General features: G+C 55.5%; 112 protein-coding genes and 2 riboswitches. Of the genes, 44 read left to right on the forward strand and 68 right to left on the reverse strand.

Translation table 11 applies throughout. The features are described 5' to 3' along the window. Nucleotides 1-62 precede the first annotated feature (62 nt). The 3 genes from GOV45_RS20100 to GOV45_RS20110 are packed head-to-tail and all read right to left on the reverse strand — an operon-like array spanning nt 63 to nt 5,805. On the reverse strand, nt 63-404 hold the full coding sequence (locus GOV45_RS20100; RefSeq protein ID WP_170481330.1) for a copper-binding protein: 342 nt from the start codon (nt 402-404) through the stop codon (nt 63-65). Nucleotides 405-433: 29 nt separating this feature from the next. Next, entirely contained in the window at nt 434-3,613 is a 3,180-nt protein-coding gene (locus tag GOV45_RS20105; protein WP_170481333.1) for an efflux RND transporter permease subunit, read from the reverse strand. Beyond that, the gene (locus GOV45_RS20110) at nt 3,610-5,805 is read right to left on the reverse strand and encodes an efflux RND transporter periplasmic adaptor subunit (RefSeq protein WP_170481335.1); all 2,196 of its coding nucleotides are present in this window, start codon (nt 5,803-5,805) and stop codon (nt 3,610-3,612) included. The genes GOV45_RS20105 and GOV45_RS20110 overlap by 4 nt, the downstream gene beginning before the upstream one ends. Nucleotides 5,806-5,994: 189 nt before the next feature. Between GOV45_RS20110 and GOV45_RS23515 the strand changes: the two genes are divergently transcribed. After that, nucleotides 5,995-6,120, forward strand: a complete 126-nt coding sequence (locus GOV45_RS23515) for a hypothetical protein (RefSeq protein WP_302478487.1) — start codon at nt 5,995-5,997, stop codon at nt 6,118-6,120. 302 nt (nt 6,121-6,422) lie between these two features. Here GOV45_RS23515 and cueR read toward each other — a convergent pair whose 3' ends face one another. Together cueR and GOV45_RS20120 are read right to left on the reverse strand one after the other, a co-directional pair. Then, nucleotides 6,423-6,809 (reverse strand): Cu(I)-responsive transcriptional regulator, encoded by a 387-nt coding sequence (gene cueR, locus GOV45_RS20115; RefSeq protein WP_152460772.1) that lies wholly within the window; start codon nt 6,807-6,809, stop codon nt 6,423-6,425. A 15-nt stretch (nt 6,810-6,824) separates the two neighbouring features. Next, nucleotides 6,825-9,335, reverse strand: coding sequence for a heavy metal translocating P-type ATPase (locus GOV45_RS20120; protein ID WP_170481338.1), 2,511 nt, complete (start codon nt 9,333-9,335; stop codon nt 6,825-6,827). A 173-nt stretch (nt 9,336-9,508) separates the two neighbouring features. On the opposite strand from GOV45_RS20120, the gene GOV45_RS20125 reads away from it, so the two are divergent. Next, the gene (locus GOV45_RS20125; RefSeq protein WP_170481341.1) at nt 9,509-9,706 is read left to right on the forward strand and encodes a heavy-metal-associated domain-containing protein; all 198 of its coding nucleotides are present in this window, start codon (nt 9,509-9,511) and stop codon (nt 9,704-9,706) included. Nucleotides 9,707-9,743: 37 nt separating this feature from the next. Here GOV45_RS20125 and GOV45_RS20130 read toward each other — a convergent pair whose 3' ends face one another. The 8 genes from GOV45_RS20130 to GOV45_RS20165 all read right to left on the reverse strand — a co-directional run bounded on the left by GOV45_RS20130 (nt 9,744) and on the right by GOV45_RS20165 (nt 15,339). After that, a complete protein-coding gene (locus GOV45_RS20130; protein WP_437436532.1) occupies nt 9,744-10,472 on the reverse strand; it encodes a DsbA family protein in 729 nt (242 codons plus the stop codon). A 1-nt stretch (nt 10,473) separates the two neighbouring features. Further along, a complete protein-coding gene (locus tag GOV45_RS20135; RefSeq protein WP_170481344.1) occupies nt 10,474-10,947 on the reverse strand; it encodes a c-type cytochrome in 474 nt (157 codons plus the stop codon). Further along, nucleotides 10,947-12,317, reverse strand: a complete 1,371-nt coding sequence (locus GOV45_RS20140) for a multicopper oxidase family protein (protein WP_170481346.1) — start codon at nt 12,315-12,317, stop codon at nt 10,947-10,949. Before GOV45_RS20140 ends, GOV45_RS20135 begins: the two co-directional genes overlap by 1 nt. A 39-nt stretch (nt 12,318-12,356) precedes the next feature. Then, a complete protein-coding gene (locus GOV45_RS20145; RefSeq protein ID WP_170481349.1) occupies nt 12,357-13,256 on the reverse strand; it encodes a c-type cytochrome in 900 nt (299 codons plus the stop codon). 9 nt (nt 13,257-13,265) lie between these two features. Then, nucleotides 13,266-13,835, reverse strand: coding sequence for a c-type cytochrome (locus GOV45_RS20150; protein WP_170481352.1), 570 nt, complete (start codon nt 13,833-13,835; stop codon nt 13,266-13,268). Nucleotides 13,836-13,890: 55 nt separating this feature from the next. After that, nucleotides 13,891-14,217 (reverse strand): hypothetical protein, encoded by a 327-nt coding sequence (locus GOV45_RS20155; RefSeq protein ID WP_170481355.1) that lies wholly within the window; start codon nt 14,215-14,217, stop codon nt 13,891-13,893. Nucleotides 14,218-14,231: 14 nt separating this feature from the next. Continuing rightward, nucleotides 14,232-14,681: a c-type cytochrome gene (locus GOV45_RS20160; protein ID WP_170481357.1), complete on the reverse strand. Its 450-nt coding sequence runs from the start codon at nt 14,679-14,681 to the stop codon at nt 14,232-14,234. A 67-nt stretch (nt 14,682-14,748) separates the two neighbouring features. Beyond that, on the reverse strand, nt 14,749-15,339 hold the full coding sequence (locus GOV45_RS20165) for a L,D-transpeptidase (protein ID WP_170481359.1): 591 nt from the start codon (nt 15,337-15,339) through the stop codon (nt 14,749-14,751). A gap of 351 nt (nt 15,340-15,690) precedes the next feature. Between GOV45_RS20165 and GOV45_RS20170 the strand changes: the two genes are divergently transcribed. After that, nucleotides 15,691-15,963 (forward strand): hypothetical protein, encoded by a 273-nt coding sequence (locus tag GOV45_RS20170; RefSeq protein WP_170481362.1) that lies wholly within the window; start codon nt 15,691-15,693, stop codon nt 15,961-15,963. A gap of 10 nt (nt 15,964-15,973) precedes the next feature. Here the strand turns inward: GOV45_RS20170 and GOV45_RS20175 are convergent, their stop codons facing one another. Next, entirely contained in the window at nt 15,974-16,627 is a 654-nt protein-coding gene (locus GOV45_RS20175) for a L,D-transpeptidase (protein ID WP_170481364.1), read from the reverse strand. A gap of 376 nt (nt 16,628-17,003) precedes the next feature. Between GOV45_RS20175 and GOV45_RS20180 the strand changes: the two genes are divergently transcribed. From GOV45_RS20180 to GOV45_RS20190, 3 genes are read left to right on the forward strand one after another with little or no spacing between them, the layout of a single operon-like run. After that, a complete protein-coding gene (locus GOV45_RS20180) occupies nt 17,004-17,315 on the forward strand; it encodes a DUF2933 domain-containing protein (RefSeq protein WP_170481367.1) in 312 nt (103 codons plus the stop codon). A gap of 9 nt (nt 17,316-17,324) precedes the next feature. Next, a complete protein-coding gene (locus GOV45_RS20185; RefSeq protein ID WP_170481370.1) occupies nt 17,325-17,528 on the forward strand; it encodes a hypothetical protein in 204 nt (67 codons plus the stop codon). Nucleotides 17,529-17,588: 60 nt separating this feature from the next. Then, on the forward strand, nt 17,589-19,742 hold the full coding sequence (locus GOV45_RS20190) for a protein-disulfide reductase DsbD family protein (protein WP_367648704.1): 2,154 nt from the start codon (nt 17,589-17,591) through the stop codon (nt 19,740-19,742). A 9-nt stretch (nt 19,743-19,751) separates the two neighbouring features. On the opposite strand, the gene GOV45_RS20195 is transcribed toward GOV45_RS20190, so the two are convergent. The 5 genes from GOV45_RS20195 to GOV45_RS20215 form a co-directional block, all read right to left on the reverse strand. After that, entirely contained in the window at nt 19,752-20,210 is a 459-nt protein-coding gene (locus GOV45_RS20195) for an ATPase (RefSeq protein WP_170481372.1), read from the reverse strand. A gap of 114 nt (nt 20,211-20,324) precedes the next feature. Beyond that, complete coding sequence (gene ccmI / locus GOV45_RS20200; protein WP_170481374.1) at nt 20,325-21,473, reverse strand: c-type cytochrome biogenesis protein CcmI; 1,149 nt, start codon at nt 21,471-21,473, stop codon at nt 20,325-20,327. Beyond that, the gene (locus tag GOV45_RS20205) at nt 21,470-21,958 is read right to left on the reverse strand and encodes a cytochrome c-type biogenesis protein (protein ID WP_170481376.1); all 489 of its coding nucleotides are present in this window, start codon (nt 21,956-21,958) and stop codon (nt 21,470-21,472) included. Before GOV45_RS20205 ends, ccmI begins: the two co-directional genes overlap by 4 nt. Then, nucleotides 21,955-22,524, reverse strand: a complete 570-nt coding sequence (locus GOV45_RS20210; RefSeq protein WP_170481378.1) for a DsbE family thiol:disulfide interchange protein — start codon at nt 22,522-22,524, stop codon at nt 21,955-21,957. The genes GOV45_RS20205 and GOV45_RS20210 overlap by 4 nt, the downstream gene beginning before the upstream one ends. A gap of 4 nt (nt 22,525-22,528) precedes the next feature. Next, nucleotides 22,529-24,523, reverse strand: coding sequence for a heme lyase CcmF/NrfE family subunit (locus GOV45_RS20215; RefSeq protein WP_170481380.1), 1,995 nt, complete (start codon nt 24,521-24,523; stop codon nt 22,529-22,531). A gap of 236 nt (nt 24,524-24,759) precedes the next feature. Here GOV45_RS20215 and GOV45_RS20220 point away from each other — a divergent pair, with 236 nt between their 5' ends. After that, entirely contained in the window at nt 24,760-25,869 is a 1,110-nt protein-coding gene (locus GOV45_RS20220) for a transporter (protein WP_170481381.1), read from the forward strand. A gap of 4 nt (nt 25,870-25,873) precedes the next feature. Here the strand turns inward: GOV45_RS20220 and GOV45_RS20225 are convergent, their stop codons facing one another. After that, a complete protein-coding gene (locus GOV45_RS20225; protein WP_170481383.1) occupies nt 25,874-26,539 on the reverse strand; it encodes a hypothetical protein in 666 nt (221 codons plus the stop codon). Nucleotides 26,540-26,767: 228 nt separating this feature from the next. Here GOV45_RS20225 and GOV45_RS20230 point away from each other — a divergent pair, with 228 nt between their 5' ends. Together GOV45_RS20230 and GOV45_RS23520 are read left to right on the forward strand one after the other, a co-directional pair. Then, nucleotides 26,768-27,823: a tyrosine-type recombinase/integrase gene (locus tag GOV45_RS20230; protein ID WP_170481385.1), complete on the forward strand. Its 1,056-nt coding sequence runs from the start codon at nt 26,768-26,770 to the stop codon at nt 27,821-27,823. Nucleotides 27,824-28,056: 233 nt separating this feature from the next. Further along, on the forward strand, nt 28,057-28,179 hold the full coding sequence (locus GOV45_RS23520; protein ID WP_302478488.1) for a hypothetical protein: 123 nt from the start codon (nt 28,057-28,059) through the stop codon (nt 28,177-28,179). Between the two features lie 133 nt (nt 28,180-28,312). Here the strand turns inward: GOV45_RS23520 and GOV45_RS20235 are convergent, their stop codons facing one another. Together GOV45_RS20235 and GOV45_RS20240 are read right to left on the reverse strand one after the other, a co-directional pair. Beyond that, complete coding sequence (locus tag GOV45_RS20235) at nt 28,313-29,287, reverse strand: ParB/RepB/Spo0J family partition protein (protein ID WP_170481386.1); 975 nt, start codon at nt 29,285-29,287, stop codon at nt 28,313-28,315. Next, the gene (locus GOV45_RS20240) at nt 29,284-30,486 is read right to left on the reverse strand and encodes an AAA family ATPase (RefSeq protein ID WP_170481389.1); all 1,203 of its coding nucleotides are present in this window, start codon (nt 30,484-30,486) and stop codon (nt 29,284-29,286) included. Before GOV45_RS20240 ends, GOV45_RS20235 begins: the two co-directional genes overlap by 4 nt. Before the next feature lie 610 nt (nt 30,487-31,096). Here GOV45_RS20240 and GOV45_RS20245 point away from each other — a divergent pair. The 8 genes from GOV45_RS20245 (at nt 31,097) to GOV45_RS20280 (ending at nt 40,127) form a co-directional block, all read left to right on the forward strand. Then, nucleotides 31,097-32,125 (forward strand): replication initiation protein, encoded by a 1,029-nt coding sequence (locus tag GOV45_RS20245; RefSeq protein WP_170481392.1) that lies wholly within the window; start codon nt 31,097-31,099, stop codon nt 32,123-32,125. A 331-nt stretch (nt 32,126-32,456) separates the two neighbouring features. Beyond that, nucleotides 32,457-33,476 carry an AAA family ATPase gene (locus tag GOV45_RS20250; protein WP_217362464.1) on the forward strand — a complete coding sequence of 340 codons (1,020 nt, stop codon included), beginning with the start codon at nt 32,457-32,459 and terminating at the stop codon, nt 33,474-33,476. Between the two features lie 49 nt (nt 33,477-33,525). After that, a complete protein-coding gene (locus GOV45_RS20255; protein ID WP_254448061.1) occupies nt 33,526-35,823 on the forward strand; it encodes a S8 family peptidase in 2,298 nt (765 codons plus the stop codon). A gap of 74 nt (nt 35,824-35,897) precedes the next feature. Continuing rightward, nucleotides 35,898-37,409 (forward strand): hypothetical protein, encoded by a 1,512-nt coding sequence (locus GOV45_RS20260; protein WP_170481395.1) that lies wholly within the window; start codon nt 35,898-35,900, stop codon nt 37,407-37,409. Continuing rightward, entirely contained in the window at nt 37,409-37,726 is a 318-nt protein-coding gene (locus GOV45_RS20265) for a VpaChn25_0724 family phage protein (protein ID WP_170481397.1), read from the forward strand. The genes GOV45_RS20260 and GOV45_RS20265 overlap by 1 nt, the downstream gene beginning before the upstream one ends. Nucleotides 37,727-38,018: 292 nt before the next feature. Then, a complete protein-coding gene (locus tag GOV45_RS20270; RefSeq protein WP_170481399.1) occupies nt 38,019-38,369 on the forward strand; it encodes a hypothetical protein in 351 nt (116 codons plus the stop codon). Nucleotides 38,370-38,650: 281 nt separating this feature from the next. Continuing rightward, on the forward strand, nt 38,651-39,772 hold the full coding sequence (locus GOV45_RS20275; RefSeq protein ID WP_170481402.1) for a hypothetical protein: 1,122 nt from the start codon (nt 38,651-38,653) through the stop codon (nt 39,770-39,772). A gap of 103 nt (nt 39,773-39,875) precedes the next feature. Next, nucleotides 39,876-40,127 (forward strand): WGR domain-containing protein, encoded by a 252-nt coding sequence (locus GOV45_RS20280; protein WP_170481405.1) that lies wholly within the window; start codon nt 39,876-39,878, stop codon nt 40,125-40,127. Between the two features lie 108 nt (nt 40,128-40,235). Here GOV45_RS20280 and GOV45_RS20285 read toward each other — a convergent pair whose 3' ends face one another. Then, entirely contained in the window at nt 40,236-40,469 is a 234-nt protein-coding gene (locus GOV45_RS20285) for a DUF3892 domain-containing protein (RefSeq protein WP_170481407.1), read from the reverse strand. A gap of 645 nt (nt 40,470-41,114) precedes the next feature. Between GOV45_RS20285 and GOV45_RS20290 the strand changes: the two genes are divergently transcribed. From GOV45_RS20290 to GOV45_RS20305, 4 genes are all read left to right on the forward strand, one after another. Further along, nucleotides 41,115-41,519: a DUF3768 domain-containing protein gene (locus tag GOV45_RS20290; protein ID WP_170481410.1), complete on the forward strand. Its 405-nt coding sequence runs from the start codon at nt 41,115-41,117 to the stop codon at nt 41,517-41,519. 221 nt (nt 41,520-41,740) lie between these two features. Then, on the forward strand, nt 41,741-43,606 hold the full coding sequence (locus GOV45_RS20295) for a ParB/RepB/Spo0J family partition protein (RefSeq protein WP_170481413.1): 1,866 nt from the start codon (nt 41,741-41,743) through the stop codon (nt 43,604-43,606). Between the two features lie 177 nt (nt 43,607-43,783). Next, entirely contained in the window at nt 43,784-44,320 is a 537-nt protein-coding gene (locus tag GOV45_RS20300; RefSeq protein WP_170481415.1) for a hypothetical protein, read from the forward strand. A gap of 246 nt (nt 44,321-44,566) precedes the next feature. Continuing rightward, complete coding sequence (locus GOV45_RS20305) at nt 44,567-45,169, forward strand: class I SAM-dependent DNA methyltransferase (protein WP_170481418.1); 603 nt, start codon at nt 44,567-44,569, stop codon at nt 45,167-45,169. A 135-nt stretch (nt 45,170-45,304) separates the two neighbouring features. On the opposite strand, the gene GOV45_RS20310 is transcribed toward GOV45_RS20305, so the two are convergent. Further along, nucleotides 45,305-45,559 carry a hypothetical protein gene (locus tag GOV45_RS20310; RefSeq protein WP_170481420.1) on the reverse strand — a complete coding sequence of 85 codons (255 nt, stop codon included), beginning with the start codon at nt 45,557-45,559 and terminating at the stop codon, nt 45,305-45,307. A gap of 96 nt (nt 45,560-45,655) precedes the next feature. Here GOV45_RS20310 and GOV45_RS20315 point away from each other — a divergent pair, with 96 nt between their 5' ends. After that, a complete protein-coding gene (locus tag GOV45_RS20315) occupies nt 45,656-46,000 on the forward strand; it encodes a hypothetical protein (RefSeq protein WP_170481422.1) in 345 nt (114 codons plus the stop codon). Nucleotides 46,001-46,129: 129 nt separating this feature from the next. On the opposite strand, the gene GOV45_RS20320 is transcribed toward GOV45_RS20315, so the two are convergent. After that, nucleotides 46,130-46,396, reverse strand: a complete 267-nt coding sequence (locus tag GOV45_RS20320; RefSeq protein ID WP_170481424.1) for a hypothetical protein — start codon at nt 46,394-46,396, stop codon at nt 46,130-46,132. Between the two features lie 76 nt (nt 46,397-46,472). Between GOV45_RS20320 and GOV45_RS20325 the strand changes: the two genes are divergently transcribed. The 3 genes from GOV45_RS20325 (at nt 46,473) to GOV45_RS20335 (ending at nt 49,849) form a co-directional block, all read left to right on the forward strand. After that, a complete protein-coding gene (locus GOV45_RS20325; RefSeq protein WP_170481428.1) occupies nt 46,473-46,892 on the forward strand; it encodes a hypothetical protein in 420 nt (139 codons plus the stop codon). Continuing rightward, a complete protein-coding gene (locus tag GOV45_RS20330) occupies nt 46,889-48,724 on the forward strand; it encodes a relaxase/mobilization nuclease domain-containing protein (protein WP_170481431.1) in 1,836 nt (611 codons plus the stop codon). The genes GOV45_RS20325 and GOV45_RS20330 overlap by 4 nt, the downstream gene beginning before the upstream one ends. An 87-nt stretch (nt 48,725-48,811) precedes the next feature. Next, nucleotides 48,812-49,849, forward strand: a complete 1,038-nt coding sequence (locus GOV45_RS20335; RefSeq protein ID WP_170481433.1) for a hypothetical protein — start codon at nt 48,812-48,814, stop codon at nt 49,847-49,849. Nucleotides 49,850-49,938: 89 nt separating this feature from the next. Here the strand turns inward: GOV45_RS20335 and GOV45_RS20340 are convergent, their stop codons facing one another. From GOV45_RS20340 to GOV45_RS20425, 18 genes are all read right to left on the reverse strand, one after another. Then, nucleotides 49,939-50,193 (reverse strand): hypothetical protein, encoded by a 255-nt coding sequence (locus GOV45_RS20340; RefSeq protein ID WP_170481436.1) that lies wholly within the window; start codon nt 50,191-50,193, stop codon nt 49,939-49,941. A 98-nt stretch (nt 50,194-50,291) separates the two neighbouring features. Further along, complete coding sequence (locus GOV45_RS20345; protein WP_170481439.1) at nt 50,292-52,184, reverse strand: type IV secretory system conjugative DNA transfer family protein; 1,893 nt, start codon at nt 52,182-52,184, stop codon at nt 50,292-50,294. Continuing rightward, entirely contained in the window at nt 52,177-52,335 is a 159-nt protein-coding gene (locus GOV45_RS20350; RefSeq protein WP_170481442.1) for a hypothetical protein, read from the reverse strand. Before GOV45_RS20350 ends, GOV45_RS20345 begins: the two co-directional genes overlap by 8 nt. Before the next feature lie 12 nt (nt 52,336-52,347). Then, nucleotides 52,348-53,361 carry an ATPase, T2SS/T4P/T4SS family gene (locus GOV45_RS20355; protein ID WP_170481445.1) on the reverse strand — a complete coding sequence of 338 codons (1,014 nt, stop codon included), beginning with the start codon at nt 53,359-53,361 and terminating at the stop codon, nt 52,348-52,350. Then, nucleotides 53,361-54,194, reverse strand: a complete 834-nt coding sequence (locus GOV45_RS20360) for a TrbI/VirB10 family protein (RefSeq protein ID WP_170481449.1) — start codon at nt 54,192-54,194, stop codon at nt 53,361-53,363. Before GOV45_RS20360 ends, GOV45_RS20355 begins: the two co-directional genes overlap by 1 nt. Before the next feature lie 11 nt (nt 54,195-54,205). Next, the gene (locus GOV45_RS20365) at nt 54,206-54,880 is read right to left on the reverse strand and encodes a hypothetical protein (RefSeq protein ID WP_170481452.1); all 675 of its coding nucleotides are present in this window, start codon (nt 54,878-54,880) and stop codon (nt 54,206-54,208) included. Next, a complete protein-coding gene (locus GOV45_RS20370) occupies nt 54,880-55,695 on the reverse strand; it encodes a TrbG/VirB9 family P-type conjugative transfer protein (RefSeq protein ID WP_170417985.1) in 816 nt (271 codons plus the stop codon). The genes GOV45_RS20365 and GOV45_RS20370 overlap by 1 nt, the downstream gene beginning before the upstream one ends. Next, nucleotides 55,695-56,330 (reverse strand): virB8 family protein, encoded by a 636-nt coding sequence (locus tag GOV45_RS20375; protein ID WP_170481455.1) that lies wholly within the window; start codon nt 56,328-56,330, stop codon nt 55,695-55,697. The genes GOV45_RS20370 and GOV45_RS20375 overlap by 1 nt, the downstream gene beginning before the upstream one ends. Before the next feature lie 26 nt (nt 56,331-56,356). Further along, a complete protein-coding gene (locus tag GOV45_RS20380) occupies nt 56,357-57,409 on the reverse strand; it encodes a type IV secretion system protein (protein ID WP_170481458.1) in 1,053 nt (350 codons plus the stop codon). Continuing rightward, nucleotides 57,406-57,906 carry a hypothetical protein gene (locus GOV45_RS20385; protein WP_170481461.1) on the reverse strand — a complete coding sequence of 167 codons (501 nt, stop codon included), beginning with the start codon at nt 57,904-57,906 and terminating at the stop codon, nt 57,406-57,408. Before GOV45_RS20385 ends, GOV45_RS20380 begins: the two co-directional genes overlap by 4 nt. After that, the gene (locus GOV45_RS20390) at nt 57,903-58,649 is read right to left on the reverse strand and encodes a type IV secretion system protein (RefSeq protein ID WP_170481464.1); all 747 of its coding nucleotides are present in this window, start codon (nt 58,647-58,649) and stop codon (nt 57,903-57,905) included. Before GOV45_RS20390 ends, GOV45_RS20385 begins: the two co-directional genes overlap by 4 nt. Continuing rightward, nucleotides 58,649-58,786, reverse strand: coding sequence for a hypothetical protein (locus GOV45_RS20395; protein ID WP_170481467.1), 138 nt, complete (start codon nt 58,784-58,786; stop codon nt 58,649-58,651). Before GOV45_RS20395 ends, GOV45_RS20390 begins: the two co-directional genes overlap by 1 nt. Continuing rightward, entirely contained in the window at nt 58,783-61,167 is a 2,385-nt protein-coding gene (locus tag GOV45_RS20400) for a hypothetical protein (RefSeq protein ID WP_170481470.1), read from the reverse strand. Before GOV45_RS20400 ends, GOV45_RS20395 begins: the two co-directional genes overlap by 4 nt. Continuing rightward, nucleotides 61,142-61,420 carry a VirB3 family type IV secretion system protein gene (locus GOV45_RS20405; RefSeq protein WP_170481473.1) on the reverse strand — a complete coding sequence of 93 codons (279 nt, stop codon included), beginning with the start codon at nt 61,418-61,420 and terminating at the stop codon, nt 61,142-61,144. The genes GOV45_RS20400 and GOV45_RS20405 overlap by 26 nt, the downstream gene beginning before the upstream one ends. 3 nt (nt 61,421-61,423) lie before the next feature. Next, a complete protein-coding gene (locus GOV45_RS20410; RefSeq protein WP_170481476.1) occupies nt 61,424-61,705 on the reverse strand; it encodes a hypothetical protein in 282 nt (93 codons plus the stop codon). Then, nucleotides 61,702-62,589, reverse strand: a complete 888-nt coding sequence (locus tag GOV45_RS23730; protein WP_437436533.1) for a lytic transglycosylase domain-containing protein — start codon at nt 62,587-62,589, stop codon at nt 61,702-61,704. Before GOV45_RS23730 ends, GOV45_RS20410 begins: the two co-directional genes overlap by 4 nt. 473 nt (nt 62,590-63,062) lie before the next feature. Continuing rightward, nucleotides 63,063-63,476, reverse strand: a complete 414-nt coding sequence (locus GOV45_RS20420; RefSeq protein WP_170474371.1) for a thermonuclease family protein — start codon at nt 63,474-63,476, stop codon at nt 63,063-63,065. Between the two features lie 48 nt (nt 63,477-63,524). Further along, on the reverse strand, nt 63,525-63,881 hold the full coding sequence (locus GOV45_RS20425; protein WP_170474374.1) for a hypothetical protein: 357 nt from the start codon (nt 63,879-63,881) through the stop codon (nt 63,525-63,527). 155 nt (nt 63,882-64,036) lie between these two features. On the opposite strand from GOV45_RS20425, the gene GOV45_RS20430 reads away from it, so the two are divergent. The 3 genes from GOV45_RS20430 (at nt 64,037) to GOV45_RS20440 (ending at nt 67,533) form a co-directional block, all read left to right on the forward strand. Further along, the gene (locus tag GOV45_RS20430; protein WP_170481479.1) at nt 64,037-64,759 is read left to right on the forward strand and encodes a hypothetical protein; all 723 of its coding nucleotides are present in this window, start codon (nt 64,037-64,039) and stop codon (nt 64,757-64,759) included. Nucleotides 64,760-65,126: 367 nt separating this feature from the next. Continuing rightward, nucleotides 65,127-66,392 (forward strand): helix-turn-helix domain-containing protein, encoded by a 1,266-nt coding sequence (locus tag GOV45_RS20435; RefSeq protein ID WP_170481482.1) that lies wholly within the window; start codon nt 65,127-65,129, stop codon nt 66,390-66,392. 187 nt (nt 66,393-66,579) lie between these two features. After that, entirely contained in the window at nt 66,580-67,533 is a 954-nt protein-coding gene (locus GOV45_RS20440; protein WP_170481485.1) for a LuxR family transcriptional regulator, read from the forward strand. 417 nt (nt 67,534-67,950) lie between these two features. Here the strand turns inward: GOV45_RS20440 and GOV45_RS20445 are convergent, their stop codons facing one another. Together GOV45_RS20445 and mntR are read right to left on the reverse strand one after the other, a co-directional pair. Next, nucleotides 67,951-68,448, reverse strand: coding sequence for a L,D-transpeptidase family protein (locus GOV45_RS20445; RefSeq protein WP_170481488.1), 498 nt, complete (start codon nt 68,446-68,448; stop codon nt 67,951-67,953). Nucleotides 68,449-68,916: 468 nt separating this feature from the next. Beyond that, on the reverse strand, nt 68,917-69,369 hold the full coding sequence (gene mntR / locus GOV45_RS20450) for a manganese-binding transcriptional regulator MntR (protein WP_170481491.1): 453 nt from the start codon (nt 69,367-69,369) through the stop codon (nt 68,917-68,919). Between the two features lie 116 nt (nt 69,370-69,485). Here mntR and GOV45_RS20455 point away from each other — a divergent pair, with 116 nt between their 5' ends. The 4 genes from GOV45_RS20455 to phnE are packed head-to-tail and all read left to right on the forward strand — an operon-like array spanning nt 69,486 to nt 73,709. Further along, nucleotides 69,486-71,339, forward strand: a complete 1,854-nt coding sequence (locus GOV45_RS20455) for a cytochrome c peroxidase (RefSeq protein ID WP_170481494.1) — start codon at nt 69,486-69,488, stop codon at nt 71,337-71,339. Beyond that, nucleotides 71,339-72,199 (forward strand): phosphate/phosphite/phosphonate ABC transporter substrate-binding protein, encoded by an 861-nt coding sequence (locus tag GOV45_RS20460; RefSeq protein ID WP_170481497.1) that lies wholly within the window; start codon nt 71,339-71,341, stop codon nt 72,197-72,199. Before GOV45_RS20455 ends, GOV45_RS20460 begins: the two co-directional genes overlap by 1 nt. Then, on the forward strand, nt 72,196-72,966 hold the full coding sequence (locus GOV45_RS20465; protein WP_170481500.1) for a phosphonate ABC transporter ATP-binding protein: 771 nt from the start codon (nt 72,196-72,198) through the stop codon (nt 72,964-72,966). The genes GOV45_RS20460 and GOV45_RS20465 overlap by 4 nt, the downstream gene beginning before the upstream one ends. Beyond that, nucleotides 72,966-73,709 carry a phosphonate ABC transporter, permease protein PhnE gene (gene phnE / locus GOV45_RS20470; RefSeq protein ID WP_170481503.1) on the forward strand — a complete coding sequence of 248 codons (744 nt, stop codon included), beginning with the start codon at nt 72,966-72,968 and terminating at the stop codon, nt 73,707-73,709. The genes GOV45_RS20465 and phnE overlap by 1 nt, the downstream gene beginning before the upstream one ends. A gap of 198 nt (nt 73,710-73,907) precedes the next feature. Here phnE and GOV45_RS20475 read toward each other — a convergent pair whose 3' ends face one another. Together GOV45_RS20475 and GOV45_RS20480 are read right to left on the reverse strand one after the other, a co-directional pair. Continuing rightward, on the reverse strand, nt 73,908-74,669 hold the full coding sequence (locus GOV45_RS20475; protein ID WP_170481505.1) for a transglutaminase-like domain-containing protein: 762 nt from the start codon (nt 74,667-74,669) through the stop codon (nt 73,908-73,910). 97 nt (nt 74,670-74,766) lie between these two features. Next, the gene (locus GOV45_RS20480) at nt 74,767-75,195 is read right to left on the reverse strand and encodes a MerR family transcriptional regulator (protein ID WP_170481508.1); all 429 of its coding nucleotides are present in this window, start codon (nt 75,193-75,195) and stop codon (nt 74,767-74,769) included. 177 nt (nt 75,196-75,372) lie between these two features. Between GOV45_RS20480 and GOV45_RS20485 the strand changes: the two genes are divergently transcribed. The 7 genes from GOV45_RS20485 (at nt 75,373) to GOV45_RS20515 (ending at nt 79,808) form a co-directional block, all read left to right on the forward strand. Next, a complete protein-coding gene (locus tag GOV45_RS20485; RefSeq protein WP_254448063.1) occupies nt 75,373-75,972 on the forward strand; it encodes an SCO family protein in 600 nt (199 codons plus the stop codon). A 5-nt stretch (nt 75,973-75,977) separates the two neighbouring features. After that, nucleotides 75,978-76,400, forward strand: coding sequence for a disulfide bond formation protein B (locus tag GOV45_RS20490; protein ID WP_170481511.1), 423 nt, complete (start codon nt 75,978-75,980; stop codon nt 76,398-76,400). Continuing rightward, nucleotides 76,397-77,056 carry a DsbA family protein gene (locus GOV45_RS20495; protein WP_170481514.1) on the forward strand — a complete coding sequence of 220 codons (660 nt, stop codon included), beginning with the start codon at nt 76,397-76,399 and terminating at the stop codon, nt 77,054-77,056. Before GOV45_RS20490 ends, GOV45_RS20495 begins: the two co-directional genes overlap by 4 nt. An 18-nt stretch (nt 77,057-77,074) precedes the next feature. After that, nucleotides 77,075-77,554, forward strand: coding sequence for a copper chaperone PCu(A)C (locus tag GOV45_RS20500; RefSeq protein ID WP_170481517.1), 480 nt, complete (start codon nt 77,075-77,077; stop codon nt 77,552-77,554). Beyond that, nucleotides 77,554-78,180 carry an SCO family protein gene (locus GOV45_RS20505; RefSeq protein ID WP_170481519.1) on the forward strand — a complete coding sequence of 209 codons (627 nt, stop codon included), beginning with the start codon at nt 77,554-77,556 and terminating at the stop codon, nt 78,178-78,180. The genes GOV45_RS20500 and GOV45_RS20505 overlap by 1 nt, the downstream gene beginning before the upstream one ends. Then, complete coding sequence (locus tag GOV45_RS20510) at nt 78,177-79,544, forward strand: M23 family metallopeptidase (RefSeq protein ID WP_170481522.1); 1,368 nt, start codon at nt 78,177-78,179, stop codon at nt 79,542-79,544. The genes GOV45_RS20505 and GOV45_RS20510 overlap by 4 nt, the downstream gene beginning before the upstream one ends. A gap of 99 nt (nt 79,545-79,643) precedes the next feature. Then, nucleotides 79,644-79,808 carry a hypothetical protein gene (locus GOV45_RS20515; RefSeq protein ID WP_170481525.1) on the forward strand — a complete coding sequence of 55 codons (165 nt, stop codon included), beginning with the start codon at nt 79,644-79,646 and terminating at the stop codon, nt 79,806-79,808. A 52-nt stretch (nt 79,809-79,860) separates the two neighbouring features. Here GOV45_RS20515 and GOV45_RS20520 read toward each other — a convergent pair whose 3' ends face one another. Further along, the gene (locus GOV45_RS20520; RefSeq protein WP_170481527.1) at nt 79,861-82,194 is read right to left on the reverse strand and encodes a heavy metal translocating P-type ATPase; all 2,334 of its coding nucleotides are present in this window, start codon (nt 82,192-82,194) and stop codon (nt 79,861-79,863) included. Nucleotides 82,195-82,382: 188 nt separating this feature from the next. On the opposite strand from GOV45_RS20520, the gene GOV45_RS20525 reads away from it, so the two are divergent. After that, entirely contained in the window at nt 82,383-82,655 is a 273-nt protein-coding gene (locus GOV45_RS20525; protein ID WP_170481529.1) for a hypothetical protein, read from the forward strand. A gap of 42 nt (nt 82,656-82,697) precedes the next feature. Here GOV45_RS20525 and GOV45_RS20530 read toward each other — a convergent pair whose 3' ends face one another. The 8 genes from GOV45_RS20530 to GOV45_RS20565 all read right to left on the reverse strand — a co-directional run bounded on the left by GOV45_RS20530 (nt 82,698) and on the right by GOV45_RS20565 (nt 89,475). Then, nucleotides 82,698-83,360, reverse strand: coding sequence for a L,D-transpeptidase (locus tag GOV45_RS20530; protein ID WP_170481531.1), 663 nt, complete (start codon nt 83,358-83,360; stop codon nt 82,698-82,700). A 215-nt stretch (nt 83,361-83,575) separates the two neighbouring features. After that, nucleotides 83,576-83,731: riboswitch (cobalamin riboswitch) on the forward strand. A 197-nt stretch (nt 83,732-83,928) separates the two neighbouring features. After that, nucleotides 83,929-84,414, reverse strand: coding sequence for a transglutaminase-like cysteine peptidase (locus tag GOV45_RS20535; protein ID WP_254448064.1), 486 nt, complete (start codon nt 84,412-84,414; stop codon nt 83,929-83,931). Between the two features lie 325 nt (nt 84,415-84,739). Further along, nucleotides 84,740-85,243 carry a hypothetical protein gene (locus GOV45_RS20540; RefSeq protein WP_170481535.1) on the reverse strand — a complete coding sequence of 168 codons (504 nt, stop codon included), beginning with the start codon at nt 85,241-85,243 and terminating at the stop codon, nt 84,740-84,742. A 66-nt stretch (nt 85,244-85,309) separates the two neighbouring features. After that, nucleotides 85,310-86,008: a CbtA family protein gene (locus tag GOV45_RS20545; protein ID WP_170481537.1), complete on the reverse strand. Its 699-nt coding sequence runs from the start codon at nt 86,006-86,008 to the stop codon at nt 85,310-85,312. Nucleotides 86,009-86,012: 4 nt separating this feature from the next. Further along, a complete protein-coding gene (locus GOV45_RS20550; protein ID WP_170481539.1) occupies nt 86,013-86,183 on the reverse strand; it encodes a CbtB domain-containing protein in 171 nt (56 codons plus the stop codon). Nucleotides 86,184-86,217: 34 nt separating this feature from the next. Beyond that, nucleotides 86,218-86,433: riboswitch (cobalamin riboswitch) on the reverse strand. Between the two features lie 181 nt (nt 86,434-86,614). Next, on the reverse strand, nt 86,615-86,950 hold the full coding sequence (locus GOV45_RS20555) for a DUF1636 family protein (protein ID WP_170481541.1): 336 nt from the start codon (nt 86,948-86,950) through the stop codon (nt 86,615-86,617). A 1,133-nt stretch (nt 86,951-88,083) separates the two neighbouring features. Next, nucleotides 88,084-88,692, reverse strand: a complete 609-nt coding sequence (locus GOV45_RS20560; RefSeq protein WP_170481543.1) for a transglutaminase-like cysteine peptidase — start codon at nt 88,690-88,692, stop codon at nt 88,084-88,086. 363 nt (nt 88,693-89,055) lie between these two features. Further along, nucleotides 89,056-89,475, reverse strand: a complete 420-nt coding sequence (locus tag GOV45_RS20565) for a MerR family transcriptional regulator (protein WP_170481544.1) — start codon at nt 89,473-89,475, stop codon at nt 89,056-89,058. 145 nt (nt 89,476-89,620) lie between these two features. Between GOV45_RS20565 and GOV45_RS20570 the strand changes: the two genes are divergently transcribed. Then, nucleotides 89,621-89,944 (forward strand): hypothetical protein, encoded by a 324-nt coding sequence (locus tag GOV45_RS20570; RefSeq protein WP_170481547.1) that lies wholly within the window; start codon nt 89,621-89,623, stop codon nt 89,942-89,944. A gap of 4 nt (nt 89,945-89,948) precedes the next feature. Continuing rightward, complete coding sequence (locus tag GOV45_RS23375; protein WP_254448065.1) at nt 89,949-90,167, forward strand: GDCCVxC domain-containing (seleno)protein; 219 nt, start codon at nt 89,949-89,951, stop codon at nt 90,165-90,167. Nucleotides 90,168-90,378: 211 nt separating this feature from the next. On the opposite strand, the gene GOV45_RS20580 is transcribed toward GOV45_RS23375, so the two are convergent. The 11 genes from GOV45_RS20580 to GOV45_RS23380 form a co-directional block, all read right to left on the reverse strand. After that, nucleotides 90,379-90,855, reverse strand: coding sequence for a DUF411 domain-containing protein (locus GOV45_RS20580; protein ID WP_170481553.1), 477 nt, complete (start codon nt 90,853-90,855; stop codon nt 90,379-90,381). A 347-nt stretch (nt 90,856-91,202) separates the two neighbouring features. Continuing rightward, nucleotides 91,203-91,751, reverse strand: a complete 549-nt coding sequence (petA, locus tag GOV45_RS20585; RefSeq protein ID WP_170481556.1) for a ubiquinol-cytochrome c reductase iron-sulfur subunit — start codon at nt 91,749-91,751, stop codon at nt 91,203-91,205. A 59-nt stretch (nt 91,752-91,810) separates the two neighbouring features. Further along, a complete protein-coding gene (locus tag GOV45_RS20590) occupies nt 91,811-92,341 on the reverse strand; it encodes a c-type cytochrome (protein WP_170481559.1) in 531 nt (176 codons plus the stop codon). A 113-nt stretch (nt 92,342-92,454) separates the two neighbouring features. After that, nucleotides 92,455-92,733 carry a DUF2933 domain-containing protein gene (locus GOV45_RS20595; protein WP_170481562.1) on the reverse strand — a complete coding sequence of 93 codons (279 nt, stop codon included), beginning with the start codon at nt 92,731-92,733 and terminating at the stop codon, nt 92,455-92,457. Next, entirely contained in the window at nt 92,730-94,064 is a 1,335-nt protein-coding gene (locus GOV45_RS20600; RefSeq protein WP_170481565.1) for an APC family permease, read from the reverse strand. Before GOV45_RS20600 ends, GOV45_RS20595 begins: the two co-directional genes overlap by 4 nt. After that, nucleotides 94,061-96,346: a copper-transporting P-type ATPase gene (locus tag GOV45_RS20605; RefSeq protein ID WP_170481595.1), complete on the reverse strand. Its 2,286-nt coding sequence runs from the start codon at nt 96,344-96,346 to the stop codon at nt 94,061-94,063. Before GOV45_RS20605 ends, GOV45_RS20600 begins: the two co-directional genes overlap by 4 nt. 132 nt (nt 96,347-96,478) lie before the next feature. After that, on the reverse strand, nt 96,479-97,528 hold the full coding sequence (locus GOV45_RS20610; RefSeq protein ID WP_170481568.1) for a YncE family protein: 1,050 nt from the start codon (nt 97,526-97,528) through the stop codon (nt 96,479-96,481). Nucleotides 97,529-97,660: 132 nt separating this feature from the next. Beyond that, entirely contained in the window at nt 97,661-98,020 is a 360-nt protein-coding gene (locus GOV45_RS20615) for a hypothetical protein (RefSeq protein ID WP_170481571.1), read from the reverse strand. A gap of 84 nt (nt 98,021-98,104) precedes the next feature. Beyond that, on the reverse strand, nt 98,105-98,473 hold the full coding sequence (locus GOV45_RS20620) for a hypothetical protein (protein ID WP_170481574.1): 369 nt from the start codon (nt 98,471-98,473) through the stop codon (nt 98,105-98,107). Next, nucleotides 98,470-99,192 (reverse strand): TVP38/TMEM64 family protein, encoded by a 723-nt coding sequence (locus tag GOV45_RS20625; protein ID WP_367648708.1) that lies wholly within the window; start codon nt 99,190-99,192, stop codon nt 98,470-98,472. The genes GOV45_RS20620 and GOV45_RS20625 overlap by 4 nt, the downstream gene beginning before the upstream one ends. A 251-nt stretch (nt 99,193-99,443) precedes the next feature. Then, a complete protein-coding gene (locus GOV45_RS23380) occupies nt 99,444-99,986 on the reverse strand; it encodes a calcium-binding protein (RefSeq protein ID WP_170481577.1) in 543 nt (180 codons plus the stop codon). A gap of 172 nt (nt 99,987-100,158) precedes the next feature. On the opposite strand from GOV45_RS23380, the gene GOV45_RS20635 reads away from it, so the two are divergent. Continuing rightward, nucleotides 100,159-100,884, forward strand: coding sequence for a response regulator (locus tag GOV45_RS20635; protein ID WP_170417925.1), 726 nt, complete (start codon nt 100,159-100,161; stop codon nt 100,882-100,884). Beyond that, nucleotides 100,848-102,278, forward strand: coding sequence for an ATP-binding protein (locus GOV45_RS20640; RefSeq protein ID WP_254448066.1), 1,431 nt, complete (start codon nt 100,848-100,850; stop codon nt 102,276-102,278). The genes GOV45_RS20635 and GOV45_RS20640 overlap by 37 nt, the downstream gene beginning before the upstream one ends. Before the next feature lie 73 nt (nt 102,279-102,351). Here the strand turns inward: GOV45_RS20640 and GOV45_RS20645 are convergent, their stop codons facing one another. Beyond that, a complete protein-coding gene (locus GOV45_RS20645) occupies nt 102,352-102,972 on the reverse strand; it encodes a class I SAM-dependent methyltransferase (RefSeq protein ID WP_170481579.1) in 621 nt (206 codons plus the stop codon). Nucleotides 102,973-103,532: the final 560 nt, after the last annotated feature.

Raw genomic sequence — 103,532 nt, forward strand, 5'->3', positions numbered from 1 at the left:
CCTACAGTCCTTGAAACGGCGAACAATCACATCATTGGTGAATAGCTGCCGCATCAACAGACTCAGTTTTTCATGATCGCGCCGATCGCATACATACCACCATCGCTTTTGACCAACATCAGTGTGACTTCGTCACCGGCGCTAATCTCACCCATCATCTGGGCATTTTCAAGAAGCTGCAAATCCATCGTCATCGCGGGCCACCCGATCTCGGGGATCGGATCATGGCTGACGTTGGCGGTTTCGCCGCCAATTGAGTTCACCAAAGCTTTTGCGTGAACTGCACCTTCCATCTGTTCGGACGACATGGACATGTTGGAATGGTCCATGTCGTGGTTCGTTTGCGCGAAGGTGGTTGTCGTAGACACGGCCAAAAGGGCCACAATAGCAGTCAAAGTTCTCATCAGTCTCTCCTGTTTCAAGGTTGTGGGTATTATTCTGCCGGAAGCGCAGGGGGCACTTCCTGTATCGTGTGGGAGATCTCTCGGTTCACGCGATTGAGCGCGAGCCGTTTCCAAATCACGAATATTGCGGGAATGACGAAAAGCGTAAGAAGGGTCGCTGTCACCATGCCCCCAATCATTGGCGCGGCGATCCGCTGCATGATTTCAGAGCCTGTACCGGTGCCGTACATGATCGGTATCAGTGCTGCGAAGATCGTGGCTACAGTCATCACCTTTGGCCGAACCCGAAGAACGGCGCCTTCAAACACTGCGTGTTCGATATCGTCACGTGTAAGCTTTCGCTGTTCCGACTGCGCCAACCCTCGACGTTTCTCCCAAGCAAGATTGAGGTACAACAACATGACAATCGCTGTTTCCACGGCAACTCCCGCCAGAGCGATGAAGCCCACGAGCACAGCAATTGAGATATCGAAATTAAGATACCACAGGAACCAAACCCCACCTGCCAATGCGACCGGGAGCGCCGCAAGAATTATCCCGACCTCAATCACCCGATTGAACGCCAAGAAAAGCATTAGCGTGATGATTAGCAGGGTTGCAGGAGCAACGATCGTCAGCCTGTCCTGCATTCTCTCAATGTACTCATACTGCCCCGACCAGGTCAGCGAATAACCCGGAGGCAGGTTGACCTTTTCTGCAACCACCTCTTGTGCTTCGGCCACATAGCCGCCCAGGTCGCGCCCCGCGATGTCGATAAACACGAACCCAGTTCGTCGAGCGTTCTCTGATCGTATCATTCCCGGCCCGTCAACTATTCGAATATCGGCGAGAGCGGACAGTGGCACATGAGCACCCGACGGTGTGACGACAGGAAGATTTTCGAGCCGTTCCGGGCTGTCTCGCCATGCTTGAGGGTACCGTAGGTTTATAGGAAACCTCTCCAGCCCCTCCACAGATTCCGACACTTGCATACCGCCAATTGCGGTCTGAACTACGTCCTGAACTTCTCGAACACTCATCATGTATCGGGAGGCGGCATCTCGCTTGACGTCGATTTCGATGAAACGCCCGCCAACAGGTCGCTCTGCGTAGGCGGAAGCCGTTCCATCAATATCAGCGACCGCACGTTCTACTTCGATCCCAATATCTGTAATGACCTCCAAGTCGGTGCCGGATATTTTGACACCGACAGGTGTACGGATACCCGTTGCAAGCATGTCGATGCGGTTCTTGATAGGTTGGATCCAAACATTAGTGACGCCCGGAACCTGAACGATACGATCAAGCTCATTTCGGATTTTCTCCATTGTCATGCCCGGTCGCCATTCTTTTTCCGGCTTGAGTTGGATAGTGGTCTCCACCATTGTCAGTGGTGCCGGATCGGTTGCAGTCTCCGCACGCCCAACTTTACCGTGAACTGTTTCGACTTCAGGTACGGTCGCGATCAGGCGGTTGGTCTGCTGCAGCACCTCACGGGCTTTTCCCGTCGAGATCCCGGGGTAGAAGCTCGGCATGTAGAGAAAATCGCCTTCGTTCAACTCGGGCATGAATTCAGAGCCAATTCTCTGGTACGGGTACCACATGGACGTCACCAGAACACCAGCCAACAGTGTTGTTGCCCATGGCCAGGCAATTGCCGCGTCCAGAAATGGGCGGTACACGAACACGACCAAGCGATTTAGCGGATTTTTTCGCTCCGGTAGAATACGCCCCCTTACAAAGTAACCCATCAAGACCGGAACCAGCGTTATCGAAAGGATGGCGGCTGCAGCCATGGCGTAGGTCTTGGTGTAAGCGAGTGGCGAGAAGAGCCTACCTTCCTGATTTTCCAGAACGAAGACAGGCAGAAAACTAACTGTGATGATCGCCAGAGAATAAAAAAGGGCTGGTCCCACCTCAGAAGCGCATTCTTGCACAATCCGCCATCTGTTCTCTGCTGTGAGCTTTTCTTTTTCCAACCGCCTGTGCATCGCCTCGATCATCACGATCGATGCGTCGACCATCGCACCAATAGCGATGGCTATGCCGCCGAGCGACATGATGTTTGCGTTTACTCCTTGCGCCTTCATCAGAATAAATGCGGCAAAAATGCCCAGCGGGAGCGACAGAAGAATCACGAGGGATGACCGCAGATGAAGTAGAAAAGCCGCGCACACAAGAACAACGACGATGAACTCCTGCGTCAGTTTCTTCTCGAGGTTATCGATAGCACGCTCAATCACACCAGATCGGTCGTAGGTCGTTATGATTTCGACCCCTTCCGGCAGGTTTGAGCGCAACTCTTCGATGCGCGCCTCCACTGCTTTGATCGTTGCCAACGCATTCCCACCCCATCGCAGAATGACTACGCCGCCAACCGCGTCTCCTTGCCCGTCGAGTTCTCCGACACCGCGCCGCATTTCCGGCCCCAGACGGATTTCAGCGACGTCTCCAAGCGTCAGAGCGGCGCCACGGTCGTTGACCATCAATGGTGCGCTTGCGAGGTCTGACAATTCGTCAATGTAGCCCGAGGACCTGACCATGAATTCGGCTTCCCCCATCTCAATGACGCTGCCGCCCGTCTCGCGGTTGGCCGCCTGAATAGCCGTCCTCAATTGTGCAAGTGTTATGTCATAGGCACGTAGTTTGTTTGGGTCGACGACGACCTGGTACTGTTTGACCATTCCACCGATGGTGGCGACTTCTGAGACGCCTTCCACGGCTTGTAATTCATATTTAAGAAACCAATCCTGCAGAGTCCTGAGCTGAGCCAGATCATGATTTCCGGTTCTGTCAACCAGCGCATACTGATAAATCCACCCGACCCCTGTCGCATCGGGGCCAAGTTGTGGTGACACGCCTTCAGGCAAGCTGCCGGTAATCTGGCCCAAATATTCGAGCACACGCGACCGCGCCCAGTAGAGGTCCGTCCCGTCCTCAAAGACGACATATACAAAGCTGTCTCCAAAGAACGAGAACCCGCGAACGTCTTTTGCACCGGGTACGGCCAATAGGGCTGTCGCAAGTGGATATGTGATTTGGTTTTCGACAACTTGAGGTGCTTGCCCGGGATATGGCGTGCGAACAATTACCTGGACATCTGAAAGATCCGGGATTGCATCAACCGGCGTCTCACGAATGGCCCAAATACCCGCAACTCCTATCATGAATGCGAGGGCCAAGATGACGAACCTGTTGGCGAGAGAAGAACGAATGATAGCCGTGATCACTGCGTAACACTCCCATCAAGCGCGACCTCTAACAGCGTCATCGAAAAGTCGGGATTGCGGCGAAGGATCAAAGAAACATCAATCCCTACAGGCAAGTTAGATACCTCAATCCCCTCCGCAACCGGGAAATCCATGGTCATGCCCGGCATTCCGATCTCGGTCATCGGACCGTGTGTTACGTTCGCGGTACGCGCGTTCGGGTCGATACTGTTAATCCGGCCAGAAACCTGAAGCGGCGGTGCAATAGGCGTTGCCGCAGCCAACACCATTGTCATGCCATCTGCACGCGCGAAAGTCAGAGTCATTTCAGAACCGACTTCGAGCATGTTTGGGTCCAATGTTGGCTCTAATGGGAAATCCATGGTCATGCCCGGCATCCCAATCTCAGTCATCGGCCCGTGAGTGATGGTTGCAGTTCCCGCCTCAGCATTAACGAGGTTGATCGTGCCGGTGACGACAATCGGTGGAGCAGAAGGCGTGGTGGTTTCTTCGGTTTCAACAGAATCCGTCGGCGGCGAGCCCTCTTCGCGAACTGCCACAATCGAGAACATCCCCCCTTCTCCCTCTGCCAGATCAAACTCAATTGGCATGTCGATAGGCACGGTAGTGAGATCTACTCCCACAACAGGCAAATCCATTGTCATGGCCGGCCAGCCGAGCTCGGGGATCGGTCCGTGCTCAAGCGTCAATTTGCCGTCTGATGTGACGGCGCGCGCGATTCCGGCACCAGTTCCGGCAATACCATCGTCTGGTGCAAGCTCCATCAGGCTCAGAAGCCCATCCGCACCCCGCGCGATCACGAAAGCAACCGCGTCGCCAGCATTCAAACGGTCGAGCGAAACACCAGACCTCACCGGAAACTCCGAAGTCATTGCGGGCCAATCAAGGCTTTCGAGAACGTCGTGACGAACAGTTGCCATACGATTTTGGGCATCGAGTGAAACCAGGGTACCTGCCCCGCGTGCTGGTTCGGTGTCCGTTGGTGCCATACGCGTGAAGCCGGCGCTCAAAGCACTTTCACTGTCGATTAGAAACTGTGCGGATGCGACAACTTCCTCGCCGGGTTCAAGCCCTTGTAGAACTTCTGTTCGTCCCCCCTCGCCGAAACTGTCTCGAAGACCTGTAGTCACCAGTCTCGGGCGAAAAGTACCATCGCCTGTTTTCAAGATGACGCGTTCCGCCGAACCAGTACGAATTAGCGCCTCTGAGGGAACAGTGAGAACATTCCGGCTTTCATCCGGTATAAGGCTAACACTGCCAAACATGCCCGGCCGCAGCACGCCGTCGGTGTTATCGAAACTCAGTCTGACGGGAAGAGTTCGGGTTTGCGGATCAAGCTCAGGGTAAACATAGTCGATTTCGCCTTCGAAGATGCGACCGGGTAGGTGCTCGAACCTTGCTATTGCGCGCATGTCTTCCGACAAACGTGCAATATCTCGTTCGAAAACATCGACGATCAGCCATACTTCGGAAAGATCGGTGACCGAAAACGCAAGCGTGCCTGGCTGCAGGTACATTCCATCGGCGGCGTTCAGCGCTATGACAACACCGTTTTGAGGCGCCTCAATTTCCACATTTCGAACCAACTCACCGCCCGCCTCGATCTCTGCAACCTGACGTGCGGACATACCGTGGCTGATCAACTTGTTGCGCGCCGCGTCCAAAATACGCGGGTCACCAGCTTCGACTGCGCGTACAAGATCGCCGGTTGCAGCTGCGATCAGCGGTGAAAAGAGTTCGAATAGAACTTGCCCCTTCTCAACGCGATCACCGACCGCGCGAACTTTCAGTTGCTCAATCCAACCTTCAACGCGTGTATGAACGTGATTAGTCAGGTGTTCGTCAAAGCCGACGAAACCCACCGTCTCGATGCGAGGCTCGATATCCGCCATGCGTGCAACCGCAGTTCGCACACCAATTGCGTTGATTTCCGCAGCGCTTAGGGTGACTTCTTCAGGGTCGCCGGTAGGTTCCTGCCCAGAATAAACCGGGATCAAATCCATACCCATCGGCGATTTTCCAGGTCCAGGCTGCCGAAAATTCGGATCCATCGGTGCTACCCAATAAAGGACCTCTGGTTCGTTCGACTGGCCCTGATCAATTGGATTCAGGTACAGTCTTTCAAGAATGACACCTCCACCCAGGCCAAACGCCAAGGCAAGTACTGATAGTGCCGCATATCTTCCACGCATAATAATCTCCCGACGGTCGCAATGAATGCTGGAACCGAAACAACATGAATGCCCGCGCTTGCGGGCCTGAGGATGTCAGGAGATTTGAGGAGGACGATCGGGAGTCAGAGGTCCCTGAGACAGGCGGGTGTCCGAATCCATGTTTCGGGTTTGCTGCACGAAAGCTGTAGCCAACACAGCAACACTCACTTGGGTAGGATACTCACCAACGCAGCAGATGCCGGAATGACATTCTCCGCTGTGATTTACGTGGCTATCCGTGTGGATTTGGCCAGTCGTCGGATGCAAACCGCTATGGTCGTGTTTGAAGTCTGATGACTTTGCAGCCATTGAAACGCCGTGAGGCTCAGAGGTGCTACTGTTTTTGACGTCACTGCTCGCGACCACAACAGTGCCGACGAAGGTCATCGCCAAGCAGACGCATGTCAGAAACGTCATTCGCAACACTGAGAAAAACTTCCACTCCATCCCGTGCAGTTAGGACGAACGTAACGAGTGTTCAAGCCAGTCGGAGGAAAAAACAGGTGAGTTGGTGCGCTGTATCGAAATGAAGCGGATTCCCGCGAATACACGTAACAAACTGCCAAAATAGGAGGCAGTTTATACGATGAGCGCATCTAAGTTTGGCCGAGGTTCTTCAGGATCGGGCAGTCAGGGCGGTGGTCGCCAGCACATTCGTCGATCAGATGAGACAGTGTAGCATGCATGGCCTTCAGGTCCGCGATCTTGGCATCTATCTCTTTTAGGTTCTGTTTGGCGATATCCTTCACGTCCGCGCTTGCGCGTTCTTTGTCCTCGTACAACGCCAGTAGTGAACGGCAATCCTCAATGGTAAAGCCCAATGAGCGGGCCCGCCCGATGAAGGCCAGTTTGTGCAGTTCCTTTTCGTCGAAATGTCGATACCCGTTCAGACTGCGCCTGGGTTTGATGAATCCGATATCCTCGTAATAACGGATGGTTTTGGCAGGCAGACCCGAACGTTCTGCTACATCTCCGATATTCACAGCGGTTCTCCTATTCTATTCAGCAGGCGCTGATCGCAGCGCCTGCTCTTCATTCTGCGAGATCTGTTCTCGCCCAACTTTGATCGGCTTAACCCAGCGCAACCGCAGCGCGTTGGTCAGGACAAATACACTGGACAGCGCCATGGCACCTGCGGCCAAAACCGGCGACAGCAGCGGGCCGCCAAACGGATAAAGCACCCCTGCCGCAACCGGTATGAGCAGTGTGTTGTAGCTGAACGCCCAGAACAGGTTTTGGCGGATGTTACGCATGGTGCGCTGACTAATATCGAAGGCATTGACCACGCCCGTCAGGTCGCCTGACATCAGAACGACGTCAGCCGCTTCGATGGCGATGTCAGTGCCTGTCCCGATCGCAATTCCTACGTCAGCCGCCGCCAGAGCGGGGGCATCATTGATGCCATCACCCACAAAGGCCAGTTTTCCGCCATTTGAGCGCAGATCTTGCAACGCGGATACTTTACCCTCTGGCAGAACCTCGGCCACGACATGATCGATGCCAAGCTGCGCCGCGATGGATTTGGCTGTAGCGGTATTGTCGCCGGTAATCATCGCTACTTTCAGCCCCAGTCCGTGCAAAGCTTCAATTGCGTCTGGCGTGGTGGTCTTGATTGGGTCCGCCACGGCGATGACGGCTGCGATAACTCCGTCTACGGAGGCATATAGTGGAGTCTTTCCTTTGATTGCGAGTTCAGCGCCCCGATCAGACAACGCGCCCATTTCAACCCCTTCGCGACTCATCAGTCGGTCGGCCCCGATCAAGATTGTATGGCCTTCGACTGAAGCGCTTACCCCGTAACCGGTGATCGACGTGAAGTCTTCTGGCTTCGAAAGCTCCAGACCACGGGTTTCAGCCGCGCGCACGATGGCCGTGGCGATCGGATGTTCGGATGTGACCTCAACGGCAGCAACAAGGCGCAGAACCTCATCCTCGGCCAATCCTTCGGCCACAATCAGGTCGGTCAGCTCCGGACGCCCTTCGGTCAAGGTCCCCGTCTTGTCCACCGCAACAACGGTGGTTTCCTGCAGCATTTGCAAGGCGTCGCCCTTTCGGAAAAGGACACCCATCTCGGCCGCGCGGCCGGTGCCGACCATGATTGAGGTGGGTGTGGCCAACCCCATGGCGCAGGGGCAAGCAATGATCAGTACCGCAACCCCGGCTACCAACGCCAAGCTGAGCGCAGGATCGGGTCCGAACAACATCCAAACCAGCACAGTCATTACGGCCACAGCGATCACTACCGGCACGAACCACAGCGTGATGCGGTCAACCAAGCCTTGAATCGGAAGCTTGGCACCCTGTGCTTGTTCGACCATTTGAATGATCTGGGCCAACATAGTGTCTGCGCCGATCTTTTCAGCCCGGTACGTCAATGCGCCCGCGCCATTGACTGTTCCGCCGACCACAGTTGCGCCCTCGGTCTTTTCGGCAGGAACCGGCTCGCCGGTGATCATGCTTTCATCGACATATGACGCGCCGGTCACTACGGCACCATCCACCGCGATTTTTTCGCCCGGTCGAACGTGCACAATATCCCCTACAACGATCTGCTCGATCGGTAGCTCGACAACCGATCCGTCGCGCTCAACTCGCGCTGTTTTTGCCTGCAGACCGACCAGTTTTCGGATCGCTTCACCAGTTCGCCCCTTGGCGCGCGCCTCGAGGAACCGCCCCAACAATATGAGAACCACGATCACCGCTGCGGCCTCGTAGTAGACGTTTGCGGTTCCGGCGGGAAGAACACCCGGCGCAAAGGTGGAAACAAGCGAGAACCCATAAGCCGCCGAAGTGCCCAGAGCCACCAGAGAATTCATGTCCGGCGCGCCTTTGAACAAGGAAGGGAATCCCTTGGTGTAGAACTGCAAGCCTGGCCCAAAAAGAACGATCGTGGTCAGAAGGAATTGCAGGTAATAGCTGTTCTGGATGCCGATGGTGCTCGCTATCAGGTGGTGCATGCCCGGAATAACATGCGAGCCCATTTCGAGAATGAATACCGGCAAAGCGAGCAAAGCGGCGAAGCTTGTTCGCCGCGCCAGATGGCTGATCTCTGCCGCTTTGCGGTCTTGTGGTTCGGTCTGCGTTGCGGATCGCAGGCTCGCCGGATAGCCAGCAGATGCCGCAAGCGCCGCGATTGCTTCGGGTGTTGTGGCTCCCTCAGCAAAGCGCACAGTTGCACTTTCAGTGGCCAGATTGACCGACGCGGACAAGACGCCGCCATCGGCTTCCAGGGCTCGTTCAACGCGCCCTACACAGGATGCGCAGGACATGTTCTGAATATCCAGCGTGACCTCTGCGGTCCGCGCCGGATATCCGGCGCGGTTTAACGCATCAGCAATGGCCGCTTTATCGGCTGGATCGCGGAAATCGACCTGAACGCTTTCGCTGGCGAGATTAACCGAAGCGGCATCTACCCCTGGCACATCTTTCAATGCGCGCTCGACGCGCCCAACGCAGGAAGCACAGCTCATACCCTGAACCTGGAACCGCGCATGTGAATTTTCAGTCATATTGTCACCACGTATGTTCTGCTGGCGGGCAACATAAGGGTTCCAGCAAGTGGAAGGTCAAGGGATGAGGCTGACTTTCTTTGCCACTAATTTTGACGATCCAATAATCACGACTTGACCTTCCTGTGCTGGAATACTTTAGCCGGGACAACGGAACACAGGAGCAAACATCCATGACGACCCTAAATATACCGGATATGAGCTGCGGGCACTGCAAGTCAGCTATCGAAAAAGCCGTTGCCACGGTGGATTCCTCCGCACAGTTGGACTTTGACATGAAAAACCGCAGGGTACGTGTCTTAAGCGCCAATCCACTTGATCATATCCTTGCAGCTCTGAAGTCCGAGGGATACGAGGCCACAGTCACATGAGAAGCTTAGGGGCGCACATGCTGTCGCCCCCTTGGTTCTATCTTGCGTCTCTGACTGCCTCGATTAGCCGGGTCATTTCATCTTCGGCGATCAGACCCGGGGCAAGCGCATCTCCAATCACAAACGAAGGGGTGCCACTGAAGCCAAGCTGCCGGGCCAATTCCATGGACACCTGAATATGCGCGTCGACTTCCGGCGCCTCCATGTCTGCGCGCAATTGATCCTCGTCCAGGCCAAGTTCCCGAACAACTTTCAGGACACTGGCCTCAGTGGCACGACCGTTCAGAGCCATTAGCGCCCAATGAAATTCTTCATATTTTCCCTGATTACGTGAGGCAAGCGCGGCGCGTGCCGCAAAGTCGGAACCTTCTCCGAGTATGGGCCATTCTCGATAAACGACTCGGACTTCGGAATCGCCTGCGATTACGTTTTTCACGACCGGGGCCGCGCGTTTGCAATATGGGCAGTTATAATCAAAAAACTCGACTACGGTTACATCACCTTCCGGGTTTCCGATGACAGGCGCATTCGGATCCTGTTCCAGCAATTCACGCTGATTTTCCAAGACGTTTCCAATGGCTTCGGCTTTTGCCTGATCCTCGCGCTGTTGAAGCAATTGAATCGCCTGCATGATGATTTCGGGGTTTTCCATAATGGCTTCCAGAGCCAGCCGTTTTACATCGGAGTCAGACAATTCGTCAGCACTCGCCATAGCAGCACCAATCGACATAGTGATGGCAATTAAGCCTGCAAAAAATCGTTTCACATCAGTTTCCTTCCGTTTGTTCTGCCTCGGTGCGCTGCTCTTGCAGCTTGCGTTCCCGATCCGGCCAACTCTCCTTGATGAAGGCGAGGATGTCCCAGATTTCCTGATCCGACAGAGTGTCCTCGAAACCTGGCATACCGCTTTTGACATCAGCGACGCCCATCTGTTTTAGTGTTTGGTACCCGCCAAGCTTTGTGTAATCGAACAACAGCTTGTCGCCGTGATGCCAGGTGTGCCCTGTTCGATCATGCGGGGGAGCTCGCAAGACGCCATCTGGATCAGGTGTCTGCCAATCTGGTTGACCCTCCAAATCTGCCCCGTGGCATGACGCGCAGTTTTCGGCATACAAAACTGCACCACGTGCCGAATCCGCCGATGAACTGTTCTGCGCACGCCCACCCAGGCCCCAGCCAGCGACCGCGACAATGATCACCACAGCAGCCAGTGACAGCCATTTCGCCGCGCTCTTGTTCATCACGCCACGCTCAGCCAGGTCTTCATTCCAGCGGCCTGATGCGACAGCATGTGGCAATGAAACAGCCAGTCCCCCGGGTTATCCGCAACGAACGCAATCTCCCGCGTTTCCATCCGGTCAACCAAGATTGTGTCCCGCAGCGGCCCCAGGCTGCCGTTCGGCAGAACTTCCTGAAAGTGCGTCCCGTGCAAGTGCATGGCGTGCGCAAAGACAGTGTCGTTCTGCATCTGAATACGGACTATGTCGCCACGCGAAACGGAAGCGAGCGGGTCTTCGGGTAACCCTGCGACTCCGTTGAATGTCCAGATCTGTCCTTCCTGAACCAACTCATTAGCGCTCATGACTTGGCCGTTGTAAGTACCTTGACGCAGTCCGCCCATCGCCCCGCCTTCCATCACCAATGGAACTGTCAAAGCGTCAGAAACATCTTCAAGAAAAGAAACAGGGTTGGGTGGCAGAGCTTCAATCTCACCGCGGCTGGCAGATGTACCGCTTCCCGAAACCGGGATCTCAGCGATAACAAATGATTCATCGCGTTCGTGAAGAGTTATTTGAACGGCTTCGTTCGATTCCGCTGTGACGTCGACGATCAAGTCTGCTCGCTGTGCAGGTCCAAAAACAAGTGTTTCGAAATCTTCTGGCTGCCTTACAGGCATGCCATCATAAGCGACCAGTTTCCCGTTTGCGCCACCTACTGACACATACATGATCCGATCAGTTGCCACGTTGACCATTCGAATTCGCAATCGCTGGTTCGTCAAAACTTCGGTCATTGGCGATATGCGCGCGTGAACGTAGTTTCCCATCCGACCTGCATGGGTCCAATCATGCATTGCACCAAAATCATCAACTATTTGAGCGTCCTTAGACAACCGCCAGTCATCCAGAAGGATCGTGATGTCATGGTCCGTGTCCGGCGGGTCCGTTTCGTCGACGATGAACGCGCCGTAAAGGCCCCTGGCCACTTGTTCCGTTGACTGGTTGTGAGAGTGATACCAGAAGGTCCCCGCGTCCTTCAGAGGCAAGTCATACTGAAATTCGCCGCCGGTTGGTACAGCCTCCTGCGTAAGGCCCGGCACCCCGTCCATATTGTTTGGAACCCGCAATCCGTGCCAATGGATTGCTGTAGGCTGAGGTAGCGAGTTCAGGAGTGTCCGGCGAACCGTTTCGCCTTGCCGGGCACGAATTTCAGGGCCTGGAACACCGCCATCATATCCCCATATCTCGGTCTCCGGATAGTTGTCGGGGGCAACACGTGCCAATCCTGAACGCGCCTCTATTATTCGGGGGGCGGTAGCCGCCCTCCCGATAGTCGGCACTGCGATTAGTGCCGACGTGCCTGCAACGAATTGCCTGCGATTGAGCTTCATTAGGACTTCCTTCCAAAGAATACTTGATCTCTCACTGGATTATCCCCCCTCGTGTACATCCAGCAGATAGGTCGCCATTGCCTTCCGGTCATCGTCTGTCAGAAAACTGGTGCCATAGTTTACAACCTCTCCCATGGCCCCGCCGAAGACATCGCCATCAGGCATGACGCCGGTGCGCAAGGCGTAAGCCAGATCATCAACCGTCCAACCACGCATTTGCAGGGTCTCAAAGTCGATAGCCGGTGCCTTGTCACCGCCCGGCAGAGAGTCACTTCCTTTGAAGTGTTCCGTGTCCGAATTTCTTGCGCCAGCCAGGTTCCTCCCGGTGTGGCAGGCCGCACAATGCGTGGCACCTTCGACCAGTAGCCGACCCCGGTTCCACACTTCGTCATTGCCCGGCACGGGATCAGTGCGGGGTGGTTCCAGAAAAGCCGCGCGCCACAGCTTCAGGCCCCATCTCTGATTGAAGGGGAACGCCATTTCCTGCTCTTTTGACGGTTCCGCTACCGGTGCAACCGTTTGCCAGGCGGCCCAGAGATCGGCGATGTCCTGATCAGTGAAGTTGGCATAGAACGGATAAGGAAAGGCCGGGTAATAGGGTTCTCCGTCAGGCGACACACCCTGACGCACCGCGCGGGCAAATTCCTCGACCGTCCAATCACCGATCCCGTGGTCAGGATCTGTGGTCAGGTTCGGCGAATAGAGCGTGCCGAACGGGGTATCCAACTCCACCCCACCGGCCAAGGGCGCGCGCCCTTTGGCAAAATCTGTGTGGCAAGCGATACAGCCACTTGCCCTTGCCAGATACGCCCCGCGGTTAACGTCACCCTGAATGTCGAGAGCTTGTAAGGGCTGGCCAATCGGCCAAGCCATCACGGCAACAAGTCCCGCTGACGCCGTTAGGGCGGCAGCAAGGCCCAATCGGAATATCGGTCTCATGACGCATTCCTATTCCGACCGAAATTGCGTGTGACATGCCGAGCATGTCTGGCTCAGCATCATGAACACACCATCTGCCGGCATTTCAGACAGTTGTGCTTGATCTGGACTGCCGCCCATCATCCCGCCACCCATCATAGAACCGCCGCCCATCATGGATGCGCCGGCCATCATGCCCGAACCTTGCCCCGACCCGGACATCATCAACCCGTTGTCCGCCGCAAGCTCAAGGCCTTCAGAGTAAGTTTCCAACTGGCTGGCCAATTCTGAAAAGGAGCCCCAATCCTGCCAAATCTCCGATTTGGCCTCTGAGGGTTTGCCATCAGATCCCTCTGGAAACAGCTTTGTCATGCTCTCGCCAGCGTGACGCCCGATATTCTTGGCCTCGCTTCGTACCGTTTGCGCATTGTAGGGCGTTTTCCCTTGCATCATCGGCGTAAGGATCTTCATGCTGTCCTTCATCGCGGACATACCATCCATGCGTTCTTTGACGATGCCGGTTGCGCCACCATGCGCCAGGGCGGCGGCTGCGAACAGAGAAACCAGGGCAACGCCTGTGGTCATTTTTAGAATGTTCATTGTTTTGTCCTTGTCGTCTGCTTCGACGCGCCCAAGTTGAGCGCAATTCGACTGGTCAGATCAGGACACGCGGCGGCGGTGGGTCAAACGCCGCGATACCGAGAACCCGGTATTGGGCTCGAGGGATCGAGTATCTTTGTTCAGTATCTTGGGGGCCAGGCGGTGGTGGACCCATCGAAAATAGACCAACAGCGTTGCAAATCGTTCCGCCATGACAATGTCCGGGATGACCCTGCTTGACATGCTCAACGTCCGCTGAGTCCGTTTGGTCAATCACGTGCTGTGAACCACTGCCATGTGCATGAGCAGAATCGGCCGTCACAAGCAGCCCGCCAATGGTCAGCACCATTGACAGTATGATGTAACGAATTGCACTGCTCATTCGGCTCGTCACCTTCAGAAAATCCCGTTTTCCTGCTGCAGCTCTCTGATATACGCCACGATGCCTTTCACATCCGCACGGGTCAAGCCATCGACCGGCGGCATATTGCCGAACTTCCAATGGTGTGCCCGAACTCCATTCTGGACTGCCACATAAAATGACTCGTCGGAATGGTGGCTTGGTTCATAGATTTTATGCACCAAAGGTGGTGCAAGGCCTTCCAGACCCGTTGCATTCGCGCCATGGCACGCCGAGCATTTGGCGTCGAATGCCACTTTGCCGACGGCCGCAAATTCGCTTAGCTGGTCCGGCAGAGTGACGTTTTCGATTGGGTCTCCTTGCTCCAGTGCTGCCGTATCGGGCGGCGTCATCGAGTGACCTGTTGGTTGCTGATTTAAGTTGTAGACGAACGCGGCGGCGCCTGCGATCACTACTCCGCCGATCAAGAGTGTAAGTTTATCCATCTCTGTTCTTCACATGATTGTCAGTTCTTAGGTTCAACCCGCGCAAAAAAAATCGGCCTGACCAAGGTCAGATCAGTTTTACCTGAGTGCCCACAGTGGCCAGTTCGAACAATTCCGCAATCTGCTCGTTGTACAAGCCAATGCAGCCGTTGGAGGATCTTCTCCCGATCTTGCGCGTGTCGTTGGTGCCGTGGATCCGGTAGTATTGCCAGCTTAAATAAAGTGCATGTGTCCCCAGAGGATTCTCCGGACCCGGGCCCACATAATCGGGCCAAGCGGGGTTGCGCTTTTTCATTGCTGGTGTCGGTCGCCAAGACGGCCCTTCGACCTTGCGAGTAACTGTGGTGTAGCCCAGCCTTGTAAGGTCTTCCGTCAGCGGTACGCTGGTTGGATACATTCGGTAGACGCTTTCGTCTTCCGACCAATATTGCAGGACCTTGGACTGTGTATCGGACAGGATCACACCATTCTTAAGCGTATCAAAGTGGTCCTGCCATTTAGCAACGCGGAATGAGGAAACATTGCGGCGCGTCCCCTCAGTTGCCGTTGATTGGGCCCAAACGGCCGGTGCTGGAAAAAGCGTCGTCGCAGCAAACGCGGCAATCACTCCACGTCGCGTAGCAACCTTTCCTTCTTTGCTCCGTTTCATGCCTGCCATCCCAAAGTTTATTCTTTTTTTCCGCCTCAAATAACTCGTATGCCCGGTTCCTGCGCTGGAAGGTCAACACGCAAATGACATTTCATATGGGATGTCTCGTCTGAATTGTCGTTGCCGTTGGCGCAGGGATATTTCCTTAGAAGGCGGACCCAAATCATCAAGTCATTGTGGAAAAGCAATTTTTCTTGGACGTAACTCCAGGCTGCTTTAAGCAAAACCTGACTTTCTTGAATCAACCGAACACAAAAAAGCAACGCTAACAATTGCTTAGTTCTTGGTGAATTGATGTGATCACCCGTCGATGCGAGGGTAGCAGGCACTACAAATGACAATCACAGTGGACTAAACACCATGTCCTTCAGGAAAGCTTTCCAAGCACTGGCCGCACTTTTGTTCATCGGCGCTTGTACCGAAACAACGTCAATATCTGCAGATAGCGAGCCCGGAACGCTTTCCCAAGTTCCTGACGCCGTAGCCCAGATTGCTGCTCCGGGCCAGGACCTGAACGCAGTGAAAATCATGCCTGAGGACGGTTGCTATTGGTATCGCTATGTTGGGCCAGTTGAAACAACCTACCTACCACTTAGGACTATTGAAGGGCGCCCAATCTGTACGCGCGCCTGACAAGCGCCTGTCAGCTGGTCGCGGTCAGAAGCCGCTCGGGAGGGTAGAGATGAGCCGTGGACCCTGGCCTGACACGATCATAAAGCCCGATGATATGTGGCATCGCCATCCTTACGCAGCCAGAACTTGCGCGACCTCCGATAGATCTTGGATAAGGCGTTCCGTGAATTCGCAGGTATGTGTCGCGACCACCTTCGAACAGATAAAACGCCCTTGATCCCAATGGGTTTGTCGGCCCACCGGGCACACCATCTGCGAATTGCGCATATTCATCAGGGTCACGCTCAATCATTTCGGCTGTAGGAGTCCAACGCGGCCATTTGGCCTTTCGCTTGATCGTGTAGACTCCGGGCTCGTAAAGATTGCCTCGGGCAATGGCTACGCCGTAACGCATTGCAGTGCCACCGTCTTCGATGAAATACAGATATCGTGCCACCGCGTCGACATGAATGTCACCCGGAGTAAGTGGTCGATTGGTTTGCACACGCTGAGGCAGGAAACGTGGGTGTAAACCCCAGGGATTGGATGTTGCGGGATCAAAATTGGCTGGCGTTACTTGCGCATCCCACTCCGACCATTGCGAGGCCGCCGCCGATTTCACTCCAAAAACCGGCTGAGAGAAAATGGCGAGCGAACTTGCAACAAAATGTCGTCTGGTCAGCATTTATTGCGCTCCTGTTGCCTGGTTGGTGCCCGGAGTTAGTACTCAGGGGATTAGACAATCCGCGACGGGGGAAGATTTGTCCATTCAATTATTCGTTCGATACCGCTTCGATCCACCTGCGAATTTTCAAGGCATAAAGTGACCTAGGCAGCTTCGTGTTTAACCTGAACCTTCACCAGGCCTCGGGACGACAATGCCTGCTGTGTCATATCCCCTGAAATCTTCCAGGTTCGGACCGCGTCTATGTACCGAGTAGCGCCCTGAGAATTGCAGAACTTGTTGGACAGCTTCAAACTCGCTGCGCGCCAAAACAGCTTGACCTTCCATCGTGGGAAGGCGTTAGCAGAGGTCTCCAATCCGAATTTTGGAGTTGAATGTGAAAGAAAATCAGATTGCAGACGCGCCGCAGGCGTCAGCACCGGTTAGCGGCGGCAAGATCCTGAAATGGGGCATGATGGTATGTTGCATTGCCATGATAACGCCGATGGTTCTCTACTTCATCGCCGGCGGGACGGTTGGCGGGCTTTCTGACTCCTTGGGTCTTTTCGCACCGTTGATCCTGTGCCTCGGAGCCCATTTCTTTATGCACAAGGCGATGGGAAAATCCTGTCATTCGAACAAATCTGAATCGGAAAGACCAAAGGCAACAGACGCCGTGTTCGAACCGAACCCAGTACACCGGCAATAATCTTCAATCATGAAGCTTTGGTACTCAAGGTTGGTCGCCATGTCGCTGGCCGCTCTTTCGCTGGCGGCTTGCGCACCACGCCCTAAACTATGCCCGCTGCAACCGCCGCAGCCTGAATACGCCCTGCCCCAAGGTTGCCGGGTTCAATGGGAGGGCGCGGATGGCGGGGCCTATTTCATCTGCGAAGACGGGCGCGAAGGTTTCGTGAGCTGATCGTGGGGATGTGACATTCCGGCTCGTTGACCCTCCAGCGCTGGAATCTGGCAGAGACGGGTGCAAAACAACCGATGGCAACGCGCAATGGCAAGAACACTCCTAAATTTATGTATTATGATCTTGGGGTTAATCTTTGGCCAGACTTCCGCCGGGACAAGCCTTGCAGCTACATCCCAAGCGTATGAATCAGAGCCCCTGGTCGCACACATAATTACCGCGCAGGACGGGATCGCGCCTGACGTCAAGACGATCACTGCAGGACTGCATCTGAAACTGGGCGAAGATTGGAAAACCTACTGGAAATCGCCTGGTGAGGTGGGAATTCCGCCCAAGATCACTTGGAACGGCTCGCAAAACGTCAGCGACGTACAGTTTCACTGGCCCGCGCCGATCCGTTTTCGCGCCTTCGGGATCGAGAATTTCGGGTACAAGGACGAAGTGGTCTTTCCGCTGACCGTCACACTCGAGAACCCCGGAGCGCCAGTTGACTTGAAAGCCGCTGTGACAACGCTGATCTGTTCCGATATCTGTGTGCCGGTCGAGTTTTCACTGGACTTGTCGCTGGCTCAAGGAACGGGTCGAGATCAGGACTCGGCCCGGCTAATAAATGCCTTCCTGTCGCGAGTGCCAACCCCGGGAAACACAAGCGGAATGAAGTCCGACGTCGCGACCCTGGATACCGAGTCCGAGATGCTGACGCTGAATTTCACCAACGACCTGCCCTTTGATGCGCCTGATGTCTTTCCCGACATGGGACGTGACACCGCGTTTGGTGCACCCGACATCCGGCTCGCTGGCGACAGGCGTCAGCTATGGGTGCAGTTCCCGGTCCTCGCTCTGGCACAGGACCCCCCCGCCTTGTCCGTCACGGTTACCGACACCAACCGCGTGGCCGAGTTTTCGCCCCGTACCGACGCTCCCCCTACCCCGCCACCATATGAGATCGCGGCCGCCGAAACTTCAGCCAGCGCGCTGGTCTGGATCATTTTGCTGGCGGTGGGCGGCGGGTTGATTCTGAATGTCATGCCCTGCGTACTGCCAGTGCTTTCGATCAAGCTTTCCTCGGCGGTAAAGGCTCGCGACCGCTCTGCGGCTCAGATTCGCGCCGGGTTCCTGGCTTCGGCAGCCGGAATCCTGACATTCATGTGGCTGTTGGCGGCTATCACCATTGCGGCGCGGTCGCTGGGCTATTCCGTCGGCTGGGGCATCCAGTTCCAGAATCCGCTTTTCCTTGCGGTGATGATCGTGGTGCTGGCGGTTTTTGCAACCAGCCTCGCGGGCTTGTTCGAGATCACGCTGCCGCAGTCGCTGAACACCCGGCTGGCCCATGTCGAAAAGGGCCGCGTGTCGCTGGTCGGGGATTTCCTGACCGGAGCCTTCTCAGCAGTTCTGGCGACGCCCTGCTCGGCCCCCTTCCTCGGCACGGCGGTGGCCTTTGCCCTGACCGGCCGACCGGTGGATATCGTGGCGATCTTCACCGCAATGGGGGTCGGGCTGGCCATTCCTTACCTGCTGGTTGCAGTGCACCCGAAACTTACCGCCGCTCTGCCTAAACCGGGGCGTTGGATGGTGGGATTAAAATGGGCCCTGTCGGCGGCACTGCTGACCACGATCGGCTGGTTGGTCTGGGTGATGGTCGGGGTGGCCGGAGACACTGCTGCAACTGCTACCGTGCTGGCTGCAACTGTTCTGGTCCTGTTGATCTGGAAAAGTACGATGATGCCACCCGTTTTGCACTGGACAGCCCTGTTGCTGACGCTGACCGCAGCGTTTGCCGCACCGGTTGCGATTGCCGGCAAAGACCGGTCCAGGCTGCTTGAGCCAGCCGGAGAGATCCCTTGGATTACCTTCAGCCGCCCCGAAATCGCCCGCCTTGTGTCGCGCGGCGAGGTGGTTTTCGTCGATGTCACAGCCGACTGGTGTCTGACCTGCAAGGCCAACAAAGCGCTGGTGCTGGAACGCGGCGAGGTTCTGGCAACACTGCAATCGGACAAAGCAATTCCGATGCAGGCCGACTGGACCCGCCCCGACGATGTGATCGCCCGTTTCCTTGAGGACAATGGACGGTTCGGGATCCCCTTCAACATCGTCTACGGCCCGTCGGCCCCCGAAGGCATCGCCCTGCCAGAGATATTGACCACGAACGCCATTCTCGACGCGATGGAACAGGCCGCGCCGATTGCGGGCGGAGCCGTGGAAAGCGGATCCTGACCCCGGAGTTCACATACCCCGGACGCGGTTGCTCTGCTGCGCTAAACGCATGGTCTCGTGCTCTTCCATATCCAGTAGCGCCTGAAGGAGTTCGCGTGCCTCGGGTATCTCGGCACGCCCGTGCAAATACCGATATAAGTCGATCACCTGATTGTGAAGATCGAAGACCGCTTCGCAGATCTCATCGACGCTCATCTGTGCGAACGGCCTGTCGCAGGCGCGATGTGGGTCGATCGGCTCATTGCCCAAATAGTCATATACCCAGGTGTTGAGCGCTTTGGGATCGGCTCGTTTCACGAAACCATCGACGATTTTCTCCAGAGCAGCCTCATGATCGGCGAGGTAGGTAAGCAACATCCTGGCCAGCTCCTGCTCTGACTGTGTCGAACAGTGGGCCAAACATTCGGCGAGCCAATGATGCATTTCCCGCGTCCAGACAATTAGATCAGAAAACGTTTCAACTTTCATGGTCTCAACCTCCTAAAGATCGGCATGCGATAGCCTAAACCGGAATTTTCCAGATGGCTCACTGGGCATCAGCGCGAAGTCGGCGCTGGCCCGATCCACGCCGGGCTGCGGGAATCAACCCCCCAGTTCCAGCAATGCCCGGTCGATTGCCACCTTGCGCGGATCCCCCTGCGGCAGGTCATCCGCCAGATCCCTTGCCCTGCCATAGGCGTTCCGGGCGCCGTCGGTCTCGCCCAGCACCGAATAGGCGTTGCCCAGCCGCATCCAGCCGTCCAGATCGCCTGGGTTTTCCTGCATCCGGCTCGCAAGCCGTTCGACCATCGAGCGGATGAAGGCCTGCCGGTCTTCGTCTGACATCTCCTCGGCCGCCGCCACCTGATCGGCAGTTGGGCCGGGCATGGAAGGGGCAAAAGCCGCCAGATTCACCGGAGCCCGTCCGATCGACGGGGCGATGCGGTTAAGCTGGGCCACAAAACTCTCCATCCATGGCCGGAACTCCTCTTCGGCGTCCATCCGCGTCTTCAGTAGGTCATAGGCCTTATCAGGCGATCCAGCCTGCTCCAGACCAACGGCTTTGTAGAATGTCGCTGCTGGGTTCGATGGGTCCAGTTCCAAGGCTCGTTCAAACGCCCGATCGGCCTTGGGCGTAACGACACCGTCATCGGCATAGACCAACGCCTCGCCATATTGCGACACCAGCGCTGAATTCGCATTGGGTCGGTCCAGCAACCCCTCGAACGCGTCTGCGGCATCTCCAAAGCGTCCCATCCGCATATAGGTCTGAGCCAACAACACCCATCCCTCGGTTGGCCCGCCGGTTTCATCCGCCTCAAGCCGCGACTTCAGGCGCACGGCAAGGTCGGCGATTTCACGGGCTTCGGCCTGCTCCCCCTCGCGTTGGGCAAATGGCTGGCTGGGGATGTCGGGACTACCCAGTTGCCAATAAAGACCGGCTCCGAGCGCTGGAACTGCCAGCGCGGCAAGTAGAATCAGTGCACGCCCGGAATGGCCCATCATCGCTTTGTCGTCCGATTGCCGGTCAATCGCCTTCAGGCGACGTTCAATCTCGGCTCTGGCGGCCTTGGCCTCTTCGGCCGAGATAAGTCCTCGTTCCAGGTCCTTCTCCACTTCGCCGACTTGGTCGGAAAAGATGGCAGAGGCGCTTTCGCGTCTCGATAAGTCCGAGGTCTTGCGCCCCATACCGGAGAGGGCGAGCGTCAGAAAAACCGCCGCGGCCATGAATGAAAAGATAATCCAGATCATTCGTGCGGCTCCGCGAGTGAATGGTTTTCGGGATTCTGTTCTTCGCTCGCGCCGCGTTCCGTCTCTTGTTTTCGCGAATTCCGATATCGGCGCGCATTTTGGGTCAATACCGCTGCAGTCGAGATACCACCCAGCCCCAGGATGACGATAGGCGCAACCCACAGAATGTAAGTTGATGGCTTCCATGGCGGGTTGAACAGAACATAATCGCCATAACGCGCAACCAGAAAATCCATAACCTGCTGGTCCGAGTCACCTGCCACCAGCCGTTCGCGCACAAGCAGACGAAGGTCGCGCGCCACCCCGGCGTTGGAACTGTCGATGTCTTGGTTCTGGCACACCACGCAGCGCACCTGTTTAGAAATCGCCCGGGCCCGCTCTTCCAAAACCGGATCTGCAAGTATCTCGTCGGGCTCAACCGCGAATGCCGGCTGCGACACCAGCGTCGCCAGAGTGACTGCGGTAATTACAATGCGACGTATCATGACGCCTCTCCTCCGGCCGCCCGCGCCTGATCCAGCGCGGTGCGCATCTTTGAAATTGCCTCGTCGCCCAGCACCGGGCCGACAAAACGGAATACGACCTTGCCCGCGCCATCAATCACAAAGGTCTCCGGCACGCCGGAAATCCCCCATTCGATCCCGGCTCGGCCGTCCAGGTCGGAACCGATGCGCTCATAAGGGTTGCCCAGATCGTCGAGCCATTTCCGTGCGTCCTGCGGCTTGTCTTTGTAGTTAATGCCCATCAGGCGAATGCCCTCATCGCGCACCATACGCGTCAGCACCGCATGTTCGGCCCGGCAGGGCACGCACCAGGACGCAAACACGTTGACCACGATCGGAACTGACCCGTCATTTTCCACCAGATCGGTACTGGACAGCCCGTGGGTATCCAGCCCATCGACCGGCGGCAAGTCGAACTCAGGCACCGGCTGCGAGATCAAAACAGACGGGATTTCGTTTGGATCGCGATCGGGATTCAGTCCCCATAGCAGGAAGGCACCCAGGATGCCGGCAATCGTAATTGGGAACAGTGCAAATAGACGTTTCATTGCCCTACTCCGCCGCCACCGGAACGGAGCCCTGCCCAGTCCGTTTTCGTGGTGCACCGACGCGTAGACGCCGATCGGTGAGTGACAAGACCCCACCCAATGCCAACAATCCTGAACCTATCCAAATCCAGACCACTAATGGCTCATACAAGATACGCAGGGTCCATTTGCTCTGTTCTGATTCCGCCGTCGGTTCCGATATTGAGGCGTAAAGGTCCCCTGCCAACGTCGTTCGAATTGCCGACTCGGTCGTACTGGTACCCGCCACGAGATAGGCCCTGCGCTCGGGTTGAAGCGTGGTGACATAAGTGCCATCGCGAAATACGGTCAGTGTGGCCGTGCGAGACAGATAGTTCGGACCGCGAAGCTGTTCCACACCGTCAAAACGCACGTCGAACCCTGCTATCTCAATCTGTGTTCCGGGCTCGGCAAAAGTCACGACCTCGGATTTCCAAGCACTGGACCCGATAAAGCCGATCATACAGACCGCCAACCCCGCATGGGCCACGACCATGCCGTAATGCGAACGCGGTAGGTTGCGGGCCCGACGCAGGGACTCGGCCAGCGGTGCCTCACCCAGCTTAATTCGGCTGGCCCACTCTGTCAGCACAGCGCCCAGCAACCAAACCGCAAGGCCGATCGACACTACCGCCAAGGCTGGGCCGCCGGTATCCAGATACCACACAAGCAACGCTACGAGCAGGCTAACCCCGGCCACCCATTTGAGCCGGGACAGAACACCGCGCAAATCCGCCCGCTTCCATGACAACAGCGGCCCAATCCCCATTACAACGACCAGAACCAGCATGATCGGCACGAAACTGGCGTTGTAATAAGGTGGTCCAACCGAAATCTTTTCACCTGTCACAGCCTCAAGCAAAAGCGGATAAAGCGTACCGAATAGAACCGTCGCCGTTGCGGTGGCCAGCAGCAGGTTGTTAAAAAGCAAACCGGCCTCGCGGCTGATCGGGGCAAAAAGACCGCCGCCCTCCATCTCCGGTGCTCGTATGGCAAACAGCGTCAATGAACCACCGATCGCGACAGCCAACAGCGCCAAGATGTAAATGCCGCGTTCGGGATCGACCGAAAACGCGTGGACCGATGTAAGCAAGCCTGAGCGGACAATGAATGTCCCCAACAAGGACAACGAGAAGGTCAAAACGGCCAGTAGGATCGTCCAACTTTTGAAGCTGCCGCGCTTTTCGGTTACAATGGCCGAATGGAACAGCGCTGTGCCAGCAAGCCAGGGCATAAACGAGACATTCTCGACCGGATCCCAGAACCACCAGCCGCCCCAACCCAGTTCGTAATAGGCCCACCAGCTGCCCAGAACGATACCAAGTGTCAGAAACACCCAGGCCGCCAATGTCCAGGGTCGGACCCACCGCGCCCATGCCGGATCGACCCGCCCCTCAATCAGGGCAGCCACGGCGAAAGAAAATACGATAGAGAAGCCGACGTAACCCAGGTATAGGAACGGCGGGTGCATAGCCAGGCCGACATCCTGCAACAGCGGATTTAAATCCTGACCATCCAGCGGTGCCGGAAACACCCGGTCAAACGGGTTCGAGGTGAACAGCATGAATGACAGGAACCCCGCGCTGATCCAGGCCTGCACTGCCAGAGTGCGCGCCTTGAGTTTCAGTGGGATGTTCCGAGCCAACAGAGACACACCCAGCCCGAAAATCACCAATATCAGAATCCACAACAGCAGCGACCCTTCGTGGCTACCCCAGGTCGCAGCCACCTTGAAAAGCATCGGTTTCAGCGAATGAGAATTGCTGGCCACATTTAGCACAGTGAAATCGCTGACCACGAAGGACCACATCAGAGCGGCGAAGGCGATAGCAACCAGCGCTGTCAGCAGGACCGAGGTCGCAGATGCCGATCGCATCCACATGACATTGTTCCGTGCTGCTCCAATCAAGGGAAATACGCTTTGCACCAAGGACACGGCCAGGGCAAGCGCCAGGGCGAACTGCCCGATTTCCGGTATCATTCCAATCCCTCCGGATTTCCGGTTTTGCGGCCTTGTCCGACAATCCAGCGCTGGAGGGTCAAGCGCATTATTGCCGCACCCCCTTCGGCTGATGCATGCTTGACGAGCGCAAATCTGGCCGGCGGCCTTGACCTTCCAGCGCTGGAGACCCCCACCATTTCGACTTCACCGATGGACGTACCGAACACTTTGTTTTCAGGGCAGGGACTCAGGAAACAAACGAACACGAGGGCATCATGACACGGAGCAACAGCAAGATTACGTGCGTCTGGCAACGCCTCCAGGCTGTAATACTGGCTGGGGGGCTGAGCCTTGGGTCAACTGCCATGGCCCAACCGGAAACCCGTCCGGCTGACAACGTGGCGATGAACCCGCAAGCCTCCAGCAACATGTCAGGTATGGGAAGCATGTCCAGGATGATGCGCCCCGACGCGGTGCCGCCAACGGGTGTCGTTGGCGGTATGCATCCACCCGAGGGTGTTTTGATGCCTGTGTTCTCTTACATGAACATGGAGATGGACGGAAATCGTACCGGAACGCAGTCGCTGTCTACCTCGAACGTTCTGTCGCAGTATCCGATCGCGCCGCTCAGCATGAGCATGAACATGGCGATGGTCGGCCTGATGTACGGTGTGACCGACGAGATCTCGGTGATGGCGATGCTGCCCTATACCCGCAAGACGATGAAGCACCAGACCCGCATGGGCCAGACCTTTAAGACCAGGGCACAGGGGTTTGGCGATCTGAAGATCATCGGCGGATATGATATCTACAAATCCGACGGGCAGGTGCTGGAACTATCTCTTGGCCTCAGTCTGCCGACTGGCTCGATAGACGAGACCGACACCACGCCAGCTGGGCCGGACCAGCTGCTGCCCTACCCCATGCAACTGGGTTCAGGCACCTACGACCTGCTGCCGGGCGTCACCTATACGGGCCAGAACGCGGATTGGTCTTGGGGCGCCCAGCTGGCCGCCATGATCCGGATGGGTGAGAATGATGCCGGTTACACCTTGGGTGACGTCTATTCAGCAACAGTTTGGGGTGCACGGCGCTGGAATGACCAGTTCAGCTCCTCGTTGCGGGTGGTCGGCGACATCGTGGAAAACATTGACGGGTCGGATGCGCGCCTGAACCCAGGCATGGTGCCCACCGCTGATCCGACCCTGCGCGGCGGCCAGTTTCTGAGTATCGGAATCGGAGTGAATTACCTTGTGCCGGGGTCGGGCGTTTTGGCGGGCACGCGCCTGGGTATCGAGGGCGTGATCCCTGTGTATCAAGATCTGGATGGGCCCCAGCTTGAACGCGATTACGCAGTCTCCTTCGCGATACGCAGGGCGTTCTGACCCTTCAGCCCCAAACCGACTGTAAACGGACAATCAGCGCCGCCGCGGTGGTCAGAACGACCACTGACACCGCCATCAGTAGCAGGGCCAATATCACAGGTCCGCCGCGCCCAGGTACGCGACGTGCCAGTTGGGCTGCAAATCCAGTACCGTGGGCGATCTGGCTCTGAACGACGGATAGGTATAGCGGCAGCGCTCCGACCAGCGTGGCGTACAGGTAAACGCCTGAGATGTTCTCGAAGTAGGCGGAGCGTACCAGCGTCGGACCGACTACCCGCAACGCCACTACGGGATCACCGCCGAAAGACCCGAACCAGTCTGCCGAAAGCGCGTAGATCAGCGCGTGCAGCGCGATGAACAGGACGGCCCGTAGCAGCAGGTCAATTAGCAGATACCGGGCCGGGATGGCCCCCCTGCCCCGCGCCCTTACCCCAACGGCGAAAAGAAAAAAGCTGAGATAATTTAAAAGGAAAACGACCGGCAACCCATTCGTCACCACCTGACGCAAAAACCGAACAAACGCGGGACCACTGTTCAGGAGGTGCGTCGCAAAGCCCGGCGTGCGCAAAACGAAGATGGCCAACAGCGGAAACAACGCAAGGCAACTGACGATCAGCGTGTTTCTGGCAAACTTCCAGAAAGGCAATTCAGTGGCAAAATATCTGTTCATTTCATTAAGTTTGCCAACGGTTCCAGTGCAATGTCGATGTCAATTGGTTTACAGACCTGCGACAGAACCTCCGATTTTATTATTCCGCAAGCCCTCTACCTACTTTACGCGCAAAATCTGTTACTTTTGCTCGGTACTTTTGTTGCGCTATCAGTTTTAAGTTACACTCGATAAGTATCCCTTATCATGTTATTTGAAATCTGACCCAAATTGACGCAGAATGGGTACATGAAGCCCCCTGCCCCATACCTCCCCGCCGCTGCCCCTGCCCTCTCGGACACAGATCAAGAGGCGCTCACTGATCTTTATGTGCGCGGCACACCGGAAAACACGCTGCGGGCCTATGAGCGCGACCTGCTCTATGTGACGGCGTGGAAAGCGGCGCGATTTGGCGCGGCGCTGGACTGGCCGGAAACCGAAGCGACGGCGCTGGCCTTCATTCTCGATCACGCCCGCGATCTGAATGACGCACCAGAAACGGATGTGGCGCGTGAAACCGCAGAAGCGCTGATTGCCCAGGGGCTACGCAAGTCCCTCGCCTGCCCGGCCCCGTCAACGCTGGACCGGCGCATTGCCTCGTGGTTGGCCTTTCACCGGATGAAGAACCTCCCCTCCCCGTTTGACGCCCCCCAGGTGAAACAGGCCCGGGCCAAGGCGCGTCGTGCCGCAGCCCGCCCCCCTGCCCCAAAATCGCAGCACCCGATCACCAGGGATGTGCTGGAACAGCTGATGGCCACCTGTCGCGGCTCTCGCCGGGATTGCCGCGACCGGGCGATCCTGATGCTGGGCTGGGCCAGCGGCGGCCGGCGTCGGTCAGAGATCACCGGGCTCATGCGGGAGGACGTGTCACTGAAAGAGTTCGAAAAGGAAGGTCTGGTCTGGATCTCACTGATGGAGACCAAGACCACGGCCAAGGGTGAGACCCCGCGGCTGGTGCTGAAGGGCCGCGCGGCCCAGGCGCTGGTGCATTGGATCGAGGTGGGCCGGATCAGCGACGGCCCCCTGTTCCGCCCCGTCTCCAAAGCCGACCGGGTGCTGAAACGTCGTTTGAGCCCGGATGCTATCTATCAGATCGTCAAACATCGCCTCCAGTTGGCAGGGTTGCCGGAGGACTTCGCCTCGCCGCACGGTCTGCGTTCTGGGTTCCTAACCCAAGCCGCACTGGACGGCGCACCAATCCAGGCTGCCATGCGCCTCTCGCTGCACCGCTCCATGGCCCAGGCGCAGAAGTACTATGACGACGTCGATATCGCAGAAAACCCGGCGACGGACCTGTTGGGGTAACCGTTTGCCGAAAAACCAACTGGCACTATAGACCGCGCATAACCCATTCAATTTATCCAGCACCGTTTGAGTTTTAGCTGCTCTACATTGCAGGTAGAACCCATCATTCTGCCCGTGCACTCAACTAATCATGTGCACAAAATGAGGTCGCCCTACTACCTACCAACAGTTCCGAATTTGAATGGTAACTTGCAAGAATTCGATTGCGCAAAAGTTGGATTCACTTCAGCAGCATGATCGCTCATCTGGTTTTAATCAAGTTACGCGGATCCAATGCCAATCTTCAGCTATTGGGCTTATCACGGATGAAAGCCACTCCAACGGGTGAAGAAATTGGTTCGGTTAACCCGGCGTAGATGCAGCCAGTCCGAGTGCTTGAAACTATGTCTGAGTGAAGAGATTACCAAAATTGCCAATTGGCAATTTTTCGGAAAGATTGGCGTTGTGGGGAAATTGCCAATTGGCAATTTCCAATGTCACCGTAGTAGATCAGTCTCGATTTGCCGCAAAATGCCTGTCCAAGAAGATGGCAAAGGCCTCCTGCAGATCATCTTTATGTACGTCAGCCGGAAACTCTAACACTACCTTTTTGCCTTTCCGTTTGTATGTAATCGCCGGCTTTTCGGATGAAGATTGAAGACTCACCGGATCTGCTTTTGTCGAAGCGGGAGGTTTCAAGGCTGCCTTGAAAACATTCATAACTTGCACGCCATCACGGCTGATCCCATCCGTTGCCATCTGCCTCGCTGTTTCCAACAGTTTCTCGCGATCCTCGGGCCGACCTAGAAACGGCTTTAACGTACGGGCGTGCAGTTCTTTGATCTCTCGGATCGAAGGGAATGCCTCAACGATCTCGTTCGGCAACTTGGCCAATTGCAGATAACGTGAAAGCCAAGCTTCGCTGACTTCTAGCCGTGCGGCCATCGCCTTTTGCTTACCGCCGTAGTAACGAGTCACAGCGTCTGCATAGTCACGAGCACGCTCATAGTCAGAGATATCTTCTCTATCGCGGTTCTCGATATCGCCCAATCGAAAAGCTTCCTCATCGGTCAGCTCCCGAACATCTACCAAGTAGCGAAACTGTGGATAGTTATTTGCGCGTAGCCAGTTGATTGCAAAATGCCGCCGTGCACCGCAAATCACTTCATACGGCTGATTTGGATCGCTTGTCTTGCGCACGATAGCTGGAAACTCTTGCCGACCCTGACTGCGGATTCCGTCAATCAAATCTCGACAGTTGTCCTCCGATAGTAGGTCATACGCCCGGTTATGTCGTTCCCACATACGGCATTCTCCGGGATCAACCCACCTCAGGGACTTCTCCTCGATATCCCCCGACATCCGTTCCGCAACCCTGTTAGAGCGGTTTAGAAAGCGAGCGCCAGCGCGTTCGGCTTTGGGGGCAGGGCCGCTATCGAGACCGCTTAGTACGTCATCGAAAATTGCGTCATGTTTCTTGCTCATAACACTCCCTCCTTGCGCAATGCAGCATGGTGACTGGGCCAGGTTTTGCGCATCAAAACTTCAACCTCGCGTCCCACCGCGTCCAGATATGCCCGACAGCGTTTGTGGGTTTCTGTACGAGCTGCTGGTCCCGTAATCTCGTACACCGTGCCCAAGTTCGCTGTGGCGTTATCAATCTCGGCACTGTCTTTTAGAACACTGGCCAACATGTCTTGGGGAAAAACCGCGTCCATCATTCGTTTGATGGCTGCATGCGCAGATTTGTTGTCGTTCATCTTGGTGGCCAGAATCTTGACGAATGAATAATCACGAGCTCCACCATGTTGAGCTAGTTCATTCAACGTTGCGCCCATCATCTTCAAAAAATGGGCAGTAGATCCAAAGTCGATATTGTTCGGCGGGGCAGGGATCACCATCGCGTTTGCTGCTCGAAGCACTGAAAGAGAAATCATTCCCAGCGCAGGCGGTGGGTCTAGAAGGATTACGTCGAATTGATCGGCTATGGTGTTGATCCCATCTCGCAAACGGTCCAACACAAAAACTTGATCCCTGGCCATCCGAGCTGCGAATTCATACTCAGCGTCATAGAGACCGAGGTTTGCAGGGATGAGCGCAATGCCAGGCCAATACGTTGCGCGTAAAGCATAATGAAGTGTCTGCGGCCCACCATGCTGAAAGAATGGGTAAAGCGTATCTTCAGTCTCATCCACGTCAATGTCAGGATTAAGGCCAAATATCGAAGTCGTTGAAGCTTGGCTGTCGCAATCGATAACGCAAACTCTATAGCCTTTAAGCGCGAGGAACTGGGCAAGATGGGTCGTTACCGTCGACTTTCCAACGCCACCTTTGAATGACTGAACTGACAAAACCAATGTTGGATCATCTATTGCACGATGAGGCAATGTACCGAACACTTCCCGCATCCGGTTTATGTCAGACAGTGAGTACCCGGTCCTTCTTCCAGTGACTGGGTCTTTTTCCGGCTCAGGCAAGCGGCCGTCCGCTTCAGCATCACGGATTAACTTCTCTGATCGACCTACCATCTCGGCTGCGGAGCGGACATTAAAATTTAGGTTTAGCGTTTTCTCAGTGTCAGGGGAGAATACTCGATCGCGCAATCGCTCCATCACGGTACTGGCACGATCAGATAGTTGCTCAATCTCTTCCAGCCCAACAGGGGGCAAGGGGGAGGTGGTCATAGGTTTTGTCCTGTAGAAATCTGCCTTTCGTGAATCATGCCCGGAATGGTGAATCGGCTCAAGTGTGGTTTTTGAGGCAGATCACGTAAAAAATGGGAAATTCGAAGGCAAAGGCCACAGGAGCGGAAATTGGGGGTAACCGGAGGTCATTAGTAACAACATTCTAGCTCAGAACATCTAATACGGGTGAAGTTGATGTCTGACGATGTTGCTTGGTACCAATCCCCCAAAAAACCAAATATAAAAAACAATCTTGTTCAAGATTCTTGGATTCAATTGTTCATACGAGTGTTATTGCTATAAAATCAATGCTTTGCGGTATGTTTCCCTTACAAATCGGGCGCAAATCCTTACAGATTGGGGTGCTTTGCCTTACGTTTCGGATGGTTAAAGCTTACATTTCGGGACGGACCTAAATCCTACTTTTGGGGACGGGTGAGGTGATTCGAAAAACCCTTGTTTTATTGGGGTTTGTGAGACTTCCTTCGAATCACGCGAGACTCGATGCTGATTCGAAAAATTACAGATTGGGTGCTGGACCGAGACAACAGTGATGTCTATGCTTACATCATACGCCATACAAAAGTAATAATTAGGTGTTCGGCAGTACATGTCAAAAAAACCATACCGCACTTTGGACGCACGGCCAAATTCTGAAAGCCTGGTCAAGCCTGGTGAGCTTGTAGACGTGATTGAGGTAACACCGCTGACGCTTAACGATCGGCGGATCTACAATCAGCTTTTGGAAAACGCTTGGGATGCGATCGACAAGCCTGTCAGCCATGTTATCCAGAAATCCATGCTGCGTGGGTCGCATAATTCGAACGACAGGGTAGGGGAGTCTATTGAGCGATTGATGTCCGCCATTGTGAAAGTGGAAGTTGTATGGGATGGCGAACCTGCGGTCGAGCGGGTCCAGTTGTTGGGTGGCAACGTGGAAACAGTGCGAAGCGACGGGCTAATTGAATACGAGATCCCAGCGCGGTTGCGCAAAATTATTTCCAATTCGACAGTTTTTGCCCGATTACAGCGCGAGATAATGTTCGCACTGAGTTCGAAATATGCGCTGACGTTGTATGAGATCGTACAGAAGCGCGGCAATCTGCGCTGGCGCTCATCCGAGAAGTTTTCCGTCGATGATCTGCGCGGCATTCTAGGTGTACCAAAGGGGAAGCTAACCAACTGGAGCAACTTGAAACTACGCGCGATCGAACCTGCAATTGCTGAAGTCAATGCGCTGTCGGATTACATGGTGGCGATCGATCCGATAAAGACCGGGCGGCGTGTGACTCACGTCGAATTGCGCTGGTGGAAAAAGGATGGAGAAGGGCAGGGGGCTGCGGAGCGCGCTCTTAAGTTTTCGTCCGTTGGACGTAAGGCAAAAGCGCAAGAACAGGAAGAAAACGTTCAAATGCCTGTTGCTCCAAGCATCAAACCGCGCCCGGCCTGGTTAGAAAAAAGAGGTGACGCCTTAAAGACCGAAACCTACGAAACTGCTCGACTGCGCCATCCGGGGTATGACATCTACTACATTGAAGGCCAATGGCGTGACTGGTCAGCAGGAATGGAACCACCCAAAGACCCTGACCGTGCATTTCTCGCATACATTCGGAAATTCGCTGAAGCCAATCCGATTTAGGATTACATTCAGCTGATAGCAAACAGCAGAGATCGGCAATCAACTCACGCCAAGAAATTGGACGTAACTATTCACACATTAATTCCTGAGCTGTAAACAACTCGCGACTAGCCCAGATCGCCAAAACCTGGGCGCTCAACACATTGTTTTTCCGAAGGTTCGGGTGGAGACCTGCCGTTCGTTACAGTGGAGGTCAAGTACTAGGAGAATTTCGAAAGCGGAAATTGGGTCGTCCTGTTTGTGGGACAATGTCTCAGCGCTTTACAAACCGTCCAGTCACCGACAGAAGCGAGTGGATTGAAACAAATATCTATGGATTTTTGGGCTATGCATGCCTAAGATTCCTTCAAAAAAGCAGGGAGCAAATTCAGTGGCACGCGGCGAACTCATGAAAAAACTTCTGGCCAGCTATGGCCAAGAAGATCAGTTTCGTGCGGTCGCCGAAGAGATCATCGGCGAGGAAGAGCGAAAGAAAAATAAGGTACTTGCCCGCAGCTTGCGCAAGACTCTGGAAAACCTTGGTCAGGTCCCGAAAGCAAAGGGTCTAGCACCACTCCTTCCATTTCCTGATGAAGCCAGAGAATTCATCCAGCGGATTGAACCCAACCGCACGGCGCAAGATATCCAGATGTCGACGGAAAATGTGCGACTTTTCACAGGTTTACTGCGGGAATTCCGGAAATCCGATCAAATCAAACAACACGGGCTGCCGGTGCGCTCCAAGCTCCTGTTCTGTGGCCCGCCCGGCTGTGGCAAAACGCTCTGCGCGGAAGTGTTCGCGCATGAGCTTGGCTTGCCTCTTTTTGTTGTTCAGCTTGATCGGCTGATGTCGTCTTATCTGGGTGAAACGGCGACGAACATACGCAAGATATTCGAGTTTGCGCGTCGCCAGCCCTGCGTGCTGTTCCTTGATGAGTTTGACGCCATTGCACGATCGCGGGACGATGGGGGTGAACACAGTGAACTGCGCCGCGTCGTCAACAGTCTGCTGCTATTCATTGATCAGATAGAGCCAAGTGGCTTCTTGCTTGCAGCGACTAATCTGGATCAAGCGCTCGATCCGGCAGTTTGGCGACGGTTTGACGAAATTGTCTGGTTCGATGCACCTGATGAACGTATGATCCGCAAGTTTCTGAAGAACGCTTTCAAGAACGTCAAAACCAACTTCGAGCCGGAGCAAAGGGCTGCGGCGTTGGTGGGCTACTCTTATGCTGAACTCGACAAGATTTGTACTCAAGCCATAAAGCTGTCTATTCTGGGACGGTCAAAGTCCATTTCTCTCCGTCATTTCAATGCCGCCGTAGAAGATGCCAAACGGCGTACGAAACGTGCGGAACGTCTTTCCAACTAAACCCACGTAGGCGCCATTGCCCCAGTATGACCACTTACCGCTTGTGCGGTTGCCCGAGAACTTAGACCGTCGAAAAACCGGAAGACCACCACCCAAACCTAGTCGCGGGGGCGGCCACGGTGCGGGGATACGCACTGAAATTGACCAGGCCGTGGAAACACAACGCCACCGCAGACCTCCAGGATTTGTCGATCCTTCGCTAATCTTGAAAGTTGAGATGAATGGCATGTCCATGGAGGACGATTGGGAAGGTGTTGGTCTGCGCCTTCTTTCAAGCGACGAAGATAACACGCTCGTCTTGTTTTCTTCAACCGAAGAGCTGACAGACTTCCGGCGCAAACTCGCCGCTTATGAACGCCCGATACCAGCCGGACAAAAGGACCGGAGCTTTTCTGGTTTCATTGACCGGATCGAACGTGTCTCAACACTGGAGCCAGCGGATCGATTGGGCATTCGGCTGTTGGAGCGCGGGTTTACCGAGGTAAGTGATTTTCAGGACAGCGAAAACTATCTGGTCGACATCGAGCTTTGGGATTTTGCAAGCCCGGCGACCCGCCGTCGCAAGGCTGACGAAATAGGCGAGTTCATTGAGGCTCGGGAAGGTGAAGTCTATGACATCTACGTCGGACCCTCTCTGACCATTCTGCGCGTTCATGCGCCGGGTGGCGCACTGCGTCCAATCCTATCTGTGCCCGAAGTTGCAACGGTTGATCATCCACCTGAACCGGATTTGGAAGCACCCTCAGTCGTTCAAATGGCGCTTGATGAACTTCCTGCCGTTGAGCCCGTCCCACAGGATGCACCGGTTGTTGCTGTCGTGGACAGCGGTATCAATGCGCACCCTTTGTTGGAAGATGTTTTGGTCGCCTCGGAATCCTTCATTCCTGGCGTGGGGCCGGCGGATGTGTGGGGACATGGCACGAAGGTGGGTGGTACAGCTGTATTCGGAGACCTGCGCGATCAGATTGCCAGTGGGACATTGCAAAAGTCCGTGAGACTGGTGTCCGCAAAAATCATTACGGATGCTGGGCAGTTTTACGAGCGCCGAACGCTTCCAAACCAGATGCGCACCGTTTTTCAGAGTCTCAACGAACGGTTTGGGTGCAGGATTTTTGTGTTGTCGCTTGGTGACGACAAAGCTTGGTTCGAACGGGGGCGGGTAGGTCCTTGGGCCATGACCCTGGATGAACTGGCACGTGAAATGAACGTTCTTGTTTTTGTGTCAGCGGGTAATCGCAATCCTCGGGCTGGCACCATTGTCGAGCAAGGTGTCACTCAATATCCTCAATACCTGCTTGAAGATGGTAACCGCATCTTTGAGCCGTCCGGTGCGGCCAATGTGGTCACTGTCGGATCGGTTGCGCATGGCAGCGGGCTCGGCGCACGTCATCAAGGCGACGCTCATGTTCGCGCGATTACAGAAAGACCCAATGAACCGTCGCCGTTCACACGCACGGGTCCTGGGGCAGGTGGTGTGACCAAGCCGGATTTTGTGGATCTGGGCGGTACAATGGTCTTCAGCGCGGTGACGCGGTCTTTGCAGACAGCGCCGCATCTGCCCGAGGCTGGTATTGCGACATTGAACCACGACTTTGTCAGACAGCTCTTTACGTCAAGCACAGGGACATCAATCTCGACGCCAATGCTGGCGCGCAAGGCCGGCGCTCTATTACAGCGATTTCCAGGCGCGTCAGCCAATCTGATCAGGGCCCTGCTTGCGGGAGCTTCTGCGCTACCGGAGGAAGCATCGGACCGCTTGCGCGGGATGGATGTGAAGGAAACGTCTTCCATCGTCGGCAACGGCGTGGTGGACGCGTCGAAAGCGGCCTATTCGGATGATCATCGGGTCATCTATTTCGCCGATGACGTGCTCAATATCGACAGGTTTGCAATCTACCGCATTCCAATCCCGGCAGAATTCCAAACAGGTGGAAAACGCACAATCCGAGTGTCACTGGCCTATGACCCCCCTGTCCGGCGCACCAGAGCCGAATACCTTGGGACCAAAATGGACTTCCGGTTGGTCCGCGGGTGCCCTGTCGATCACATTTCAGACCATTATCGAAGCCATTCTGGACAGGACACCACTCATCCAGATCTTCCGAAGAAGTTTGATTGTGATCTGAAGCCGAGCAAGACGCAGCGGGCGGGCAACACACTGCAAACTGGGTCTATATCCTTCACTAAGGACACACTCGACTACGGCAACGAGTATCACCTCGTTGTCAGATGCATCGGTGGATGGGCGACCGATGAGGTTCAGCAAAGATTTGCCGTTGTCGTAGAGCTAGAGCACCAAGCAGGTGTACAACTGTACGCACGCCTACGAGCTAGGGCCCGCGTTTAGTGCTCGTTTATGCGACAAATATTCTGCCGCTGCGGCCTATCTTGGAAGTACCGATCTGCACTTGACGATTTCCGATGCGCAACAAACAACTCCAGGTATCGATCTCTATCCCGGACATAGCGTCGCTTGGTGACGACGATATGCCCGCCATCGCTCCTTTTCGCGACGGCCGGTGGAGCAATCAAACCAAGGACCTGCTTGCCAAGTTTGGAGCGCATAAGCTCAATCTCAATCGGGGCTGGGCTTCCACTTGGACAGAGTGGAGCTGCCCTTGCTGCAAGAGACACAAACGCCAAATCGTCAGGTTGGCGCCCGGACGTGTTTTGCTCTGCCATCTAGAGCTTCACCATGACCACCTCGATGATTTAGTGAAGAAGTTGTTCAAAGAGATCCTCTCTCGTTGCGATGAACCGGAGTTCCGTGTTCAGATTAGTCGTGCAGAGAGGACGCTCAGACCACTTGTGGAGCGCTTTGAATGCACCTTGATCTGCGCGGAATGTAACCTGGCGGACGGGCGTGTGAAGCGTGAGCTTCGGGATGAAATCGAGCCGCACTTCACATTCACACCATCGGAAATCTCCGACTTCATCAGAGTCAGTGACAACCGCGTACATGAAGTAGATTTCGAACGCGCCCGGGCCATTTGGACCAAAGAGAAGCAAGGCTTAGCTGACCGGGTCGACTTCGCAAGAAGGATGGCTACGAGAATTGCAAAGGGGCGCCATAATCGCGAAGTCGCGCCGGGCAAAAAACTGCAAGGCCAGCCTCGGGCCAGAGACATCTTGTTTCGGCTTTGCGAAGCAGAATTACCAGACATTCATAGTCTGAACCTTGGCGCTGCTATAGAGGCTCGATCAGTGGCCCGCGATGTTGTGGGCAGAACACACAAGCCAATAAAACGGGAAAATGTTAAGCCTCCAACTGACGCTGAATTTGCGATGCTTGATACGGAGCAGAGCGCAAAAAGCAAACATTGGCGTGACGCAGGAGATGCTTGGAAGTGCCCGTGCTGCAGGCGCAAAAAGAGAGAGATAAGCCGACGCTCTAATCGCGGAAAATGGACTGCAAGGATTCACCGCTTTGAAGGATTCGACATTGAGGATGACGCGCAGCAGCTTTGGCGGCGGCGACTTGACGGCGCGGGAGACATCGTCATTTCCAAACCGAAATTCGAGTTGATTTGCCAAGATTGCCGAGAAATCGTCGCCAAGCAAAGACAGCGACGAGCTGACCTAGATGCCAGAGCACTGACACTGGAAAATCTGCGAGAGTTGGCAAATCCGGCCACGATAAACGTTGCTCACGACGTGAACTTCGAGTGTGTCGAAGAAATGATCATCAAAAACTCATCGCTTCTAGATGCAATTGCCGAATTTGAAGACCATCAACGCCGGGCCGCAGATACTCGCATCAAACAGATTAGGCTGAAGAAAGCTGGTTGCACTGCTTCAGAGGCGCGCGACCTCATCGGCTACGAGATAGCGAAAGCGCGGGACTGGGAGCTAGAAGAGGGTGACGACCACGTGGATTGGCTGCTAGCAGAAGCAGTCCGCCTGGGGCCAAACTCAGGATGCGAGGTGGTCTAATGTGCAAGCATAGGGACCATGCGGCACAAATTCTCCAACGGCATCGTTCGCTGGCCATCCTACGCTTCCTGAGCCGATCTCCAGAGTACCGGTGTAATGGAGATGTGCTATTGGACTGGCTCAGCCACCTGGCATTGACATGCTCGCGTGCAGAATTGCGGACGCTCGCATCGTTTCTCGAAGAAGGCGGGCTGCTTCGTTTGAAAGACTCTGCCGGATTTCAAGTTCTGACCCTGATGGAAAAGGGACTGGAAATTGCCGAGGGGCGGGACCTCTTTGAAAATTTCGTGCGACAGGGGCCTGAATGTCCGTATTAGGACTGCTTGGCGGACCTGACTTTGCAAGGGTCTTTCTGCGCAACGCGGATGCGCGGGGGCGTCGCTTGGGATGAAATGCTGCCCGCGGTTTCCAATGGGCGCTTTGGTGACTGCTGCAATGCTGCGACGGGTTGTGGCGAATGTCAGCAAAGGGCCGAATGAGTGTGGTGAGGGCCTATAGCTGGTTGAACTGCCCACCAAGTTTGCCTTATCGGAACTGTGAAGCTCAGTCGGCAGAAATCGTCTTCGATAGACTGACCAACCAAAACTCATTTTCAGAAGAGATTCCTTTATGAAAACACGCAAAGTCGATCCCTCTAGCACGCAGACCAAATACGAGATTGAACAGTATTTGAGATCCGTCAACGAAGGCGACCAGGTTGTAATCCGCAGCACTCAAGGTGGACTATTGGATTTGAAGGTCATTCAAGTCACTGGTACCAAGCCAAGTGCAGGGCGCCTTTATACCGAGCATAGTGGCGGTTGGGGAGGAACTGCTTGGTATGCGAAGTCTGGAAAGAACTGCTATGCCGCCAAGGGCCAATCAACTCTCGTTATCCCAACGCGCGAAGTCCTTGAATACGCAAGTACAGTCAAATTTCCTGAGTTCTATGTAGTCGCGCCTGGATCCCACATGCTCTAGCTATCGAACTGGAACTACGCAGAGGGTTTTGTTGACTAAATCGACGCCGAGCGGATCGACAACCGTGTCAATCTTGTGGCCAATTTCGAATTTGTTGGACGACCATTTAAGGTGCTTGACGATACGCTATAGAAGTCATACCCAGTGATTGGCCTTCACGCAGGCCGGTGTGCCCGCCATGCAAAGCTAAGCAGCGTTTCAGCTTTAAATTAGCGCCTCCGCGTCGACTGCGCGGTATGATTAGTAGCGGGCACCTAGTCAGATCCAAAAGGAGATGACACATGTCAGATTATCACATGAGGAAGTTAAAAGTGTTGGGGAAGCGGTACGCGCGAGCGACCACTATGGCCCACAACGAAGCTCTGAACGCTATCGCAGTAGAGCTCGGTTTTGCTCACTGGAAAGCACTGACTGATGCTGCGAAGGCTAAATGGCAGCCAACCGAAGACGATCTCAAGCAGGCTGAAGCGTTTGTATGCGATGCTGGTGCAAAGACAAACGGTGATGCTACCAACAATGATGCCCTATTCTCCTTCGAACCGGCATTCGAAGAGGGGCAGCTTTGCGGTCACTGGTACCAGATTGGAGACAGTCTTGGTGATGTTGTAGTTTCCGGCAAAGGTTGGGACTTACGGATTCCGGAGGCTCCTCTGGAAGCGCCTATTGTTGAAATTGATGAGCGCTATTCAGAAACAAGCCCAGTAAATGATCCGAACTTTCTTGCCCAACTTCTTGAGATCGCTCAGGCGCGCAGCAAAAGAGTGCGCACTCAGATGGCGGTTGATTGGCCACGAAGATCAACAAAAGCTGATCTTGATGGCGTGGCGCGGCATCCTTTGGGGGGTGGCGATGCCGCAACATGGTATTGCCACAGTTGCGATGCGCAGATCACCGGCGCACAAGCGGCCGAAAACTACTGGCATTGTCCCAACTGTGGCACTCACCCATTGAATATCCATCCGGTACCATTCGATGATCAGTTTCCTGGGGAGCTAGTTCAGACTCCAGATGTGGCGCAAAGGCAGAAACCGGAAATAAGGATTGTGGAACCGAGGCTTACACTGCGTTTGGATGAGGAAACCGTTGCAACTCTGGTTCGCTGCGCATTGCTTGAGGACGCGATTACAGTCAACGAACGGCTTGGCGCTATTCGCGCACAAATAAGTCTGATCGACGGACAGGTTGTTTGGATCACCTTTGACGAATTGCTTTGGCCCGAGGACAAGAAGCCGACTTCTGCGCGGGCGGTTGCCACGAAGCTCGGGCTCGAGGTCGAACAGGAGATTTCCTTATTCTCGGAACCATTCGCCTGGCCTGATTTAGGCGGAATGACGGCAAATACCGCCGAGTATGTGGAAATGCTGTTGAACGCTTATGAGGAACATGGAGTGATAAAGCGCTGAATCCGACGACCTGACGTCAGTTGGGTGACTGGGTGTGAAATCCCGGTCACCTGATTTTGCAAAGTCATTGGACAGAGGAGCTTTATTGATCGACAATCGCGCCATGGAGCTGACAGAAACCAAACCTATCCACCTGATCCATGTGGACCCCGACGTCAACATGGCCCGGTTCTATGGGATTGAACTGCAACCGACGCTGTTTGGGGAAGTATGCGTCCTTCGGACCTGGGGACGTATTGGCACAAACGGGCAAGTCATGATGGAGACCTATGACGACGAAACCCAAGCCAAGGAAGCGCTCCAGAAACTCGATAGGTCGAAACGTCTTCGAGGATACGTTTCAGTGAGGGACTAGTTCAGAGAAACTCACGCGATCAGGCGTTGTCCAGATGAACCCCCTTGGTATCCAATCCTCCGCACTATCAAACACAATATTACGCTGATCCTGCTCAACGCAGAGGGATCAGGTGTCGCCTGCCATGTCATCCAGGTTATTAGATCGCTTACCGTCAGGATTGGTCCGCAGATGTGGCTTCGCATTTCTGCGGTGTACAGAATGGGCGTTAGAGATATCGCCGCGATCTGCCATTTCCATGGCCTTTTTAACGGATGTAAAGTTCTTGTTACCTTCAAGCTTTACATGCGTGATGTCGCCCTCTGCGTCGGCGCGCGCATCAACTACTTTGCGTGGTGGCATAAACCTGCTCCTTATTTGTTCTTCATATGTTCCTGCCAAGTTTTGCGCGAAAATGCAATCGTTTGTCGTTCAGTTGGGTGATGGAATGTGACCTACTCTTTCTTATGGGACTGTCTTTCACCGGCATGATGACTTTGTCTTCCGTAGCAAATCCCGAGCCTGTCGTCTCGTGACCGGGCTCTAGGTTTCAGCCGGCATGCCGGCTTCCACCCAGAACACCCCAGCATGATCTCCCTGAGCCAATAGCCCCTGAACCGTCTCTTGCGAGCCGGGGCAGGGGCTTTGGATCATGGTCGGTCCATACCGTGGTGATCTGCCCGTCCGGGTGTCGATCCCTTTTGCGCTCTCGCAGGATCGAAAATCCTTTGGCTTTTTTGTTGGTCAGGCGGGATTTGGACAAGCCAAACGCCGCCCGACGTCAGGGGGAAGGCGCGGCCTCCCCCCTCGGACAAGACAAATAGACAAGACCGTGTCCTCGCGCGTTGCGCTGCGGGCCGCACCACTCTTGCCGATTTGTCCTGTCTCGCCCCTCTCCGCGTTCGCCACGGGGCAGGTTTTAGAGACGACGCCCTTTCAGGGCTCGGCTCAAAACCAGCACCAAAGGGGATCAGCCCCGGAGGTCGCACCACAAAAGGAGAGACGGTTTTGGACAGTGAAGCAACAAATGACATCGAAAATGACACCAGCCTTCAGGCGGTAGAGATCGCGGCTCAGAATGACCTGTTTCGGAAAGCCCTGATCGACCCAAATGCAACGATTGAAATGCAGTCGAAGGACATTCAGGGGCAGGTGTTTGTCACGCCCGGTGTGTCCAGCGAAGGGATGGAGTTCCAGACTGCGGCTTTGGCTGCGGTGGCATCGGACGACCAGTTTGACGAAGGCAATGACCCCTATGGCGATCACACATTCGGAACGGTGACAGTCAGCGACCAAAAGCTGTTCTGGAAGATTGACCTTTACGACACGGATTACACATACGGATCGGACCGCCCGTTTGATCCCGCAGTGACGCGCCGTGTCCTGACCATCATGTGCCCCAGCGAATACTGATTTCCACCGCAGCTCGGAAAGGGGGTGATCACAATAAGTCAGGAAACCTTGCAGCAACGACGGCGCGAGGCCGTTGAGCTGGTCAAGAAGGGAGGTCTCTCCGCCAAGATCGGCCTCGCCTTCTTGAGACAACACGCAGCCGCCTAAGCGGCCCCGCTCTACCCCGGAAGGGGCAGGGCACCCTTAACACAAAGCGAAACACTCAAACAAGGATTTGCCCTATGAGCAAAGTCGAAACATTCACTGTACCGGAAACCATTGAAACCATCGCCCTGTCCGATCTTTACCTGTCCGATCTGAACCCACGACAGGAGGCTGCCGAGGAAGGGATTGCCCTCTTGGCCGACAGTCTGGTCATGTGCGGACTGATCCAAAACCTCAGCGGTCTGCGCGATGCGGACGGCAAAGTCGCCATTGTTGCCGGTGGCCGTCGCCTGCGGGCTTTGAACATCGCCGTGACCGAACGCGTTGATCTGGCACAGGTTCCCGTGAAAGTCACCGACAATCCGTTTGTGGCCGAACAATGGGCCAATGCGGAAAACACCGCCCGCGAAGAACTGGACCCGGTGGACGAAGTCCGCGCCTATGGCAAGATGGCCGAGAAATCTCTTTCCGTTGCCAAAATCAGCAATGCTTTTGGTGTGACCGAAGCCCATGTGCGCCGTCGCCTCGCGCTGGCGGGGTTGCCTGCGGCCGTTTTGGATGCGCTCAAAGCTGGTGAGATCAGCACGGGGTTGGCCAAGGCCATGACCGTCAGCACCGAGAAAGAGAAAATTCTGGAGGTGCTGGAACAGGCCAAGGAGTGCCGGTGGTTCAGCGAACATGATGTGAAACAGGCCCTAACGTCGGAGGCTGTCAGCAGCACCAACCGAAAGGCCAAGTTTGTGGGGCAGGAGGCTTATGTTGAAGCGGGTGGCACGGTCACCGCTGATCTCTTTGCCGATGAAACCCTGTTCAATGAGGGCGAACTACTGGATCACCTGTTTGCTGAGAAACTGGCGGCAGAAGCAGCAAAGCTGTGCGAAGCAGAAGGCTGGGACTGGGTGGACACCCATGAAGACAGTTACATTCCCTATGGGTTTTCGGGCATCGAAGGCATGCACCGCTTGGAGATGGTGAGCCGGGACTTCACCGAAAAACAGGCCGAACGGTATGACGAGCTTGCCGAACTCTATGAGGCTGAGGCTCTGGACGAGGCTGGCGAAAAGGAGCTGGCCGCGCTTGAGGACTATGCCGCGCCGTACTATTCCGATGCGCAGCGCAAGCTGTCCGGTGTGTTTGTCTATGTCGGCAACACTGGCGAGATCAAAACGTCATCGGCCTATGTTGCGGCAGAACATGTGCAAGCCGCCATTGAGGCCGGTGTTCTGGCCCCGGTCAAAGAACCAGAGGCCGTAGAGACACCAAAACCGGCCTATTCGCAGAAGTTTATCGACGACATGGTGGCGATCCGGCTGGCAGCGGTTCAAACGGCTTTGCTGGACAAGCCTGACTATGTGTTGAACTTGTTTGCCTTCTTCGCAACTCCGGCCTCCGGTCTGACCAGCACCCTGTTTGGGTTTGGCTATGGTGGCGCTGAGCGAAACACGCCGGAGATTGACGACCAGTTCATTCTCGACCCGCGCCTTGGTGGGGAGCGGGATGAGGCGGCAGAGGCAGCGTATGACCAATTCCAGGAGATGGCTGCAAAAAGCAGCGTGGAGGCGTTCAAAGCGTTTCGCGAGCTTGGCAAGAAGACCCGCAATGGAGAGATCACGAGTTTTCTGGCCCGGCGGTTCCTGACCCAACGCCCGGAGTTCATGGCGGAGATCGAGGCTGAGATTGGTGCTGACATGCGCACGATCTGGACCCCGTCCGCTGAGAACTGCTTCAAACGCTTGAAAGGCTGGCAGCTGGATGATCTCTACAAAGACCTGCTGGACCTGCATGTCGACACCGACATGTTCAAGGCTTTCGCGAAATCCAAGAAAGGCGCGAAGAATGAGGCGATGCACAAGCTGTTCAACGATGTGGAACATCAGGATGCACTGGGCGTGACCGAGGCACAGAAAGCCCGGATCGATGTGTGGGTGCCGGATTGCATTTGAACCTAACGGGGCAGGGCGCGTTGCGCCCTGCCATTCAATCTCTGGATGTGTCAGCCTCAATGATGAAAACTCAAAGTGGCATTGCGCAATCACCCCGTCGCGCATAGCTATCAGAGGTCGGCCACCCGGCTCATTTTTAAAATCAATCACCTGATCAGAACGGATTTGGAAAGCCCTATGGACACCTCATCGAACAAGCTCGAAAAAGCCGCTCGCCGCGTTTGGAAATCCGCGCAGATGTTTGTCGGGTTTCATACGGATCAGAAAGGCAAGCCGCGCGAACAGCCAAAGCTCTGGCCGCCAAAGAACGGAAGCGCGTCGATCCATAGCGACCCCAGTGCGCAAGAGGCAATTGTTGTCGTCAAAGCTGCTGATCCGGAGGCGGCACAGGACGTGCAGATTAAACTGCACCCAAACCGTATCGTTGTGCGCCGCGACGCGGATATGTGGTGGCAGGGTGTGGCCGTGGATGAGCATTCCGTGACAGTTCGAATGGCCGACAACACGATTATTGAAATCCGCCATGACGGCTCGGTGAAACGTCGCTCGGCGGAAGATGAAACCCATGTGGAAGCCGATGGCAGCATCTTCAAATTCACGGAATTTGCCGAGGCGCATATGACAGGGGACGGCGTGGAAATGACCTGCCGCACCGAGGACCGGATTGCCACGATCACAGCCGACGGTGTTGTCGATCGCGCGCGCAAGCGTTAACCTGCACTCAATACCTCCAGATTTTCCTTCGGTTAAACTTGTGGCCCGCTACAGCGGGCCTCTTTCTTGTGTGCGAGACTGTCGGCAGAGGCTTGCTGAGGTCGCCACGTTTTCTTCTAAAAGCCATTCCAAACCCATGTTGACTGTTGTCTTCAATCTGGACAATGTCGCACGTTCGCATTGGCGCATCTATCTCGGCGCACATGTGTCGAAGCCGACTTACTTCCTCAAGGAAACACAAGCAACATGACCGATGACTGGAACGACTATGCCGATGGTTGGGACGACAATAGCGACGTCAGACGCTACGCAAATCGCGCTTTTGCCTCGCTCGACGACCACTTGAATCTCCGTGGGAAGGATTGGCGATCAAAACGCGTGCTCGACTTTGGATGTGGCACCGGATTGCTGACGGAGAAAATTGCGCCGTATGTGGAGGAAGTTGTCGCAGTCGATACCTCGGAGAATATGATTGCGGTCCTGCAGGAAAAGCAGCTGCACAATGTTAGAGCAGTTCATGGAGATATTCTGGCTGGAGATGTCCCGGAAGTCGGGAACAGGTTTTCAGGTTTCGATTTGATCTGCGCTTCTTCCGTTTGTGCTTTTCTCCCAGACTACAGTGGCGCCGTGGCAGTGCTAGCGGGTTTGCTCAACAAGGGGGGGCATTTCGTTCAGTGGGATTGGCAAGCGTCAGATGATGACGGTTTCGGATTGACGCTGAATCAAATGAAGGCCGCGCTGGAGGCGGCAAGGCTTGGTTCACTTCGCGTCGAACGGATATTTGAGTTCAAATCTGATGAGCAGGTCATGCCGGTTCTGATTGGAGCGGGGGTTCGAAATACAGAATGATCTTGTGTTTGGATGAGTGAACAACCATTGCGCCCAATTACCTGACCTTTGGTATGGCTCGGTTAGCAAAGTTCAACTTAGAGATTTAGCGGCGGTTATTAGTCAGACTCCGCCATTTTAAATTGAGTCCGCCTGTTAACCTGATCCGCGCAAGCGCAGACCAGGGCCGGACCGTCCGGGTTTTGGCTTCCGCCAGTTGTAATGGGCGACTTGCACCGCCAGCGATCCTTCATTCTTTGCCTCGAGGGTCATACTGATCCGGAAAGGCCGCTCGTACCCGGAATTGAGCATGGCGCCTGTGTCGGATCGAGGTGATGTTGTCGCCATAAACCACATCGCATTGTTCAGATGTTCCGCGCACAGCGATCCCAGAAATTTTTGCCGTGTCACTTGGCCTGACAATTTCAAACCCGTTGCCGGAGATGATCCTCGGCTGCGGTGTTTCTGAAGGGATGAACATAAGCGGGCAGTCGGGGAAGACGCGCGGTGCCCGGGCCGGGAACCGCGCTTCAACAGGGAATTTCCCCTGCGCCTGCGGCGCATTCCGCGCGGGCCAAATTCCCTGCTGACATCCCCTTGATGCCCGCTTTTTCCATGTTCATCGAAACACGCCATAGCGAGGATCAAACAATGGCAACTCAAACATTGAAACTGAACGTCAAGACCGGTGAAAAAGAAGGCAAAAACTTCTGGGATCGTTGCGGAGTTCTCTTCGTCAACACCGATGAGACCGGCAACATCACCTCGATCCAGGTCAAGCACAGCATGTTCCCCGGCGTCGAGATGGTGGCCTTCCCAAAGCGGAACGATGACGAGCCCGTCACCGAATGACGAGAGGGCAGGGCGGCGCAAGCCGCCCTTTCCATTGCTCCGGCCATAACCCGGATCACATATGCGCCACGCGTGGCGCAAAGCCTAACGGCCGGGCAGGGGAGGTGACTTTCCACGATGCAGCAGCTCTCACCCCAGCCACACCCGCCGCGCAAGCGGCGGGAAATCGAGCGCGCTGAGGCGCGCGGAAAATGCCATACTGAGCTTGAACGTGCCGGTATGTGACGGGCGCTGTTCGGGCAGCCCACGCATTGCGTGATTGCCCTGCGCCAGTCCACCGGCACCCACGCCTGCTGGCTGGAAAAGGGGCGGGACCCTTTTCCCGGCGTGGAAATTGCCTCCAAGAGCAAAGCTGTTCCGAGGGCGATTTGAGAAAATACGGATTTCTAAAGTCACCCCCGGTTTCCTCTTGGAGAGTATGACAGGATAAGGTAGTTGTGTTACAAACATAAAATACAACCTTAGGTATGCATTGAGTAAGTCCACCGATACCACTGTCTTTTCCGTACGCTTGCCAGTGGATGCACTTGAGCGTTTGGAGGCGGCTGTAACCGCGCTGGGAGCCAAAAGCCGGAACCAGGTCATTCAGCGCCTCGTCTATCGTCTGATCGGTAATCTCGATCCTGACCCCGCTGTTGTGGATCTCTGGCAGAAGCACTTGCGGCAGGTTCAGGGTGGATACACCAACCTCAATCAGCTTGTGAAATCTGCCAAGCGCGGCTCGGTGATCTGGACGGATGACGACCGGCGTGACGTCGAAAAACTCCATCGCGCGATCATCCAGCACCGGCAAGACTTGAAGGCGATGATCACAGCAGCGCGCCGGAACCGAGAACCAGAATCCGCCATTCGCCGGATCTTGCGCGACGACGATTGGACACCAGAAGGATGAACGCCGCTGCCCGTGATCTGACAGCCGGAGACTTCCTGGAACTTGCCTTCCGTGAGGCTCAGAGGGGTGTCGATCGTTCCAAACGGATCAATCAGCAGTTGCAGACTGCCAAGCGCATGAAGTTCATGGTTTCGCGGGCGTCGTCCATCAAGGCGCGGCTTGGTGCCGTGGTCGGAAAGCCCGAGGCGGTTGTAAAGCACGTCCGCAAAGGTGGGGTGAAAAACGCGCACGAGTTGCGCCGCCAGATCAATTATCTGACCGTCAGGGCAGAGGGTGTGGTGGACATTCGAGACAATGGCGTTACCCCGCTCGATGCGGATCAGGTCAGTGATTTGATCGAGACCTGGGCCGAGGATTTCAACGGGAAAACCAACTACGGTTACACCCGTCACATGATCGTTTCTTTTCCCGAAGGCACCTATCCGGATGCCGCTTATGAGGCCGGTTTAGAGTTCGCAGATCGGCTATTTGGCAGCGGTGATTTTGGCGATACCTGGGACTACCTGACAGTGTTTCATAACGACACTGACAACCCCCATGTCCACATCGTTGTGAACAACCGAGGCGTCGAACATGGGCAGTGGTTGGCTATGGGTATGAGCAGCGAAATAAACATCGACGTTCAGCGCTCCATCCAGGTTGAGGTTGCCGAGCAATACGGAATTGAGCTGACCGCAACGACCCGCCTTGAGCGCGGTTTGCGGCAGGAAGTCGAAACCGATACGTGGAAAGTTCAGGCCGGAATGTCGGTTGTTGAAAGCACCCCGGAAGTCGAAGTTACGGCCCGCGACATGGCCGCCGATGTGATGACACTATCCATCGCAAGAATGTCGGATCTGTTTGATGAGCGCGCCAACGCCGTCAAAGACCGGATCGAAGAGTACGCCATCATGCTCGTTGAAGGAGAGGAACCTATGGTATCGAGAATGGAACATCTACTAGACCAAGCCCATCATTTTGATGATTACGGTGAGCCGGGAGACCCGTCTTATGTGTCGCCCGAAGTCATGAGCAACTTACGGCGACACATCGAATTAGGCGGTTCTGAGGAAACAATCGCGCCCGAGCTGAAGGCTCAGGTTGTCGCCCATATCAGCGACGTTCGGGACGACGAACAGAGCCATCCGTATCTGTCTGCCCTTGCTGATATTGTCGATGACAAAGATTTCCAGGCGTCCGCTGATTATGCCCCGGCAGCACGCCGCTACGAGGTGTATATGCAGGACACGTTGGGCGAGGGGGCCTATGAGGACTTCCAGTCTCAGACCAAAGAATTGCTGCAATCAATCGACAAGATGGAAGGTCTCGCTCGTGAGGTTGACGACCCAAATCTGCGTGTCGCTATGGACATTCAGATTGGCGAGCTGAAGGGCGACGTTGCGGATCTGCGCACCAACGACCCGGACCTTCAAGCCTTCATCATCGAGGACCGCCGCTATTCAACGATGATGGGAATGGGCACCGCCGAAATGGATGTCTTGGACTATCCAGAGGCCGACAAGTGGGCGGCGATCCGCAAGGAAGTCACCGACACGGCCAGCAGCTACGGCCTCGATGGCGAGGCGTTTGTTGCCCGCTTTGGCGATCATCAGAACGTCACTTTGGGTACTACAATGGGATGGCGCAGCGACGACATTTCGACCGCCGCTGCCCACTTCCAGGCTCAAGGATTGTCGGACAACTACGACCGCGCTGAGGCTGTTGTTGACGAGCTACACCAGCTTGCTTCTTCCAGGATTATCGCAATCTCAGAAGAACTCTCAGAGGTTCACGCCCTTGCAACGCACCCGCTCTTGCAAGGGCGCGGTGACGATGACGGACACAGCCTATAAGGAGTTCACCCGGTCTGCCTGATGAGCGCGCCAACGCCGTAGGTAGATCCATCAAAGAGTTTTCCATCAACTCGCAAAGGAAAAACTATGGTTTCGCGTACAGACTATCTTTTGAACGAAGTCGAACACTTCGCACCCTATTCCCAATTCGATCAATCCGCCCCGCGCGAGGATCGCGTTTCAGAGCAGATCGACATCATCATGAAAGAGCAGCAGGCGATGGGCTTTGATCGTGCAGCCATCGCTTCAAAGAGCTTCGACATCGAGGACCAGGCCAACCGCCGTGTTGATGAACATACGGCGCAAAAGGATCTGGTCGAAGAACTGAAAATCGAATTGGAGGCTGCGGAGCGGTCAGGGGAGCCGGTTGATCTGAACGATATGCAGGCTTTGGTTTCTCAGCACATGAACGATGCTCAGGAATACGACCTGTATCACCCCTATTATTCGTCCCTTGCGGATCTATCCGGCGACAAAGGTTTTCAGGATTCCGACGACTACCAGTCGCCCGGTGATCGCTATGTTCAGTATATGCAATCCGCTCTGGGTCAGGCCGGTTTCGAGAACTACGAACAGCAGACCAAGGACATTGTGAACTCCATCGAGAACATGGAGGCTCTTGCACGAGAGGTCGAAGATCCGCATCTGCGTGCTGCAATGGACGTGCAGATCGGAGAGCTGAAGGGCGATGTTGCCGAGTTGCGCCCATACGACACCGACCTTCAGGCGTACACTGTTGCTGACGACAGTTACACCACATCCATGAATGCGGCCGAGTTGGACAACCTGGACCCGTCCGAGGCCGAAAAATGGCTGGCAGTGCGTGACGACATAGTTGCAACCGCCAACAGCTTCGGACTCGATGGAAACAAGTTCCTGGCTCGCTACAACGATCATGACAGCGTTTCAGTTGGCACTACGGCGACTTGGCGAGACGCGGATATTTCCACCGCCGCCGCCCATTTTAACAGCCAAGGCGTTCCGGACAGCTACGAGCGCGCCGAGGCCGTTGTTGGTGAGCTGCACCAAGTTTCATCCAGCAAGATTGCCGCCTTGGTGCAAGAGATTGCCCATACCCGCGAACAGGCCACCCACGTCCATGAAGATGATGGTCACAGCGTTTAAAACGAAACCCAATAAATTCCGTGCTCTCTAAAGCTAGGCTAAAAAGCCGCCAGATGGCGGCTTTCCGTTTCTACAGATTTAGTGCGGTTTCACTGCCATATATTGCCTTTGTCGTCCGCAATCCCAAACCACTGAAGACCCACCATTTGCCAATAGTCGGAATCGAGCAGTTCAACCACTTTGTGCATCCCAGGCACTCCATCTTCAGATTTTGCGATCTCCAAGCCAACTTTCGATATCAGCGCTCGCCCCCGAGATTTCTCTTTGTCCTCTTTCGCCCCTTCGATCATATCAATGGCATTTCGCAGCCTATCCGCCTGTTTTTCGAGCTCGAACTTATCCATCATTTACACCTTTTTTGCTTTTGCGCCGATTAAGCGTTTCCTTCAAACCCGTATTTAGGCTGCAGGGTCCGGGATTAACAGGCTCGGTCCATTTTCCGTCAAGCGGAGGCGCTACTTTCAGGCCGTTTGGCTCTCATTTTCTCCATCGCCATATCTTTCGCTGACCGGCTTTTCCGCTTTGCGACCGTGCGCTGCGCATCAAAAGCCGCCTGAAGTTCCTGGTCTTTATCTGAAACCTCGTTCACCGGGGCAGGGGCCGGTTTTGCTTCAGCCAGAGCCTTTGCCGTGCCCTTGGCCTGTTCTTCAGCCAGATCGAGGTGAGTCCCTTTGATCTTTGGCGTATCGCCACCAAGGAACTGCACAAAATACGGATCTTCGAAGTATCGGATCTTGTTTGCAATCACTGGCATTTTGCCTTCGCGGATCAGCACAACCTCATTTTCCGGCAATCGGCCAACATGTTCCGGCCGGAGCAGACGAATGCCTTCCTCGCGTTCCGATATGCTGCCCATTTCCATTTTGCCGAGCGCCCGAGACTTCGACTTGCTTATTACTGTTTTGTCACCGATGGACCTGGATACGTGTTCGCGTACCTCTGAATCTTCGGACGCCGCAAACATTTGCGTCCCGGCGTTTGCCAGCATCGCCCGCACACCTTCATGCCCATAAATGTCCTGCAGGCGCGACAGCGTTTGCGAAATCACGATGATCCGTCCACCGAACGATCGCATGGTGTCATACGCTTCAACGACGCGCTCAAGATGGCCGAGGCGCTGAAACTCATCGAGCAGGATCAGTACCTTGAACGGCTCATCTTCGCCGGGCTCAACGGTTTCGATAGTGTTCACCAGATCGAGGAAGAACAGGCGAATGAGCGTCCGGAACTCTTTGACCTTTTTTCCTGGCACAGAAAAGTAGATCGAGGTGGGGTGGCGACGCAGATATTCAAAGTTGATGTCATTGCCCTGGGTGGCTCTTGCCACAGACGGGTTGCGCCAGAGCTGAAGGCCGGAGTTCATCATAACCGAAATCGTTGACCGCAAGATTTTGGATTCTTCGGCTGCAAGATTCAGAAACTCATCTGCAGCGCGCGCATATCCAACTTCTGCAGCCATTTTCTCATAGTCCTTTTGCTTGGTCGTTTTGACCAGGCGTAGGACTTCGGAAATGTATGGCCGCTTTCTTTTGATCGCCAACATCGCCATTGCGCAGAACATGCCTTCGACACCACCCATAAAGCCCTGTGCGGACGAGCTGGGCGTGTCGAACATCTGGGTTGCAACCTGAATCACTTCTTCCCATCGCCGGTCCAGATTGTCGGCACGTGCTGCGCGGCGCAGAGGGTTGTAGCTGTGGCTTTTGTCGGGGTTCTCGGGATCGAACACGAATACCTCGTCGCCCATTGCTGCCCGACGCGCGCCGGTTGTCTGGAAAATCTCACCCTTGATGTCCAGGACGACGCAAGAACCATTGAAACGCAGGACATTCGGGATCACAAAGCCGCTGGTTTTGCCCGAACCAGACGGGGCAATGAACATCGCGTGCGGCTTTTGGACACCGGGGCCGGGCTTATAGTAGATTGCGTTTTTGTCCTTTGGTTCACCAAATTTGGCAAACACGATTTCACTATCCAATTGGTCTTTGAGCTTCAGCACCGAAGCATAGCCCTCCTGGACGAGCTGAGGGGCCTTTGCAAAGGTCGCATCACCGTATTTCGTTGAGGGACCACGCAGCGCAGCCGCCACGAATGCAAAGGTCAAAACCCCCACCGCGGCCACCGCCACCAGACCCATTATCTGCTGCGTTTCTGCAGGCTGTGCCATGAACTTCTCTGGGATCGCCCAGATGTCCAACCCGCGAAAGCCCCTAGTGTTGATGTATTCGAGAGCCAGGCCGACCACCAACACCGCGCAAGCCGAGGTAGCGACAAAGCCCATTGTGCCGGCTATCGCTACCTTCTTACCTTTGCGTAGATCCTGAAACTCAGCCATCGGTCAGCTCGCGTTTGAAGAAGCACACGATGCCAAATTCAGCACGTGCGACACCAACCATTTCCCAACCTTCTTTGCCCAGTTTGGCGAATTTCGCGCTGGCGTCGTCGCGTTCCGAAAAAGGCACGTCTCGATATTCGAATTGCTTCATCTTTGTACTCCTTCAGATAAGTTGCTCAGCGGTCATCAGGGGTGGGAAAATCACTCCGTTGACCTTCCGTTCGTCACCGATTTTCTTCATGTGAACGATCATGTGAATGGTGGCCCGGATGTCATCGACCACCTCTGACTTTTGAACGGTCGGAGATCCGCGACGCACCATCTTGCTCATTCGTCCAATGGCATCTACGGGCGAGTTTGCGTGCATAGTGCAGACAGATCCATCGTGGCCGGTGTTCACCAGTTCCAGGAACATATTCGCGTCGTCGCCCCGGATTTCACCGCAGACGAGGCGGTCAGGCCGCAAACGCAGCGCCGATTCCAGCAGCTTTGTTGGTGATCTAGGACCGTCGTTTTCGGAACGGTCGGCAAGCAGGCCCACGGCATTGGGTTGCTCGATGTCCAGCTCGGCCACTTCTTCAATCGTCACGATCCGTTCGCCCGGATCGACGCGCTTCAGCATTGCATTGAGAACGGTGGTTTTGCCAGACGACGTGCCCCCGGCAATGATCACGTTCCATTTGCTAAGCATCGCAAGGTCGGCCAGATCGTCAAAGTTCATTGTTCCGGCAGCGAGAGCAGCCCGAGCATTTTCAAGCGCGCTGTGATCGTTGTTTTCTGCCAACGCCGCCTCTTTGCTGGCGAAGCTGAACGCGCCCAGATCGACGGTTTTCACGCGGAGCAGGCGGATCGCCACGGACCCAACGCCGGTTGTTGCTGGCGGAATAACGACCTGAACCCGCGCTTTACCCTGCTGTGTCGGGACGTTGGCCGTCGCAATCGGCTTCTTTTCTCCGAATGTCACATCGCTGAAACCGGCAACGCAGCGCCCGATGTTTTCTACATCGTCTCTGGTCAGCGTGATGTCTGTCCGGGTCATGTGGGTTGTGCCCATTTCTTCGACCCAGACTGCACCATCAGGGTTTACAGAAATTTCGCTTAGACTTTCATCGTGCAGCAGATGCTCGATCTTGCCTGTGTAGTATTCCAGCAGGCCATTACCGTTACGCCCGCTCATCAGAAGCTGTCGAACACAACGTCACGCTGCAGGATTGCGTTGATGCGACTGCCCTGATCGACAAAGATTGTTGGCGTGATGCGCAGGTATTCATCAAGCGCCGCCGCCGTGGCGTTCTGCAGGTTTGACCCCACTTGCGTTGCCAGATCAGTGCGAACCGAGTTGTTGCCATCGCTGTCAGACACCAGCGCCACGGGCGCAATGCCGATGATGGACAACAGCGCAGCAGTCCCGAACCGCTTCCCAAAGTGCGTGTTCACCCTGCCGGTCGCACCAGTCCGGCCTTGACCGTCCGTACCAGCGGAACCGATCTGAGCGGACAGGCCGTCAGGCGTAATGACACGGCTCCAAACAATCATGATGCGCGTTTGCGCCAATGTCGTATCCGCTCGATATTCGCCGTAGAGCTTCGATCCACGCGGCAGAAGCAAACGCGTGCCGTCCATCGAGTAGACGCCACGCGTGATCGTCGCCACGACGCTACCGGGCAACTCCGAGCTGACCGCGCCACCGAACACAGCCGACAAAACCGTGCCTTGCGTTAAAGTGCGCGACGGATCGTCAATGATCGAGGCCCCCACGATGGGGGGATATTCTTCGACCAGATTGTTTTGCCATGTCGTGTTTTGGTTTTCCTGATAGCCGCGCTGTTCCTCAGGCAAACGGGTGTCATCCGGTTGTACCTGGTCCTGCTGAGGTGCGGCGGGGAAGGGCTGGAAAATCACCGGCTGCGATCCGCTGTTAATCGGCTCGTAGTTTTGCCCGGTGCCATCCTGTGCGGATACGCTTGAGGCCAACGCGACCAGGGCGAGGGTAAGTGCTGTTCTGTTCATCGTCAGCTCCATCAGTTTCTACGAAGTGGGTTTTCATCGAACACAATGCCGTCCGACTGGTTCTGCCGCTGGCGCATCTTCTTCAGTTCTTCGAGTCTGCGCCGCTCGTCATCGGTCAGACCCGTAGTCTGTAAGTGGCTCATACTGGCGAGCGCCCGGGCCTCTGCATCAGCAACCGCCTGGGCAAGTTCGGTCTGAAACTTTTTCTCGCGTTCATCATATCTGACCTGAAGGCGTTCGTTGGTCAGGGTCAGCGTTGCAATTTCACCGTCTTTTTCGGACAGCGAAACCTTGGCATCCGTCAGCGCGTCTTGCAGTTTAGAAATCCGGCCATTCTGTTGCTCGATTGTTATCAGGGCTTGTTTCAGCCCTTCGGAATCGACCTGCGGCACTGTTGCCGGTGTTGCTACCGCAATTGTCTCTGGCAGAGCTTCGGGTTCATCGACCTCTGGCCCCCGTGCGGTCAAAAGCCCGTATCGCTCGCCACCGCCTTGTTGCAAAGCGTCAACGCGGACACCCGTGTTCGTGCTTTTGCTTTCGCCGCCCATGACAAACCACACAAAGCCCAGGAACATCGCTCCTGCGATTGCAACGGTTATCAGCTTCTTAGGGTCGAACTTCTTCCGGACACGTTGCGACGGCTGTTCAGCCGCCGCCCGCGCCGCAATTGTCTGCTCGCGGTTCATTATTTGCTGCCCCCCGGTTTAACTGTCTGTGAAGTGACGGGCCGACCGCTCACGCTTGCCTGCTGAAACGCGTCGCCATCGTTTCGAACACAGATCGAAGTGTCCTCGATGCGCAGTGTCCAAAGATCTGAAAGGCCCTGCACCTGGATAATGCCGCGCTCTTTGACTGTGGTGTTCACCATCAGCTCACGTCCATCCGGCAGGACACGGAAGATACCCGGTAGCTCCGCATCCTGTGGGATCTGCATATAGGTGTGTACGCCATCATCCCAAACGGCGGTGGGCGCAAAGTCCGCTTTGCCCGAGCGCGAGTAGTTTTGGTTGACGAACCGGCCTGTTGGTTTCGGCTCGCTGCGTGCCACCGTGCCACGGCGTGTTGTGGTCCCGCCGCTGTTGTTCTTGTTATAGAACGTGACCCGAAACGGTACTCGTTTACGTTCGGCGGCGCTCTCGGCCGGAACCAGATAGAAGTTGTATGTCCCGCGATTGGTCAACACGGTCAGGTTCGAATCCGAGTTCAGGATTTCCGGCTTGAACGCAATAACGCGTCCTTCCTGCAGGCGAGTGATCTGAAAACTCTCCGTGTCGCCCGCACCAATGCTGCGGACGGTTTCGCCCTGCGGAAAGTGAACATAGGTAATCAGGCGTTCACCCACAGGGATGCGGTACACCTGGTTCTCGACATAGTGGAAATGCGTGATGCGGTGATCCGCGTTCTTTCCGTCTGGTGTCGGTGTGATTTCAGCGAGCAGAGGCGTAGAGAATGCCAAAACTGCTGCGGCGGTGGCGGTGAGTGTTTTGAAAGAACGCTGCATCAGATGTCTCCCATTGCGTCTACGCGGTAGTTGGTGACGACGAAGCCGAATGGATTTTCGAGAAGTTCATCCATCGACGTCACGATTTTTTCCTCAAACCCGTAGGTCACTGTGACCACGTAGCGGGCTGAGGCTATTGCCTGGTTTGGCACGATCAAGGACTTGCGGATCTCGACTTGAACCGTCTCATCGTTGACCGGCGAGACGCCCAGAATTTCGGTCTGCACCTTTGTCTTGGGCGTATAGATTTCATCCGGATGGTTGTCGTTCGACCCATCCCACAGTTCGCGGTAAGATGTTTCGGCCAGCTCATCAGAACGACGCAGCACCGATTTCAGGCGCTCGTTGTTGTCCTGGACATCATAGGTTTCCCGGTCGCGCACATAATTTGCGACTTCACGGAAGGCCATCGCTTCAGATGGTTCCAGTTCTTCGACCTTTTCTGTCAGCAGCACCGGGAGCTTTGTGTCCGGATCAATGGAGAATGGCACCGCGCGGATTTCCTTCAGGGGAAGGAGCATCGCCCAGCCAATCATAGAGGCCACGCCCATTGCCATGCCGACCATGCCGAATACCTGCCATTTGAAGGCGTCGCGGCGTGCGCCCAAAAAGAGTTCTTTTTCGTGATCTGTCACGTGTGACATTTGCTCTGTACCTCGATTTATGAAGATTTTTCTCGGGCAGCTCGAATGCTCTGCCGATAACGATCAGCGGCGTAGCTCTGACGAGCCGCCCCATCCTGATTGCGGGCTCTATGTGCAATGTCCCGACGCGCCTGCATCGCGCGCGAGGCGCTATCACGAACCCCTGTCCCGTCGCGGGCTGCGGAGGCCATAGCAGCGGCAGTTTTCCCACCGGCTACTGCACCCCTTGCACCGTCGCTTGCAGTGCCCAATGCACTTCTTGCGGCAGCGACGGCACCTGTTGCGACGGCAAGACCCGAGGATGCCGAAACGATTGCACCCGACATTCCGCCCGCGAGCGATGGGATCTGCGTGAGCATCACGATTGACACAATGCAGATCGCCAAAAACCTGCCACTGGCCTCCATGTTGTTCACATCCTCAACAGCGGTCAGTTCGGAGCTGAAAAGGGCCTGAATAAGAGAAACGATGCCTGTCAGAACGACGATGACCATGATCAGGCCAACAGTCGTTTTCGCCCAGGCTGCGAAGATATTGGCTGTTGCCGAGCTGAGCAGCGTTGCGATGAAAACAGGCGCTAGACCCAGTAGGACCGCCAGACCGCCTTTTGCGATCAGCGCCATGCCGGTGCCAAAAGCAACGATGACAGCCCCAACAACCCAGAGAATAGCCCCGGTGATGCTCAGGCCCCAGGTTGCGTTTTCAATGGCCTGCTGGCCCATCAAGAAACACTGAAGCGCAATGTCATCGAGTGCTTCCCAGACATTTGTTGTGCCGGTCAATTCTCCGGCAATCGTGTCTGGGAGGCTCGAAATGCCCTGATAAATGGGCTGAAAGAAGCTCCAGCTAGAAGCCATACCAATGATGATTGTCGCCCGAATGATCCAGCCGACATAGCCACCAAACCCGATTTCCCGGATTTGAAGCACACCGTTGATCAGCATTGCCACGAAGATCAGCGCGGCTATTGCCCAGAGGGCGGATGCAAGATCCGCCGCCAGACTGTTGTATGCTTGCTGCGAGAAGTTATTAAGCGCAGCCTCAATCGAGCTGACGAAATCTTGGATCACGGCCCACAAGCCTCCTCTATTGCAGGGCGTAGAGCTTCCAGACGGGTCCGTTGCTCTTTCTTCAGCGCGGCAAGATTGTCGGACGGTTGGGTCCAAAACTCGTCTTGGTCAGCTCCGACCTTTTGGGCCGCGTCCTCACGGCTCAAACCGCCCAGCGGACATTCGGTGCTGAAGGTCTCGCCAGATTTGCGCAGATTGCATTGCTCGATGGTGGCCTCGTGCGCAGCGATGACCTGTTCATTCAGGATCACCACCGACCAGTTGGTCACAAGAGGCTGCTTGTCTGCGGATTGGCCCGCTTCGGCCATGCGTGCCTGATCGTCTTTGACGTATTGACGACCGTACTCACGCGCGCCCGAGTACCCAAGGCACTTATGATATTCACCGAACGGCATATCGACCTTGGGTGATGGGCGCAGCTTCACCTGTGCCGATGCAGCCCCCGACATAATAGCGGCGGCTGCAATGGTCAGGATGAGAGTTGAGCGGAGTTTCATTGTGAGGTTCCTCGTACATAGTTGCTGAGTGTCGAAAGATCGGCAGCGGTTGCAGCCAGATCCGTGCCCGACGCCAGAGCATTAGCCGAGGTTGCACGTAAGATTTCAATTTCAACTTGCAGGAGTTTCAGGAGAACCGCCGTATTGTAGTCGATTGCATCCTTCAGATCTTCTTGCTGACCGATTTCACCGCGCAATTCCTCTGCGTCCTCGGCAAGCTGACCGGCCATATCATAGCCGTTCTCACCCAAGGCCGAGGCCATCAGGCCCGCACCACCACGCTCAGACAGGATGCGGCGAGCCTGCACATCCGATCCGCTAAACTCTGACAAGATGCCATCATTCAGGCCGAGGTTGATGGAACGGCGTTCCATCGCCTGTGCGGCGACTTCGGGCAGGCCCGTAATGCCACCTTCTGCGGCGTCGAGCGCATAGCCCAGCGTGTCAGAGGCAGTCGCCAGCTTTTCGAAGCTGCGGCTGTTGAAGTCTCCAAAGTCGGTCAGACCAGAAATGGCGTTAAACTGGTTTTCCAGCATCGCCCGCTGTTGTTCCAGCTTTTCGTACTGTTCTAGCAGTTGCTCATACTGGCGGACCATTTCAGCGACTTCTTTGGCCGAGTTGGCGGCGTTCTGCGTGATGTTCGCAGAGTCCACCACCGGCACACCTTGGGCCGACGCCATGACGGGCAGGGCGGCGAGAACCGAAACAGCAATGGTTGTGCGGAAATTCTTTGAAATACTCATTAGACAAGCTCCATGTTTTCAGGGGGGGTCATGCGCTCAAAGTCGCAGGCGCATTTGCTGCGATAGCCCGAATAGGTGCTGGTGCAGGCCGAGACGGCGGCCAGAACTACAAGGGCGATTACAAGGCGAGTTTTCATGTGATTTCCTTCCAGAAGATGGGGTTTTTTCGCCAGTCAGGATTAGGGAACGATTTTCCGTCTGATCCGCTCAGAATACGGAGAAGCGGGCCGAGAGCGCCGACATCGACATCGAGCCAAACACTCTCATCACCTTTCTTCATGAGCATTACGCGGTCGCCAAAATGCGCCCTCAGCGCGCCCAGCTCTGAATCGTTCAATCCGATTGCCCGGTAATCCGCTTCATTGCCGGATCGAGAGGGGAACAAGAGCTGTGTGCTGGTGTTTTCCAGGATCGACTTGCTTGCCGCTGATGACAGGATGTGATCGGGGATCTGCGTCATCATCATCATCATGACGTTCAGCTTCCGATACGTGGTGTAAGCGTTCTTGAGGATTTCTGCGCCGTAGGGGTTGCCTGCGATCACCCAGGCTTCATCAATCACAAAGACAGTGGGCATTTTCGCGGCACAACGGCGCTCGATCTGGCGCATGACGTAGCTGATCCATGCCAACCGGACCAACTCGTCATCCAGAACCTCGGAAATATCGAACACAAGATGCCGATCGTCAGAGGCAAAAGGATCTGTGCCACCCTCGCCAAACATCCACGACAACCGCCCGTCGCCCGCCCATTCACTCGCGCGCTTGAAGAGGTCTTTGCCATCATAAAAGGCTCTGAACCGCTCGACCAGTGAATCGAAGTTCTGAAGCGCAGGCGGCAAAGTGGCATTGGCTTGGCAAGCCCGCGTTATTTCATCCTTTTGATCGGTGGTCAGTGGTTCGTCATAGCTCAACAGGGCAATGACCCAATTGGCGAGCCAGCTTTGCCCAGCCTTATCCGTCTCGGTCTGAAACGGGTTCATGCCTGTTGGTTCACCAACTCGGACGCGGGTGTATTGCGCACCGAGCGCCCGCATCGGAGCTTCCATTGCCCGGTCTTTGTCAAAAGCGATGATCCGCGCGCCCTGTGCCACCGCCATAGTCGCCAGCAGCATCGCGATCACAGTTTTACCCGAGCCGTTCGGTCCAAGAACGATTGTGTGGCCGGAGGGCAGGTTTTCAGGGTCTTTACTGGTCTTGGGAAGGTGCAGCGAAACATCGTAGCTGTCCCCGTGCGTTGTCGGGAAAGTCGCCAATGGCCCCGGCCAGGGCAGGTTTTCCGCATCCAACCCTTTAGGCCGCATGTGGAACGCAACCATGTCCGCAAAATTCTGGTCCGTGATCAGTTCTTCACGGGGACGGAATGCGAAGTTGCCGGGGTGCTGCGCGAAATACACCGCACACGCCGACATCGCCTCACGTTTCACTGTGCCACCCGAGATCTGGATTTCACCGATGATGTGTTTTTCGGCGGTTTTCAGATCTTCCTCTGTCCCGAACACGCAAATCGACAAATGGTGCTTGCCGAGTGACATGGTGCCGGAGGCAATGCCGTCCGCCAGAATAGACAAATCCTCTTCAAGCGACTTCGCTTTGTCGCCTGCCGAGCGCATTTGCCCCGACTTACGGCGTTCCATTTCCTGCGCCTGTGCGCGGCTGATCGGCAGGAAGGATTGCGAAATCACAACATCAACCGGCAGGTCCAGCCCGTCGAAAATGCCGGGGAACGAAGCCATTGGGTAATTCTTCAGGGAATACACACGGATGGAGCGTTGCTGATCGTCGCCCGTGACCAGTTTGCCGGTCTTGCCCTGAAACAGCACATCCTCTTGCGGCATGTTGAAGGCGATAGGTTCTGCAATGTTCGTGTGAATGATCGGCTGATACCGACCGTTCAACAGCATTCCATAATAGCCGAGCCAATGCCCCTCGCTGAGCTTCAGCCGGCGCACCCGGGCCTCGCCCAGCGTGCCCGCCAGTGTCGTGAACACACCGTCGAGCTGTTCGATCATTTCGCGGCGTTCCTCGTCTATCGTTCCAGACGACATGCCGAAGATCTGTTTTGCCCGCTCATCCTGCCGCTTTTGGAGAATGGCGCTGATGATGATCTTGCGTTCTTTCAGCTCTGCATCGACGGACGCTGAGCGCATGGCCTGCGCCACTGCACCGGCAAAGCCGGTTGGATCTGTGATGACATGACCAGTCTCAGCCGGGACGGTCAGTCGATGAACATAAAATGCCACCTCATTGGGTGTTGTGCGCAACACACGTTCAAACCGTTCGGCCAGGAACTCGAACTCGTTTTCGTCCAGCGTGTTTGCGTTGATTCCGGTGATTTCTGCAGCGGCGATCAGACCACCGTTGCGTGTGGAAATGACCTCATCGTCCACGACATAGCCATACGGCAACATCTGAAAGAGGCTCATTTCATCCTTGCGCCAGCTCGGCTCGATCAACGAGCGGGCAAGGGTCCACATGCCTCGGGCAGCAGGCTTAGGCACTATAGTAATCTCCCCCATGATGCTGGCGGTTTTTGGTGCGCGGAGTTTTGGAAAGGGTTACGGACAGGACGCGGAAGAAAGCCGGTTCCCATTCGTAAAAGAGGCGAAGCCCGGTGTAGAAAACAAAACCCGCAATGATTGCTGGCGCTATCCCGAACATGAAAAACGAAAGCATGGTCATCCCGAGGATCACCAGCAGATAGATCACGGGTAGGCCGCCCCATTCTGCGGGGCGGCTCAGGCCGCGAAAGACCGTATTGCGGCGAGCCATCAATCAGGCTCCGATGAAGGTGTCAGCAAGGCCGATAACAGCACCGACAACAATCGCGACGACTGGGCCTTTCAGCGAACCCCAGCCGAACACATAGGCGAGACAGCCCCAGATGAAGCCGACAGCGGCAAGGCTGACGCCAACGACCTTCGAGTCGGCCAGTGTCTCGTTGATGAAATCGCCAATGGCATCTTGCAGCCAGCCAGCGGAGGCGGGCGCTGCGGTGATGATGAACGCAGTGATCGCGAAAAACGCCATCTGCTGGTAGAAGTGGGTTCTTTTCATGAGGAAGTGCTCACTTTGCTTAGGATGATCCGCACGTAGTTGCGGGTTTCGGTGAAGGGGGGGACGCCGCCGTATTCGACGACGCGGTGAGGCCCGGCGTTGTAGGCGGCAAGCGCCAGCTTCCAGGTTCCGAACTCGCGGTACTGCGCCGCCAGATAGCGGGCACCACCATCGAGGTTTTCTGCAGGGATCTTTGGGTTCACGCCCAGGTCTTTCGCCGTTCCCGGCATGAGCTGGGCGAAACCGATGGCACCTTTCGGTGACAGCGCATCAGCCCGATACCGGCTTTCTTGCCAGACCAGTGCCATGAACAACTCGGCCGGAACGTCATGCCGTTCCGCCGCTGCGTGGATTTCTTTGACGATCCGCTCTTGCGACCAGCCACCAGAGGCTTTGCGAGGCCGCGGTGCCTTGCCCGCGACCTCGATCTTTTCCTGTGGCTTGGGTTTTGGTGCTTCTGGCTTTTCATCAAGCGTGTACTCGCGCATCCGGATCGGACGAACGACGCCATTGACGATTTCTGCCCGCGCACCGTTCAGGAACACGCTGCCATCGGGTTCGTACTCGATGACCTGGCCAAAAGCGGGATTTGTCGCCGCAAACCACAGCAAGAAAATCGACGTGGAGCGACCGAAATACGTCCTAAGGAGTTGGTTAACAAATCCGTGATCGAATTTGATTTCGCGTTGTTTTGAATGGATTGGCTTGGGTAGTTTTGATGGTGCCGCTTCGCTTTGATTGGCGGAGTCGGATAGGTGGTGGGTACAGCCCCATCTGGAGCTCACCACGTTCTCTCTTCGGTGTAGCACCACATGCATCGAAGAGAGTTCTCCGCGGAGAACACCACTCGTTGTTATACAGTTCAGCCAAGTCTTGAAGGCCAAGGCGATTACCTTTCCGTTCTTCCAAATAGGTCAACAAAGTTTACATAATTACTATTATGGGGTTCGACATCAGGTCATCTGGGCGGTTGGAAATAGGGTGCAGGGACACAGCACTGAACCTTCAGTGGCGCCGCAAAAAACCAATGTCTGGTTCGGATCCCTTAGTCGGGTGGTCTGGCTGGAATGTCGGGATGTCCCGCTCGCCCAAATCGTCAGACAGCGCTAAGTGGTCGGAGGTGCAGGCACGTTGTCTAGGGTCGCACCCATTGACTCTGGCGCGGTGCTGTCCGATCTAGGATCGGCATCTAGGACTACTGTTTTTACCATAGTACAGTTCTCTCTTGATGTTGGAGGAATGCCCGGATGGATTTGGGGCGTTCCTTGTCCTGTCGATTGTTGGCGCAATCGACAGGACTGCTTATTTCTCAGTGGTTTTGTTCTGTTGTCATTAAATCGTTGTTTGATCCTTTCCTTCAGCCGCACCAGGACCGGCGTTTGCCGCCGGAGTATGGGCGCGCGAGACCCTCGGAAATCAGGATGGACCCGACCTCCTGCCCAGCGACACGCCCAACCGCTAGGAAGCGGTCATGCGCGTCCAGATCTGGTTGGATGACCAGCTCTATCTGGTCCGCCGACTGGATGAGCTCTGTCAGCCTTGCTTTCGCTTCTAATCCCAGAGTCTTTTCCGCAAGGCACTGCGGCCGGTAGGTCTCAGGCGCATCAAACCCAACAAGCCGATACCGGTCGTCACCATGGTCGATTGTGTCACCGTCAACGGCGATCACCTCAGATGCGCTCAGTGTCTCTGTTCGCTTGGTTGGTTCAATCCAAACTGCGGCAATGAACAAAGGCGCGAGCGCAGTGCTGAGAAACAAGAGCCGTTTCATGCGCCCTGCCCCAGTATTTTGAAAAGCCGGGTTCTCGAACGTGACCGATCAGGTTTTAGATTTCGCGTCCAGAGCTTGCGCCGCTTCAAGACCCGCCGGCGTGATTGACTCGATCGTGTAGTCAGATTTGACGCAGAGAATGCGCCCGTCGCCAAATTCCTGGTGATGCTTAAAAAGGCCCGGCCAAAGATCGAACTCCCTGGGCTCAGCACCCGCTCGAGAGATCTTCGACTTGCACAAGGCTCCGACATAGTTCGGAGAGCTATAAATGCAGTGGTACTTAGGTCGTCCAAGGGAAGCGAGTCCGATAAATTCGTAGCGGCATGTAAATGGAACCTGATCTTCTTTCAGGCCCCGGACCATCTCGATGGTTACCACAGTGTATTGTCTCTTGTTGTCCGCCATGACGACCCCCTATGGGCCGTCTTCTACATCCAAAAGTTGTGGACTAAAACACAATCTACGTCAATATAAGAAAGCACGCCAATATACTATATTAGATTGTCAGGGGCATATTGGCCGAGTATTGCTTAGGCGATTCACATGCAGGAGAGACCATCTTGAAACACTCAAAATCCGGAAATCGAACTCGCGCGAAGGCCCTTGCAGTTGCACTCGCTGCACTGCCAGCCACGCAGGCTCGTGCCTATCCAATTGACTGCGCTATATTCCTTTGCCTCGCCGGAGGTTGGCCAAATTCGCCTGATTGCGTCGCTGCCAAGGCGGAGTTCATTCGGCGCGTCACACCCTATCCGGTCGAACCTCCGCTCCAACTCTGGCGCTGTCCGATGAACGCGTCAGAAAGCTCCTCAGGCGTGAGTCCTATGGAAAGGTTGGGCGCCATCAAACGCAACAGTGCCAGTCCTATTCCAGAGCTTCCATCTGACGAAACCGCTGAGACCTTAGTGGTAGATGCAGCGATCTCGATAGAAGCGATCCCGTCACTTCACGACCAATACGGTGACGGTCTCCAAGCCACGCCAATCAGCGTCGATCTTTCCTCTTCCGATTTCGACGTTGTGAGGTCCATCAGGGTTTGGGATGTGCGCTACTACAGCTATCGCCGTCCTTCACGAGAGGGCGACTGCGAGCGTTCGCTTGATCTGGTCGTTGGCAGCTATGACGACAACGTAAGCTTTCAATGGTCCGAGCGCGCTCCTGCCCCAATCCCTCCTTGGCTGCCACTGGGCAATCGCTGTGAACCTCCCAGCTATTTCCGTGGCGTTGGTGTCGAGTGGACCGACATATTCGGGTTCAGCGACTACGAGCTCATCCGATACTGACGTTGTTTGCACAGTGGATGAATGCGTTGCCCCTCAGAAGCCAGTGAACGCGCCAGCCACATTGGCAACCAGGCCTTCTTGGCCAGAGGAACGCCCTTATCCCAAAACAAAAAAACCCCCGCAAGGCGGGGCCTCAGCGGGGATCTTCCTAAGTCACTTTTGATCACCTGATTTATAGGAAACTCCAAAATTACTGACAAGGATAGACGCATCTGTGCGAACGGTTATTCTGTGTTTATTCGCTGAGGTTCAACCTGCCTTGCTTCCCCAATGAGAAGCAGACCATGAGACCGTTGAACCATTCCGAACACCCTGCCCCGCGAAGCCGCGATATCAACACTGATTTTTGCCAAAGGAAGCCAAAACAATGAGCTTTCGGCAGATCGCATCTACCCGCCACCACGAAAACATACGCTTCCACAACGGTCTTCCCGAGGGCTGGAACCGTGACAGGTTTCGGCAACTCTGTGAGCGCTATGCGCAAATCAGGGGCGCATCGGCCCAGTGTATTCGCACATTGGAGATCATCATCGACATGATCTCGCCCTGCGCGTTTCGAGACCCGTCCCAGGAACCCTTTTGCTACGCGCGCCAGGAAACACTGATTGCCGGACGTGGCGTGACAGATCGGACAATCCATAATCACGAACGTGAGCTAGAAACCATTGGATTGATTGACCGCAGGCTGGGGGCAAATGGGGCGCGCTGTAAGCGCAAAGGGCTTGGCCTCTTCCTGACCCCTGCCCTGAACCTCATTCCAGAGATGCTCGAAGCGGACGTGCAAAGTAAGTCTGAGAAGAAAGAGCATGACGAGCTGCGCGGGGATCGATCACGGCTTTACCGATATGTCAAACATAGTCTGGCTGTGCTTCTCTTACTCCCCTGCCCTCCTGAAAGCCTGGAAGACATGATGGAGGAGCTTCAATCCTGGCCGCGCGCTGACAAGCTAAAATACCTGTCATTGGATGCCCTCAGATCACATGTTCAGGCGGCTCATGACCTTTGGAAACGGATCGAAGATCATGTCGCAAAACCCGGTGAAACTTCGGGTGGGCCCGAAGCCCGTTTCGGGTGCCATTTACAAGACCAAATTGAAGAAGAAATTCTGTCCTGTAACGCCGATGGCGAAGTTATAATGCCCTCGGTTGAAGCCTCGGAACCAAATTTTTCTGGCTCCGGGCCTGACGGCCCTCCGAATTGCTTAGAAAGCAATCGTCCGACGGATCCGATATCACAAGAGCCCCAAAAACTGCCTCGGGTGAACAATCGCATCCTGTATGACCTGGCTTCCCCCGAACTGCGCATGCATATCGATATTGCCGGGGGTGGCGATCAGAATTCCTCTCCGACACTGTATGCAATCGAGACCGGCGTGTCGTCCCGACTTTCGGAGATCGGCACCAATATCTCCGCCTGGCATGCGGCGATTGATCGGTTGACTAACATGGGGGCGATCCTGGCTGGCGTGATCACGGATGCGAGGCTGAGTGACCCGAAACTGCCGCCCGTTGTCAACCCGGGCGGATATCTGCGCGGTATGGTGCAGGCTGATGAACGCGGTGAATTGAACCTGATCTCCAGTTTCATGGGGCTTTTGGCGCGAAGAGCCCGGGAGGAGGAAGACGGACTTTAGCCGTGTCGGGTTATGCGCCGCCAGCTTCTCCAATTCATGTGTCTAATCGGCAGGTTTTCGCTCTGTTTCCGCCTCCAGAACAGAACAGTATTCAGATCTGTGATTTTCTACGGGAATTCCCGAGTGGCTTGCTCAGCTTTAGGTTGCTAATCGGCCCCAACGGCAACGCGGAACAGAAAGACAGCTTATGAAAATCGCGGATATTGGCAATTCTGAACTGGATTTCAGGCAAACCGGGGAGGCACGCCTTCAGGAAATTTGCTCCAGGTTTGGACTTGAAAATGCTTCCTATGCCCATATCGACAAGCATCACAACGTTGTCCACGGATGCACCACGTTTTCAGCCGAATGGGTCAGGCACTACGTCGACAACGACCTGGTTCTCGTCGATCCACTCATTCGGTTCGGCGCGGCAATGATCGCACCAATCGATTGGGCTGTGTTTGATGATCAGCGTGAACACGCACCGTTATTCGACGCTGCCAGAAAATTTGGTGTGGGACAGAACGGCCTTTCCATTCCGGTAATCAACCCGTTTGGTGAGCGCGGCGTCTTCACGGTTACGTCCAATCTAACCCGTGCAGATTGGGACGCCTTGGTCGCAAAGATGCTCCCTGCCCTGCGCCATGAGGCTCAGGTCCTGCACCTGCTTGCGCTCGATGTAATTGATACGGTCTTCAACTTTCCCACGGACGCTCTATCTGATCAGGAGATGGATGTGCTGAAGATGCTCGCATCGGGATTGATCCCATCCGTAGTTGCTGGCCAGACGGGGCTCTCCTCCAGAATAGTGCATGCTTTGACGTCTTCGATCGTCACAAAACTCAAGTGCCGGACAACGGAACAGGCAGTGGCGAGAGCTGTCAGCACAGGTATTCTTAAATGGACCGATTTCTTTGCCGACCCGGTCGCCGAACTTGCGGATGCTGAAGGACAGACCCTTTGCGGCGGGATCGTGCGTTGGTCTGGAAGATCACACGAGTTGATCACCTTTGAAGATGGTCGAACGGTGCGGAACTTGGATAGCTTTCAGGCGGTTCAGGTCCAGGAAATTGCCAAAAACTTCAGTCTGGATGCTGAGAGTATCTTTGAAGAACTTGGGCTCAATCAGGGTCAAATCGCGTGGATCAGGTTTCTCTAAGTTTGACCTACACGCACCGCTTGATTCAAATAAATGTTGGCAGGTGCAAGATTCACATAAATTAGCTTACGCCGCTGTGCCACCGTAGTAGAGCTCATTCTAACTCTGGTTTCTAAATCTCCTATTCTGCTGAAAACGCGTCACGTTCAAAGCTTGGCTACAGAGCCCTTAGACGCGAGGGCAGCAGACGCTGTCACCTTCGTTCGAACAGCCAAAAATTGGAGATTGAGGTCTTATCTCTGCAATGCCCTGATATACCGGAGGATCTTGCCCAGCGTGGTTTCACAGGAGGTGCTTACCCGTTCGCCGAAACAGCGAGTCTGGCGTTGGCCGTGAAAGCTCCAGTAATAGCTTCTGACGCCGTCAACGTAGCGCTAAGGCAAATCCGCAATCGTTGTCTATTTGGAACCTGTCCCTCTATGAATAGATTTCGATTGGCGTTCCGTCTTTGACCATAGCGTAGATCTCTTCAATCTCCTGATCTGTGACAGCGACGCACCCTGCGGTCCAGTCACGCTTGTTCGTGGAATCAATTCCAGGGCGAGGGCCGCCATGGATAAAAATATCACCGCCCGGAGAACGACCCCGAGCTCGGGCAAACGCAGAATCCGCCTCGTTCGGATAAGAGATTCCGATTGAAAGATGGAAAAGGCTTTCGGGATTGCGACGGTCAATTACATAGGAGCCTTCAGGTGTTCGCCCGTCTCCCTCGAATTGCTTGTGACCTTCGGGGGCAAATCCGAGTCCAATCGGAAAAGTCCGCAAGACACGCTCACTACCATCGAGGATAAGTAAGCGCTGCCCTTTGTATAGCCGAAGCCGAGTCACAACCGGCCCATTATAAGTACGGAACTTGCTTGCACAGCCAGACAAAAAGGCGGCTATGAAGCCAGAGAGAAACAAACGTCTTTTCATAGGAACTGCCCGGCTCATTTTGATTTTTTCAAAAGAATATCACTAAAGGCCAGTTGAACAAAGGTGTATTGGATCTCACTAGGACAGGAACCGAAAACCAAGTGATCAGTTGTGGCCACCTCGTCAGCAGTGCAATGAGTGACACTTTGATTTCGACATTTGTTATTCTTACGCAACCTTTCAGTTTTCGCCTATTCAGTATGGAGATCGCTGCTGTACTCAGGTTTTTGCCGCTGGAAATCTTGACGTCGATTAATATGTGAGCCAGATCGTCTACCGAATTGGCTTCTTGTTCTAAGGGTTCGTTCACTACGTCCGCACCTGTATCGATTTTCAGGTACCACGTAGTTTCGCGCCGGGCCACCTACCCTCAGATAGTTTCATTGTTAAGCTGTAGTTTAGGATAATCTCTGTCTATCTAAAATTAAATCTACCAAATTTCGCTAACATAATTGAAGCTTCCAATTACTATTTTGTTTCATCAGTGCGCCTCACGAAACCTTTAAAAACTGCAAGAGTTTCTTCACTTACATGATGCTCAATACCTTCAGCGTCATGCTCTGCGACTTCCGGTGAAACACCCAAGGCGATCAGGAACTCCACGACAATACGGTGACGCATTCTACAAGCTTCAGCCAATTGACGTCCGGCATCGGTCAGCTGAAGTGAGCGGTATGGTATTTGCTCAATGAAACCCTCTCGTTTCAAACGAGCCAAATTCTTGGAAACCGTAGGTTGGGTCACGCCCAATCGCTCGGCTATTTCGACCGGGCGCGCCGCGCCATTCTGATGGATCAGCTCCGCGATAAGTTCAACGTAGTCTTCAACCATTTCGCTTTGATGGGCCTGTCGAACAGCCTCAAATCCACTCGCCTGAGTGTCAATACTACGATCTGAAGCTTGCGGTGTGGTTTCGGTCATCGGCTCACGATTAGGTCGTTAATCTACTCCCCAGTGTATGCACCTGAAAGCCGAACTTGACAATGAGCATGCCTTCATCGATAAATTAGACAAGGCTAACTTTAATAGACAGAGCTATGAAGCACCTAATAGCGTCCACACTTCTTTGCGCATTGCCAGTGATCGCGGATGCCACGGCGATTGAAGAATCTCCTTGGGCACCACGCGCTGCCGCGTATCGACTGACATTGTTCATGGGAAATCTAACACCGGTTCCCTGGGATGAAATTGAGAGGAGTTGGACCTCGCCTGCCCCTGGCAGTGACGTTCAGGTCGCTCCCCTATCGCGCGTCTCCGACAACGAGGCGCTTGCTATCAACCGGGCACTGGATTCCGAGAATCGCCAAATGCTGTTTGCGGCCAGCACATCAGCGATCGCAAACGGGATCCTGAGGCACCTGGATGCTGCCAAAGCGGCACTGGGTCAGCCTGAAGCGGCACGCGAGGTCGCGCAAGCGGCCGCTCTGTTCCGCGCATTCGAAGATGGAATCAAGGCTGGGGATGCATCGGCGGCTCGCGATCTGGGCCGGGCATGGCTGGTGCTAAACTCCACCCTTGGCAGCGCAGGAGTACTGGGCAACGGCGCACAAACAATGGATGCCGACCGATTTGCAGAAGCTCAGGCCATTGTCGCGGCCTATATTCGTGCCAACTATCTGCCATCCGAGTATGCCCAACGCGACAAGTTAACACCGCTGCCTGAAACAGTTATGCTTACCGGCGAACAAATCACAATGCCAGCCACTCTGCCGCCGGGCTCGAACATAGCCGATCAACGAGAGCTTCCGCGTCTGGTGCTGCAGTTCGAAGAAGCTGGCGAAGATGAGGCCAACCTGCCGTTGGTGGCTTATGGCGACATGCTGTTCGACAGCCCCGAAATCTTCGGCGGTCCGGCGCGTGAGCTGGGGATCGCCTGCTCGACCTGCCACAACCGGTCGGATGTGAACCGCGACTTTTTCATCCCCGGCTTGTCCTCGCACGCGGGCGGCATGGATGTGGACGGGTCGTTCTTCAACCCGATGTTCAATGACCGCACCGATGATCACTTGGACACGCCTTCTATGCGTGGCATCCGCTTTACCGCACCTTATGGTCGCGACGGGCGCGAACCCAGCCTGCGTCGGTTCATCCGAAATGTGATTGTGACCGAATTCGCCGGAAAGGAACCAACGCCGTTCCAACTGGATGCGCTGGAAGCCTATGTCAAACAGTTCGACTTTCTTCCCAACCCAAAGATCGACCGGTCCGGCGAGCTGACCGATCTGGCGTCGGACGACGCCAAGCGCGGGGAGGTGCTATTCAACACAAAATTTGCCGGACTTGGTGACAATTCCTGCGCTTCGTGTCACACGCCTGACCGTCAGTTCCGCGATGGTCTGACCTACGACATCGGCAGCGCTGAACCACCATTCCCCGGCGGCACGGCTACCGCGTTCGAAACCCCGACACTGCGCAACGTCAATTTCACTGCACCTTACATGCATGACGGATCGCTGCCGACGCTGGCCAGCGTTGTTGACTGGTTCAATGACACCAAAAATTTGGGGTTGGACGAAGCACAGCGCGCAGATCTGACGGCCTATGTCGAAGCTGTTGGAGACGGTGAAGAACCCTATCAAGTATTCGAGGGCCGCAACAGCGTATTCCGCTTGTCCTGGGAAGAACTGACAACATTCGCCAGCACGCTCGATACCCTGCTGCCGATGCAGGATGCCGAAAACATAGCGGTTCTGATCGACACGGTAGCTCCTGATCTGGCGGCGGATGCCAGTGTCATGGTCAATCAGAATGCCAAGACTGAAATCTACGAATTCGCCGCGATCCTGCGAGCGGTTGGCGATGCCAGCGCCGAAGGAAACTGGACCGAAGCCATCCGCCAGTGGGAACTGTTCAAGGCCATGCAGGCTGAAATTGACGAGAGGATGTTCTGATGTTGTCGCGTCGCAATTTTTTGGTCGCTGCAGCCGCATCTGCAGCCCTGCCCGTAATGGCTGTAACTGATCAGGAGCTGAAGCTGGCCTTCATCCCGCAGGAGAACCCCGAAAAGCTATTGGGTGACATCAACGTCATCACCGGCTGGCTTTCCGAGCAGATGGGCGTCCCGGTCACGGGGTTTGTCACGTTCGACCACGCTGCCGCCGTTGAGGCGCTGCGCAACGGTGATGCCGATATCTCGTTCATGGGAGCGTTGCCTTTTGTGTTGGCCGAGGACCAGATTGGCGCCGTGCCGCTCTTGTCCGAGGTTTATCGCGGGCAACCCAGCTATTCGGGCCGGGTCTTCGTGCGGCGTGACAGCGGAATCGAAACGCTGGCCGATCTCCGGGGACGTGACATCGCCTTTTCCGATCCGGTCTCGGAATCCGGTTACATCTATCCGCTTGATCTGTTTGTGCGCGCCGGGCTGCTCTCGGGTACGGGCGATGCCGACAGATTTTTCGGGCAGAAATTCTTTGCGGGTGGTTATCAGCAAGCGATGCAGGCCATGGCCAACGGACTGGTCGATGCGGCGGGCGCGAGCCAGTATGCCGATCTCTATCTGACCCCGGATCAGCAGGCCGAGGTCAAGGTGCTGGCGGAATCAGAACAAATTCCCAGCCACGCAATCATAGCCCGCCCTGATCTGGACGCCGGGCTGCAGGCAAAGTTCATTGAAACCATGCTGCGCCTCAACGAGAGTGAGAATCGTCACCTACTGGCTTACCTCTATGGCCCGGACGGCTATCTCCCTGCTGATCCATCGGTTTACGAGGGCGTGCGCGAGACTGCGCGGCGGTATGGGTTTCTGAAATGAACCCTATAGTTTCACTCAACGCGGTTTCGCAGCACTTTGCCGACGCGGCGGCGCTTGCGGATGTGTCACTGTCGGTGCAGCCCGGTGAAAGCGTTGCGCTACTCGGCCCATCGGGTGCGGGCAAATCAACGATGCTGGCGTTGTTGGATGGTCGTTTGAGTGGATGGCGGGGCGAGGCACAGGTGCTGGGCAAGCCACTTTCGGCAACAGGAATTCCATCCCGCGAGTACCGTGCCAATACTGGCTTTGTCTTCCAGGAATTCGCATTGGTTGATCGGCAGAGTGTCTATCAGAATGTGATGAACGGTCGGATGGGCCGGATGAATACCTGGTCCTCACTCTGGGGTCGGTTCCGGGAAGAGGACCACATATGCGTGACACGCGCACTTCAGGATACGGGGCTGTCCGATCTGGCAAGCCGCCGTGCCGACCAGTTGTCCGGTGGACAACGGCAGCGTGTGGCGATTGCCAGATGTCTGGCGCAAGAACCCGAGTTGATCCTTGCGGATGAGCCCGTCAGCAATTTGGACCCTGCTCACGCCGAACGCATTCTGAGCCTGATCACAAGCTCTGCACGTAGCCGCGGAATCGGCGTCATTTTCAGTTCACATCAGCCAGACCTCTCGCGCCGCTTTGCAGAGCGTATCATAGGCTTGCGAAATGGCGTGATATTGTTTGACAAACCGGCGGCACAATTGACCAGCGGGGACATCGATGAACTGTATCACGGCGCCGGTTTCACACCGGAGCTGCGTGTAGTCAGTTGATGGGTCGATCTGTCATTTGGGTCATGCTGGCACTGGCGATCCTATGGTCGCTGACCAGCGGGGATATGGGATTGGGCAAGCTACCAGGCGCGGGCCCCCGTCTGGCAGAGTTTCTGGGGCGCATGCTCCCACCTGACCTGTCCGTTTGGCGCGAGGTTCTGACGGGGCTGGCCGAGACACTGAGGATCGCCATTCTGGGAACACTGTTCGCCGTAATCCTGTCCTCGGGACTGGCCGTTCTGGCCTCTGAAACTATGGTGTCACCAACAATTTGGCGCCCCGTCCGCGCCTTACTGGCGGTTATCCGGTCGATCCCGCTGATCCTGGTCGCTATGCTAATGGTGGGCGCTGTTGGGTTGGGTCCACTTCCCGGTATTCTGGCAATCACATTTCACGCGACTGGCATGTTGGCAAAGTTTTATGCAGAAGCCATCGACAACGTTGCTATCGCTCCAGTGGCGGCGCTTGAAAGCGCGGGAGCCAACAGAATTCAACAGTTGCGTTGGGCGATCTGGCCGCAGATGGCGCCTGTGATCATGCGCGATACCGTATTTCGGTTTGAGCTAAATCTGCGCGAAAGCCTGATACTGGGCATTGTCGGTGCTGGTGGCATCGGGTTGTATGTGCAAACCTATGTACGGTCGTTTCAGTATGAAAAGGCTGCGACCGTGACGTTGGCAATCATTGTTCTGGTTTTATTGTCAGAGGCGCTGAATACGGCCTTGCAAAAACGGTTCAACTAAGCCGGAATTTCCCAATTCTCCAAAGAATAGGCTCGTGTCTTTCCTTTTCTTCCATCGCGGTTGAAGGTTGGATGCTTTGCTTGAAACCGGGCCGGTGTAGTCTGCTACACACACCCTCATGCTGGTTTGTTATGACCTCAAGCTTGCTAGATTGAAAATCGCCTGCGTTGAGGAAAATTCTTGGTGCCAATCTAGCGTTCAAGCGGATTCACCGGAGTTGCCATGGGAATGTGTTGCCGAAACATTTGCAACCAGCCTGCCAGTGCGTAGTGCTCTGACACGAGCGTTCATCCAATGCCTCACGACGACTCGGTACATCAGTTCACGGAAAAAGCCAAAGTTCTGCCTGTGACGGACATAAAAGGAGTCAGGCGAGTCAAAGACCCCAAAATCCTGCACGATGCCGTTTCTTTGAATGTATGTGTCACGGCCTTCCCATTCGACCTGGGGATCGCTCAGGCAATCCGTCCCCACACCATACCCACACAGGCTTTCTGTTTTGGGAAATGTCTGCTGCAACACGCGTAAGAAGAGCTCATCCAGAATAAAGCCTTCCAGCTTTAGCCACGTACCTTCTGCTTCGACTTCAACCCATGAATGCACAATCTCCGTCGGCGCCATCGGATAGAAAAGCTCGGGAACCACACCTCTCTGCAACTCTTTGTGGATCGTAAAGCCATGCAAACGGCATCGGATACCGCTGCCGCGAAACAGCGCCATCAGGAGAGTGCCCTTGGTATTGCATTGCCCATAGCCATTGGCGAGTACCTCTGATGCCGGGATATCGTCTGCACGGTTGTAACCAAAGGCAATCTCGTTACGCACGAAATCATAGATAGCGCCAATTCGATCCAAGACAGGCAGATCGGGCCAGCGCCGTTCCGTTATGAGACCCGAAATTGCGGGCGTTTCAAAATCAAGCAGTGGTGTGGAGGTTAGCAACGGGTCGCGGTTCAGCATTTGGTCTCTCGTAGAATCAACTCAGAAAGACTTTTAATTGCTATAGTAACTATAGCTTCAACAGGCTAATTCCAGTTCGCAACAACGCTGCCCGGAGTTACGCGCCGATGTCTTCGTGATCAGTAAGACATTCGGAATGATCGCGTAGAACTTCCAGAACGCGACAATCTGAGGTGTTGCCGCCACTGCATTCACGCACCATGCGCTTTAGCTCGGTCCGCAATGCTTCTAGCCGCGCCATTCTTTGCTCAATCTGTTTGAGTTGTCGACGCGCGATACTGTCGGCTTCATGACATGGGCGATCCGGATCGTCGGACAAATCAAGCAGTTCGCGTATCGCCTCAAGCGAAAACCCCAATTGGCGGGAATGACGGATGAATGCAAGGCGATCCAGTTCGGCATGGCCGTAGCGCCTCTGGCCACCTTCGGTGCGCCCCGGTTCCGGCATAAGTCCGATCTGCTCGTAGTAGCGGATCGTCTGAACCTTGGTTCCGGTCTTTTTTCCGAGCGTTCCGATCGTCAGCATCTGGGTCTCCGTGAAAAGTTACAGCTTATGTAGGTTCCGATCGGCACCGCACAATAGTACCTTCCGGCCGGTGGACCTGTGACACCCAGCCGCAGGCTCGAAATCCCTTTTGAACCTCTAGCAGGTAGAGGGTGTACATGCCGTTCTGAACCAAGAATCACAGGCGGGCGGCTAACTTTGAAACTAACCGGATTTCAGAAGTTCTTGTGGGTACTGGCTGGTGTCGCAACGGCGGCATTTGGCTATCTGATGCTGTGGTCAGAATATAGACCTGCGCGGATGGAGGAGGGGTCTGTTCCGTTCGAAGCCAGGTTCGAACTGACAGATCATTCTGGCGTTGTTCGTACTCAGAACGACTTTGCGGGCAAATGGATGTTGGTGTTTTTTGGGTTCACAAACTGCCCGGACGTATGCCCGACAACACTGTCTGAGGTAGCAGCAGTGCAGGAAAGCCTGGGAAATCAATCAAACCAAGTGCAACCCATCTTCATTTCAATTGACCCCGAACGCGACACTCCGGCCGTCCTGGCCGAGTATGTACCACTTTTCGATGCGGGGATCATTGGGCTTACAGGCACGCCAGAACAGATTGCGCAAACGTCTAGGACCTTTCCGATATTCTACGAACGGATCGAACAAACCGCTGCACAGGACGGGTATACGATGGGGCATACCTCTCAATTGTTTCTGTTCAATGAGGACACTGAATTCGTTCAGTCCTGGTCATATGGCACGCCTGCCGAAGAAATTCTTGCGGATCTGGAACAGAGACTCTGATAGCTATGCCCCGGTTTTCCAAAGATACTCTTCTCGGCCTGGCCTGGGCGCTTGCCCTGGTTGCGTCTCTTTCTGTTCTGTTCATTGGAGAGGTCTTGGGGCAGACGCCCTGCGTGCTTTGCTGGTTCCAGCGCGCTTTCATGTTCCCATTGGCGATAGTACTGGGGCTTGGCCTCTGGTGGCAGGACCAGAACGTGGGCCGATACGGAATAGTTCTGGCATTGGGAGGCACCGCTGTCGCCTTGTGGCACATGGGCCTATATGCCGGTCTGATCCCCGAAAAAATCCAACCATGCTCAGCTAGTGGTCCGTCCTGCACGGACGCAAATCAAACCGTTTTGGGCGTCCCGATTCCGCTGATGGCGCTCGTTTCATTCGCGCTAATCGGCGTTCTGTGCGCCCTTTCACTCAAGGAGAAACAAGTATGAACAGACGTGGCATGATTTTGTTCGTTCTCGCATTCGGTGGTGCCGGTTTCGGAGCCGCCACCTGGTACGTGAACCGTCCGGCTGCTTCAGGCAATACCGAGCCCGTCGCACCCGAAATCGCTGAAACGCTTATCCGTTCTTATTCGCCTGTTCTTGGCCCTAAGGACGCACCGGTTACAATCGTCGAATTTTTCGATCCGGCTTGTGAAGCCTGCCGTGCCTTTCATCCGGTCGTGAAGGACATCATGGCACAGCATGGAAACCTCGTGCGGGTTGTGATCCGGTACACCCCTTTCCATGGCGAAGGCTCAGAAGAGGCGATCCGCGTGCTTGAAGCGGCACGCATGCAGGGGGTCTTTGAGCCAGTGCTGGAAGCCGTGTTGCGAGAGCAGCCCAAATGGGCCGCGCATGGTGCGCCTGAGCCTGGTCTTATTATTCGAATTGCAGCAGCAGCGGGACTGGATGCCGAGGCCGCGCAGGCCCAAATGCTCGCACCCCAGACAGTCGGTGTTCTCAATCAGGATCGCGCTGATGTCGAAGCGGTCGGTATACGGCAAACTCCGACATTCTTCGTCAATGGCAAATCTCTGGATCCGTTTGGTGAGGCTGAATTGAGACGCCTGGTAGCTGCAGAAGTTGCAGAACTGCAAAGCTGAGCAGTAGCGAGAGGTACTATGAGACTCACTGCAAAAAATACACTTCTAGCAGGGGCGCTAAGTGCATTCGGTTTTACGGCCATTCTCTCGGCGCCGGTACTGGCAGGGGTCGATGATGTTGTCGTTGAAGGTGCCTGGTCGCGCGCGTCAATCGGCACCAATCGGCCGGGGGTCGCTTACATGACGATCCGCAACACCGGCAATGAAGCCGTCACGCTGATGTCTATCCGCACCGATCTTGCGATGATGCCCGAGATCCATCAGACATCGACCAATGCAGAGGGCGTCAGTTCCATGGCACCAGCTGGCGAGCTGGAAATTGCGTCGGGTGGTTCCGTAGCGCTTGAGCCGGGCGGGCTCCACGCAATGCTCATGCGGCTGCAACGCCCTATGACTGAAGGCGAAAGCTTTACGCTGACTCTTATCTTTGCTGATGGCGCAGAAAAGACCGTCAACGTGCCGATATTTGGCATTGCTGCGCGAGGCCCCGAGAACTGATGCAGCGGCGACGCGTTCTCACATTCGGGGCTGCTGGACTTGGTGTAATCGGCCTGACACTCTTTGCCGGATGGTGGCAAGTGGATGGGCCGGGAGCGGCCCAATCTGATCGCCTTCGTCCCCTTGCGTTGTCGGACATGAACTTTCGCATGGTCGATCACGAAGGGACCCCCGTCACCCCGCAATCGCTGGTCGGCCGTGCGACAATGGTGTTCTTCGGGTTCACCTACTGCCCGGACGTTTGCCCGATGACACTCTCAGATATTTCCCTCTGGCTGGAAGATCTGGGCAATGACGCGGATGTGTTGAACGTCGTGTTCATAACTGTAGACCCTGAAAGGGACACAGTCGAAGCCATGGCCGATTATGTCAGCTACTTTCATCCGGCTATTCGCGGATGGGTCGGCGTTTCGGACCAAATCGTTCAAGCCGCAGACGACTTTCGCGCCACTTATGAAAAGGTTCCAATGGGAGATGGCGACTACACAATGAACCACACCGCAAGTGTTTTTCTGTTTAACCCCACAGGCGAATTTGTCAGCACCATCGACTATCATGAGCAGAGAGAGTTCGCTGTACCCAAGATCCGCCGCGCTTTGAAAAGTGGAGCGGATACAACATCATGAACGCACGGTTTCTAGCAACCTCAGCGATCGCGATCAGCAGCGTCTCGATTGCTTCGATCATGTTCATTGCCTCGAACAGGTCTGAAATGACGGCGCCTGCGCCCACGGTCTTTCAGGTGCCCAAACTTCCTGCGGAACCGCAGATCACATCGGCTCCGTTGCTGAACGTACCATCGGCAGAACTCGTTCCAAGCCCCGTTTCGTTTCGACCTGCTCAGCCGGTACCCATTCAGGCAGAGGAACCGTTACCACCTGTTGAACCGCCTTCACGAACATGGACGCGCGAGCTTGCGGTAGGTGACACACTCGACAGTATGCTGTCTGACGCGGGGATCGACGCAACCGATCGCGCCGAAATCGCACTTGCACTTGGCGCTGAATACGACTTGCGGCGCTTGCGGCCGGGTCACTCGATAACAGTCGTTGCAACGGCAGCGGATCAACTGCGGAGTGTGGAGCTCGCCGTGGAAGATGGCGTGAGAATTGAAGTGACACTTAGCGAGACGTTGTCCACGCGCGTGGTCTCACCGGAACCCGACACTGTCATTCTGGCCCGCAAAACAGAGATCGAAACTTCGATCTCAAATGCTCTGAGCAGCGCAAATATCCCGGTTCGTTTTGCGGTGGATCTCGCTCAGATGCTGAGCGGGACAGTGGATTTTCGGAGGGACCTGACAGGTGGTGAAGCTCTCCGTCTTCTCTGGCGTGAAAAGAGCATTGATGGCGAGAAGGTAGGCCAGTCCGAGCTCATTTTTGCGGCGCTGGAAGTGGATGACCAACTTTACGAAATAGCATGGCCAGACGCCGAAAATGGCCGCGCCACAATCTATGTCGATGGTGAGCTTCTTCGCGTCTTCTCGCAACCAGTTGAGGGCGCGCGCTTGAGTTCTGTCTTTGGTCGGCGGAAACATCCGGTCTACGGCAATGTGCGGATGCACACCGGTGTCGATTTCGCTGCCGCACGTGGTACTCCGGTACATGCGACGGCCCCGGGCCGCGTGTCTTATGTAGGTTGGCGCGGGGGGTATGGGCGTGTGGTGGAAATCGCTCATGGATCAGACACGGTCACACGATATACGCATCTTAGCGCAACCGCCGATGGTCTGGCCAAAGGTCAGCGCGTGGAGGCTGGCGAGATGGTTGGCCGTGTCGGGTCGAGCGGCACCGCGACCGGCCCCAATCTTCATTATGAAGTATTGGTTGACGGGCGCCCAACGGACCCGCTTTCTGACGACCGACTTGCTGCCGCTGCGAACAACGAAGTTGAAAGCGAAGCAGCGCGAAAACGCTTAAGAAATGCTCGAGCACAGCTTGAGGAACAGCTCAGCAATCCCGTCGCCAAAAAACGCGAATCTAGTTCGTGAGAGTTTCTTAAAACGGCTTCAGGTGCGCGGCTATCAGTTTGCGGGTATGCGCACCTGAAGCGAACTGCACTGCAGAAGAACCAAATCAGAGGATGTAAGATGATGGCAATCGCGGGGGCCTTGGTTGGCGCCGTTTGGGGTGGGGTCCTGGCAAAGCGCCGGAATGGCAACAGCCTTGATATTCTTCAATACGCTACAGGATATGCCATCGCTTTTGGCCTGGTGGCGTTTTTTCTTTCGATCGCAGTTGTGCGCCTGATGTAACACGCCAGTAGGCGAGGCGAAAGCCGGACACCTTGAAGCCCGGCTACCATTCTTATGTAGATGCAGCGCTTATTCCCTGCGAGCCAAGGGTATTTGCCCTAGTCTGGGCGGCGTGATCTTCCGGTGCTTTCAGAAGCCGTAAGGCATTGGCCACGACCAGCAAGGACACTCCGACATCCGCAGCGATTGCACCCCACATGGATGCCAAACCAAAACCTGTCAGAGTGACAAACAGTGCTTTGGTTGCAAGTGAGAAGCCGATGTTCTGATGGATGATCGACATAGTTCGACGTGAATGGTCGATCAGCCAGGGTACTTTGCCGATGTCGTCGGTCATTAGAGCAATATCTGCGGTCTCAATCGCAGCATCGGACCCCACTGCACCCATCGCGACCGCATAATGTGCCCGAGCCATCGCAGGTGCATCGTTGACGCCATCGCCGATCATCGCAACCATCTCGTGTTGCTCTGCCAGTTCTTCGATCGCAGCGACCTTGTCTTCCGGCAGAAGCTGGGCCCGGACTTCGTCGATGCCGACTTCGGCTGTTACCGCTCTCGCGGTTTGTTTGTTGTCACCTGTCAGCATGATGATTGACTTCACGCCCTGCGCGTGAAGCCGGGCAACGATGCTTCGGGCTTCGGGGCGAATGCGGTCCCGCAGCTCAAGTAAACCGGAGACTCCGTTCTCATCCCCGGCAACAACAAGTGTGCTTCCCGCGCTCTCGATTTGTTTGCGCAACTCGGCAGGGATGGACGCGCCAAAGCCCTTCTCTTCAGCGAAGCGGTCAGAGCCAAGCCAGATATCTCCGCGCTCGGTGCGGCCCTCAAGACCCCGACCGGGAACGGTTCGGATGTCTTCAGCCGCCGATATCGAAATGTCGGTCTGTTCTGCCCTGGTCAAAATGGCGCGGGCCAGCGGGTGTGAAGATCGAACTTCAAGGCTGGCAGCGCTTGCCAACAGTTCCTGCTCGGATGCGTCGCCCAGCGGATAGACATTGGCCACTTCAGGCTCGCCCATGGTGATCGTGCCGGTCTTGTCCATGGCCAGTGCGGTGGTACGCCCGGGGGCTTCGATATATGCACCGCCCTTAATCAGAACCCCGGCCCGGGCCGAAGCGGTCAAAGCCGCAACGATTGAAACCGGTGTGGAAATGACGAGTGCACAGGGGCAGGCGATAACCAGCAAAACAAGTGCATTGTAAAACCAGAAGCCCCACGATGCGCCAAATGCAAGCGGCGGGATCAGGGCGATAGCCACTGCGACGACCATAACGATGGGCGTATAGATCCGCGCAAATTTTGTAACCCACTGCTCAACCGGCGCACGGCGAGCATGAGCATCACCGACCATCCGGATGATCTTGGCAAGCACGGTATCGGACGCCGTTTTCGTCGCACGTATTTTGAGGGTGCCTTCACCATTGATTGTGCCGGCATAGACCTCATCACCCAGCTCTTTGGGAATCAGCGCGCTTTCACCTGTGATTGGAGCCTGATCAACGGCACCGGCCCCTTCGATAACTTCCCCGTCAAGTGGAATGCGATCCCCACCCCGAACGATGAAGCTGTCACCGACAAAGGCATCCGCCGCCGGGACCGTTGCCTCTGAGCCGTCAGCACGAACCAGCCGAACCGTTGGGGGGGCCAGATCAAGCAGCGCGGATACCGCGTTCCGAGCGCGTCCGACACTCCAGCTTTCCAAATAAAGAGAGAGCGAAAAGAAAAATGCTACAGTTGCCGCTTCAAAAAATTCACCCAGACCGATGGCACCAGCGACGGCAACAACCATCAAAAGGTTCATATCCGGCGAAAGGTGCCGCGCCGAAGACCAGGCCTTGGGGGCCACCAGCCAGACGCCAAACAAGATCGCGACCGCGAACAAAGCGGCCTCGGGCAAAGGCATCGGAACCTCACCATGTCCCGAAAACAGCCCGAGCGCACCGCCCATGCCTGTTTCGAAAATGTGCCAGCCAAAACCCGCTGCCCAAAACCCTCCGCTGAGTGTGGTGAACCGCCGCTGACGTGCTATATGCGCCGCCTGGTCCTGGGCGGCATTTCCGTCATCCCAAGGTTTGGCGGTCATACCTGTGCTGGAAACCAGCAGCATGACATCTTCGTCAGATAACTTGGCAGCACTTTCAAGAAGCGACATTCGACCGTTGATGACATCAAATGCGAGATGCTCTTCACCACCAACTTTCGGGCCGACAACCCGGTTCAGGATCGCAACCTCTTCGGCGCAATCGAGGCCGGAGACCTGAAAGCTTCTACCACCGTCAGGAATTGGACCGGCGGGGACGATGTCGCCACACCCACCATTGCCGCAGGCGTTGTGACCTTGTCTATTTTCGTGGTCATGGTAGTGGCTGTGGGTATCGGATGACATAATTAGACCTCAAGAATCTCTGCGGTCCTTTGCAAATAGTTCCTACAGCAACTAGAGCTTCAATACCTTTTTCAATTTTTTTCAATCCGGTTCGTTGCCCGCGATATTGATGCTTCATTCCTTCTTGCGGGCTGGTCGTGTGGATGCAATCTAGTTGCAGAGAACGCAGGAAACTTTGGAACAGGTCAATGCAGAAACGGATCGCAATTACCATCACGTTAGTCTCGATAACTGCCGGTTGCTCAGCCCAGTTCACTGGAGGCAAGAGCAAAGCACTCGAACCAGGCAATCTGCCAGATTCAGTCGTTGCGCTGGCAGGGCCGGGGCAGGATCTGGCTACGGCGCGCCTTTTGCCAGAAGACAATTGCTTCTGGTATGAGCACAGCGGACCTGTCGAGACGACATTGGTACCACTGCGCGCGACAAATGGCGCTCCGATCTGCGCTGCGCGCGACGCCTAATCAAAAAAGAGAGCAGCGACGTCCATATACGCTGCCCAATATTTATGAGCGGGCTGTGACGCTATCTTCGGCAGAGTATAGAAAAGCGGTCGAGCCGATTTTTACATTTGGGTAGAGATCATTGATATGAGCCATGATCATTCTCACACATCCAGAACTTGCGCGACCACCGATGCTTCTGGGCTGAGGTGTGCCGTGAATTCTGAGATATGTATCTCGATCCCCAACGTATAGATAGAGAGCTCGAGAGCCGAGAGCATTACTTGGCCCGGGTTCCATACCATCCCGGAATTCCGCGTATTCGGGGTTGCGCTCAATCATTGAAGCCGTTGGCGTCCAATGTGGCCACTCGACCTTGCGCCGGATAGCATAGGTTCCGGGCTCGTAAAGGTTCCCACGCGCGATCGCTACGCCATAGCGCATTGCCGTCCCGCCTTCCTCGATATGGTAAAGATAGCGCGCGACGGCATCGACATGGATGTCACCAGGAACCAAACCATCATTTGCTACGACACGTCGTGGTAAAAAACGGTCATGAACGCCCCATGGATTTGAGGTCGCTGGATCGTAATCAAATGGTGTGACCTGGCTGTCCCAATAGGTCTTTTGCGACGAGGTTGGCCATGTTTTGGCGATCAATGGACTGGCCGCAGACGCCGAGAACAGCGCAGTGGTTGATTGAATGAAATGGCGCCTTGTCAGCATGAGTCTCATCCTGGTTCACGAGATTAATGTGTTCACATCGCTTTTTAGCGATCAAATTCCAACTATAAAGGTTCTGGCAGCTAGAGCTTCAAGAGGTTTCAGGTAACGCTTAGTTTATCCAGTCGATCAGGTGCGCGGTGGCGTGAACTCTGATTTGATCGAGTTTGCTTTTGACTGGGTCATAAAAGCAATAGTGAGAACCGAAATGCCCATTGTAGTTGCTTCATGTTTTCAGTTTCCGGCGATGCAAGCCAAAGGAACAAGACGGGAATTCGGCGCGGCTTGCTCAATGGTGCCGATTCCGTAACTGACCCGGTAACTGTGAGCGAACAGCCGCGAGTCAGAAGACCTGCCGAAAGGCGCCGGGTGCGGCTTTGGGGAAAGAAAGTGCATATCGAACCGGGCATCGTGAACGGCGCCAAAATCGCGCTTTCCAGTGTTGCCGCCGCAGGTCGGTTACTTACACGGTGAAAGTCTGATCAAAAGATAAAGCGGAGACCTCAACTGAACGCCGCAAAGAACCAGAGTTTAAGGGGCCAGTGCTTATTGTGGCACGCCACATATACTTTTAGCCGTTAGCAATCTGCACCCAACGGTCAGGGTGAATCGGGTCCTGTATTCGAAGGAATAGATACCTTGTTTCCTTCCACGTTTTGATCTTGTTCGTAACATTGTCCAGAACCAAGTCGCCTTCACTTGAGCGATAAACTAGAACAGCATGGCCACTGCGATTGGTGTCCAAGACAGTTGCGATAAGTAGCTTTGTAGGGTCCAAACCGTTCTGCATAAGCTCAAACTTCTTTTGCAACGCGAAGTCTTCGCAGTCTCCCGACCCTTGCGTCGGCAAGGTCCAGTATTCCTTTGTCCCATATTGGCTTTGATCCGAAACGGCGCAGATCTTCTGATTTACACGCGTATTGATCGTTTTAACGATCTGTTTCTCCCGCGCTTCGGGAAGACCAGAACTACGAGTGTTCGCGCACGCCCACGAATAATCTTTGCATAGTGATTTGGCACCCGACGGCGCTTGAATCTCTCTATCTAGATTGATCAAAGGAAGCTCAGAGGCTTGCAATGTAGCGGTAGAGACAAAGTAGCTGCATATGAAACCGGCTATCGATAGATAAGCCGGTATCTTTTTCGAAAACCTTTCCTGAGCTAAAGTGTTTTTTTTATGTCTGCCTTCCCCATGCTCAGTTTTCCAGTGCATCCGCGGCTGCCGGACCAAGAGCACTCTATCGCATGCCTTCATGTTCTGCGATGCTTTGCAACAGCTTATCTGTCCTTGGATACAGAGCGGCAAAAACCCGCACGCTCGCTGTACTTGCCGCTTTGACCTGCTGAACCCACGTAGTTGTCTTCTCAGCCAGGAATGTCACTCAGGAGTCATCGCCGTCAGGCTGGACGGTCACTTTGGCCTCTACGGGCACACCCTCAACCATCAGAGGGTTGTGGCTGTTGCCATTGAGAGAAACTTTTACCTCAACATCGCCATCGGGGAGCGACGGAAGGTGTAACCAATTGGCATAAAGGCGGCCCAGCTTTTCGCCGTTGATATAAACATGCGCGTGACCTTCGCCTGGAACGTCAGCCGAGGAAGCATTTTCCGGAGCAAAGCGAAAGTTCTGCGGTGTCACACGCAGATTCCAGCCCGCCATAGGATCCTTAATCATCTGGATCGCCACACTGGGGGCGTCGCTGTCGGCAGGTAGATTAGTGGCAGCGGAGTGGTCGTGCGCTGCCATCTCCATGTTGCCGCCATGTTGGGCCGGGTCAGTATGGTCATGGCTCTCAAAGGTGCTACCGCTGCTGGCGGCAATCACAAAGCCAGCACCGCCGCCAAAGACAAGTCCGATGGCAAAGAGAGCGAGAGAACGGGACATCTTGTTATCCTCAATAAAGAAAACCCCCGCCGGTGTAACCAGCGGGGTAGCAATGGAGGAGCGCGATCAGACTGCAGCGCCAGCGCGCTTGCCTTCTGTCTGCCAGAAGTAGCCGGTGAAACTGCCCAAGAGTGCCCAGGCGGCCATGCCGATGCCGAAGGCCCGGGCAGCAAAAAGCGCCCCGATTTCGGTCGGAACCGGCCCAGAGAAACTGTCAGGCTCAGGGGCCCCGATAATATGCGGTACCATTAGCAGCACGGCCGCAATCAGGTAGCTTACCAGGTTACCTCCAAAGGCAATCAGCCACATGGCTACGCCGGCTGCGGCAACGGTGACCGTCCACCAGATCTGACGCACTCCCACATCTGCTGCCGCCACGCCGGGAACTTCTGGGGCCAGTGACAAGCCAGGAGCAAAGTGGAAGGCGACAAAGCCCGCAAGACCCCAAAGCAGGCCGGTGCGGCCGTTGATCTCATGCCCCTGACGTTCGGCTACTGACATCAGCGCCGCCAGGACTAGCGCATAGCCGGTATAGGTAAGCATGGTGAAGATTATGCTGAGACCATCGCGCATCGGCTCGGCGAACATGCCGGGCAGGTCGGGATGCGCAGTTACGGGATCAGCGCCAAAATGCACCAAGTCACCGCCCTCATAGAGCTCGGCGTGAAGTAGCACGGGCTGCACGAAATACAACTGCAGAAGGGCGGCAATCAGCCCCGCTGCAGCACCAGCGAACAAGCCGCTGGTCAGAATACGACTGAACATTGTCTTAGTGGCAGGGGAAGCCAGTTGCGTGGCGCACATCATGAGCCGCGTCATGCAGGCCAGAAGCCTGAACATGGCCAGTCACGGTAATGATCCCCAGACCCAGAACCACGGCGAATACTGCAGGCAGAAAGGATGCGCCAGCGGCGGATGCCTTGATCGTTTTTGTCGTCATTTTAATCCTCCTCGCCGTCACACCCGACGGCATAAGTTGTGTCCATTCTACGGCCGGTCTCCTGACTCGCAGGTCACAGCAGACTTCCCCCTTCCCGGCGCCATTACGCCAGTGGTATTGGAAGGCCGCTCGCCGCTCACAGTCGCGGGGGCGGTCAAGGCTTCAGTGCAGTAGTTTAATGCACCGTCCTCATTCCCGTTTCAGTCCCAGTGCGTAAGCACCTTTGGACACCGTAGAAGCCTTTATTCTTCCATAGTGCTGCGTTCCGTCAAGTACGAAAGCGACATCATAGCATTCTGCAGCGGTTAATCTTAAGTAATGGCAGGTTTGGTTTAGATTTTGGCCGCTAAGTGCAGAAGGCTAAGTCGAAAAACACAAACTGTAAGCTGAAAACTCCACACCGGAGTTTTGGCCGGCAAGTTGCATGTGGGCTATCTTTTTTGTGCCGGTATACGTGCAATCGCCTTGAAACGTAGCTTACCTAGCTTCCTGGCGTCAGCGAAGTCGCCGTCAGTACTGTCCTCATACATCCGCATGAAAATCATTATGTCCGGAAGATCGACTGCAGTAATCTCTCCGAACAGATAGGCGGTCTTGCCGCTTTGTCGCACCGCCAACGTCTGTGGTCGGCGACAACCGGACATGCAATCTACTTGCTGCAACTCGGCTTGCACCCCCGATGCCTCCAGCGTTGCGGCTAGCTGATTATAAAGGGTGGAATCCGCGTCGCGGCAGGTTCTGCAAAGCGTGAGGGTAGGCAGGCACATGCGTCAGGCTGATCCTTGATCGAGAACTTCCATCTGAGATTTCATATTTGCTGGTCGGTTGTTAGCTCGGTTTCAATACCTGTTTTGACTCTAAATCTGGAAAAGAGTCTATACTCGAGCAACAAGCACACATTAGCCCTAGCCCTCTAAAACTATGCAAATACACCGAGTGCGAGACGGGGATTTGGCAGAGCGAAGAAGCAACCATCAGACGAAGAGATTTCCAAGTTTCTATGTGAGATTGAGCTGAAGCAGGTGGTAGGCGATGAAGTGGAACAGCTCACGCGAAACATCTTTGTTCTTCAATAATCTGAAACAGCATTGCCTCCGGGATCGGCTCGCCATTACACGCCTATTTTCAGGTCCGCGCGCACCGCGCCTCCCAAGGTGAATTCTGGGACGCGACAGGTTCTTGTAGCGCGTAACTAGGTTCGTTCTATCGTCATTTACAGTCCAGATCCGGGACATATAGCGGGGTTCGTGCTTGATCGTTACCACGACCGATCATGGGACTGAATGCGTCGCGCCAACTGACGACATTCAAAAGAAAGTACGCTGATGCGAAACGCCTAGGCATCAAAAACTTTTCTGTCTGCGTCACCAGAACTGAGGATCGCCCAAGCTGCCATCGGTGCTCGCCGCAACCCGCTGTGACGGGTGTTGTGATAACGGCATATCTCCGGGTGCAGCCAGTCTTCGAACTCCTCCAATGTCATCGACGCAGTGCCGGAGCCGTCGCATTTCCCCTTATCCTTGGGGGATGATTGCGTTCTTCCCTAAAGTAGATGAACGGCCTCCATGGTCGTCCTAATCAGGCGTTCGATATCGTCGCCGTAATGCGCTCGACCCAGTGGCCTTTACTTGACGGAGATACCCCAATCTGAGCAGGTCAAATGGAAGGTTTCGCTGCGGAAACGCGCCCATTGTCTACGTGTATGGCTTGCGGAATCCCAGCAGTAGGCCAATACAACACCTCGGAGATATCTGGCGCGCGGATCGAATTCGTTCACACGCAATGGTGCAAACACAAGCAGATGGACGAGTCGGACGGAGCAACGAAACTCAAATATGCGCCCAGAACAATGCAGGTCGTGACATCAATTGCGAGAGGCAACCAATGTCTACCCAACGGTTTAGCCGCTAGAAACCTGCACCCAACGGTCAGGGTGTAGTGGGTCCTGTATTCTTAGGAATAGATACCTAGTTTCCTTCCACGTTTTGATCCTGTTGGTAACATTGTCCAGAACCAAATCGCCTTCACTCGAGCGATAGACTAGAACAGCATGGCCACTGCGATTGGTGTCCAAGACAGTTGCAATTAGTAGCTTCGTAGGATCCAAACCGTTCTGCACAAGTTCAAACTTCTTTTGCAAAGCGAAGTCTTCGCAATCTCCTGATCCTTGCGTCGGCAGGGTCCAGTACTCCTTTGTTCCATATTGGCTTTGATCCGAAACGGCGCGAATCCTCCGATTGACGCGCATGTTGATCGTTTTAACGATCTGCTTTTCCTGCGCCTCGGACAGTCCAGAACTACGAGTTTTCGCGCACGCCCAAGAGTAATCATTGCATAGTGATTTGGCCCCCGACGGCGCTTCAATCTTTCTATCAAGATCGATCAAGGGAAGCTCAGAGGCTTGCAATGTAGCGGCTGACACAAAAAAGCTGTATATAAAACAGATCATTGGGAGATAACCCAGCAGGTTTTTCGATAACATTCCCTGAACTAAAGTGGGATTTGTCATATCTGCCTTCTCCATGCTCGTTCCTCTGAGGTATCCAAACTTCCCGGGCCAATGTATTTCATTCCAAGCCTTCATGTGCTTTGAGGCATTGCAACAGCTTCTTAGCCTCTAGGGGTAAAGCGGCAAAAATTTGCAGATTCTTTGGTATTTCTTCCTTAGTTGACAGCATCAGAGCATCCACGCCATCACCAGTCCGGCATAGCTAACAGAGCGAATTAGAGGGTAAGCTGATCGCAATTCTCTCATTCAACAAATATACAACAGAGATCGGCCGTCATCGTTTAAGGTTACGAAATACTGGGACAATGAAGCCGCTCCTCCACAAACTGGGATAGGCAGTTTCGGTTTTTCCGGGCGCTGCAATTAATGGCCGCTAATGACATCTTTGACGACAGGCTCGTTGAGCAACGCCGTTAGCAGGGGGCATGCTGCTTCTCCTTCAGCACAGGTCTGCACAAGTTCTACCAATGCTTGCTCCAGCCGTTGGAGAGCGGCGATTTTTGACCTAACGTTGTCGAGGTGTCTTGTTGCGACGCCTTCGGCGTCACGACAGGCTTGCTCCGGCGCTTTGGACAATTCGCGAAGTGCACATGCATCCTGAATAGTAAAGCCAAGATCGCGGCAGCGTTTGATGAATCTGAGCTCGGATATTTCCCGTTCCGTGTAAGCGCGGCGCCCCGAGGCGGTTCGACCGGCTTTCTCGACTATGCCTTCCCGTTCGTAGTAGCGGATCGTCTCGATCGACAGGCCGGTCAATCTCGCCACTTCGCCAATCGCAATCATGTGATGACCTTTCCCTTGAACCTGTATCCACTACAGGATGCATATTGTCGGTCATGATGTCGAATTTCGCAAACCGCACGAAGCAAAAATCGAGGAAGCCGAACCGGCTTCCGCCCAAGATCGTCAAAGTCGGAGAAAGCTGACTATGAGCAAATTTGTAGGGGCGAGTTTTCTTGGATCGTTTACCGCATTTGGCGTTGCGACCTGCTGCATCTTGCCGATGGCCTTGATTTTACTTGGCTTGGGAGGGAGCTGGCTGGCCGTATTTGGCAAGATCGCCGCCGCGAGTTATTACGTGCTCGGCGGTTCGACGGCCCTGCTGTTTCTCTCTGGCATCGTCGCGTACCGCCATGGTTCACTCGACCGCCTCAAATGGTGGCTGACAGGCAGTTTTGCGTTAACGACCATCGCTTGGGTTATCGTACTCAACGAAATCCGAATAAATGATTTCCTGATAACCTTAATGTGACGCCATGAGTGAAGAACGCCCGAACCTTGTCAGCACGATCATCTGCCCGGAATGTGGACATTCAAAACCTGAAACGATGCCAGCAGATGCGTGCCAGTGGTTCTACGAATGCACATCTTGCGGAAAAGTCCTGAAGCCACTTCCCGGCGATTGCTGCGTCTACTGTTCCTACGGATCGGCCCCATGCCCGCCAATTCAGGCGGGCGACAAATGCTGCGGTTGATACGGCGACCGGGATGTCGGTTTTGTCCGCAAAGCCAGTCATCAGACTTTGCGGACGCAGGTATTTTTTCACCGTAGGCTGGAACTTGCTCGGTAGGACAAGGCAGGCGTGAAGTCACGGATCAACTGTTTTGCCGTGAAGAATGTCACGTAAACCGGGCAGAAGAAGCGAGCGTCGTGTTTTTCAGGATCTCGCCAGCGCTACTGGTACTTCATGCCGCCGGGTAGCTGGCGAACACCTCTGTGGTTCCATCCTTGCGGATCAGGAAAACGTCAAAAGCTTCGCGTTCGCTTTCCGGTCCCATGCCAGGTGAGCCGAAAGGCATTCCCGGAACCGACAGTCCGACAGCATCCGGGCGTTCGCCCAGCAGGCGCCGAATGTCAGCGGGCGGGACGTGTCCTTCGATCATGTAGGCCTCCACGCGGCCCGTGTGGCATGACATCATGCCTTCCGGTATGCCATTAGCAGTTTTGTGAGCGTTCAGGGCCTCCCATGCACTGTTTTCCACGCTCACTTCAAAACCTTCCGCTCGCATGATTTTGATCCACGAGCCGCAGCACCCGCAATTCGGATCCTTCAAGACATGGATTGAGGGGCTTGTTTTGGCGAACGCGGGAAGCGCCGCGCTCCCCACAAGGGCCGCGGCTCCTTGCATCAAGCGGCGGCGGCTCAGGTTATTCATTGTCATGTTCCCTCCTGGGAAAGCTTGTCTTAAGCCGATGTAAAAAACGCACCGGTAGGATTTAATGCGGACCGCAGATACGGGACCGCCATATTCGTCACCCTCGGATACTCATCAGATATGGCTTTCTGGGCGACGCAGGGATTTCTCACAATGATCTGGCGCAAACTCAACTCGGAAACGGAAGCCTTGATCTCCTCTTTTTCTGCACCTGCCACTCTGGGTCCGGCCTGGCGATAATCCGGTTCTCAAGCAACCCCGCTACCTTCCGTTCAAGGCCCGAATTGCGCCCATTTCTCACTGCTGCGTTCGATAGCGCTTACGATCGAACAGTTCCGATTTTCACCACGCTGTCACCCTATTTTTAGCCGCGTGTCGGTCACGAACTCGTAAGGGGGCAGATCGAGGTTGCGGGGCGCGGGGCCTTTCCGAATTCTGCCTGACGTGTCGTAATGCGAACCGTGACACGGACAGAACCAACCGTCCCAGTCTCCGGTGGGTTCGCTGCCACCCTGCCCGAGCGGTATGCATCCCAGATGGGTGCAAACGCCAACAACTACCAGCCATTCAGGTCGCTGTACGCGCTCGGTGTCAGGTTGCGGGTCGATCATTGGTGCATCGTCTTCTGCCTTAGCCAGCGCGATCCGCTCTTTAGTCCTGTGGTCGATAAAGATCGGTTTGCCTTTCCATTTAACAGTGATCCTCGTTCCTGGTCCGACTCCTTCAAGATCTATGTCGACAACGGCTTGGGCGGAGATGTCTGCACTGGGGTTCATGCTGTTAACAAGTGGCCAGACCGCCGCGCCCGTGGCCACGATGGCGGCACCGCCGGTGACAAAGTATAAGAAATCGCGCCGAGTTTCAGGCTCTGAAGGTGCCTGTCTTTCAGAAAATTCAGACATATTGTTCCTCCTGTGCGTCAGGACGGGTTCGTCGAATGGTAGGACACGAACGACATTGATCAGTCGCTCTGTTTCTCTTCTTCACCCTGATGCTCCATTTCCGATTCATCGGAGTGATCTTCGTCGATGTCATGGTGCATCATTCTGGCGATGCCTTCCGGAATCTGATCTCGTGTTAGTTTTGCCTGTTCCCATGCGTCATGGACAAAGGCGATGATGTCGGCCATTTCCTGTCCGTTAAGCTCGATCTGTTCGCCCAGTTCTTTCTTTTGCAGTTCGACCATCGCGGCCGAACCGCGCCACATACGGGCGGCAAAATCAAAGGGGTTCATCATGTCTTCCATAGTGTCGGTATCCAGCGCCTGGGCGTCCTCGCCGCCCACACCGTTAACCGAATGGCAGACGATACAGCCTTTGTTGACAAACAGCGCCCTGCCCCGTTCGGCATTCATTTCAGGCATGATGAGCCTCATGGGCAATTGGTCCGTCGCCCGCAAGTGCTCAACTTCACCGTGCGAAGCCATTACAGATAGTGCACCGGTCGTCAGGGGCAGTGCAATTGCGGCTATCCGTGTTGGAGTTGCTAACATGGCAATTTCCCTTCCTTCTTGGATTACGTATTTGCTCTGCTCAGTTGGCCGTTCCTACTCCTTGTTGCGCAGTGTTCTTGCCGCAAAGCCGCCAGCTATACAGGGCGCCGTTCTCAGTGTTTGCCGTGGCCGCGATGCATTAAGAAATGCATGCCCACGCAGACCAGCAAGAACAGCAACGGAGAACTGAGCAAAGGATAGAGTGTCTCGCGGTATTCCCAGCCCAGAACAGCGGCGCCCAACGCGATCGCAATTACAACCGGGAGCCAATTACGCTTGGCACCGCTGGCCGTCTGATCTTCGGTTTTGGGCGCTTCGGGCGTTTCGTCAGAGCTGACCCTTTCGGTCGTCTCCTGTGTGGCGCGAGTTTCGTCGAAATTTGATTGGGTCATAGCTGATTTGCCTCCTTTTCGATGATCCATTGTTTGAGAAAGATGCGCTCGTAGGCGAAGACCAAGCCGATGCCAGCAACGGCATAAACCACGATCATCGGATCCGAGCGTAGTTTGAGTATTGTGAACGCAGTCAGCACCACCGCATCCAGCGTCAGAGCGGTCAGCAAGACCCATCCCCGGGCGTTGATCTGACCGCGCAAGCGTCGCCAGACACCCCAATGCACCGCCATGTCCATCACCAGGTAAAAGAACGCCCCCAACGAGGCGATGCGAGACAGGTCGAACAACACCGCAAGCAGGCCCGCAATCACGACCGTGTAGATCAGCGTGTGAGACTGGATGCTGCCCGTCATGCCGAAATGGCTGTGCGGGATCATTTTCATGTCGGTCAGCATCGCCAGCATCCGGGACACAGCGAAAACGCTGGCGATCAGCCCCGAGGCCGTCGCCACCATCGCCAGCGCAACGGTCAGGTAGAACCCGCCCTGCCCCAGCACCGGCTTGGCAGCCTCGGCCAGAGCATAGTCCTGCGCCGCGCGGATCTGCTCGGGCGGCAGGCTGACGCCGACGGCAAGGGCGACCAGCAGGTAGACCACCGCGCAAATCGCGATCGAGATCATGATGGTGCGCCCGACATTGCGGTGCGGGTCGACGATCTCGGCCCCGCTGTTGGTGATGGTGGTAAAGCCCTTGAAGGCGAGGATCGACAGGGCTACCGAGGCTACGAACCCCAGCGGCGCCGCCGGTTCCGAGCCCTGAACCTGCCAGGTTCCGCCCGCAGCCCAAAGTGCGGCGATGCCGAATATTGCGATCCCGCCTATCTTGAGCGCCGACATGATGATCGACCACAACCCCACCGACCGGTTGCCCGACCGGTTCACCGCATAGGCAAAGACGATCAGCGCAACCGCGACCAAAGGTACCAGCGGTCCGCTCTCGATGTTGAACGGGCGGAGCGCATAGCTCGCGAATGTACGCGCGACGAGGCTTTCGTTGATCACCATCGACAGCGCCATCAGCAGCGAGGCCGCCGCCGCAACCGCCCCGGGCCCGTAGGCCTTGGTCAGGATCATGGCGATGCCGCCCGATGAGGGCCAGGCGTTGGACATGGCGATATAGGTGTAGGCGCTGAAACCCGTCACCACGGCCCCGACCACGAAGGACAGCGGAAACCACGGCCCCGCCAGCCCGGCGATCTGTCCGGTCAGTGCAAATATCCCCGCGCCGATCATAACGCCGGTACCCATGGCGACGGCCCCGGTCAGCGAGATTGATCCGGGCTTCAGCGCGCCATCGGCGCCGTGCGTATTATGCTCGTGCGTACTCAAATCTTCGCCCCCCGCAATCGCAGCGCATTCAACACCACTGAAATCGATGAAGCACTCATAGCGAACGCCGCGAACATTGGGCTGATCAGGATGCCGAAAAGCGGGAACAGAAGACCCGCCGCCACCGGAACGCCCGAGGCGTTGTAGATCAGGGCAAAGAATAGGTTTTGCCGGATATTGCGCATGGTAGCGCGGGCCAGCCTTCGGGCGCGCACGATGCCATCAAGGCTTCCGTTGACCAGCGTGAAGCCTGCACTTTCGATCGCCACGTCGGCACCGGTCCCCATGGCGATGCCCACATCGGACTGCGCTAACGCGGGTGCGTCGTTCACTCCGTCACCCGCCATGGCAACCTTGGCGCCTTTCTTCTGCAGTTCGCGAATTATGCGGGCCTTGTCCTCGGGTAGAACGTCGGCTCGAATCTCATCGATACCCAAACGTTCGGCCACCGCCTTTGCAGTGCGTTCGTTGTCGCCAGTCGCCATGATAATTCGGAAACCCAGCTCGTGCAGCGCCTTGAGTGCGGCGGGTGTTGTTTCCTTGACCGGGTCGGCGACGCTGACCAACCCCGCCACTGAACCATCAAGCATCACGAACATTACCGTTTCGCCGTCATCCCGACGCGCATTGGCCTTGGCCGTCAGTTCGGCCGCCTCGAGTCCGAGATCGGTGACCAGTTTCAGGTTGCCGAGCGCGACGGGGCGGCCATCCACCGTGCCTTTCACGCCTTTACCAGTCACCGCCTCGAAGTCACTGGCGTCGGACAGGGCCACGCCACGTTCCTCGGCTCCTGTGACGATTGCCTCAGCTAACGGGTGCTCCGAGCCCTTCTCCAGCGTTGCGGCCAGCCGCAGCACCTCGACTTCGTCATGGCCAGGTTCGGGTAATACAGCCACAAGCTTTGGCTTGCCCATGGTCAAGGTGCCGGTTTTGTCCACGATCAAAGTATCGATCTTCTCGAACCGCTCCAGCGCTTCGGCATTTTTGATCAGCACTCCGGCCTGCGCCCCGCGCCCCGTGGCCGTCATGATCGACATCGGAGTGGCCAGGCCAAGCGCGCACGGGCAAGCTATGATCAGTACCGACACCGCTGCGATCAAGGCGTAGGAGAGCGCCGGAGCCGGTCCCCAAATTGCCCATGCAATAAAGGCCAGCGAAGCTATACCTATGACCGCCGGTACAAACCAGCCCGCCACTTTGTCAGCGTATTTCTGGATCGGTGCGCGCGAGCGTTGCGCGTTGGCCACCATTTCGACAATCTGGGACAGCATTGTGTCAGAGCCCACTCGTGTTGCTTCGATTACAAGACTACCGGTGCCGTTGATTGTGGCCCCTGTGACCGGCTCTCCCTGTACCTTCTCAACCGGAACCGGTTCGCCAGAGATCATGCTTTCGTCAACAGATGAGCGCCCTTCGAGTACAATGCCGTCTACTGGCACCTTGTCGCCAGGGCGTACACGAAGGCGGTCGCCTACCTGTACTTCTTCAAGCGGAATTTCCTCTTCACTGCTGTCAGGGCGGATAATGCGGGCGGTCTTTGCGGCCATGTCCAGCAAAGCGCGGATCGCCTTACCGGTGCCTTCGCGGGCCCGCAGTTCCATCACCTGCCCGAGCAGAACAAGTGTAACGATAACTGCGGCCGCTTCGAAATAGACCCCAACATGGCCTTCTGAATCTCGAAAACCGTCCGGAAATATGTGGGGCATCAATACGGCGACAACGCTGAACAGCCACGCGGCCGAAACCCCCATGGCAATCAACGAGAACATGTTTAGATTCATGGTGCGAAACGAATTCCACCCTCGTTCCAGAAATGGCCAGCCGCACCAAAGAACGACCGGAGTGCCAAGTATCAGTTCAATCCATAGGGTTGTACGCTCACCAAAAATCTCTCGCACGCCAGACAGCCCAACGTAGGGGCCCATCGTGAAAACCAAAAGCGGCAGCGTCAGAACCGCACCTACCCATAGGCGCCGGGTGAAATCCACCAGTTCCGGGTTCGGCCCCTCGTCCACCATCGCCGCGCTTTCCAGCTCCAACCCCATGCCGCAGAGTGGGCAGGACCCGGGATGGGTTTGCCGCACCTGCGGATGCATCGGGCAGGTATATACGGGTCCGTCATAGCCTGTCGGAACGATGTCATATTCACCGTTGTCGTCCGTCGCTCCATGATGCGCGGAATGGTGGTGATGCGCATGCGCATCCACCTCGCCCTCGGGCACAAGGTGCATCCCGCATTTGGGACAGTCGCCGGGCCCAGATTGACGCACGTCAGAATGCATGGGGCAGACGTAAGCGACCTCGGTCGGGCCGTTCGCGTGGATTCTGATGTCGTGGTCTTCTGTCATGTTCTGCTCCCTGGTTTAAGCTTTGGTCGTAGAGCCGTTTAATTACACAATGCCGGGCACAGTCCTTCAGGGCAGAACAACCATCTGGTGGCCCTCACCCAGTATCGGCACTTCGGTAATAGCCGTCAGGCTGACTTGATCGACGATCCAGACCTTCGGTTCGGTTCGGCTTGATACCATCACTTTGCCTGAGTTCGGTATGGGCGTCAGGTGATAAGGTGCCGGTGACAGGTTGGTCGATCGCTGTTTGCCCGTAGCAAGATCAATCGACAACAACCGGTCGGTGCCTTTGGCGGCCACGAACAGTACGCCCTCGCGGTCGGACAGGCCGATCCCGTGCAACTCGCCTCCAATGTCATAGGTTTCGGTGACAGAACCGCTGGCAAGATCTACGCGGAAGGCCTTGCCACCATCACTGTCGGCTACGAAGGCGGCGCTGCCGGTGGCGTTAAGTACAAGATGCTCAGGGCCTTCGCCGACGGGGATGTTGCGTACGACGAAGCCTTTGACGACATCTACTTCGCTAAGTGTACCATTGCCGGTATTGGTGACATAGACCCTGTCGCCGTCAGGCGCGAATACCGCATAGTTGGGCATTGGCCCGGTTGCTACGAAACCAAGGAAGCTGAGCTTATCGAGATCGACGATCGAAATACCGTCACCGCCTGGATGGGTCGCCACCGCGAACCGCCCGTCGGGCGACACCGCGGTGTGATGCACCGCACCTGGAACCTCGATCTGGCGGACGACCTCGCGTGTTTCCGCATCAAGGATCGTCAGCAGGCTCCGCCCCTTGTCTTTGGGCAACGCGGTGACATCGCGCTTGGCGTGGTGCGCAGCGTGTTCATCCTCGGACATACCTTCGGGCTTTGGTGGCGTTGTGGCCTCGGTTTCTGCGTAGCTGCCTGCGACCAGGTACTTAACGTCGGGCGCGCCTGCCAGCCCATGGACCGCCACGAGCCTCGGCAGCCGCTCGACGGTCTTGCCGGTTTCGGAGTCGATCACCAGAACCGAGTCCGCGCTGCCTTCGGGAATGAACACGGTTGACGCCAGCGTGAGAGAGGGCGCGGTCAAAGCTACTACGGACAGGCCAGCGGCCAGATTGAACAGGGTCATTTAGGTTTCCTTTCGTCAACTGAAACGCGCGCATTGGCGGGCACGTGCAGAAAAATCCGGTAGATGACGGCCATCAGGAAGGGCGTCAAAAGCAGGGTCAGAGCGATGGCCTTCATGGCTTTGTCCTTTCAATCAGTTGAATTTTGTGCGAGCCGCAAAGGCATTGAACAGCCCGCCGAACAGCAACGCGGCGTACCAGCCGTAGAGAAACGCCCATAACAGTCCCAACAGGAAAGAAGGCAGGCTGAGCCAGGTCATTCCGGGCATCAGGCCGATCCAAATCCGGTACATAGCAAAACTTGGAAAGATCAGGTCAAGGGCCACGCACAGCAGGTAGGTTGCGGCCAGAAACAGGCTGAGCGCCCAGCCAAGGGTTATCACCGGAACACCCGGCTGATGTTCTTGTATCCCCATCACACAGGAGCCACAGGCCAAGCGCAACAGTGCGAATAGCACCGCGCCCGTGACGAAAAAGTACAGAATGGTAAGCATGGTAAGTGTCCTGAACCGAGTTGGGCCGCAATCAACGGCTTGGGCAAGACCCCGGAGCGAATCCGGGGCTATTGCCGGTCACGTTCAGGACAGGTTTGGCGGATGTGGTAGTGGGGCGACCGGCAGGCTTGCGCGTGGCCGGAACCGTTCTGGCGCCACGGGCGTAGCAATACGCATCGAGAGCAATTCAGGTGCCGCCATAACTGCCATCGCATAGCAGCCCGGGTGCACTGAGCAGTCTAATTCTTCTGATGGATGAGACGCGGGATACCCACCGCTGTCACCGATCACAAGCTCGGCCTGGGTGGCGGCCTTCGCGATGTCATGCCCGGCATGGGACGGCACAACAGAGATCAGCATCGAAACCACCAACGCACAGATCAACAGGACCTGCAGCCGGCCCATGGCTCGGGCCGTCCGTGTCGCAGTTGATATCCATTGTGCGCGGATCACTTAGGGTTTCCTCCATTCTCCAACAGTTTAGGGCCGCTTGGACCGGTCGCATTGATCTGGCTCAATTCGTGGTCTGAAGAGCCAACAGGCATCTTGCGTTTCCAAGCCAACCAGATAAGTGGCGCCCCCGTCAACAGCCCAAGCCCGATAACCGCAAGGCTGGTGCCGCCTGTCGCGGTTTCGGTAATCTGGCTGCCCAGATGGGCCAGAACGAAACTGGCCGGCAGGAGTCCAGCCAAGGTGGCCAGTGCGAACCGCCAAAATTGAAGTCGGGTCAGACCGGCGGCATAGCTGACCATGTCGAAAGAAACGAAAGGCATCAGGCGGCTGGTGAACACGGTCAACATCAGGGCATTCTGCGATCCAAGCAACCCCAAGTCCAGCTTGTCGCCGAACCACCGGCGCAGCGCGTCGCGCCCCAACCAACGGGCTATCAGGAACGCCAGCAGCGCCCCCAACTCCGCCCCGATAGCAACCAATGCGGTTCCCAGCCCATGCCCATATGCCACCCCGGCAGCGACAGCGATCGGAGCGCTGGGGATTGGGCTGGCAACCACTGCGGCTGTCATGAAGCCGATGATGACAACGGGTCCGAACGGGCCGGCCCAATCCACCCACGCAGTAATGACTTCGCGCGATAGTCCTGCGTCCAACGCGCCAGACAGCCACAACCAGATGGTGGCGATCAGCAACGCGATCAAAACCGCGATGAAAACCAAACGGCTATTGCTGTGCAGGCCCTCCAGCTTTCGTTCCTCCTATGACATAGCCCTCCACCCCTAAACGGGAGTGACGGATTCCGAGGTCACTTAGCGATGTATTTGACCAGTGCCACGATCGCCAGAACGATCAACACTGCGATCAGCAACATCCAGATCATGCCAAACCCCATTCCAGCGCCATAGCCCATCATCGCTTTGTTCCTCAGTGGTTTGTGCCGAGTGCGATGACCCGGCTACACGGTTGCGTTTCAGTTGTTGGTTTCAGAAGCCTTTGTCACAGGTTTCGAGGCCTTCATGCCGTGTTTCGGCGACATCGTCTTTGCGCCTTTCTCGATTTCCCCTGTGGTCACAACGCCATCGCCATTGGCATCAAGATGCTGAAATCGGTCCACCATGGTTTCGCGGATCATCCCGGAATGCAGCGCTTCGAACTCATCAATCGACAGGTTGCCATCTCCATTGACGTCATGCGCCTGCATCCGGGCCTTCAGACCTTCGGCGATCTCAGATTCGCTCGGGCGACCGTCCTCGTCCATGTCCAGAACCGCCAGCCAGTTGCCGCCCATCATACCCTTGCCATGCATACCACCCATCATCTGGCCATGCATTTTCATCATCATTTGCATCATGCCTGCGTGATCGCCCATCATGCCGCCGGGCGCACCCTGCATCATGCCGCCCTGATGGCCCTGCATCTGCGCGCTGCTGCCATGCTGACCGGCGGCAAGCGCGGGCAGCGCCATTAAAGTCGCGGCAATGGCTCCAGCGGCCAGCGTGAAGGTACGTTTCATGACTTTCACCTCTCGGGTTTTTGTTTCTACACAAAGCATATGGCCGCCCTCGGTCGCGCCACCACCCCCCTGCTCAACCCGGTTTGTATCGTTGTGTCGCAGCCCGCCCAACTGATACAAAGGGATACAAAAAAGCCGGGATTTGTACCGCGCCGGGGCTTATGATTGCGCCATGACTGAAGCACCACATATCTTGATTGTCGACGACCACCGCGAAATCCGTGATGCTGTCAGCCGCTATCTGGAAAAGAATGGGTTGCGCGCCAGTACCGCGCGCGACGCAACCGAGATGGACGCGCGACTGGCGGCCGGTCGGATTGATCTTATCGTACTCGACATCATGATGCCGGGCGAAAACGGATTGTCGGTCTGTCGCCGCCTGTCCGCGGCCGGTGGCCCGCCGATCCTGATGCTGACAGCCCTCAGCGATGACACCGACCGTATCGTGGGTTTAGAGATCGGCGCCGATGACTACCTGCCCAAACCATTCAACCCACGTGAATTGCTGGCCCGGATCAAGGCGATCCTGCGGCGTTCCGAAACCACCGTCCCCCCGGCTGGCGATCTGAGCGGCAAACGGATCGCCTTTGGAAGCTGGGTTCTGGATGCCGACAGTCGCACCTTGATATCCGCCGAAGGGGCCGAAGAAAGTCTGACCACCGCCGATGTCCGGCTGCTGGCCGTATTCCTGCAGCGGCCCCGCAAACTCCTGTCGCGAGACGAACTGCTGGATTTGACCGCCGGCCGCAGCCCGCACTTATTCGACCGTACGATCGACAACCAGGTCAGCCGCTTGCGTCGCAAGATCGAAGCTGACCCAACGCGGCCGAAGCTCATCACCACGATAAGAGGTGGCGGTTATTGCCTGTCGACCGACGTGAGCGAGCTTACGGGATGAAAGCCTTTGCCCAAAGTCTGCGCGGTCAGCTTATCCTTTTGATCATCGCCGCGCTGGCTGCCGCGCAACTGGTCAGCCTGTGGCTGTTCGTCGACGAACGCTCAATGGCAGTGCACATGGCCCTTGGCCTGGAAACCGCCGGACGCGCCGCAAACATCGCGCGGCTGATTGAAGAAGCTCCACCCGAGATGCACGACGCGATCCTGCGGGCGGCAAGCTCTCCACTGGTGCGTTTCAGCCTTACAGATACGCCCGCGGTCGATCACACCGGGCATAGCGCTGGTGGGACGGTCGAAAATACAATCCGCAGAATTCTGCCAGGCTATGAAAACCGTCCCATCCGGGTAGAGTTGCATGAGTTCTCTCCCGATATGCTGCCGGTCGAAGGTGTTCCGTCCACAATGGCTGAAATGCACATGGCAATGATGCGTGATCACGTTTCCGCAATTGAAATGCAGCTGTCGATCGCTCTGACGACCGATCAATGGCTCAACGTGGATACCCGGTTCCATAACCCTCCTCTGCAATGGCCTTTGCAGTCCTTCGTCAGCTTCGGTTTCACTGCAACTTTAATTCTTGGAGCAGCCATTTGGTTTCTACTGACACGGCTGACCGGCCCGTTGCGCCGCCTGTCACTGGCTGCAGACCAGTTTGGTCGCGGTGAAGACGTCCAGGAACTGACGGTTTCTGGTCCGACCGAGGTGCGAGATTTGACGCAGGCGTTCAACCATATGCGTGACAGGTTGACTCGCTATGTTGCCGATCGGACCAGACTATTGGGGGCGCTGGGTCACGATTTGCGGTCGCCTCTGACGGGATTGCGGGTTCGCGCCGAACTGGTGGAGGAAGAGGAGACCCGTGACCATCTGATCGAGACCATCGAGGAAATGCAGGATATGGTGGACTCCACCCTGTCATTTGCCAAGGGCGTAGCCACGCGCGAACCTTCCAGTACCGTCCCAATTGGTGAATTCGTAACCAAAACGACCGAAGACATTGTGCAAGCCGGCAACGTGGTTGAGGTATCGGTAGCAGACAATCCGGCCGTCACGCTTCGGCCGATGCTGATGAAGCGAGCTCTGCGCAATATCATTGAAAACGCCTGCCGGTATGGTGCCCGGGCCGACGTCTCGGTCAAGCAAGAGGGGAATGAGGCAAAAATATTGATCCAGGATCAGGGCCCCGGCATCCCCGAGCATATGCTTGATGCGGTATTCGACCCATTTGTGCGGCTTGAAACATCCCGCTCGCGAGAGACTGGCGGAACCGGCTTGGGGCTGTCGATCGCACGTACGATCATCCAGTCGCACGGTGGCACAATAGAATTGCTAAACAGAGAAACTGGCGGCTTGTGCGCTAAGGTGGTTCTGCCAGTTTTTGAGGGCCAAACGTAACTTGTAAACACAATAGGCACGTTCCGAAAGCTTATTGGAAGCCCACCACTTTGGGCCAGCTTCAGGTGTGGGCTCAACCGCAGCGTCGGAGAACACTGAACTGGAAAGACTGGCTTTCCCCCCAAGGGGTTTGGTGCAGGTGATGGCGATGCGCGACGAGTTCAAAGTGGTCCTCGAAAAGCATGGCGATATCGCTCGGACTATAGCGGGCGACCGGGAGACCACTGCAAGTCTCCGGCCCATCAAGTGCAAACGTAGCAATGATCGCATGGCCGCCAATTTTTACCCCTCTCTTCACTCTTTCCAGATAGGCCGCGCGTTGCGATGTATCCACGAGAAAGTGAAAAACCGCCCTATCATGCCAGACGTCATATCTGCGATCGGGGACCCAAGAAGTTATATCTGCGGAAATCCAAGTGACTGTTTCAGCGGCGCGCCCCAACCTTTCCCGGGCCGTGTCCAACGCGACCTGCGATAGATCGAGAACTGTCACGTCATGGAGCCCCTTCGCAAGCAACGCTCCAGCAAGACGAGATGTACCCCCGCCAATGTCGATGACGGATGAAGGCTTAGACACTCTGATCAACTCAATGAGTTCAAGCGATATCTCTGGATCATCCTCGTGCCAACTCAATTGGGTGTCAAACTTCTCGCCATAGACATCGTCCCAGTACTCTCTTGTGTTAGCCGTCATGTCGTATCGTTTTCCCAAGTCGTCGCCCTGGAGATATCCTCATTTTGACCGCTCCGCGCTGCATTTTCGACTGGAGCAAAAACCAACACGGCGACGCCCCAAACAATTTGGTGCTGGTCTGTTGAATAGCCGCGTGAAGTCATCTCGGCGACAATGTAGTACAAACACATTCCAATTGTGAAATGTTTTGTGTGGGATTTGTTTGTCGGTCAGATTTCCACTGGGTTCGCAAGAAGCTCCAGAATTTAGCGCAGATTTAGCTGCAGTGGCGCGGGGCGGAGACACCGAAGCGTTGGCAGTTTGTGTACTGCTTGCCTGGATTGCTCTGTTCTTTCAGAATAGCTGGAAGATTTTCTGAGCTTTGGAGCTTCAATCAGTCAACGAATTGCTTAAAGCACCTTTAACCGACAATGGACTGATAACTTATGAGCAGAGCCACAGATCGTTGAAATACGATTTGGTTCTTGAGTGGCTCCTACTCCATTTCTCTTAGTTCATAGAATTTCCTACAGTCCTTGAAACGGCGAACAATCACATCATTGGTGAATAGCTGCCGCATC

This window comes from Ruegeria arenilitoris (genome assembly GCF_013035425.1).
GTDB classification, from domain to species: domain Bacteria; phylum Pseudomonadota; class Alphaproteobacteria; order Rhodobacterales; family Rhodobacteraceae; genus Ruegeria; species Ruegeria arenilitoris_A.

Excerpts from the sequence above, each read along its gene's own strand:
- GOV45_RS20280 (WP_170481405.1), top strand. The coding sequence starts at position 39,876 with ATGGAGCTGACAGAAACCAAACCTATCCACCTGATCCATGTGGACCCC.
- GOV45_RS20340 (WP_170481436.1), bottom strand. The coding sequence starts at position 50,193 with ATGGATAAGTTCGAGCTCGAAAAACAGGCGGATAGGCTGCGAAATGCC.
- GOV45_RS20305 (WP_170481418.1), top strand. The coding sequence starts at position 44,567 with ATGACCGATGACTGGAACGACTATGCCGATGGTTGGGACGACAATAGC.
- GOV45_RS20560 (WP_170481543.1), bottom strand. The coding sequence starts at position 88,692 with ATGACAAATCCCACTTTAGTTCAGGGAATGTTATCGAAAAACCTGCTG.
- GOV45_RS20300 (WP_170481415.1), top strand. The coding sequence starts at position 43,784 with ATGGACACCTCATCGAACAAGCTCGAAAAAGCCGCTCGCCGCGTTTGG.
- GOV45_RS20145 (WP_170481349.1), bottom strand. The coding sequence starts at position 13,256 with ATGAGACCGATATTCCGATTGGGCCTTGCTGCCGCCCTAACGGCGTCA.
- GOV45_RS20440 (WP_170481485.1), top strand. The coding sequence starts at position 66,580 with ATGAAAATCGCGGATATTGGCAATTCTGAACTGGATTTCAGGCAAACC.
- GOV45_RS20230 (WP_170481385.1), top strand. The coding sequence starts at position 26,768 with ATGAAGCCCCCTGCCCCATACCTCCCCGCCGCTGCCCCTGCCCTCTCG.
- GOV45_RS20265 (WP_170481397.1), top strand. The coding sequence starts at position 37,409 with ATGTGCAAGCATAGGGACCATGCGGCACAAATTCTCCAACGGCATCGT.
- GOV45_RS20390 (WP_170481464.1), bottom strand. The coding sequence starts at position 58,649 with ATGAGTATTTCAAAGAATTTCCGCACAACCATTGCTGTTTCGGTTCTC.
- ccmI (WP_170481374.1), bottom strand. The coding sequence starts at position 21,473 with ATGATCTGGATTATCTTTTCATTCATGGCCGCGGCGGTTTTTCTGACG.
- GOV45_RS20550 (WP_170481539.1), bottom strand. The coding sequence starts at position 86,183 with ATGACGACAAAAACGATCAAGGCATCCGCCGCTGGCGCATCCTTTCTG.
- GOV45_RS23380 (WP_170481577.1), bottom strand. The coding sequence starts at position 99,986 with ATGAAACGTACCTTCACGCTGGCCGCTGGAGCCATTGCCGCGACTTTA.
- GOV45_RS20335 (WP_170481433.1), top strand. The coding sequence starts at position 48,812 with ATGGTTTCGCGTACAGACTATCTTTTGAACGAAGTCGAACACTTCGCA.
- GOV45_RS20490 (WP_170481511.1), top strand. The coding sequence starts at position 75,978 with ATGCCCCGGTTTTCCAAAGATACTCTTCTCGGCCTGGCCTGGGCGCTT.
- GOV45_RS20285 (WP_170481407.1), bottom strand. The coding sequence starts at position 40,469 with ATGCCACCACGCAAAGTAGTTGATGCGCGCGCCGACGCAGAGGGCGAC.
- GOV45_RS20565 (WP_170481544.1), bottom strand. The coding sequence starts at position 89,475 with ATGATTGCGATTGGCGAAGTGGCGAGATTGACCGGCCTGTCGATCGAG.
- GOV45_RS20240 (WP_170481389.1), bottom strand. The coding sequence starts at position 30,486 with ATGACCACCTCCCCCTTGCCCCCTGTTGGGCTGGAAGAGATTGAGCAA.
- GOV45_RS20245 (WP_170481392.1), top strand. The coding sequence starts at position 31,097 with ATGTCAAAAAAACCATACCGCACTTTGGACGCACGGCCAAATTCTGAA.
- GOV45_RS20545 (WP_170481537.1), bottom strand. The coding sequence starts at position 86,008 with ATGTTCAGTCGTATTCTGACCAGCGGCTTGTTCGCTGGTGCTGCAGCG.
- GOV45_RS20160 (WP_170481357.1), bottom strand. The coding sequence starts at position 14,681 with ATGGATAAACTTACACTCTTGATCGGCGGAGTAGTGATCGCAGGCGCC.
- GOV45_RS20420 (WP_170474371.1), bottom strand. The coding sequence starts at position 63,476 with ATGAAACGGCTCTTGTTTCTCAGCACTGCGCTCGCGCCTTTGTTCATT.
- GOV45_RS20170 (WP_170481362.1), top strand. The coding sequence starts at position 15,691 with ATGTCCTTCAGGAAAGCTTTCCAAGCACTGGCCGCACTTTTGTTCATC.
- GOV45_RS20235 (WP_170481386.1), bottom strand. The coding sequence starts at position 29,287 with ATGAGCAAGAAACATGACGCAATTTTCGATGACGTACTAAGCGGTCTC.
- GOV45_RS20165 (WP_170481359.1), bottom strand. The coding sequence starts at position 15,339 with ATGGCAGGCATGAAACGGAGCAAAGAAGGAAAGGTTGCTACGCGACGT.
- GOV45_RS20140 (WP_170481346.1), bottom strand. The coding sequence starts at position 12,317 with ATGAAGCTCAATCGCAGGCAATTCGTTGCAGGCACGTCGGCACTAATC.
- GOV45_RS20345 (WP_170481439.1), bottom strand. The coding sequence starts at position 52,184 with ATGGCTGAGTTTCAGGATCTACGCAAAGGTAAGAAGGTAGCGATAGCC.
- GOV45_RS20595 (WP_170481562.1), bottom strand. The coding sequence starts at position 92,733 with ATGACCCAATCAAATTTCGACGAAACTCGCGCCACACAGGAGACGACC.
- petA (WP_170481556.1), bottom strand. The coding sequence starts at position 91,751 with ATGTCTGAATTTTCTGAAAGACAGGCACCTTCAGAGCCTGAAACTCGG.
- GOV45_RS20110 (WP_170481335.1), bottom strand. The coding sequence starts at position 5,805 with ATGCGTGGAAGATATGCGGCACTATCAGTACTTGCCTTGGCGTTTGGC.
- GOV45_RS20510 (WP_170481522.1), top strand. The coding sequence starts at position 78,177 with ATGAACGCACGGTTTCTAGCAACCTCAGCGATCGCGATCAGCAGCGTC.
- GOV45_RS20100 (WP_170481330.1), bottom strand. The coding sequence starts at position 404 with ATGAGAACTTTGACTGCTATTGTGGCCCTTTTGGCCGTGTCTACGACA.
- GOV45_RS20215 (WP_170481380.1), bottom strand. The coding sequence starts at position 24,523 with ATGATACCGGAAATCGGGCAGTTCGCCCTGGCGCTTGCCCTGGCCGTG.
- GOV45_RS20455 (WP_170481494.1), top strand. The coding sequence starts at position 69,486 with ATGAAGCACCTAATAGCGTCCACACTTCTTTGCGCATTGCCAGTGATC.
- GOV45_RS20225 (WP_170481383.1), bottom strand. The coding sequence starts at position 26,539 with ATGAACAGATATTTTGCCACTGAATTGCCTTTCTGGAAGTTTGCCAGA.
- GOV45_RS20405 (WP_170481473.1), bottom strand. The coding sequence starts at position 61,420 with ATGGCTCGCCGCAATACGGTCTTTCGCGGCCTGAGCCGCCCCGCAGAA.
- GOV45_RS20330 (WP_170481431.1), top strand. The coding sequence starts at position 46,889 with ATGAACGCCGCTGCCCGTGATCTGACAGCCGGAGACTTCCTGGAACTT.
- GOV45_RS20150 (WP_170481352.1), bottom strand. The coding sequence starts at position 13,835 with ATGAACATTCTAAAAATGACCACAGGCGTTGCCCTGGTTTCTCTGTTC.
- GOV45_RS20295 (WP_170481413.1), top strand. The coding sequence starts at position 41,741 with ATGAGCAAAGTCGAAACATTCACTGTACCGGAAACCATTGAAACCATC.
- GOV45_RS20425 (WP_170474374.1), bottom strand. The coding sequence starts at position 63,881 with ATGGCGGACAACAAGAGACAATACACTGTGGTAACCATCGAGATGGTC.
- GOV45_RS20645 (WP_170481579.1), bottom strand. The coding sequence starts at position 102,972 with ATGACGGCTAACACAAGAGAGTACTGGGACGATGTCTATGGCGAGAAG.
- GOV45_RS20275 (WP_170481402.1), top strand. The coding sequence starts at position 38,651 with ATGTCAGATTATCACATGAGGAAGTTAAAAGTGTTGGGGAAGCGGTAC.
- GOV45_RS20395 (WP_170481467.1), bottom strand. The coding sequence starts at position 58,786 with ATGAAAACTCGCCTTGTAATCGCCCTTGTAGTTCTGGCCGCCGTCTCG.
- GOV45_RS20400 (WP_170481470.1), bottom strand. The coding sequence starts at position 61,167 with ATGGGGGAGATTACTATAGTGCCTAAGCCTGCTGCCCGAGGCATGTGG.
- GOV45_RS20520 (WP_170481527.1), bottom strand. The coding sequence starts at position 82,194 with ATGTCATCCGATACCCACAGCCACTACCATGACCACGAAAATAGACAA.
- GOV45_RS20220 (WP_170481381.1), top strand. The coding sequence starts at position 24,760 with ATGACACGGAGCAACAGCAAGATTACGTGCGTCTGGCAACGCCTCCAG.
- GOV45_RS20260 (WP_170481395.1), top strand. The coding sequence starts at position 35,898 with ATGCGCAACAAACAACTCCAGGTATCGATCTCTATCCCGGACATAGCG.
- GOV45_RS20515 (WP_170481525.1), top strand. The coding sequence starts at position 79,644 with ATGATGGCAATCGCGGGGGCCTTGGTTGGCGCCGTTTGGGGTGGGGTC.
- GOV45_RS20590 (WP_170481559.1), bottom strand. The coding sequence starts at position 92,341 with ATGTTAGCAACTCCAACACGGATAGCCGCAATTGCACTGCCCCTGACG.
- GOV45_RS20195 (WP_170481372.1), bottom strand. The coding sequence starts at position 20,210 with ATGAAAGTTGAAACGTTTTCTGATCTAATTGTCTGGACGCGGGAAATG.
- GOV45_RS20525 (WP_170481529.1), top strand. The coding sequence starts at position 82,383 with ATGCAGAAACGGATCGCAATTACCATCACGTTAGTCTCGATAACTGCC.
- GOV45_RS23375 (WP_254448065.1), top strand. The coding sequence starts at position 89,949 with ATGAGTGAAGAACGCCCGAACCTTGTCAGCACGATCATCTGCCCGGAA.
- GOV45_RS20350 (WP_170481442.1), bottom strand. The coding sequence starts at position 52,335 with ATGAAGCAATTCGAATATCGAGACGTGCCTTTTTCGGAACGCGACGAC.
- GOV45_RS20120 (WP_170481338.1), bottom strand. The coding sequence starts at position 9,335 with ATGACTGAAAATTCACATGCGCGGTTCCAGGTTCAGGGTATGAGCTGT.
- GOV45_RS20385 (WP_170481461.1), bottom strand. The coding sequence starts at position 57,906 with ATGAAACTCCGCTCAACTCTCATCCTGACCATTGCAGCCGCCGCTATT.
- GOV45_RS20360 (WP_170481449.1), bottom strand. The coding sequence starts at position 54,194 with ATGAACAGAACAGCACTTACCCTCGCCCTGGTCGCGTTGGCCTCAAGC.
- GOV45_RS20570 (WP_170481547.1), top strand. The coding sequence starts at position 89,621 with ATGAGCAAATTTGTAGGGGCGAGTTTTCTTGGATCGTTTACCGCATTT.
- GOV45_RS20135 (WP_170481344.1), bottom strand. The coding sequence starts at position 10,947 with ATGAACAAGAGCGCGGCGAAATGGCTGTCACTGGCTGCTGTGGTGATC.
- GOV45_RS20580 (WP_170481553.1), bottom strand. The coding sequence starts at position 90,855 with ATGACAATGAATAACCTGAGCCGCCGCCGCTTGATGCAAGGAGCCGCG.
- GOV45_RS20175 (WP_170481364.1), bottom strand. The coding sequence starts at position 16,627 with ATGCTGACCAGACGACATTTTGTTGCAAGTTCGCTCGCCATTTTCTCT.
- GOV45_RS20500 (WP_170481517.1), top strand. The coding sequence starts at position 77,075 with ATGAGACTCACTGCAAAAAATACACTTCTAGCAGGGGCGCTAAGTGCA.
- GOV45_RS20615 (WP_170481571.1), bottom strand. The coding sequence starts at position 98,020 with ATGCTTACCATTCTGTACTTTTTCGTCACGGGCGCGGTGCTATTCGCA.
- GOV45_RS20605 (WP_170481595.1), bottom strand. The coding sequence starts at position 96,346 with ATGCATTCTGACGTGCGTCAATCTGGGCCCGGCGACTGTCCCAAATGC.
- GOV45_RS20185 (WP_170481370.1), top strand. The coding sequence starts at position 17,325 with ATGAAGCTTTGGTACTCAAGGTTGGTCGCCATGTCGCTGGCCGCTCTT.
- GOV45_RS20465 (WP_170481500.1), top strand. The coding sequence starts at position 72,196 with ATGAACCCTATAGTTTCACTCAACGCGGTTTCGCAGCACTTTGCCGAC.
- GOV45_RS20410 (WP_170481476.1), bottom strand. The coding sequence starts at position 61,705 with ATGAAAAGAACCCACTTCTACCAGCAGATGGCGTTTTTCGCGATCACT.
- GOV45_RS23520 (WP_302478488.1), top strand. The coding sequence starts at position 28,057 with ATGATCGCTCATCTGGTTTTAATCAAGTTACGCGGATCCAATGCCAAT.
- GOV45_RS20610 (WP_170481568.1), bottom strand. The coding sequence starts at position 97,528 with ATGACCCTGTTCAATCTGGCCGCTGGCCTGTCCGTAGTAGCTTTGACC.
- GOV45_RS20480 (WP_170481508.1), bottom strand. The coding sequence starts at position 75,195 with ATGCTGACGATCGGAACGCTCGGAAAAAAGACCGGAACCAAGGTTCAG.
- GOV45_RS20555 (WP_170481541.1), bottom strand. The coding sequence starts at position 86,950 with ATGTGCCTGCCTACCCTCACGCTTTGCAGAACCTGCCGCGACGCGGAT.
- GOV45_RS20540 (WP_170481535.1), bottom strand. The coding sequence starts at position 85,243 with ATGTCCCGTTCTCTCGCTCTCTTTGCCATCGGACTTGTCTTTGGCGGC.
- GOV45_RS20445 (WP_170481488.1), bottom strand. The coding sequence starts at position 68,448 with ATGAAAAGACGTTTGTTTCTCTCTGGCTTCATAGCCGCCTTTTTGTCT.
- GOV45_RS20435 (WP_170481482.1), top strand. The coding sequence starts at position 65,127 with ATGAGCTTTCGGCAGATCGCATCTACCCGCCACCACGAAAACATACGC.
- GOV45_RS20475 (WP_170481505.1), bottom strand. The coding sequence starts at position 74,669 with ATGCTGAACCGCGACCCGTTGCTAACCTCCACACCACTGCTTGATTTT.
- GOV45_RS20365 (WP_170481452.1), bottom strand. The coding sequence starts at position 54,880 with ATGAACCGCGAGCAGACAATTGCGGCGCGGGCGGCGGCTGAACAGCCG.
- GOV45_RS20205 (WP_170481376.1), bottom strand. The coding sequence starts at position 21,958 with ATGATACGTCGCATTGTAATTACCGCAGTCACTCTGGCGACGCTGGTG.
- GOV45_RS20460 (WP_170481497.1), top strand. The coding sequence starts at position 71,339 with ATGTTGTCGCGTCGCAATTTTTTGGTCGCTGCAGCCGCATCTGCAGCC.
- GOV45_RS20495 (WP_170481514.1), top strand. The coding sequence starts at position 76,397 with ATGAACAGACGTGGCATGATTTTGTTCGTTCTCGCATTCGGTGGTGCC.
- GOV45_RS20270 (WP_170481399.1), top strand. The coding sequence starts at position 38,019 with ATGAAAACACGCAAAGTCGATCCCTCTAGCACGCAGACCAAATACGAG.
- GOV45_RS20250 (WP_217362464.1), top strand. The coding sequence starts at position 32,457 with ATGCCTAAGATTCCTTCAAAAAAGCAGGGAGCAAATTCAGTGGCACGC.
- GOV45_RS20210 (WP_170481378.1), bottom strand. The coding sequence starts at position 22,524 with ATGAAACGTCTATTTGCACTGTTCCCAATTACGATTGCCGGCATCCTG.
- GOV45_RS20355 (WP_170481445.1), bottom strand. The coding sequence starts at position 53,361 with ATGAGCGGGCGTAACGGTAATGGCCTGCTGGAATACTACACAGGCAAG.
- GOV45_RS20530 (WP_170481531.1), bottom strand. The coding sequence starts at position 83,360 with ATGCTGACAAGGCGCCATTTCATTCAATCAACCACTGCGCTGTTCTCG.
- GOV45_RS20125 (WP_170481341.1), top strand. The coding sequence starts at position 9,509 with ATGACGACCCTAAATATACCGGATATGAGCTGCGGGCACTGCAAGTCA.
- GOV45_RS20370 (WP_170417985.1), bottom strand. The coding sequence starts at position 55,695 with ATGCAGCGTTCTTTCAAAACACTCACCGCCACCGCCGCAGCAGTTTTG.
- GOV45_RS20635 (WP_170417925.1), top strand. The coding sequence starts at position 100,159 with ATGACTGAAGCACCACATATCTTGATTGTCGACGACCACCGCGAAATC.
- mntR (WP_170481491.1), bottom strand. The coding sequence starts at position 69,369 with ATGACCGAAACCACACCGCAAGCTTCAGATCGTAGTATTGACACTCAG.
- GOV45_RS20155 (WP_170481355.1), bottom strand. The coding sequence starts at position 14,217 with ATGAGCAGTGCAATTCGTTACATCATACTGTCAATGGTGCTGACCATT.
- GOV45_RS20505 (WP_170481519.1), top strand. The coding sequence starts at position 77,554 with ATGCAGCGGCGACGCGTTCTCACATTCGGGGCTGCTGGACTTGGTGTA.
- phnE (WP_170481503.1), top strand. The coding sequence starts at position 72,966 with ATGGGTCGATCTGTCATTTGGGTCATGCTGGCACTGGCGATCCTATGG.